The sequence below is a fragment of the Saccharopolyspora sp. NPDC045941 genome (genome assembly GCF_056431445.1).
In genome coordinates this window covers 82,958-191,045 of record NZ_JBWKKU010000012.1, presented here as the reverse complement: position 1 = coordinate 191,045, position 108,088 = coordinate 82,958, and the positions used below count along the sequence as shown (strand labels likewise).

Here is a 108,088-nt window from a genome sequence, read left to right as displayed (position 1 = left end):
GCACTCGACAGGGTGTGGGAGAGTAAGACACCGCCGACACATTATGTGAGAAGGGTCCCTTCTTTTCCGGTCCACCGGAAAAGAAGGGACCCTTTTTATTTGCATCGCTGGAGCAGTCATCGAGTGGCGGACGGCCGCGGTCGCGGCCGAACCACCACCCGTTCAAGGTTCAGGAAGCCAGCTTGCGTCGGAGGAGTTCGAAGCACAGCACCGCTGCGGCGCTGGCGACGTTGAGCGATTCCACCCCACCGGCCATCGGAATGGACAACGGCTGGGCGACTCGTGCCTGCACGTCTTCCGAAAGCCCGGCGGTTTCGCTGCCCAGCACGAACACCGCGCGCGGTCCGAAGTCGGCGTCGAAGATGCTCTCCTCCGCGGAGGCTTCGAGCGCGAACAACGGGTAGCCGGCTTCGGTCAGCAGCTCCGCGGCCTCGCCGGCGGTGCGGGTCCGCAGGACCGGGGCGTGGAACGCCACTCCGGCCGAAGCCTTGATGACCAGCGGGTCGAGGCTGGCGACGCCGCGGTGCGGCACCACGATTCCGTCGATTCCGGCTGCGGTCGCGGTGCGCAGGATCATGCCTACGTTCGCCGGCGTCGTCAGACCGTCGAGCAGCAGGATGGTTCGCGGTGCGTGCGCGGGGTCGGCGAGCGCGTCCGAGAGCGGCCGCATCTTCCGCGCCACCACGTCGGCCAGCACGCCCTGGTCGTGCCGGCCGTTCCCGGCCAGCACCTTCACCCGGTGCGCGCTCGCGCGCTGGACCCGCACCGCGCGGTCGGCGGCGGCCTCCTGGATCTCGTCGATGATCGAGCCGCGCAGCCCCTCGGCGAGGATCACCTTGTCCACGCGAAGGTCGTAGTCCGTCAACGCCTCCAGCACCGGCTTGCGGCCGTAAACGGTGACGAATCGATCTTTAGGGGAAACTTCGCTGGTCACGCTTCCAAGTGTCACATGCTCCGCCGCGCCCTCCTCGACTGGAACCCCTCGGGATCCGGCGGCTCGTGTGCCAGGATCGCGGACATGTCCGATCGTCTCTCCGCAGTCGACGCCTCGTTCCTCTACCTGGAGGACTACACGACGCCGATGCACGTCGGTGGCGTCGCGGTGTTCCGGCGCCCGCGCACCGGGTTCGACTACGACAGGGTGTTGGCGCTGATCGACCGCCGGCTGGGCTTGGTGCCGAGATACCGGCAGCGGGTGATGCAGGTTCCGGGCGGGTTGGTGCGTCCGGTGTGGGTGGACGACCAGGACTTCGACATCACCTACCACGTGCGGCGGTCGGCGCTGCCCAAGCCGGGCAACGACGATCAGCTGCACGACCTGGCCGCGCGGCTGATGTCCCGGAAGCTCGACCCCACCCGGCCGCTGTGGGAGATCTACCTGGTGGAGGGGCTGTCCAAGAACCGGGTGGCGGTGATCACCAAGACGCACCAGGCGATGGTCGACGGCATCGGCGCGATCGACATCGGCCAGGTGATCCTGGACGTTGAGCGCGACCGGCAGGTTCCGGACGCCGATGAGCTGTGGATGCCGCGCCCGGAGCCGAGCCTCGCGGAGCTGGTGGTCGAGGCGATGACCGACGCCGTGCAACGTCCCGGCGAGGTGGTGGAGAACGTTCGGGCGGCGGTCGCCGACGCCACCGCGACGGTCCAGAAGATCACGCGGGCTCTGGGCGGTGTCGCCTCGGCGCTGCGCACCGCCGTGGTCCCTGCACCGAGCGGGCCGTTGAACGCGCCGACCTCCACGCAGCGCCGGTTCGCCGTCGCGCGGGCCAAGCTCGACGACTTCCGTGCCGTCCGCCAAGCTCACGGCAGCACCGTCAACGACGTGGTGCTGGCGGTGGTGACCGGCGCGCTGCGGAACTGGTTGTTGTCCCGCGGCGAAGTGGTGTCGCCGTCGACGACGCTGCGCGCGATGGTGCCGGTGTCGGTGCGTTCCGACGATGCGGAGGCGCGCGCGACGTACCCGGAGACCGGGAGCCTGCCTGTCGGGTCGGTCGGCAGCAAGGTGTCCGCGTACCTGGTGGATCTGCCGGTGGGCGAGGGGAATCCGATCGTCCGGCTGCACCAGGTCAGCCATGCCATGCGCGCGCACGCGGAGTCCGGGCAGTCGGTGGCGGCCGGTGCGCTGGTCAAGGTGTCCGGGTTCGCGCCGCCGACCCTGCACGCGTTGGGGGCACGGGTCGCGAACCAGTTCTCGGACCGATTGTTCAACGTGCTGGTGACCAACGTTCCGGGACCGCAGGTGCCGTTGTACGCGGCGGGAGCGAGGATGATGGAGATGTTCCCGGTGGTGCCGTTGGCCAAGAACCAGTCGCTGTCGGTAGGCGTTACCTCCTACGACGGCGGCGTGTACTTCGGGTTGAACGCGGATCGGGATGCGATGCCCGATGTGGACGTGTTGGCGGCGATGATCGGAGAAGCAGTGGACGAGATGATCGGGACGGTCGACGCATGAGGGTTTACCTGCCCGCCACGGTGCCGATGTTGCGGCGACTGGTGGAGGAGAAGCAGTTGCAGCCGTTGGGTGGGACCGCGTTCGCGTTGACGCCGGCGCTGCGCGAGTCCTACGCCAGTGGCGACACGGAGGAGCTGGAGTACGCGGCGATGCGTGAGGCTGCTCGGGCGTCGCTGCGGTTGATCGGTGGTGACCTGGGCGCGGGCGAGAAGGTCGAGCTCCGCCGGGTGGTGATCTCCGCCGATGTCGACGACGTGACGCTGCGGCCCGATCTGGACCACGCCGTGGTGAAGGTGTCCGGGCCGGTGCAGTGGAAGAAGATCGCGGCCGTGCACGTGGACGCCACGGAAGCGGAGGACGCGGTGCGCGCCGCGGCGGAGGTCATCGACGCCGCCGACCTCGGCGATCCGGACGCGGACTTCACCCTGGGCGAGGCGGAGGACCACGAACTCGCCTGGTACGCCCCGCAAGAGGTGCCGTTCCTGCTGGAGCTGATGTAGCGACCGGGTGGTGCGGCCCGGGTGAGTCGCCTCGGGCCGCACCGCGGTTTCAGCGCTTTTCCTGGACCTGGTCGGCCGGCGGCACGGTGATCTGGACCGGCTTGCCCCAGTCGCTGTAGCGCACCGTCATGGTCGACTCGGGGATCTGCTGGCCGGCCACGGTGAGGGCGGGCGTGGTCGAGTCGGCCTTCAGCGGCAGGCCCTCGGCGTCCACCCACACGGTCTGCTTGACCTCGGTGACACCGGCGTCGACCAGCGCCTGGAACGCCGGCTTCTCCTCGGGCTTGGCCTCGGCGGCGGCCGCCTTGAGGTCGGTCACGATCTCGTAGCGGGTCGCCTCCTGGCCGTCGACCTGCTCCTTGGCGCTGGAGGTGATCTTGGACCCGGGCGGGAGCATGGACTCGAGGTCGTTGATCTTGCCCAGCTGGCCGAGCTGCTGCGCCATCGAGTCGTTGGCGGCCATCTTCAGCCACGGCTTGCTCGGGTCACCGGAGAGCTGGGCCAGCTCCGGGCTCTTGATGTACATCCCGTCCTTGGTGAACACCATCTCGGTCGCTCCGGTGCAGGCCATCTCGGTCTGCACGATGTCGAGCTGGCACTTCGTGGAGCCGAGGGCCTGGACGGCGCCGGTGCCCTCGAAGGACACCGTCACGGTCTTCTTCGCGTCCATGCTGGACTTCGCCGAGCTGATCAGCGACGAGACGTCCTTGAACGGCGAGCTGGAGCTCTCGGTCTGCTCCTGGCCGGCGTTGCCCGGGTCGGCTGGCGTGCCGCCCTGGCTGCAGGCGCCCAGGGTGATCGCCAACGCTGCTGCGGACAGGGCGACTGTGGTGCGGCGCACGGGATTTCCTCTCTGCATGAAGATTGCAATGCCCGAAAAGTAACAGTTCTTCATGCCTCTTCCGGGCGTTTTGCGGGAAGTGCGGTCACCGCGGCGGCTGCTGCGCCTGCGGCGGCAAGGTGTCGAAGACGCCGATCTGCCCGGCTGGCGGGACCGGGATGTCGGCGGGGGCGCCCCAGTCGCGGTAGGTCGAGGTCAGCGACACCTCGCCCGCTTGGGCGACCTCCTGGTCGGCGGCGAACCGCGCGGGCAGGCCGGAGTCGTCGAGCCACAGCTGGTAGCCGAGTTCCCGCTCGCCGGCATCGGCGGCCTGCCGGAACCGGTCGCGCTGCTGCGGATCGTCGGCCAAGTCGGCGGCCTGCGAGGTGATGATCCGCAGCTCGTAGCGGGTGGTGGGCTTGCCGTCGACGGTGTCGGGCGCGCTGGTCTGGATGCGGGTGGCGGGCTCGATGCCGGTGAAGGCGGCGCGCGGGTCGACGGCATCGTGCAGCTGGTCCAGCGCGGGGCCGAGGAGCTTGTCGCCGAAGTCGGCGCCACCGGGCGTGATCTTCAGCCAGGGCTTGTCCGGCTCGGGCCGCACCAGCGGGGTCCGCAGGTAGCCGACACCGTCCATGATGGACAGTGAGAGGCGCTGCGACGACAGGTTCCCGGGCGTTCTGGTCTGGCCTTCGAAGGCGAGATCGGCTTGCGGACCCCGGTAGCGGACGGCGCCTTCGGCGGTCAGTTCGCCCACCAGGCCGAGGCTTCCGCGCACGCTGCTGTGCACGCTTCCGCGTTCGCTGATCTTGTTGATGACCTGCGACAACATGACATCCGCTCGCGGGCGGGGGTCGGGGCGGACGGCCATCAGCGGCCCGGGCTGCGGAAGTGGTTCGGCGCCGCAGGCGCCCAGCGCGGCGATCAGGGTGAGACCGGCGGACAACACCGCGGTCCTGGTGCTGGCTCGTGGCATCGGGCGAGCTCCTCGGGCCGTGTCAGCGTGCGGTGGCCGAATCGTCCGCGCGGTCAAGGAAAAACCCGCAGCGGACGCCGAGATCCACGCTAACAACGAAGTCGTCGCACCACAGGGGACGATCGAGTCTCGTTCGGGGGATCAGACCTCGTCGAGCCCGGCCCGGGAACGCAGCAGGCGGCGCAGCGAGGCGAGCTGCTCGACGCTGCCGCCGTCGGCGGCGTAGGTGTCCAGGTGGCAGTCCGGGTCATCGGAACCACCGAGGTGCCCGCAGTTCGGCGGGCATTCCTCCGCCGCCTCGGCGAAGCCTTCGAACGCGGCGATCACGTCGTCCGGGGTGACGTGCGCCAGGCCGAACGAGCGGATGCCCGGGGTGTCCACCACCCAGCCCCGACCGGGCAGCGGCAGCGCGACCGCCGAGGTCGAGGTGTGCCGGCCCTTGCCGACGCCGCTGACCTCGCCGGTCGCCCGGTCGGCCGCCGGCACCAGCCGGTTGACCAATGTGGACTTGCCGACGCCGGAGTGGCCGACCAGCGCGGACACCCGGTCCGCGAGCAGCGCGCGGAGTTCCTCGGGTTCGCAGTCCTGGCGGGTGATCGTGATCGGCATGTCCAGGGACGAGTACGTGGCGATCCACTCGCCGGGATCGGCGAGGTCGGCCTTGGTCAGGCACAGCACCGGCGTCAGCCCGCCCGCGTAGGCGGCGACCAGGCAGCGGTCGATGAAGCCGGGCCGCGGCGGCGGATCGGCCAGCGCGGTCACGATGATCAGCTGTTCGGCGTTGGCGACCACGACCCGCTCGTACGGGTCGGTGTCGTCGGCGGTACGGCGCAACACGCTGGTGCGGTCGTCGACCCGCACGATCCGGGCCAGCGTGTCGGGCTTGCCGGAGATGTCACCGACCAGGCCGACGCGGTCGCCGACCACCACCGGCGTGCGGCCCAGCTCGCGCGCCCGCATGGCGGTGACCAGCCGGTCCGGGTTCCCGTCCAGCGCGCACGTCCACCGGCCGCGGTCGACCGCGACCACCATCGCGGCCGCCGCGTCCTCGTGCTTGGGGCGCTGCTTGCTGCGCGGACGGCTGCCCCGGCGCCCGGGGCGCACCCGCACATCGGACTCGTCCAGATCCCGCCAACCGCGCTTGCGCATCAGGCCGCCCCCGCGCTCACGCCGATTCCCCGAGCATCGCCGCCCACATCCCGGGGAAGTCGGGGATCGTCTTGGCGGTCGTCGCGATGTCCTCGACGACCACGCCGGGCACCTTCAGCCCGAGGATCGCGCCGGCCGTGGCCATCCGGTGGTCGGCGTAGGAATGCCAGTTCCCACCGGTCAGCGGCCGCGGCTCGACCAGCAGCCCGTCCTCGGTCTGCTCGACCGCGCCGCCGAGCTTGGTGAGCTCGTTCTGCAGCGCGGCGAGCCGGTCGGTCTCGTGGCCGCGCAGGTGCGCGATGCCACGTAGCCGCGAGCGACCGGTCGCGAAGGCGGCCAGCGCCGCGACGGTCGGGGTGAGCTCGCCGACGTCGTGCAGGTCGATGTCGACCGGGGTGAGCTCGGCGGGGCCGGTGACGGTCAGCCCGGCCGCGGTGCGCTCCACCCGCGCGCCCATCCGGCTCAGGATGTCGCGGATGGCGTCGCCGGCCTGCGTGGTCTGCGCCGGCCAGCCGGGCACGGTCACGGTGCCGCCGGTCACCGCCGCGGCGGCGAGGAACGGGGTGGCGTTGGACAGGTCGGGTTCGATCTCGACGTCCAGCGCGCGGATCGCGCCCGGCGCCACCCGCCAGGTGTTCGGCTCCCGGTCGTCGACGTCGACGCCGGCGGCGCGCAGCATCGCCACGGTCATCTCGATGTGCGGCAGCGACGGCACCGGCTTGCCCTCGTGCAGCACCGTGACGCCCTGTTCGAACCGCGGCGCGGAAAGCAGCAGCCCGGAGACGAACTGCGACGACGCGGACGCGTCGATGGTGACCGTGCCGCCGGTGAGCTTCCCCGTGCCGTGCACGTCGAACGGCAGCGCGTTGCCGCTGATGTCGGCGCCCAGCTCGCGCAGCGCGTCGAGGACCGTGCCCAGCGGCCGCTGGCGGGCCTGCGGGTCGCCGTCGAAGGTGACCCGGCCGTCGGCCAGGGCCGCCACCGGCGGCACGAACCGCATGACCGTGCCGGCCAGGCCGCAGTCGACCTCGGCCGGTCCCCGCAGCTCGCCCGGCGCGACCTGCCACGAGCCGTCCGGCCCGTCCTGGATCTCGACCCCGAGGGCACGCAGAGCCCCGGCCATGAGCTCGGTGTCCCGGCTGCGCAGCGGGGCGCGCAGCGTCGACGGGCCGTCGGCGAGTGCGGCGAGCACCAGCGCGCGGTTGGTGATGGACTTCGAACCGGGCACCGGGACGGTCGCGTGCACGGCGCCGCGGGCGACCGGAGCAGGCCAGAGCTGGGTCATAGGGCAATGATCCCCCACCCGGCCCCCTGATTTCAGCGGCGGGGGCAATCCGGCCATGCCGCTCGCCTGCGACGATGCGGCCTGACAGGATGAGGAGGACCGCTCGACCACGAGGCGATGGAGGTCCGACCAGGCATGTGCGGCAGGTACGCCTCCACGAAGGATCCGGGCAAGCTCGCGGCGGAGTTCGCGGCGCTGGACGCCACCGGCGGCGCTGCACCGGGAGCGGATTTCAACGTCGCGCCGACCAAGAACGTGTTCACCGTGGTGCAGCGGCATCCCCGAGACGATGCCGGTGAACGCGAGCTCGATCGAACCGAGCGCACCATCCGGGTGATGCGGTGGGGCCTGGTGCCGATGTGGGCGAAGGACAAGTCCATCGGCAGCCGGATGATCAACGCGAAGTCGGAGACGGTGACGACGAAGCCGGCCTTCCGGACGTCGATCAAGCGCTACCGGTGCCTGCTGCCCGCCGACGGCTGGTACGAGTGGAAGCGCGAAGGCGGCCGCAAGCAGCCGTTCTTCATGACCTCCCCGGACGGTGCCAGCCTGGCGATGGCCGGGATCTACGCCACCTGGCGCGATCCGCAGGCCGAGGACGCGCCGCCGCTGGTGACCTGCTCGGTGCTCACCACCAGCGCGCTCGGGCAGCTGGCCGAGGTGCACGACCGGATGCCGTTGCTGCTGCCGGCGACGGCGTGGGACGAGTGGCTCGACCCGGACCAGCCGGACGTCGCCGACCTGCTCGGCGCGCCGTCGCGGGAGCTCGTCGACGGCCTGGAGATCCGCCCGGTGTCGACCGCGGTCAACAGCGTCCGCAACAACGGCGCCGAACTCCTGGAACGCGTGTCGCTCGATGCGCAACCGCAGGCGGTAGGTTTGGATCCGGAAGCGAAATGAGCGGTTCGGGCGCGGGGTGAGCTCTGATGTGTGGTCGGTACGCCGTCCGGCACGACCCGGCGGCGCTGGCCGAGGAATTCGCGGCGACGGATCGCACGGCCGGGGCCGTCGGCGCGGACTTCAACGTGACGCCGACCAAGACGGTGCCGATCGTCGTGCAGCGCGGCGCCGAGCGCAGCGTCCGCCCGGTGCGCTGGGGCCTGGTGCCGACCTGGGCGAAGGAGATCGGCAGCGGCCCGCCCATGATCAACGCGCGTGCCGAGTCCATCACCACCAAGCCCGCCTTCGCGGACTCGGCGCGGCGCCGCCGCTGCCTGATGCCCGCCACCGGCTGGTACGAGTGGCAGCCCGGTGACCAGCGGCGACAGCCCTACCTGTGCACTCGCGGGGACGGCGAGAGCCTGGCGATGGCCGCGGTGTTCTCCGCGTGGTGGGCGCCGAACTCGACCGACCAGCCGCTGGTGACCTGCGCGGTCGTCACCACCGATGCCGTCGGCGAGCTCGCCGGCATCCACCACCGCATGCCGCTGGTGCTGCCGAGGCACCGCTGGGCGGACTGGCTCGATCCGCAGCGCACCGAGATCGCGGACCTGCTGGAACCCGAACCGGAGGTGCTCGCCGAACTGGCGATCCACCCCGTCTCCACCGAGGTGAACAGCATGCGCAACAACCATCCTGACCTGATGGAACGAGTCGAACCGGCACCCGCGCCCGCCGAACAAGCCGCGCTGTTCGAGTCATGACCAAGGTCGAGGTCGAGACGCCGCACGGCCCGGCCAGGGCCGAGCTGCACTGCGCGGAGGAGGGGCGTGCCGCGCTGCTGCTCGGGCACGGCGCGGGCGGAGGGATCGCCGCGCCCGACCTGGTTGCGGTGACGCGGGCCGCGACGGAAGCCGGCGTGCACGTGGCGCTGGTCGAGCAGCCCTACCGGGTGGCCGGCCGCCGGGCGCCCGCCCCGGCCAAGCAGCTGGACGCGGCCTGGCTCGCCGTGGTGGAGGACCTCGGCGAGCGCTGGTTCGCGGATCTCCCGCTGATCTTCGGCGGCAGGTCCTCGGGGGCGCGCGTCGCCTGCCGCACCGCGGAGGCGGGCGCCGCGTCGGCGGTGCTGTGCCTGGCGTTCCCGGTGCACCCGCCCGGCAAGCCGGAGAAGTCGCGGCTGGGCGAGCTCGACGGGGTGGAGGCCCCGGTGCTGGTGGTGCAGGGCGAGCGGGACGCGTTCGGCCAGCCGGAACCGTCGCACAACCGCGAGGTGGTGCTGGTGCCCGGCGACCACTCGCTGAAGGCCGACGTGGACGCCGTGTTCCGCGCCGCGCAGGAGTGGCTCGGCAAGATTCTCCGCCTCATGGACTAGCGCTCGAAATAGTTGTGACCGGTGGCACGATTCCGGCGGCCGATTCGTCCGCTCGAAAGCGCCGCGTTGCCGGTTCTGCCCGGATGCCGCAACATCGGTGCGGTACTGGGGGGATTTTGTTTCTCCCGATCGCCCGGAATCGCGGTCGGGGTGTGAATCGCTCTGCGAAAAGCGAATTCGGCTGCGATCTCGTCGATGCTCCCGGGCAGGAGGAATGCCCCGGCCTGTCCGGGTCCCGGTGCGGCTGTTGCGCGGCAGCCGCACCAACGCCCGGGGGAGCGGCCCGTCCGCTCCCCCGGGGCGGTCAACCGGCGATGTCGGCGACGCGGGCGTCGAGCAGCCGGACCAGGTCGTCGGCCGCCAGCTCGATCTCCAGGCCGCGTCGTCCCGCGCTGCAGTAGATCGTGTCGAACCCGGTGGCCGACGCGTCGATCACGACCGGGAGCCGTTTCTTCTGGCCGAGCGGGGAAATCCCGCCGGCGACGTATCCGGTGGCGCGTTCGGCGTCGGCGATCTCGGCCATCTTCGCCTTCTTCCCGCCGACGGCGGCGGCGAGCGCCTTGAGATCGAGCTGGCCGGTGACCGGCACCACGCCCACGGCGAGCTTGCCGTCGACCTCCGCGACCAGCGTCTTGAAGATCCGCTCCGGTGGCTGGCCGAGCGCCTCGGCGGCTTCCAGGCCGAACGACTCGGCGCGGGGATCGTGTTCGTACGCGTGAACCTGGTGCGGGATGCGCCGCTTGCTCAACAGCGCCGTAGCCGGGGTGCCCTTGCCTGCCATGAGCGTCACTTTAGAAGGCCGGAATATCTCCCGGCGCCCATTGCGTTGGACGGGGCGTGACGATGGATTCGACGAACACCTGCGTGCTGGACCGCCCCGAGCGTGCGCCGCTATCACCACCGGGAAATAGCAGGCGAGCACGGGTATCCTCGAATGCGGACCATGCGAAGGATCGCATGGGTTCGTCGCCTGCAGTCACCTCGTCCAGGCGGCGGGAAAGGAGCCCGGTGCCAAGCACCTCAGAGCACCCGGACGCAACCGGGCGGCCCGGCGACGTCGGGCGCCTCAGCACTGCCGACACCGATGCACCGGTCGACTCCGCCGTGGTCGACCGCGGTGAGGAGGCCGACGAGCAGCGCGCGGCCCGCTTCGAGCGGGACGCGATGCCGCTGCTGGACCAGCTCTACGGCGCGGCGCTGCGGATGACCCGCAACGCGCAGGACGCCGAGGACCTGGTCCAGGAGACCTACCTCAAGGCCTTCTCCGCGTTCAAGTCGTTCGCGCAGGGCACGAACCTCAAGGCCTGGCTGTACAGGATCCTCACGAACACCTACATCAACGGTTACCGCAAGCGGCAGCGGCAGCCCCAGCAGCAGCCGACCGACGAGATCGCCGACTGGCAGCTCGCGCAGGCGGAGAACCACACCTCCAGCGGCCTGCGTTCGGCCGAGGTCGAGGCGCTCGACCGGCTGCCGGACACCGATGTGAAGGCCGCTCTCCAGCAGCTGGCCGAAGAGTTCCGCATGGTCGTCTACCTCGCGGACGTGGAAGGCTTCGCCTACAAGGAGATCGCCGAGATCATGGGCACCCCGATCGGCACCGTGATGTCGAGGTTGCACCGTGGTCGCCGGCAGCTGCGTGAGATGCTCACCGACGTCGCCCGTGATCGCGGCTTCTTGCGGCAGAACCAGCGGGAGGTGAGCACCAAATGAACTGCGGTGGGCCGGACGAAGCCTCCTGCGAGGACGTGCTCGCTGAAGTGTGGCTTTTCCTGGACAACGAGTGCGACCAGCAGCGGCGCGCCGCCGTGCAGCAGCACCTCGACGGGTGCGGGAGTTGCCTCGAGCACTTCGGCATCGAGGAGCACATCAAGGCGCTGTTGCACCGCAAGTGCAGTGGTGAGCACGCGCCCGTGGAGCTGAAGGCCCGGCTGCGGGCCTCCATCCGCGAGGCCGTTCTGGAGAAGGCGGAAGTGACCGTCGAGCGCGGCCCCGAAGGCACCTCGGTGGAAGTGCGGGCGAAGCGAACTTCGGCGGAATGACCCGCAAGACGACGAATGGCCCCGGACCGAGTGGTACGGGGCCATTCGAGCTTTCGACGGCTGGTGCCGTCGCGCTCACGAGCCGTTGGGGCGCTTGCCGTGGTTGGCCTTGTTCTTGCGCCGGTCCTTCTTCTTGCGGGCACGCTTACCCATGGCAACTCCCTAAAGTTCGCTTCCGACCAGTCCGACCGTTCGCAGGTCTTCACGACCACCCGGTCTCCGCTGGGGTTTCGAGCATCCAGTTTGACATGTCCGCTACCTGCCGCCGGCGGGTGGTTCCGGTCATGGTTTCCTAATCAGGGGCCCACCGGGTCCGCGACGAGGAGGAGCGCATGGCCGAGGAGATCCGCGCCGAGATGGTCGCCAACGTGATGGCGGTGTCGGTGGCTGAGGGCGACTCGGTCAGCGACGGCGACTCGCTGGTGCTGCTGGAGTCCATGAAGATGGAGATCCCGGTGCTCAGCGAGGTGTCGGGGACGGTCAGTACGGTTGCCGTCAAGCCGGGCGACGTGGTCCAGGAAGGCGATCTCATCGCGGTCGTGGAGTGACGCGACCGCGCCGACCCAGAGAGGCGGATCTTGTCCACGCTGAGTGATCTGCTCGCCGAGCACACCGGGTTGTCCGGCACCGCCGCCGACCACCTGCAGCTCGTGGTCGCCGAGTGGCAGCTGCTGTCGGACCTGTCGTTCGCCGACTTCCTGCTCTGGGTTCCGATCGGGCCGCAGGACGCGCCGGAGAGCCGGTTCCTGTGCGTGGCGCAGGCGCGGCCGACGACGGCGCCCACGGCACACCCGGAAGACGTCGTCGGCACCGAGGTCACCCAGGACGAGCATCCGCAGCTGCGGCGCGCCGCGCTGGAGGGCCGGATCTGCCGCGAGGAGGACCCGCGCTGGCACCTGGGCGTGCCGGTGCGCCGCGAGACCATCCCGGTGAAGCTGGGCGACGAGATCGTCGCGGTGCTCAGCCGGGACACCAACCTGGCCGTGCCGCGGGTGCCGTCGCCGCTGGAGATCTCCTACCTGGGCAGCGCGGCCGACCTGTGCCAGATGGTCGCGGACGGCACCTTCCCGACGCCGGAGCCGGCGCCCGACGTGCACACCAGCCCACGGGTCGGTGATGGGCTCATCCGCCTGGACAGTTCGGGCACGGTCGTCTTCGCCAGCCCGAACGCGCTGTCGGCCTACCACCGCATGGGCCACGCGGCGGATCTGGTCGGGGCGCAGCTCGCGCAGCTGACCCGGTCGCTGCTCAACGATCCGTTCGACGCCGACGAGGTGGCGCAGCGCGTCCGCCGGGCGATGGGCGGTCAGCCCAGCATGCGCATCGAGGCCGAGGCCCGGGGCGCGACGGTGTTGTTCCGGGCGCTGCCGCTGCGGCCTCGCGGCCAGCAGGCCGGCGCGCTGGTCCTGGTGCGCGACGTGACCGAGGTCAAGCGCCGCGACCGCGCGCTGATGTCGAAGGATGCGACGATCCGCGAGATCCACCACCGCGTCAAGAACAACCTGCAGACGGTCGCCGCGCTGCTGCGGCTTCAGTCGCGCCGCACCGGGAACACCGAGGCGCGGCTCGCGCTGGACGAGTCGGTGCGGCGGGTGACGTCGATCGCCCTGGTGCACGAGACGCTGTCGATGTCGGTGGACGAGCGGGTTGATCTCGACGACGTGGTCGACCGCGTGATCCCGATGATGAGCGACGTCGCCGTGGCCGAGACCGGTGTCAAGGTGCGCCGCGAGGGACGGTTCGGGGTGGTGTCGGCCGAGCTGGCCACGCCGCTGGTGATGGTGCTGACCGAGTTGGTCCAGAACGCTTTCGAGCACGCCTTCCCGGAAGGGCAGGGCGGCGAAGTCGTTGTGCAGGCGGAGCGTTCGGCGCGTTGGCTGGACGTCGTCATCTCGGATGACGGTCGCGGCCTGCCGAAGGGTTTCTCCCTCGAACGCGCCGAACGTCTCGGCCTGCAGATCGTGCGGACCCTCGTGGAATCGGAGCTCCGAGGGTCGTTGAGCTTGCGCGGTCGCGGCCGGCAACGCGGTACCGAGGCGGTGTTGCGGGTGCCTCTCAAGTACCGGCGCTGACGTCGACCTGTTGGTCGGGCGCCGCGCTGGTGCATCGATATCCGGTGACTCGCCGGTCGGGTGGCGGGTCGTGGCCGATCTGGTCGGTTTCCCGGTGACCGTCAGCTCATCCGGTGGAGAGCTCGGTGGGGGTTTCCGGGACCGACATCGACGCGGATCGGCCGGGTCTCGTCGGGGTGTGCTTCTGTCGGGTGCGATGGCCGTTCGTTCGACCGGGGCGAAAACGTGCGGTCGGCCGCCGGGGGTGCGACCGCACCGGCACGTTTTCAGCGAGTTCGCGACTCAGGCGTTGGTGCGAGCCCGGGTGCGAGTGTTGCGACGCTTGAGCGCGCGACGCTCGTCCTCGCTCATACCGCCCCATACGCCGGCGTCCTGCCCGCTCTCCAGTGCCCAAGCCAGGCACTCGGAGGCGACCGGACAACGGCGGCAAACGGCCTTCGCCTCGGCGATCTGCAGCACAGCAGGACCGCTGTTCCCAACGGGGAAGAACAGCTCCGGGTCCTCGTCACGGCAAACCGCATCGTGGCGCCAGTCCATCGTTCCTTGCTCCTCGCTAGGCGCGCCTGATGCGCGCCGCTCGTTTTGTTCGGGGTGTTTGTGAATGCTTTCACGGAGTCCGTGTGCTTGTGAATGCTTTCACGAACTGCCGCGATGTCAAGAGTTCGATCTCGCGTGGTGAGGGAACTCACCTGAAAGATCGACAGGGCTTGACCAGGGGTTTCGGTGTGTCGTCGGTCGCAGACGGGGGTCGCGAGTCGACAACTACGTTCATCCGTTACAAGAAGGTTATACAGCGACGCGGAGAGCGTCCGGGACGGAGAAGAACTCGATCGCCGAACGCTCGCCCAGGCAATCGCCGTCGACCTGCAGGCGCAACGGCTCCGTACAGGTTACGCGGAGATACCCCGCGTCCGCACGCTGAATTGAGTTTCTCGGGTGTGGTTTCCCTCTACCGCGTAGCATCTGCGCTACATGTTGTAACACTGGGTAAGCACTCATGTTGTGCAACGCGAAAACGCCGAGGCCCGTGTCGAAGGTGGTGTCGGGGCTCATGCGCACCGGACGTGACCCGAGATACGTCCACGGATCGGTGTTCGAGACGAACACGCTGTGCAACTGATCGATCGGGTCTTCGTGACCGATTTGCAAGCTGATCTTGGGGGCCCGGCGCGCCATGCGGAAGTAGCAGCTCAACGCGGTGCGCGCGTACAGGGTGGGCGTCACGTTCTGGCCGCGGGAGCGCAACCGTTCGACCTCGGCGACGACCTCGGCGTCCCAGCCGACGCCGGCGTTGAAGGTGAACCAGCGGTCGTCGGCCTTGCCGAGCCCGACCAGCCGGCCGCTGCCCTCGGCCACCGCGCGCAGCAACCGGTGGGTGGCCTCGACCGGATCCCTGGGCAGGCCGAGCGCGCGGGCGAACACGTTCGCCGAGCCACCGGGCACCACGCCCAGCGTCGGCATCGCCCGGTCGCCGCGTTCGGCGGCCGAGAACATGCCGTTGACAACCTCGTTTACCGTGCCGTCGCCGCCTAGCGCGATCACCAGGTCGACGCCGTCCTCGACGGCCGCTCGCGCGGTGTCGGAGGCGTGGCCCCAGTACTGCGTTTCGACGACGTCCAGCTTCAGCTCGCTGGCCAGCGCGTGGGCGATCACATCCCGGCCGGCCGCAGTGGTGGACGTCGCCTGCGGGTTGACGACGAGTACGGCGCGCACAACCGCAGCCTAGGCGAGGCCGTTGTGCGCCGACGCACCCTCCGGTGTTCGGCGTCCGCCGCGCGGGTCAGCTCTCCCGGACCGCCCCCTTCCGCAGCGAGGCGTGCAGGGGTCGGCCCATGCGCCGGGCTGCGGTGGGTCCGGCGGGCTGAGACACCAGGAGCGGGTGCGCCACGCCTTCGACCGCCACCGAGTTCCCGGGGGACCCGGATGCGCAACCCCGGAGCGCATCCGATCGTCTTCCGCCGGGACCTGCCGGGCGCACGGCGGATCGTGAGGACACCCCGATATCCCCGACCGCCGCTGGAGCCATGAGTCGATCATTGCGCGTGACGGTGGTCGCAGCCATGCGGCGTTCGGGCGGTATTACCATCGTTGGTGCGTACGCAGAGTCACCGAAGTGGTTTCCGGGAAAGGCGAATCGACCGTGCCGACCGAAGTCGTCCCGCGCACCATCCGCATCGCCGGTGTCCTGACCACCCTGCAGGCGGCGGTCGGGTTGAGCTTCGTCGTGGCCCTGCTGGTCCGCAGCACCTCGTCCGACGTCGGGGGTGTGGGGCAGTTCGAGCCGGCTCAGATGCTCGGCGAGGCCGGGTACTACGCGCTGCTGTCCTCCGGCGTGCTGGCCGCGGGCATCGGCCTGTGGCGGGGCAAGCACTGGGCTCGCACGCCCGCGCTGCTGATGCAGCTGCTGCTGCTGGGCACCGCCTGGTACGCGTTCGGGCCGTCCGGGCAGCCGCTGATCGCGCTGGTGCTCGCGGTGCCGGCGATCGCAGTGCTGTGGTTCCTGTTCAACCGGGAAGGGCGGGCCTGGTCGTTCTACGCAGGCGCCGCCCCCGACGCCGATCGCGACGCGTAGGAGCTCGCGTCAGGCGCTGAACGTGCGCAGCGCGTCGCCGGTGAGCCGGTACACGGTCCACTCGTCCATCGGGATCGCCCCGGCCGCCTTGTAGAAGTTGATCGACGGCTCGTTCCAGTCCAGCACCGACCACTCCAGGCGCGCGTAGCCGCGGTCGACGCACTCCTTCGCCAGGGTCTGCAGCAGTGCCTTGCCGAGGCCGGATCCGCGCTGCTCGGGGCGGACGTAGAGGTCCTCCAGGTAGATGCCGTGCACGCCTTCCCAGGTGGAGAAGTTCAGGAACCACAACGCAAGTCCGGCGACGGCACCGTCCACTTCGGCCACGTGGCCGAACAGTGCGGGTGCCGGGCCGAACAGCGCGTCCCGCAGCTGTTGCTCGGTCAGGTGGCACAGCTCCGGTGCCTTCTCGTACAGCGCGAGTTCGTGCACCAGCCCGACCATGGCGGGCACGTCGGCTGGGGTCGCCCGGCGGATCATCGATACCTCCACGTGAGTCACTTGGCCCCAGGATATTCGGGGCCGGTGACCGCCGGTGCGGCGGAATTGCCCGGTCAGCCCTGCTGCCAGGGCGGGATGTTGGACCGCTCCACCTGCGGCACGCCCCGCTCGTGGCCCAGCACCGTGATCCCCGCCGGGTCCAACGCGAAGTGCACGCCCGACGTGGTCGGCAGCCCCAGCCAGCGGGCGATCAGGCAGCGGCTGAAGTGGCCGTGCCCCACCAGGACCACGTCGGAGCCGGTGTCGGCGATGCGGGCCAGCAGCTTGTCGGCGCGCACCGTGACGTCCGCAGCGGTCTCGCCGCCCGGGCACGGGTGCGTCCACACCGTCCACTCCGGCGCCGTCTCGCGGATCTGCGGCGTGGTCAGGCCCTCGTAGTCGCCGTAGTCCCATTCCGCGAGCAGCGGCTCGGTCACCACGTCGGCCAGGCCGGCCAGCGTCGCCGTGCGCTGGGCGCGCTGCCGCGGGCTCGCCAGCACGACGACCGGCCCGGCCGGGCGCAACGCGGAGAGCGTCTGCCCGGCCTGCCGCGCCCGCAGCTCGCCCTCGACCGTGAGCGGGATGTCGGAACGGCTGGTGTGCCGGCCGGTCCGCGACCATTCGGTCGTGCCGTGCCGGAGGACGTAAACGCGGTGCTCATCCTGTGCCACGGCGTCGAGCGTAACCGCGTTGCGCTGGGCTTACCCCTTCAGCGCCTTCAGCGCGGCGGCCAGCAGCGCCGGGCCGGCCTTCTCCGGCGAGCCGGTGTCGAACGGCGGCTGCGGGTCGTACTCCAGGAGCAGCTGGGTGATCTTCGCGGTGTCCTCGCCCCACAGTTCGGCGGCCAGCCGCAGTCCCATGTCGATGCCCGCGGAGACGCCGGCTCCGGTCACGACCTTCCCGTCGAACACGACCCGGTCGGTGACGACCTCGGCACCCAGCTCGCCCAGCACCTCGCGCACCGTCCAGTGCGTCGTCGCGCGCTTGCCGGTCAGGATCCCGGCCTTCGCCAGCAGCAGGGATCCGGTGCACACCGACGTCGTCCACGTCGTGTTCGGGTGCACCGCGGCGAGCCAGGAGACCAGCTCCTCGTCGTCCAGCGCCGTGCGCCAGGCGGAGCTGCCGGGGACGACCACGACGTCGGGCCGGTCGAGCTCGGCGAAGGTCGTCGTCGGCTGGACCGGCAGCCCGGATTCGCAGCGCACGGTGCCGCGGCCCGCCGCCACGAAGTGCGGGGTGACGGCCGGATTGCCCGCCAGGGTCTCGTAGGGCCCGACCAGGTCGAGCGCGGTGAACTTGTCGTAGAGCACGAATGCGATGTCCACGGTGGACTCCTTCAGCCTGCGGTGCGGAAGCGGTCTCGGTAGGCGCTCGGCGGCACGCCGAGCTGGCGGAGGAAGGCCCGCCGCATGGTCTCGGCGCTGCCGAAGCCGCAGCGCCGCGCGACACCGCCCCGGTCGGCCTCCAGCAGCGCGCGGGCCGCTTCGACGCGCGCCCGCTCGACGTACCGGCCGGGGCTGGTGCCGACCTCCCTGGTGAACAGGCGGGTGAAGTGGCGCGGGCTCATCGCCAGCCGCGCGGCCATCGCCGGGACGCTGTAGTCGCCGGCCGGGCACGCCGAGATGTCGCCGAGCAGCTCGCGGAGCGCGCGGTCGCCCACCGGCGGGGCCGAGTTCCACACGCTGAACTGCGACTGGCCGCCCGGCCGCTGGAGGAACACCACGAGCCACTTGGCCAGCGTGCGGGCCGGTTCGGCGCCGTGGTCGTCCTCGACCAGCGCGAGCGCGAGATCGACTCCCGCGGTCACCCCGGCCGCAGTCACCAGCGGTGCGTCGCGGACGTAGATCGAGTCCGGCTCGACCGTCACGGCCGGGTAGGACGCCGCGAGTTCGTGGCACATCGCCCAGTGCGTGGTCGCCCGGCGCCCGTCCAGCAGGCCCGCCTCGGCCAGCAGGAACGCCCCGGAGCACACCGAGGTGATGCGCTCGGCGAGCCCGGCCAGCCGGCGTATCTGGCCGATCAGCTCGGCGTCGGACATCGCCTCGCGGGTGCCCTCGCCGCCCGCGACGACGAGGGTGCCGAGCTCGGTGATCTCCTCGAGCGCGGCTTCGACGCCGAGGCGGACCCGCGACGACGTCACCACGTCCCGGCCGCCCAGCGACGCCAGGCGCACCCGGTAGCGGCCGTCGAGGAGCCGCGATGCCCCGTCGAAGACCTCCATCGGCCCGGCGGCGTCCAGCAGCTGGACCCCGTCGTAGACCGCGATGACCACTTCGTGCCTGTCCACGCCTTCGAGCCTGGCCGCTCCGGGGTATGTCCTCAAGGACTAGTACCCCACCGATCAGGACGAGTGCTGCGTTGGTGCCGGGCCCGTCGCGCGGCCCGCCGAGAACTCCGCGTCGAACACATCGGGGCTCGCCGCTTCCCTCGCCCGGCCGGTGATCCGGTCGACGTCGTGGCGCTCCGCGGGCGGCAGCGGAGCTCAGACCGACTCCCGTGCGGCCGCCGCGCGGCCGAGCAGCCGCGCTGCCGCCGCAGCTCCACCGGCCAGCGCTTCGGCACCGGCCAGTCCTTCCAGGGCCAGCGCGACCGCGCGCGGATCGCCGGTGCCGCGGGCCAGGGACAGCCCCTCGGCATGGAGGTTCCGCGCCGCTTCGGGGGCGTCGCGCAGTTCGGCGATGAAGCCGAGTTCGGACAGCGCCAGGGCGGCGCCCGGGTCGTCCGCGGCCTGGCGGCTCCACGCCAGCTGGCGCTGCCACAGGCGTTCTGCCTCGTCCAAGTGGCCTCGGCGGCGCGTGGTCAGGGCCAGGCCGAACTCGGCGTAGACCTCGCTTTGGTGTTCCCGGTGTGGTGGTTCGGCCCGCCGGCGATCCTCAAGGGCTGGATCGACCGGGCGTGGAACCACGGCTTCGCCTACGGCGCCGCCGAAGCGCGGCTGGCCGGGAAGCGGATGCTGTGGCTGGGGCTGGCCGGCGGGGCGAGCGGCGGATACGCGGAAGCCGGCCTGGCCGGGGCGATGGAGACCCAGCTCCGCGTGGGCGTCTCCAACTTCTGCGGCATCGAGGACGCGGAGCTCCGGCTCGTCCACGACACCGAGAACGCGGCGGGGGAGCAGGTGCTCGCCGAAGCGGAGACCACGGCGGCGGACTTCCTGTTCGGCGAGGCCGTCGAGGGCTGATCGAGCGGCGCCGGCCGGTCAGTGGCCGGTCGGCACCGCCAGGCCGCGGAGGATCTGCTCGGCGTGGGTCCAGAGCAGGGCGCCCCCGGCGTCCGGGACGAGGTGGTGCCGGGCGCCCGGGATGCGCCGGGCCAGCGCGGCGCCGAAGTCGGGCGAGTGGCTCGGGCTGGTGTCCAGCCGGCCGTACCAGAGGTCGACGGGGACGCGAATGTCTTCCGCCGCGAACGGCCAGCGGCTCATGGCCAGCGCGGTGTCGCGGGCGTACCCCGCCGCGCCCTGCGCGAAACCGTCGGCCATGGCACGGCGGAAAGCCCGTTCGAACCGCGGGTTCCGGTAGACGGCGAGGTCGGTTTCCGGGCTGAAGGCGACGATCAGCTTCCACAGCGCCTCCGGGCTGCCGAACTCGGCGAACGACTCCTCGGCCGCCGCCGGATCGGCGGCGACCGCGCCGACCATGTCGCGCAGGTCGCCGGGGAGCGCGTCGCCGAGCACCGCGAACTCGTCGGCCCCGGCGACGACGGCGGCCCGGCTCGCGACGCCCGCCGCCGCGCAGGCCAGGGCGAACGGTCCACCGGCCGAGTAGCCGACGACCGCGAGGTCGTCGATGCCGCGCCCGGCGGCGAACTCGGCGATGTCGTCGGCCCAGTCGCGGAGCGTGCGCCCGGGTGCGGGATCGGAGGCGCCCAGGCCGGGCCGGTCCACCGAGATGAGCCGGATTCCCAGCGCGTCGACGACATCGGCGCCGAATCCGAGCCGCCGGCTCGTCGCGGCCCCGGGGCACAGCAGGACGGCGACACCGTCCGCCGCGCCCCACTCGCCCCAGGTGAGGCGGCGCCCATCGGCGAGTTCGTGCAGCCCGAGCCGCGTCGGTTCCGAAACGTCCACGGTCGTCAATTGTGGACGCGCCCGCATGCGGGCGCATTCGAATTTCAGGTCTCCGGATCAGGCGAGGTGCTCCGCGATGGACGGCCAGCCGCCGTCGGCGGAGAACAGGGTTCCCCAGTAGAACGGGTTCAGCTCGCGCAGCGTCCGCGCCGACCAGCCCGAAGGGCTGTCCGCATCGGCCACCGCCACCTCGACGTCCGGGCCCCACAACGCGAGCCGCTCCTGGCAGACGCCGCAAGGCGCGAGCACGGGATGGCCTTCGGCACCAGGCCATTTGCTGACGCAGACAGACGCGGTGACGCGCTTGTCGAGCGTGTACGCCTGGCAGAGCGCGCCGGTCTCGGCGCACAGGGTGGCGGCGGCGTTGAGGTTGTCGAGGCTGGTGCTGGTCAGGATCTGGCCGTCGTCGAGCCGCACGGCGGCCGCCACGGCCTGCTCGGCGTGCCCCCAACGCCGTTCCAGCAGCTCCACGGCCGCGTCCACCAGTCGTTGATCGAGTCCCATCCGCCCAGTCTGCCGGGCCGGAACACGAAAGAACGCCGGTCGGTGGAAGTGCTTCCCACCGGCCGGCGTCCTCGCGGAACTACGACCTCAGCCCTGCTTGGTCTCCCAGAAGATCTTGTCGATCTCGGCGATGTAGTCCAGCAGCTGCTGACCCGACTTGGCCTCCATGGAACCCTTGGTCCCGGCCGCGCCCGCGGCCTTGGTGGCCTTGTTGATCAGCTCGTGCAGCTGCGGGTACTTCTCGAAGTGCGGCGGCTTGAAGTAGTCGGTCCACAGCACCCACAGGTGGTGCTTGACCAACTCGGAGCGCTGCTCGGCGATCAGAATCGCGCGAGTGCGGAACTCCGGGTCCTCATTGGCCTGGTACTTCTCCTGGATCGCCTTGATGGACTCAGCCTCGATCCGCGCCTGCGCCGGGTCGTACACGCCGCACGGCAGGTCGCAGTGCGCGGTTGCCTCGAGGCGGGGGCTGAGGATTCGCGACAGGAGTCGCATGATTCCTCCCTGACAAGTGAGTGCTCCGACAGGGGCGACCCTACTCTTGAAGATCCTCGAAGTCCCAGTGGAGGTGCCTGTGAAATCCCTCGGCCGGTGGCCTTGGCGGCGGTTGTTGGTGCGCGGGCCGTCCATGGTTCCCACCCTGCGGGATCGCAACGTGGTGTTGTTGCGGCTGCGGGGTTCCGCCCGGCCGGGAGACGTCGTGCTGGTGCGCTGGGCGCAGCGTCCGGGGCAGCTTTCGGTGAAGCGCGCGCTGCGGCGCGACGGCGACGGCTGGCACGTCGAGGGCGACAACGCCTTCGGTTCGACGGATTCGCGGGAGCTCGGCCCGGCCGAGGTGCTCGGCGTCATCCGCTGGCGCCTCTGGCCGAAGCCCGGCCGCGTGCGGTGACGGCTCAGCCGCGCAGGCTTTCGTAGTGGGCCAGGCAGGTTTCGTAATCCGGAAGCAGGCCTTGCTCGGCGGCCTGCGCGAGGCCCGGAGCGGCTCGGTCCTTTTCGGACAGGATCGGCTCGCCGTCGAGGTCGGACCACGGCAGCGCCAGATCCGGGTCGAGCGGGTCGATGCCGTGCTCGGCCGCCGGGTTGTACGGCGTGGAGCAGAGGTAGGTCATCACGGTGTCGTCGGTGAGCGCGGCGAAGGCGTGCCCGAGCCCCTCGGCGAGGTAGACGGCGCGGTATTCGGTGGCGTCCAGCCGGACCGCCTCCCACTGTCCGAACGTCGGGGAGCCGACGCGGATGTCGACCACCACGTCTAACAGCGCGCCGCGCGGGCAGTACACGTACTTCGCCTGGCCCGGCGGCACGTCGGCGAAGTGCAGGCCGCGGATGACGTTGCGCGCCGAGACGCTGTGGTTGGTCTGCGCGACCCGCAGCGGGTGCCCGGTGGCGTCGACGAACGCCGCTTCCTGGAACGGCGCGACGAACAGCCCGCGGTGGTCGGGGAAGGCCTTCGGGGTGAACTCGTAGGCACCCGTGATCTCAAGTCGACGTACCTGCACGTCCGAAAGCCTATGGGCCCGGTTGGAATGCGGATCGGTGGGGCGGAGTTGATATCGGCCGTGCGAGCTATTCGACCCCTTATTCAAACCGGACGTACGTACTGCGGAATGCCGGACTGAAACCGGACGAGCGTACTGCCGAAAGCGGATCCAAATAGGACGCGCGTACTGCCAGCTGGCCTTGACAAAATGTTGAACTTGCTGGTGAGGTTGTGTGATCCCGGTCGCTGACACTGATCTCGCGGCCTGGCACACTGTTCGAACCGCAGCGTCCGCCGAGAGCCGCTGTCCGACCAGGGCGGCAGGTCTCGGTTATTTCGAAACACTCGCCTGTCCGGCACGCCTGGGCAGGCGAGCGTCGCACGGGCAGCACAGTGCCGCCCGGTTCGCCCGGCCCGGAATGTGCCCGGGCCGCAGGCATGGCTACTTGGAGGGACGCCGTGACCACCGTCAACGACAGCACCGCAAGCGGAGTCGGTGCGGATTTGACCAACGAGGAGATCTTCGCGGCGCACGAGGGCGGCAAGCTCGCCGTCGGCGTGACCGCGCCGCTGGATTCCGCGCGGGATCTGTCGATCGCTTACACCCCCGGCGTGGCGCAGGTCAGCCGGGCGATCGCCAGCGACCCGGCGCTGGCCGACCGCTACACCTGGACCCAGCGGCTCGTCGCCGTGGTCAGCGACGGCACCGCGGTGCTCGGTCTGGGCGACATCGGGCCGCGGGCCTCGCTGCCGGTGATGGAAGGCAAGTCCGCGCTGTTCAAGACCTTCGCCGGGCTCGACTCGATCCCGCTGGTGCTGGACACCACCGACGTCGACGAGATCGTGGAGACCCTGGTCCGGCTGCGCCCGTCGTTCGGCGCGGTCAACCTGGAGGACATCTCCGCGCCGCGCTGCTTCGAACTGGAGAGCCGGGTTTCCGAGGCGCTGGACTGCCCGGTCATGCACGACGACCAGCACGGCACCGCCGTGGTCGTGCTCGCCGCGCTGCGCAACGCCGCCAAGGTCGTCGGCCGCGAGCTGGGATCGCTGCGAGTGGTGATCTCCGGTGCCGGCGCGGCCGGCGTGGCCTGCGCGAAGATCCTGCACACCGCCGGTGTCGGCGAGATCACCATGCTCGACTCGCGCGGCGTGATCCACTCCGGTCGGCAGGACCTGACGCCGATCAAGCAGGAGCTCGCCGGGTTCACCAACGCCAGCGGGATCACCGGCGGACCCGCCGAGGCGCTGCGCGGCGCCGACGTGGTGGTCGGCGTTTCGGTCGGGCAGCTCCCGGAGGAGCTGGTGGCGACGATGGCCGACGGCGCCATCGTGTTCGCGCTGTCCAACCCCGACCCGGAGATCCACCCGGACGTCGCCAAGCGGTACGCCGCCGTGGTCGCCACCGGGCGCAGCGACTTCCCGAACCAGATCAACAACGTGCTGGCGTTCCCGGGCATCTTCAAGGGCGCGCTGGACGTCGGGGCGAGCAAGATCACCGACGGCATGAAGGTCGCCGCGGCCGAGGCGATCGCGGCCGTCGCCGCCGACGACCTCAGCGCCGACTACATCGTGCCCAGCCCGCTGGACCCGCGGGTGGCGCCCGAGGTCAGCGCGGCCGTCGCGAAGGCGGCGCGGGCCGACGGAGTCGCGAAGGCATGAGCCGTCGAGGCTGTTGCCATCTGACCGGACGGCGGTAGGTTCGGTTGGCGTGCAGCGGGGCCGGGGGAGCCAGCAGCGGCTCCCCCGGCCCCGTCGCATCGGCGGCGGCAAACAGATTTCGATTGTCGGCGTCATCATGTCGGGCGACGGCTGTCACCACTCCAGGGAACCGGTCAGATGCCCCGGCACCATGGCGTTACCGCGGGTGCATCGACCGGTAAGGTCGGCCGCACGGATCGCTGTGCCTCACGTCACTCATCAGTGGCGGATCCGGCGTCCGGAACCGGCGGCCGCGCGGCCGCCACGCAGGAGGGGTGCAGTTGACGGAGCGGAGCGAGCGGAACCGGACGGCCTCCGGTGGTCTCGGCCTGGCCGGCGCCTGCGCCGAAACGTTCGAACTCGTCCCGCTGCCGGCCGCACCGGCCCTGCTGAGCACCGCGGACGGCATCGTGGTGCGGGCGACGGAACAGGCCGCGACGCTCGCCGGCGAGCCCGGCCCCGACGCGCTGATCGGCCGCCGCCTCGCGGACCTCGTGTCCCGCGACGGCTTGGTGTCGATGCTGCGGACGCGCACCGGCCGCATCCCGGTCCGCCCGCTGAGCTGGCCGCACGCCGACGACGAGCAGCTGCGCGTCACGGTGCTGATGGACGTCTCCGACCTCACCGAGGCGGCACCGGCGGTGGCCGACGCCGCCAACTCCAACGAGCGGCGCTGGCTGATCGAGGCGCAGCGCATCGCCAAGGTCGGCAGCTGGGTGTTCTACCCGGAAACCGGTGAGCTCTACCGCAGCCCGGTGCTCGCCGAGTTCCTCGGCGGCTCGGGCGCCGAGAACGCCACCGACGCCAGGTCGATGATCTCGGCGACCCATCCCGAGGACAAGGACCGCGCCGCCCAGTTCTACGCCGACGTGCTCTCCGCGCCCGAGGGTGAACTGCTGGAGGTCGAGCTCCGCGACCTGCCCGGCAAGCGGATCTACCTGTGCACCGGCCGCGCCGAGTACAACCGCTCCGGCCGGATCGAGCGCGTGCAGGGCACCGTCCAGGACGTCACCGAACACCGGGCGCTGGAACGCCAGCTCCGCGACGAGCGGCGCAAGCTGCAGGACGCGCAGCGGATCGCCCGGCTCGGCACCTGGGAGTGGGATCCGCGGGCCGACGCCATGCGGCTGTCGCGGATGCTGCACGAGATCATCGGCAAGCCGACCACCGCGCACCTCACCTTCGACACCTACCTGGAGCGGGTGCACCCGGACGACAAGGACTGGGTCCGGCTGGCGTGGGAACCGCTGATCGACCGGCGCGAACCGATCGAGGTCGAGCACCGCTACGTGCGGATCGACGGCACGATGCGGATCCTGCGGCTGCACGGCACCGCGATCAAGGACGCCGACGGCGAAGTCGTCATGGTCGGCACCGTGCAGGACGTCACCGAGCAGCGCGCGGTGGTGACCCGCATGGAGCGGTCCAGCCAGCGCTTCAGCGACCTGGTCAACATCACGCCGGTCGGGATCGGGCTGTTCGACCGGGCCGAGCGGCTGGTCGACGCCAACGACGCGCTGTGCGACCTCCTCGGCTACCGGCTGGAGCAGCTGCGCGGCATGTCCGTGCCGCAGATCACCCACCCCGACGAGCGGCAGACCGGCCTGCCCACGCCGAGCGAGCGGCCGGGCCTCCGGCGCCGGGTGCCGCAGCGGGTGCTGGTGCGCTCCGACGGCGAGCCGGTGTACTGCGAGCTGCACACGTCCTCGTCGGTGCAGGACGACGGCACCCAGTTCTGGCTGGTGGTCTTCCAGGACATCACCGAGCGGCGGCGCGCGGCCGAGGCCCTGCGCTACCAGGCCACCCACGACGACCTGACCGGGCTGCCGAACCGCGCGGCGGTGAAGGACCTGCTGCTCGGATTGCTCGGGCGCGCCGACTCGCACCGCGTCGCGGTGCTGTTCTGCGACATCGACAACTTCAAACGGGTAAACGATTCACTGGGTCACGACGCCGGGGACGAACTGCTGGTCGCGCTGGCCCGGCGGCTCGAAGGCGGGCTGCCGGACGGCTGCACGGCGGCCCGGTTGTCCGGCGACGAATTCGTGATCATCTGCCAGGACATCGAGGCCGTCGGCGGCGTCGACTCGCTGGCGACCCGGGTGTCCGGGCTGCTGCGCACCGCGGTGCCGGTGCACGGCCAGCTGATCCGGGTGTCGTCGTCGATCGGCGCCGCGGTGCCCAACGGATCGGGGGCCGGCGGAGAGGACCTGCTGCGGTTCGCCGACGCGGCGATGTTCGAGGCGAAGGCCCGCGGCACCGGCAAGGTCTCGCTGGCCAGCCCCGCCCTGATGGCCTCGGCGGACCGGCAGCTGCAGCTGGAGGGCCAGCTGCGGGAGGCGCTGAACAACGACGGGCTCGTCCTGCACTACCAGCCGGTCGTGAACTCCGAAGGCGTGGTCGTCACCGCCGAGGCGCTGGTGCGCTGGCCGCACCCGGATCGCGGGATGCTCGCGCCGGACGCGTTCCTGCCGGTCGCGGAGCAGGGCGACCTGCTGCGCGAGCTGGACCGCTGGGTGCTGCGGACCGCGCTCCGGGAGGCGGCGACGTGGCCGGCCCGCAACGGCCGCCCGGTCGGCGTCGCGGTGAACCTGGCGGGCCTGGTGCCGGGCGGCCCGGAGTTCGTCGACGGGGTCGCCGACATCGTCGCCGAGACCGGCATCGCCTGGAACCGGGTGATCCTGGAGCTGGTGGAGACGGCGCTGGTGGACCTGCCGTCGCGGACCCGGCACGAGATGGGCGAGCTGGTGGCGCGCGGCGTGCGGTTCGCCGTCGACGACTTCGGCACCGGCTACTCGTCGCTGGCCCGGCTGAAGGACCTGCCGGCGCAGATCATCAAGGTGGACCGCCGGTTCGTCGCCGGCGTCGGCGGCGACGCCTCGGATTTCGCGGTGGCGCGGGCGGTCGTGGACATGGCGCGCGCGATGGGCCGCCAGTGCGTCGCCGAGGGCGTGGAGACCGCGACGCAGTTCCACGTGCTCTGCGGCGTCGGCGTGGACGCCTACCAGGGCTGGCTGTTCTCGAAGGCGATCCCGGCCCGCGAGTTCCGCGACCTCCTCGAACGCGGCCCCGTGCCGATCCCGGGAGCCTGACCGCAGCGGCGTTTCGCGCGAAACCGCCAGTAGGCGTGCCGAACGCCGTTTTCGCGCGAAACGGCCGCGCAGAACGGGATCCCGAACAGTCCCGGCGACGAGGCGACGCCTGGACCTCCAGAGAGCTCGCGGTCGTTACGGTGTCGCGGCGCGGAGCAGGTCGGCGATCCGGTGGCGGGGCAGGTCGATCAGGCGCAGTTCGAGGTCGGCCGCGCTCGGGGCGAGCGCGGCGACCCGCTCCCTGGCTTCGCGCTTGGTCAGGTCCGCCTCGGAGCGCGCGATCAGCGCCTCCCGCCATACGTTGCCGACCTTGCCGTGCGCCCGGGTCAGCAGGTGGTGCGCTACCGTCGGGGTGTCGACGAGGTCCGCCACCAGGATCGCGTGCTTCGAGTCCGGGCTGCTGCGGTGGAACCGCAGCCGGTACTTCGCCTCGACCAGCTCGGAAATGGCGCGCTGGGCGCGTTCGCTGGTGATGTCCGGGTGGTTGTTCGGCACCACGAATCCGGCGCGTTCGGCGTTGCAGGCCAGCAACATCCGCAGCAGCCACGGCCCCGGGTCGGCCCGCAGGTCGAACACCGGCGCGCCCTGCTGCTGCCGGATCGGCCGGGGCCAGCCGGGGTCCCGCAGCGACGTGACCGGGCCGCCGACCCGCTCGCCGATCGCCTCCAGGAACTCTGCGGGCGCGGAGGCCTCCAGCGCCTCCACCGACTGCGGGCCGTGCGTGTAGATCCCCGGCGCCTGGCGCAGCGCCAGCTTGCGGGTGTGCGCGGTCGGCTGGCACACGTACAGGTCGCTTGCGCTGCCGATGGCCTGCGCGCCGAAGTACCGGTGGAACCGGGGCAGAATCGCCTCGAAAACCATGCCCAGTCGCAGCAGTTCCTGCTGCACCTTGTGCCCCAGCGCCGGCGTCCGCGGGCTGTAGCCGTAGGCGATCAGCAGCCTGCTGTTCGGGCAGGCGAGGCACTCGGCGGCCCGGGCGGCGAACAACCCGATGCCCTCCGGGGTGTAGGGCGGGTCGGTGAACACCAGGTCCGCGCTGCTCTCCAGCACCGGCGGCACCCCGAACCGCAGGTCGGCGTGCATCGTGCGGACGGCGAAGCCGTGCACGGCCGAGACCGAGTCGATGTGCTCCAGGATGCGCTCGTCGACGTCCACCACGGTCACCGACGCCGACGGCACGACGATGCTCAACGCCAGCGAAGTCAGGTCGTGGTCGCCCAGGCAGAGCACCTGCGCGCCGCGCAGGTCGTAGGTGTCGCGCAGCCATTCGGCGCGGCGCAGTGCCGTTTCCGGCGTAGCCGTCACGTGGTCGAGCGCCGCCGTAGGCGCCGGCCCGCTCTCGATGAACTCGCGCATCTTCGCCAGCTGCTCGGCGCCGGTGGGCGCGGCGGGGCGCAGCTCGTCCAGCGCGAAGCGCTGCCGGTAGCGGTCGCGGGCCTCCGGCGTCAGCCGGTACGTCTCACCGGAGGCTTCGACGTCGGGGCCGGCGGTGGCGATCAGGTCTTCGACCGTGCGCCGCGTGACGGCCGTCCGGCGGATCAGCTCGTCGAGCGGCAGCGCGCCTTCGGCGAGCTGGGCGAGGACTTCGCGCAGCCGTCGGGCGAGGACTCCGGCTTCGGCGAGCACCGCTTGCACGGCGTCGACGGGCTCGGGAGTTGCGGGGTGCTGAGCAGTGTTCATCGGGTTCTCAACCTTACGGCGTGCCCCGCGCGGCCGCTGCCGCGCAGGTTCCCAGAGCGTGGGAGCGCGCTGTTGAGAAGATCACGTGATGGTCTCAGCCGATCGCACGATTCGGCCGATCGAGCTAGGGTCGGCCAGGTTTGGGGGACCGCGACGATCTACGAGGGGGCTCGGTTGATCGAGTTCCAGGCCGTGCGCAAGCAGTACGACAACGGCACTGTCGCCGTCCAAGAGCTGAGCCTGTCGGTGGGGACTGGCACGATCACCGTCCTGGTGGGGCCGTCCGGGTGCGGCAAGACCACCCTGATGCGGATGGTGAACCGGATGATCGAGCCGTCGTCGGGAACGGTGCTGGTGGGCGGCGAAGACGTCCGCCGGCGCGATCCCGCGCAGCTGCGCCGCGGCATCGGCTACGTGATCCAGCAGGCCGGGCTGTTCCCGCACCGCAACGTCCTCGACAACGTGGCGACGGTGCCCGTGCTGGACGGTCGCAGCAAGCAGGAGGCGCGGCGGCGCGCGAGCGAGCTGCTGGAGCTGGTGGGACTGTCGCAGGAGCTGGGCAAGCGCTACCCGGCGCAGCTTTCCGGTGGTCAGCAGCAGCGCGTCGGGGTGGCCCGGGCGCTGGCCGCCGATCCGCCGGTGCTGCTGATGGACGAGCCGTTCAGCGCCGTGGACCCTGTCGTGCGCGAGGGCCTGCAGGACGAGCTGCTGCGGTTGCAGGACGAGCTGGACAAGACGGTCCTGTTCGTCACGCACGACATCGACGAGGCCGTGAAGCTGGGCGAGAAGGTCGCGGTGCTGCGCCAGGGCGGGCACCTCGTCCAGTACGCCGCGCCCGACGACCTGCTCGCGGAGCCGGCCGACGACTTCGTGACCTCCTTCGTCGGCAAGGACCGCGGCTACCGCCGACTGTCCTTCGTGGACTCCGACGGGCTGAGCCCGAAACCGGTGGCCACGGTCGAGGTGGGGACGCGGGTGGCGCCGGAGCAGCGCTGGCGGCTCGCGCTGGACGGCGACGGCCGGCCGCGCGGCTGGCTCCCGCCGGGCTCCACTGTGGATGGTGAGCTGGCCGAGGCGCAGCTGGTCGCCGGCGGCTCGCTGCACACCCTGCACACCCCGCTGCGCGGAGCGCTGGACGCGGCGTTGTCCACACCGTCGGGTCTCGGCGTCGTCGTCGACGGCGACGGCCGGTACGTCGGCGTGATCACCGCCGACCACGTGCTCGGCCTGATCGAGCAGCACCGCCGCGCGGACGGCGAAGGGCTGACATGATCGACTTCTTCAGCAGCCCCAGCAACCGGGAGATGGTGCTCGAACAACTCGGCCAGCACATCTACCTCTCGCTGCTGCCGCTGCTGCTCGGCGTCCTGGTGGCGCTGCCGCTGGGCCGCCTGGCGCAGCAGGTGCGCTGGCTGCGCGGCCTGTTGCAGGGCAGTGCCAACATCTTCTACACGATCCCGTCGCTGGCCCTGTTCGTGATCATCCCCGGGCTGCTGGGCACGCCGCTGCTGTCCTCGATCAACGTGATCATCGCCCTGACGCTCTACACCGCGGCGCTGCTGGTGCGGCCGGTCCGGGACGCCCTGGAATCGGTGCCCGCGCACATCGTCACCGCCGCGACCGCGATGGGCTACCGCTCCGGCCGGCGGTTCCTGGCCGTGGAGCTGCCGCTGGCGGTGCCGGTGCTGGCGGCCGCCGTCCGGGTCGCGTCGGTCAGCAACATCAGCCTGGTCAGCGTGGGCGCGCTGGTCGGCATCGGCGGCCTGGGGCGGCTGTTCACCGCCGGGTTCCAGCTGGACTACCCGGAGCAGATCATCGTGGGCATCGTGCTGACCGTGCTGCTGGCGCTGGTGGTCGACCTGCTGCTGGTGGCGTTGTGGCGGCTGCTGACGCCGTGGGCGCGGGCGGGGGTGAGCGGCGCATGATCGGCTCGCTGATCGCCTGGCTGACCGACCCGGCGCACTGGACGGGGCCGGGCGGAATCGCGGCGCAGACCCTGCTGCACCTGTACTACTGCTTGCTCTCGGTCGCCGTCGCGTCCGTGGTGGCCGTCCCGCTGGGTGTCTACATCGGACACACCGGGCGCGGCGCGGTGTTCGTGGTGGGGATCAGCAACGCGATGCGGGCGCTGCCGACGCTGGGCGTGGTGACGCTGCTGGTACTGGGATTCGGGCTCGGGGAAGGCCCGGCGCTGGCCGGGCTGGTCATCCTCGCCATCCCGGCGATCCTCTCCGGCGCCTACGCCGGGGTCCGCAACGCGCCCGCCGACGCGGTCGACGCGGCCAAGGGCATGGGCATGACGCCGATGCAACGGCTGTGGCAGGTGGAGCTGCCGACCGCGCTGCCACTGCTGCTCGGCGGGGTGCGCAGCGCGATGCTGCAGGTGGTCGCCACCGCGGCCGTCGCCGCCTACGTCGGGCTCGGCGGGCTGGGGCGGATCCTGCTGGACGGCCTGAAGATCAGCAACTACGCGCAGATGGCCTCGGCCGCGATCGTCATCGCGGTGCTCGCGGTCCTGCTCGACCTGGTGTTGGCCGGCGCGACCCGGCTGTTGGTGCCGCGCGGTCTTGTGCTGGCCGCCCGACGAGGAGGTAAGGATTGATGAAGCGGTTGCTGGTGTGCGCCGCCGCGGCGGCGCTGCTGCTGACCGGCTGCGGTTCGCAGGACCCGTTGCAGGCCAACCGGGACGCCGCCGGTGGCGCGCTGGTGGTCGGCTCGGCGGACTTCGCCGAGAGCGAGCTGCTGATGCACATCTACGCCGAGGCGCTGAAGACCACCGGAGCCGAGGTGGAGACCCGCCCGCGCATCGGCGCCCGGGAGTTCTACGTGAACGCGGTGCGCAACGGCGAGCTGGCGGTGGTTCCCGACTACACCGGCAACCTGCTGCAGTACCTGGACCCGCAGTCGCCGGCGACCGAGAGCCAGCGGGTCTACGACCAGCTGAAGAAGGCCGTGCCGGGCGAGATGGAGCTGCTGGAGCAGTCACCGGCGGAGGACTCCGACGTGCTGACCGTCACCGCGGCCACCGCGGGCACCGGGGTGCGCTCGATGGCCGACCTCGGGCCGCGCTGCGGCGAGTTCGTGCTCGGCGCGCCCGCGGAGTGGAAGTCCCGCTGGGAGACCAAGATCGCGGAGGACTACGGCTGCCGGTTCAAGGAGATCCGCCCCGTCGAGGCGGGCACCATCACGGTGAACGCGTTGACCGCCGGGCAGATCCAGGTGGCGAACCTGTTCACCACCTCGTCGCAGATCGCGGCGAACAACCTGGTGAAGCTGGACGACCCGAAGAACATGTTCCCGGCGCAGAACGTGGTTCCGCTGGTGCACAAGGGGAAGCTGACCCCGCAGCAGGCGGAGGCGCTGAACAAGGTGTCCAAGGCCCTCGACACGGACAAGCTCACGGAGCTCAACCGCAAGCTGGAGGTCGAGAAGGCCAACCCGGCGGACGTCGCCAAGGAATTCGTCGCCTCGGCCGGCCTCTGACATTTCAGGAGTTCCAGGCTCGTTTTGCGTGGCGGTGCGGGTGGCGGAACCTCAGGTGCGTTCTCGCTGTGGGATGCCCGACATCGTGAATGACCAATTCACCACGTCGGGGCTGTCCTCGCGAGAAGACACCTGAGAACCCGCGGCGGTGCGAGTTGCGGGGGTGGGCTAAGCGGCTGCGCCGCTTCAAAGGCGAAGATCAACGCTGTCTAGGCGGTGCGGCCGCTGATCCTGGTGGTCAGTTCCGTTGCCGCGTGGTGGACCTGGGCGGCCAGGTCCGGCCAGGTCTCGGCGCAGGGTTCGCCGCCCGGGGTGTCGCAGAAGTGGCGGAACGTCACGCTGATCGCCGCGATGGGGCGGGCGCCGTGGTCGAACACCGCGCACGCCACCGAGGCGAAGCCCGCCGTCACGAAGCCGTCCTCGACCGCCCAGCCGCGGCGGCGCTCCGCCGCGAGCAGCCGGCGCAGTTCGGGCAGGTTCCGCGGGCCGCGGTCGGTGCGCAGCACGAACCGTTCGCTGGACGGCAGGAGTGCGCGCACGTGCGCGGCGGGCAGGTGCGCGAGCATCGCGCGCCCGGACGCCGTCAGCTGCGCGGGCAGCCGGACGCCCACGTCGGTGACCAGCGTCTGCGGCTGCGACGGCCGCTCCTTGATCAGGTACAGCGACTCGCCGCCGTGCAGGACGCCCAGGTGCGCGGTGCGGCCGACCTGGTCCACCAGCCGCCGCAGCAGCGGCCCGGCGAGGCGTTCCAGCGGGTCGTGGCGCAGGTAGGCGGAGCCGAGCTCGAAGGCCGCCATGCCCAGCCCGTAGCGCCGCTCCTCCGGCAGGTGGGTCACGAAGCCGGCGGCGACCAGCTCGGCCAGCAGGTGGTAGGTCGTCGACCTGGGCAGGTCCAGGTCGCGGGCGATGACCCCGGCCGACACCGGCCCGGCGCGGCCCGCGAGGACCCGCAGGATGGCCAGCCCGCGCCGCAGCGCCGGCACGTCGCTGCTACCGCCCACGACCGCCTCCGTTCGGGTTCCGGTCTCGTATTCCAGACATTCTCACCCCATCCGGTCTTCTGCCGGTAGCGCCGTCGCGCTGGTATGGAGATATGCAGGACGACATGCTGAATGTTGGTCCGGAGCCGTTGCACCGCGAGCAGGTCGTGGCCGTCGCACGCGCCGCGACGCGGGTGGAACTGACCCAGCTCGCGGAACAGGGCATCGTCGCGACGCGCAAGCACATCGAGGCGCTCGCCGCCGAGAAGCGCCCCACCTACGGGGTGTCGACCGGCTTCGGGGCGCTGGCCGTGCGGCACATCCCGGCCGATCGGCGCGCGGCCCTGCAGCAGTCCTTCGTCCGGTCGCACGCGGCCGGCGCCGGTCCGGCGGTGGAGCCGGAGGTGGTGCGGGCGCAGATGCTGCTGCGGCTGCACACGATCGCCACCGGGCGCACCGGCGTCCGCCTGGAGACTGCGCACGCGCTGGCGGCGATGCTCAACGAGGGCATCGTGCCGGTGGTGCACGAGCACGGCTCCCTCGGCTGCTCCGGCGATCTCGCGCCGCTGGCGTCCGTCGCGCTCGCGCTCACCGGCGAGGGCGACGTCTTCGACGCCTCGGGGCGGCTGCGCCCGGCCGCCGAAGCGCTGGCTGACGCCGGGATCGAGCCGGTCGTGCTGGTGGAGAAGGAAGGCTTGGCGCTGACCAACGGCACCGACGGCATGCTCGGCATGCTGGTGCTCGCGCTGCACGACCTGTCCGCGCTGCTGGACGTGGCCGATGCGACCGCGGCGATGAGCGTGGAGGCGCTGCTGGGCACCGACCGGGTGTTCGCCGCCGACCTCCAGCGCCTGCGCCCGCACCCGGGGCAGGCGGTGTCCGCGGCGCGGATGTCGGCGCTGCTGGCGGACTCGCCGATCATGGCGAGCCACCGGGGCCCCGACTGCACGCGCGTGCAGGACGCGTACTCGCTGCGCTGCGCGCCGCAGGTGCACGGCGGGGCGCGGGACACCGTCGCCCACGCCGAGGCCGTGGCCGACCGGGAGCTCGCGGCCGCCATCGACAACCCGGTGGTCCTCGACGACGGCCGGGTCGAGTCCAACGGCAACTTCCACGGCGCGCCGCTGGCCTATGCGCTGGACTTCCTGGCCATCCCGCTGGCCGACGTCGCCGGCATGTCCGAGCGCCGCACCGACCGGATGCTCGACGTCGCGCGCTCGCACGGGCTGCCCGCGTTCCTCGCCGACGACCCGGGCGTGGACTCCGGGCACATGATCGCCCACTACACGCAGGCGGGCCTTGTCGCCGAGCTGAAGCGGCTCGCCGTGCCCGCGTCGGTCGACTCCATCCCGACCAGCGCGATGCAGGAGGACCACGTGTCGATGGGCTGGTCGGCGGCCCGCAAGCTCCGCCGCGCCATCGACGGCCTGACGACCGTGCTCGCCGTCGAACTGCTCACCGCCGCCCGCGCCCTCGACCTGCGCGCGCCGCTGCAGCCGGGCCCGGCCACCGGCGCCGTGCGGGACCTGCTGCGCACCCGAGTCCCGGGCCCCGGCCCCGATCGCCACACCGCGCCGGAGATCGCGGCGGCCGAAGAGCTGATCCGTTCCGGCGCGGTGCGCGACACCGCCGCCGGCTTCACGAACTCCACAGTGGACCGGAGGTTGCCATGAGCGAAGCCCGACCCGTGCGCGCCCCGCGCGGGAGCACGCTGACCGCGCGGAGCTGGAGCACCGAAGCACCCTTGCGGATGCTGCAGAACAACCTCGACCCGGAGGTCGCGGAGCGGCCCGACGACCTCGTCGTCTACGGCGGCACCGGCAAGGCGGCGCGGAACTGGGCGTCGTTCGACGCGATCGTCCGGGAACTGACGACGCTGCGCGAGGACGAGACGCTGCTCGTGCAGTCCGGCAAGCCGGTCGGCGTGCTGCAGACCCACGAGTGGGCGCCGCGGGTGCTGATCGCCAACTCCAACCTCGTCGGCGACTGGGCGAACTGGCCGGAGTTCCGGCGCCTCGACGCGCTCGGCCTGATGATGTACGGCCAGATGACCGCCGGATCGTGGATCTACATCGGCACGCAGGGCATCCTGCAGGGCACCTACGAGACGTTCGGCGCGATCGCGGCCCGCCGCTTCGGCGGCAGCCTCGCGGGCACGCTGACCATCACCGCCGGGCTCGGCGGCATGGGCGGCGCGCAGCCGCTGGCGGTGACGATGAACGAGGGCGTCGCGCTCGTCGTCGAATGCGACGCCGAACGCGCGCACCGCCGCGTCCGGCACGGCTACCTCGACGAGGTCGCCGACAGCCTCGACGACGCCATCGAGAAGGCCGTGGCGGCCAAGGAAGCGCGGCGCGCGTACTCGGTGGCGGTGATCGGCAACGCCGCCGAGCTGCTGCCCGAGATGCTGCGGCGCGGCGTGCTCGCCGACATCGTGACCGACCAGACCTCCGCGCACGACCCGCTGTCCTACCTGCCGCTGGGCGTCGACGTGGACGACTGGGCCGACTACGCGGCGAAGAAGCCCGACGAGTTCACCGAGCGGGCGCGCGACTCGATGGCCAAGCACGTGGAAGCGATGGTCGGGTTCCTCGACGGCGGCGCGGAGGTCTTCGACTACGGCAACTCGCTGCGCGGCGAGGCCCAGCTCGGCGGCTACGAGCGGGCGTTCGCCTACCCGGGTTTCGTGCCCGCCTACATCCGGCCGCTGTTCTGCGAGGGCAAGGGCCCGTTCCGGTGGGCGGCGCTGTCCGGCGACCCGGCCGACATCGCCAAGACCGACCGGGCGATCCTCGACCTCTTCGGCGAGGACGAGCACCTGGCGCGGTGGATCCGGCTGGCCGGCGAGCGGGTGTCCTTCCAGGGGCTGCCCGCGCGGATCTGCTGGCTCGGCTACGGCGAGCGCGCCGAGGCGGGCCTGCGGTTCAACGAGATGGTGGCCTCCGGCGAGCTCGCGGCGCCGGTGGTGCTCGGCCGCGACCACCTGGACTGCGGATCGGTGGCCTCGCCGTACCGGGAGACCGAGGCGATGGCCGACACCTCGGACGCGGTCGCGGACTGGCCGCTGCTGAACGCGCTGGTCAACACGGCCTCCGGGGCGACGTGGGTGTCGCTGCACCACGGCGGCGGCGTCGGCATGGGGCGGTCGCTGCACGCGGGTCAGGTGACGGTCGCCGACGGCACCGAACTCGCGGCGCAGAAGCTGGCGCGGGTGCTGACCAACGACCCGGGCATGGGCGTGATCCGGCACGTCGACGCGGGCTACGACCGGGCGGAGCAGGTCGCCGCCGAGCGCGGCGTCCGCACGCCCCTGGTCGGCTGAGCACTCGTGAGCGTTCTTCGTCGCTATAGCGACCAAAAACGCTCACGATCTCTGGAACTGACGGGTTGCTGCCCGGGACGCGGGTGTTCGGGAAGGAGCGGGTGTGGCGGGACCGAACGAGTTGATGGCGGCCATCGCCGATGTAGGCGCGGACCGGCGCCGGGGCGGGTACTCCCGGCACGTCTTCGACGACGCCGAGCGGGAGCTGCGCGAGTGGTTCGTCGAGCAGGCCGAGGCACGCGGCCTGCTCGTCACCACCGACCAGAACGCGAACATCTGGGCGTGGTGGGGCGAGCCGGGCGATGACGCGGTGGTGACCGGCAGCCACCTGGACTCGGTGCCCGGCGGCGGCGCGTTCGACGGCCCGCTCGGCGTGGTCAGCGCCTTGAGCGCGGTGGATCTGTTGCGGGCCAAGGGTTTCACGCCCCGGAAGCCGCTCGCGGTGGTCGTCTTCGCCGAGGAGGAAGGCGGCCGGTTCGGGGTGCCGTGCCTGGGCTCCAGGCTGCTGGCCGGGACCATCGACGCGGACCGGGCCCGCGCGCTCCGCGACCCCAACGGCGTGACGTTCGCCGAGGCCATGCGGTCCTTCGGCGCGGACCCGGCCAGGCTGGGGCGCGACGACGCGGCGCTGCGGAGCATCGGGCAGTTCGTCGAGCTGCACGTGGAGCAGGGCCGGGGACTGATCGACCTGGACCGCTCGGTGGCGGTCGCGTCGTCGATCCTGGCGCACGGCAGGTGGCGGTTCCGGTTCAGCGGCCAGGGGAACCACGCCGGCGCGACGCTGATCGCCGACCGCCACGACCCGATGCTGCCCGCGTCGCGGCTGGTCCTCGAAGCCCGCCGGATCGCGGCGGGCGTCGACGGCGGCCGGGCGACGGTGGGCAGGCTGGTCCCGAACCCCGGCGGCACCAACGTCATCGCGTCTACTGTGGACATCTGGTTGGACGCGCGGTCGCCGGACGACCGGTCGACGCGGTCCATGGTCGAGGACCTGTCCGGAGCGGCCGCGGAATTCGCCGCACACGAGGGCTGCCAGGTCGAGGTGACCGAGGAGTCCTACGGCGACACCGTGCACTTCGACGCCGCGTTCCGGGACCGGCTCGCGGGCCTGCTCGACGACGCCCCGGCGCTGCCGACCGGAGCCGGGCACGACGCGGGAATCCTCGCCGCCGAGGTGCCGACGGCGATGCTCTTCGTGCGCAACCCGACCGGCATCAGCCACGCCCCGGAGGAACACGCCGAGCCCGGCGACTGCGAGTCCGGCGCGCACGCGCTCGCCCAGGTCCTGGAAGACCTGGCAGGGTGAGGCGGTTGACCACCTACTGGTGCGAATGGGCCTGGCTGCCGAGCGGACCGGAGCGGGGCGTGCTCTTCGAAGTCGACGCCGGCCGCATCGCCGCCGTCGGCTCCGCGCAGAACCCGCCGGAGCACGCCGAACGGCTCCCGGGCATGACGCTGCCCGGCATCGCCAACGCGCACTCCCATGCGTTCCACCGCGCGCTCCGCGGCGGGGACGACGGCGCGCGCGGCACCTTCTGGACCTGGCGCGAACAGATGTACCGGGTGGCGGAGGTGCTGGATCCAGACAGCTACTACGGGCTCGCCCGCGGTGTCTACGCCGAGATGGCGCTGGCCGGGATCACCTGCGTCGGCGAATTCCACTACCTGCACCACGCCGCGAACGGCATCCGGTACGACGACCCGAACGCGATGAGCCAGGCCCTCGCGCACGCCGCGAAGGATGCGGGGATCCGGCTCACGCTGCTGGACACGTGCTACCTGGCAGGTGGTTTCGGGCGGCCGCTGGACGGCGTGCAGCTGCGCTTCTCGGACGATTCGGCGGCGAAGTGGACCGACCGGATCGATCGGTGCACTGTGGACGGTGACCGGGTTCGCCTTGGTGCGGCGCTGCATTCGGTTCGCGCGGTGCCCGCCGAGGAGATCCCGGAAGTGGCCGGCTGGGCGCGCGAGAACGAAGCACCGCTGCACGTGCACCTGTCCGAACAGCGCGCCGAGAACGAAGCGTGCCTGGCGGCGCACGGCTGCACCCCGACCCAGCTGCTGGCCTCGCGCGGCGCGCTGGGGCCCGGCGTGACGGCGGTGCACGCCACGCACCTGGCCGCGTCCGACGTGGCGCTCCTGGGCGGTAGCGCGACCGGGGTGTGCCTGTGCCCGACGACCGAAGCCGACCTGGCCGACGGGATCGGCCCGGCGGCGGCGCTGGCCGTCGCCGGGAGCCCGCTTTCCGTCGGCAGCGACGGGCACTCCGTGATCGACCCGTTCGCGGAGGTGCAGGCCGTCGAGTCCTACCTGCGGCTGGACACCGAGACCCGCGGGCACTTCGCGGCCGCCGAGCTGCTGGCGATGGCCGCCGAGGCCGCGCACCGGTCCCTGGGCTGGGCCGACGCGGGCCGGCTCGAAGCCGGTGCCCGCGCCGATTTCGTGGCGGTGGACCTCGGCTCGACCCGGCTGGCCGGAGTCGCGCCCGAGGCCGTCCCGGCGGTCGCGCGGGCAGACGACGTCCGGGTGGTGATCGCCGACGGGCACAAGATCGTGCAGGACGGCAAGCACGAAGCGATCGACGCGGCGGGCGAGCTCGGCGAAGCGATCGCCGCGCTGCGCGCATGAGTAATACGAACGAGGATCAGGAAGCGATGACAAGCACTGTTATTACTGGAATCGGCGAGCTGACGACGAACGACGACGAGCTCGGCACGCTCACCGATGCCGCGCTGGTCATCGACGGTGACCGGGTCGTCTGGGCCGGCCCCGTGGCCGCCGCGCCGGAAGCCGACGAGCGTTTCGACGCGGCCGGGCGAGCGGTCCTGCCCGGCTGGGTCGACAGCCACACGCACCTGGTGTTCGCCGGTGACCGCACCGCGGAGTTCGCCGCCCGGATGGCCGGGCAGTCCTACCAGGCGGGCGGGATCGCCGTCACCGTGGAGGCGACGCGGGCCGCCACCGACGAGGAGCTGGCCGCCAACCTGCGCAAGCACATCGCGGAAGCCGCCGCGCAGGGCACGACGTGCATGGAGACCAAGACCGGCTACGGGCTGACGGTCGCCGAGGAGCTGCGGGCCGCGAAGATCGCCGTCGAGGCCGACGAGGTGACGTTCCTCGGCGCGCACCTGGTGCCGCCGGGCGAGGACGCGGACACCTACGCGGACCTGGTGCGCGGGGAGATGCTCGACGCCGTGGCGCCGCACGTCGGCTGGTGCGACGTGTTCTGCGAGCAGGGCGCGTTCGACGCCGACCAGTCCAGGCGAATCCTGGTGGCGGCGAAGGAACGCGGGCTGGGGCTGCGCGTGCACGGCAACCAGCTCGGCCCCGGGCCGGGCGTTCAGCTGGCCGTCGAACTCGGCGCCGCGAGCGTGGACCACTGCACCTACCTCACGGAGTCCGATGTGGACGCGTTGGCGGGTTCGGGCACCGTGGCGACGTTGCTGCCCGCCTGCGACCTGTCCACGCGGCAGCCGCTGCCGGACGCCCGGGCGCTCATCGAGGCCGGTGCCGCGGTCGCCTTGGCGTCCAACTGCAACCCCGGCTCGTCCTACACGTCGTCGATGGCGTTCTGCGTGGCGACGGCGGTGCTGCAGATGCGGATGACCATCGAAGAGGCGGTGCGGGCGGCGACCTGGGGCGGCGCGCGGGCGCTGCGCCGGGAGACCGGCGACGGCGCGGTCGGCGTGCTCCGGCCCGGCGCGCGGGCGGACGTCCACGTCCTCGACGCCCCGAGCACGACGTGGCTCGCCTACCGGCCGGGCGTGCCCCTCACCCACGCCGTCTGGCGCAAGGGCGCGCGCGTCGGCTGACGCGAGCATGGGAACTTTCCTGTCACCGGCCCTTGCTCACACCTCCTGGAGGCGTGAGCAAGGGCACTTTCCGGTCGTCGCGCCGGCATGTTGACCTCCAGTTAAGTCGAAGTCGGAGGCTGTTGGCAGCCAACGAAGGAGGCTGAGCGATATGCGCGTGGTGCAGGTGACCGGATTCGGTGGGCCGGAAGTGCTGGCAGTGGCGGACGTCGCCGATCCCGAACCCGGCGCGGGACAGGTGCTCGTGCGAGCGTCCGCAGTGGACATCCTGTTCCTGGACACCCAGCTGCGCGAGGGGTGGGGCAAGGAGTTCTTCGGTCAGTCGCCGCCGTACGTGCCCGGTGACGGCGTGGCCGGAGACGTGGTGTCGGTCGGCGAATCCGTCGACCCGAGCTGGATCGGGCGGTCGGTGGTCGCCAGCACGAGCAACGGCGGCACCTACGCGGAGCTGGTCGTCGTCGACGAGTCCGAGCTGCTCCCGGTGCCGGATGGGCTGGGCGAGCGCGAAGCCGTCGCGCTGCTGCACGACGCGACCACGGCGTTGTTCCTCGCGGAGCACGCGCAGATCCAGCCCGGCGAACGCGTCCTGGTCAACGCCGCGGCAGGGGGAGCGGCCTCGGTGCTGGTCCAGCTGGCGCGGGCGGCCGGTGCCCACGTCATCGGCGCGGCGCGCGGCGACGCGAAGCTGAACCTGGTTCGCGAGTTGGGCGGCGAACCGGTCGACTACGCGAAACCGGACTGGGAACAGCGGGTGCGGGAGCTGACCGGTGGCGTCGACGTGGTCTTCGACGGCGTCGGCGGTGCGCTTGGGAGCGCGGCGTTCGAGACGACGAACAACGGTGCCCGGTTCTACTCGTACGGCGCGGCCAGCGGCGACTTCACCGAGATCGACCCGGCGGAAGCGCAGCGGCGCGGCGTGACCGTGGTGGGGCTGCTGGACGTCCAGCCTTCCCCGGAGCAGAAGAAGCAGGTGACCGAACGCGCGCTGGCGGAGGCCGCGGCAGGGCGGATCAAACCGACCATCGGCCAGACCTTCCCGCTGGAACATGCCGCCGAAGCACACGCGGCGATCGCAGCCCGCACCACACCAGGCCGAACCCTGCTCCTGCCGTGAAGTGTCGCGGTGACAGGAAGGTTCCCATGCTCGCGTCGCGCTTCTCGAAGGCCGCTGATCCCCAGGGCCGAGCAGCGCCGCCCGCAGCATGAGCATGGGAACTTTCCTGCCATCCCAGGCCTGATCGCAGCATGGGAACTTTCCTGTCACCCCAGGCGCAGGTGCGCGAGCATGGGAACTTTCCTGTCAATCCGCGCGACGCAGGACCGGGAAGGGTGGCCTAGCGGTCCTTGCTCGTCAGCAGCGCGTTCAGCACGACGCGGACCAGCGGATGCTCCTCCCGTCCGCACTGGACGGCGGCGAAGACCCGGCGGGTCGGCGGCTTGCCCGCGACCGGCAGCGCGACCACGTCCAGGCCGGCCGCGATGGCGGTGCGGGGCACCAGTGCGACACCGGTGCCCGCCGCGACCAGCGCCACCACCGCGTGGAAGTCGTCCGAGGTGTGCGTGATGTTCGGGACGAATCCCGCGTTCTCGCAGGACACCTGGGCCACCGCGCGGCACGGGTTGCCCGGCAGCGGCGCGATCCAGTCGTCGTCGCGCAGCGCGTCGAGCGCGATCTCCGCGGCAGAACCGAGCGGGTGGTTCGGCGGCAGCACCACGTCGAACGGCTCGGCGTACAGCGGGAACCGGCTCACCCGGCGGGCGTCCGCCTGCAGCGTCGACGTGTACTCCATCGAGATCGCGATGTCGATCTCCCCGGCCAGCAGCATCATCAGGCTGTTGTGCGCCTCGGCGTCGCGCACCAGCACCCGCACGTCCGGCGTCTGCCGCCGCAACGCGACGATCGACGGCGCCACGACCTGCGTGATCGCCGAGGCGAACGATGCCACCTCGACCGTGCCGACGGTGCCCGCCGCGCACGCCGCCAAGCTCGCCTCCGCGCGCTCCAGCTCCGCCAGCACCGCCTTGGCGTGCTCGACCAGCAGCTCACCGGCCGCGGTCAGCCGCACCCGGCGGCCCTGCCGGACCAGCAGCGGCTGCCCGACCTCGTTCTCCAGCGCGGTGAGCTGCTGCGACACCGCCGACGGCGTCAGGTAGAGCTTCTCCGCCGCCGCGCGCACGGTGCCGTGGTCGGCGAGCGCGCGGAGCACCTGGAGCCGCCGGGGGTCTATCACCGGGCGATGGTACCCATCCGATCGCGGGCCGCCACGAACGCCGACACCGCCCGCTCCACGTCCTCGGTGCTGTGCGCGGCCGACATCTGGGTGCGGATGCGGGCCTTGCCCTTGGGCACCACCGGGTAGGAGAAGCCGATGACGTAGATGCCCTCTTCCAGCAGCAGGTCCGCCATCCGCGCCGCCTCGGCCGCGTCGCCGATCATCACCGGGATGATCGGGTGCTCGCCGGGCAGCAGGTCGAAGCCCTCCTCGGCCATCCGGCGGCGGAACAGCGAGCTGTTGTCCCGCAGCCGCTCCCGCAGCTCCGGTTGCGCGGCGACCAGGTCCAGCGCGGCCAGCGAAGCGGCCACGATCGACGGCGCGAGGGAGTTCGAGAACAGGTACGGCCGGGAACGCTGCCGCAGCAGCTCGACGATCTCGGCGCGCCCGGACACGTAGCCGCCGCTGGCGCCGCCGAGCGCCTTGCCGAGCGTGCCGGTGACGATGTCGACCCGGTCGGCGACGCCGAACAGGTCCGGCGTGCCCGTCCCCTTCGGGCCCGTGAACCCGACCGCGTGCGAGTCGTCGACCATCACCATCGCCCCGTACTTCTCGGCGAGCGCGCAGATCTCGTCCAGCGGCGCCAGGTAGCCGTCCATCGAGAACACGCCATCGGTGACGACGAGCTTGCGCCGCGCGTCGGAGTTCTCCTTGAGCAGCCGCTCGAGATCGGCCATGTCGCGGTTCCGGTACCGGCCGCGGCGGGCCTTGGACAGCCGGATGCCGTCGATGATGCTCGCGTGGTTGAGCTCGTCGGAGATCACCACGTCCCGGTCATCGAGCAGGGTCTCGAAAACCCCGCCGTTGGCGTCGAAGCACGAGCTGTACAGGATCGTGTCATCGGTGCCCAGGAACTCCGAGAGCCGCCGCTCCAACTCCTTGTGCGGGGCCTGCGTGCCGCAGATGAACCGCACCGACGCCATCCCGAAACCCCACTTCGCCAGCGCCTCCTCGGCGGCGGCGAGCAGCGCGGGGTGATCGGCCAGCCCCAGGTAGTTGTTCGCGCAGAAGTTCAGCAGCTCGGCACCGCCGACACCCACCCGGGCGCTCTGCGGCGAGTCCAGCACCCGCTCGTCCTTGTACAGCCCGGCGGCGCGGATCTCGGCCAGTTCGGCGCGGACGTCGTCAGCGATCGTGTACATCAGGCGGGCCCCTTCGTCGTCCAGTCGAGGATGACCTTGCCGCAGCGGCCGCTGCGGGCCGTCTCGAAGGCCTCCTCGTGCTGCGTGTACGGGAAGCGGTGCGTGATCACCGGGCTCAGGTCCAGCCCGGACTCCAGCAGCACCGACATCGAGTACCAGGTCTCGAACATCTCGCGGCCGTAGATGCCCTTGACGGTGAGCATCTTGAACACCACCGCGCTCCAGTCGAGCGGGAAGTCCTCGGCGGGCAGGCCCAGCATCGCGATCCGGCCGCCGTGCGCCATGTTCGCCACGGCCTCCCGCAGTGCCTCGGGCTTCCCGGAGACCTCCATCGCTACGTCGAAGCCCTCGCTCATGCCCAGCTCTTGCTGCGCGTCGGCGACCCGGGTCTGCGAGACGTCCACCGCCAGATCCACCCCGACGCGGCGGGCCAGCTCCAGCCGGTGCTCGCTGACGTCGGTGATCACCACGTGCCGGGCACCGGCGTGCTTGGCCACCCCCGCGGCCATCAGCCCGATCGGCCCGGCACCGGTGATCAGCACGTCCTCGCCGACGACGGGGAAGCTGAGCGCGGTGTGCACCGCGTTGCCGAACGGGTCGAAGATCGCCGCCACGTCCGGATCGACGTCGCCGCGGTGCACCCAGACGTTCTGCTCGGGCAGCACCGCGAACTCGGCGAACGCGCCGTTGCGGTGCACCCCGAGGCCCTGCGTGTGCGCGCACAGGTGGCGGCGCCCGGCGAGGCAGTTGCGGCAGCGGCCGCACACCAGGTGTCCCTCGCCGCTGACGAAGTCGCCGACCGATGCCCGCGTGACCGCGGCGCCGATGGCCACCACCTCACCGGCGAACTCGTGGCCGACCACCAGCGGCGTCGGCACGGTGCGGGCGGCCCACTCGTCCCACGACGCGATGTGCAGGTCCGTACCGCAGATCCCGGTCCGCATCACCCGCACCACGACTTCGTCGGGGCCCGGGGTCGGGTCGGGGAGCTCGGCCAGTTCCAGGCCGGGCGCGGGTGAGGTCTTCACCAGAGCGCGCAAGGTTCCTCCGCTCTCGATGCTTGTCGCAGTGGAGTCTGGCCCGGTGCCGCGGCGCAGGTCCATCGCGACTTTCTGCACTGGCTGGTAAGCGGTGCTGCACAGCGCACGGCGCCCCACCCGCCTTCGACGAATGGGGCGCGGCGTCGGCGGCTGGTCAACCGTTCGACGACTGCTCGTGCGTGTGGGAGAAGCTCTGCTGCCCATGCGGGGAAGAGGTCTTCACGTGGTGCTGGTTCACGTGGTGGTACTTGTGCTGCTCGTTGTGGCTCACCTGGGTTTGCTGGTTCGGCCCCTGCAGGCTGCCGACGATCGCGGCGAGGAACGGGTCCGACGCCGACGGTTGGGGGCCATCGGCGGCAGCGGCCGTTCCGGCGGCGCCCAGCACGGCGAGACCAGTGAGCAGGGTGCTGGCAAGCAGACGTCGCATCGATTCCTCCGTAGTGCGGTGGCATTGCCAGCGCAGAGGCGATCACACATCGGCCCCGGGCGCCGCGCACGTCACTCCGTGGGGGATCCCCCCACATCCCCGGCCACCCGGCCAGGGGAGCCGTCCCTGTCGGCGCGGGGAACGGCTCGCGAGACCTGCGGGCCAGCCGCTCTGGGGGGCGAGGACGAGAGCAGGGGAACCTTTCTGTCATTTGCGGGGGCTATGCGGTGCCGGCCCACCGAATCGCCATGATCAAGTCAGGCACACCGGGATCGACGAGGCAGGCCACTAGTAGAGGATCGATGGCAGATAGGCCCCGGAAGGCTCGTTGTAAAGCCCGATGGTCATCAGCGTTGTCACCATGCGGATTCGAAGACCGTGGTCGAGACACCACCGCACGAGGCGGCCGTTCCGGGCAGGGAGCAGGAAGCCGGGACCGCTGAACTCGGTCGCCGCAGCGATGAGCGCCTGCAGGCCGTCGTCGGTTTCTGCGACCGAGTGCGCGAAGAAGCCCACGCCTGTCGTGTATCCGGTGATCCGCCCGTCGTGTTCCACCACCTGAGCAGCGCCTTGGACCAGTGCGTCGCTCACCTCGCCCGCACGGTCGTGGCCATGCACGTCGCAGCAAACGCGGTTGCACTCGTCAAGATCGTTGAACGTCGCCGGCCGTACGACGTAACCGGGCAACGTCCCGCCGACTGGTTCCCCTTGCATGTTCAGCACGGGTTCGCGGATCTGGAACCCGAGCTTGGCGTAGAGGCTCAGCGATCGATTGTGATAAGCCGCCTGCAGAAGCCGCACGCCGGGGAAACCCTGACGCTCCGCACGCCGCATCACGTCGATCATCAGCTGCCGGCCTATGCCGGAATCCTGCACTCCAGGGGTGACGGTGACGGGACCGATGCCCGCGATGGCAGAACGCTCGTCGAGAAAATTGCTACCGACGACCTTCCCGCCGAGTTCTGCTACGACGGAGTAGAACCCCGAGTGTGAAAGCAGGCCGCGCAGCGCGGTCACCCCTACTTCCGAGGAGGGGAAATCGGGCGGAAATCCGTGCTCGTGGGCGAGGGCGGCGAAGGCGTCGTAGCAGATCCGCCCACAGGCCTCGGCGTCCCCGGATTGCCCCATTCGCAACACGGCTTTCGTCGCGAATCCGGACGAACCGTGCGTCTGCGGCGAGAGCGTCGACATGGCTACCTCCAGACGCACGAATGGTTCGCCCCGGCACCTGTCCGTCTGCGAACGGCGCGACCCCGCAATCCCAGTGGAAGACGAAGCAGCTGATTTCGGACAGGGGCTTTCGGCGTGGAGCTCGCTGCCGCGAAGCAGCGGCAACCCGATCACACATCGGGAGATGACCGGCTGCTCATCTCCCGATGCCCAACGCGCCTCAGCGAGGAAGGGAACCTTCCTGTCGATCCACGGCGGCCAGCGGCGACGACTTGACTTCTACCTAGGTACAGGTTTGAGGATCGTGTCGAAGCCGATGATCACGAGGAGGCCCGATGACGACCGGCCACACCGAAATGCCCGACATCACCCGATCCGACGTCGGCACGATCCTGGTCAGCCCGTGGCTCGTGGGCACCCCGCAGCGGCAGCGCGACGCGGTGGACTCGACGATCGCGGAATGGCGCGTCGCACCGTGGCCGCCGGCATTCCTGTCGCTGAACTGCTTCGTGAGCGACGACGGCACCACGGTGCTGAACTACGCGCAGTGGACCGACGACGACGCCCACCGCGAATTCGTCCGGACCTACCGGCCGACGCTGGTCCGCGGCATCGACGAGGCCGTGCCGGGCATCGAACGCCCCGGGCTCGTCAGGTACCGCCTGCACAGCAGCGTCTCCGCACCAGAGCCTGGTCGCGGCAATCTAATCGCGGTTTTCACCTACGACACCGAGGACATCGAGCAGGCGCGGCAGCTGGCCGACGATGCGCGCGGCCGGATCACGCCCGAGCTGCCGCCGGGGCTCATCGCCGCGCACTTCCACATCAGCGTCGACGGCACTCGGGTGCTGATCTACGAGGAATGGGCCGATGAGGCCGCAGTCGCCAGCAGCACCCACCACCCGGAAACCGTTGCCGCCGGCGACCTCTACCGGCTGCACCGCAGCCTGACCCGCTACCGGGCCTGACGGGGGGAGCAAGGGAACCTTCCTGTCACCAACGTGCGGGACGTGCGGCGGGGTGGCAGGAAGGGAACCTTTCGATCATCCGCCGGCCCGACGGCCGTGGCAGGAAGGGAACTTTCCTGTCACCGGCAGGCCGGCGCTCGCCTCTGGAACGGCCCGGGGCGAGTGGATGGGAACCTTCCTGTCACCAACCGGTCGCCCCGGTGCTGGTCGAACCTCGGGGCTGGTTACTCGTCGTCGGCGTCGTCGCGGGCGAGGAACGTGGCGAGGCGTTCGGTGGCGTCCTCGAAGTCGGGGTTGAGGTCTACGAACGCCCGCATTCGGTCGGCGACCCAGGCCAGCGTGACCTCGTCGTCACCGCGACGATCTTCGAGTTCCTCAATGCCGCGGTCGGTGAAGTACACCGTGTCCTCCTAGTTGTTTCCGTCCGTGACCGGTGCGATCGGGGTTGGCAGAACAGCAGAGTACGAAACGCAATTCCGGCGGCGACGGGAACCGCCCCGAACGGCGGGGATGTCGTTGTGCTTGCGAAGTTCCGGGACTGAACGCCACAAGGCCGGAGCAGGACTCTAATCCGACGCGGCCAACCGCATCGAGCCGGGGCCGTGGAAGCATGGGAACCTTCCTGTCACCTTTCCACGCCGCAGTGCGGGGTCGGGCGCTCCCGGCTTCCAGGAGGGCGTCGAGCGCCAGCTGTCGGGGGAGTGGAAGGCGTGCGGGTCCTGCTGGCGCAGGCGCACGGAAAGCGCGTCGGTTTCCGCCCTGGAGTTCTCCGGCGTTTCGAAGCGGACCGCGTACCAGAAGAGGAACTCCAGGAAGTCGCGCAGCGAACCGTTCACTGGCCCCCGCCTCGCTGCCGCCGGAGGTCAGTGCCATGAGCACCACGAATCCGTCGCGCTCGTCGGAGAAGAACGGTCCTGAAGCCGTCCCCCGGCCCGCCGATGAAGATGACCCTGCTCACCGCGCCGTTCGCGGTGAACTCCTCGACGTCGAAGAGCCGGGGCCGGCCGACGACCTCGGTGGTGAACAGCTCACCGGCGGAACGCGGCAGGCCGACCCGGGTGAGGATCTGCCGGCCGGCGTCGGACGAACCGGCGGCCGCGGACACGTCCAGGCGGACGAGGTTCTCCTCCCCGAAGACCGCGGCAAGGTCCTCACGCGCGATCACCCGGCGGTCTCCCTCGAAGCAAGCTGTGCGGCAACCGGATCCGGCGGTATCCAGCGCAGCGCTTCGGGGAATCCGCTGCAGCCGCAAAAAAACGGGCCGCCGGTTCCAGGAGGGAACCGGCGGCCCGCTTCAGCCGTGATCAGGCGAAGGCGTTGCGCACGACCTCGGCCTGCTCGACCTCGTGGACCTTGGCCATACCGGTGGCCGGGGCGGCCATCGGACGGCGCGAGACCCGCTGGAGCTTGCCGACCAGCTGCGGGAACAGCTCCGGCAGGGCCAGGCCGAGGAACGGCCACGCGCCCTGGTTGGCCGGCTCCTCCTGCGTCCACCGGATCGAGGTGGCGTTCGGGTACCGCTCGAACAGCGCGCCCAGCTTGCGGTGGGGCAGCGGGTAGAGCTGCTCCAGCCGGACGATCGCGGTGTCGGTGATGCCCTCCTTGTCGCGGTGCGCGGCCAGCTCGTAGTAGAGCTTGCCGGTGCACAGCACGATGTTGCGCACGTTGGCCGGGTCCGGCTGCGCCGGGTCGTCGATCACCGAGGTGAACTTGCTGCCGTTGGTGAAGTCCTCGACCGGGCTGGTCGCGGCCTTCAACCGCAGCATCGACTTCGGCGTGAACACCACCAGCGGGCGGTGGATGTTGTCCAGCGCGTGCCGCCGCAGCAGGTGGAAGTAGTTCGCCGGCGTCGACGGCATCGCGACGGTCATCGAACCCTCGGCGCACAGCTGCAGCCACCGCTCGATGCGGGCCGAGCTGTGGTCCGGGCCCTGGCCCTCGTGGCCGTGCGGCAGCAGCATGACCACGTCGGACCGCTGGCCCCACTTGGCCTCACCGGACGAGATGAACTCGTCGATCACCGACTGGGCGCCGTTGAAGAAGTCACCGAACTGCGCTTCCCACAACACCAGCGAGTCGGGGTTGCCGACCGAGTAGCCGTACTCGAAGCCCAGGGCCGCGTACTCCGACAGCGCCGAGTCGTAGACCAGGAACTTCGCCTGGTCGTCCGACAGGTTCTGCAGCGGCGTGTGCTCGGCGTTGTCCTTGCGGTCGATGAGCACCGAGTGCCGCTGGCCGAACGTGCCGCGCCGGCTGTCCTGACCGGTCAGGCGGACCTGGCGGCCCTCCATGACCAGCGAACCGAACGCCAGCAGCTCGCCGAACGCCCAGTCGATGCCGCCCTCGCGACCCATCTTGGCGCGACGCTCCAGCACCGGCTTGACGCGCGGGTGCGGGGTGAAGCCCTCCGGCAGGTTGATCTGCGCCTCGGCGATGTGCTCCAAGGTCGCCTGCGAGATCGCGGTCGCCAGTCCGCGCGGCACCTGCTGCTCGGACTCCACCGACGGGCTCGGCGACGGCGGGTGCTTCTCCAGCTCGCGGACCTCGTTGAACACGTGCTCCAACTGGGCCGCGTAGTCCTTCAGCGCCTTCTCCGCCTCTTCGACGGTGATGTCGCCGCGGCCGATCAGGGCCTCGGTGTAGACCTTGCGGACGCTGCGCATCTTGTCGATCGCGTCGTACATCTTCGGCTGCGTCATCGACGGGTCGTCGCCCTCGTTGTGACCGCGGCGGCGGTAGCACACCATGTCGATCACGACGTCCTTGCCGAACGCCTGGCGGTACGCCACGGCCAGCTTCGCGACCCAGACGCAGGCCTCGGGGTCGTCGCCGTTGACGTGGAACACCGGGGCGCCGATCATCTTCGCCACGTCGGTGCAGTACTTGCTGGAGCGCGAGTGCTCCGGCGCGGTGGTGTAACCGACCTGGTTGTTGACGATCACGTGCACCGTGCCGCCCGTGCGGTAGCCCCGCAGCAGCGACAGGTTCAGCGTCTCGGCGACCACACCCTGACCGGCGAACGCGGCGTCGCCGTGCAGCAGCACCGGCAGAACGGTGAAGCCCTCCTGGCCCTTGTCCAGGATGTCCTGCTTGGCGCGGACGATGCCCTCGAGCACCGGGTCGACGGCTTCCAGGTGCGACGGGTTCGACGTCAGCGACACCTTGGTCTCGCCGTCACCGAACATCCGGAAGTACTTGCCCTCGGCGCCGAGGTGGTACTTGACGTCGCCGGAACCGTGCGCCTGGCCCGGGTCCAGGTTGCCCTCGAACTCCCGGAAGATCTGCGAGATCGGCTTGCCGACGATGTTGGCCAGCACGTTGAGGCGGCCGCGGTGCGGCATGCCGATGACGACCTCGTCGAGCTCGTGCGCCGCCGAGGTGTCCAGCACCGCGTCCAGCAGCGGCACCACGGTCTCGGCGCCCTCCAGCGAGAAGCGCTTCTGCCCGACGTACTTGGTCTGCAGGAACGTCTCGAACGCCTCGGCCGCGTTGAGCTTCGACAGGATGTACTTCTGCTCCGAAGGCTCCGGCTTGGTGTGTGGCTTCTCGACCCGCTGCTGCAGCCACTCGCGCTCGTCGGGCTCGAGGATGTGCATGTACTCGACGCCGACGGTCCGGCAGTACGAGTCGCGCAGCACGCCCAGCACGTCGCGGAGCTTCATGTGCTCCTTGCCGGCGAACCCGCCGACCGCGAACTCCCGGTCCAGGTCCCAGAGGGTGAGGCTGTGCGACAGGACGTCGAGGTCCTCGTGCCGCCGCTGCCGGTAGTTCAGCGGGTCGATGTCGGCCATCAGGTGGCCGCGGGTGCGGTAGGCGTCGATCAGCTCGAGCACGCGGGCGGTCTTGTCCACCGCGCCCTCGGGGATGTCCTGCGTCCAGCGCACCGGCTCGTACGGGATGCGCAGCGACGCGAAGATGTCGTCGAAGAACCCGTCCTCGCCCAGCAGCAGCTGGTGCATCTTGCGCAGGAAGTCACCGGACTCGGCGCCCTGGATGACCCGGTGGTCGTAGGTGGACGTCAGCGTCACGATCTTGCTGATGCCCATGTCGACCCGCGCCTTTTCGCTGGCGCCCTGGAACTCCGCCGGGTAGTCCATCGCCCCGACGCCGATGATCGCGCTCTGGCCCTTGGTCAGCCGCGGCACCGAGTGGTTGGTGCCGGACGGGCCGGGGTTGGTCAGCGAGATCGTGGTGCCGGCGAAGTCGTCGGCGGTCAGCGCGTTGTTGCGGGCCTTGCGGATGATGTCCTCGTAGGCCTGCCAGAACTGCTGGAACGTCATGTCCTCGCAGCCCTTGATGGAGGCGACCACGAGGTTGCGCGACCCGTCCTTGCCCGGCAGGTCGATGGCCAGGCCCAGGTTGATGTGCTCCGGCGTGACGGCCGCGGGCTTGCCCTTGGCGTCCTCGCCGTAGTGGCGGTTCATGTTCGGGTAGTCCCGGACCGCCCGGACCAGCGCGTAGCCGATCAGGTGCGTGAAGGAGACCTTCCCGCCCTTGTTCCGCTTGAGGTGGTTGTTGATGACGATGCGGTTGTCGAACAGCAGCTTGGCCGGCACCGCGCGCACGCTCGTCGCGGTCGGCACGGTCAGCGACTGATCCATGTTCTTGGCGATCGCAGCCGCGGCCCCGCGGAGCGTCTTCACATCACCACCGGCCTGGGGCTCCTTCACCGGAGCGGCCTTGGCGGCCTGCTGCGGGGACGGCTTCGGCGCGGCGGCGGGCTTGCTCGCCGGGGGCGCGGTCGCAGCGGCGGCCGGCGGGACCTGACCATTGGTCTCACTCGGGCGCGTCGCGGTGGCCGTGGTCGTCGGGGCCGCTGCAGCGGCGGCAGCAGCGGTGTTCTCGGTGGCTGCCTGGCCCGGCTTGTAGTCGGCGAAGAATTCGTGCCACGCCGAGTCTACGGAAGTGGGATCGTTGAGGAACTGCTCGTACATCTCCTCGATCAACCACTCGTTGGGGCCGAACTGTGACGCAGGGCTGCTGGACACGGCTGGCGTTCGCCTCGATCCATATGCTCGTGATTTACAGACACACTCAGGTACCAGGCTAGCGGTCCGATTCGCGCGGTTGACACACAGGACGGCCGTTCGGCCGACGAGGTCGGTCACAAAATCGATCAGGAAAGCCCAGCTCGCGGGGAACGGGCCCCGTCCGGCTCGGACGAACGATCATCGACCGCACTTCGGCATGCACCACTCAAGATCGGCGTTGCTCGGTACTACTCCATCCGGGTTGTCGTCCGACACCAGTATGACGTTTCACCGACACGCTGTGTTCCCTCTCCGTTAATCGACATCCGCGGAGTTCGGGCCTCGGTGACACTCCGGCCCCATTCGTCCCGCGCAGGTGTGACGACAGGGGGCCGCGGTTGCGGAGCGTGTCCGAAATGTTCCTTTCGGTGTACCCCGGTGGGGCGTCGTGCGGTTCGGTGGCAGAAAGGTTCCCTTGCTCACACCGCAGGGCCCGGCGATGACAGGAAAGTTCCCTTCCTCTCAATCCGCAGCGGCACGGCAGGCCGGTGGATGGCAGAAAGGTTCCCTTCCTCACGTCACAGGGCCCGGTGGTGACAGGAAGGTTCCCTTGCTCACATCGGTCAAGCGATGTTGGTCGCGTCGATGTCCCGCTCCCGCTCGCCCGGCGCGCCGTCCGCTGCCCGCCACAGGCGTGCGTAGTGGCCGTCGTCCGCGAGCAGTCCGGCGTGGCTGCCCTGCTCGACGATCCGGCCCCCGTCGATGACCACGATGCGATCGGCGCGCGCCGCCGTCGCCAGCCGGTGCGCGACGACGAACGTCGTGCGCTGCGCAGCCACCCGGTCGCTGGCCGCGACCACCATCGACTCCGTAGCCGGGTCGAGCGCGGCGGTCGCCTCGTCGAGCAGCAGCACGTCGGGGTCCACCAGCTCGGCGCGCGCCAGCGCGACCAGCTGCCGCTGACCCGCCGAGAGGCCCCGCCCGCGCTCTCCCACCTGCTGCCGGAACCCGCGCGGCAGCATGGCGATCCCCGGCAGCGCCCCGACCGCCCGGGCCGCGGCCTCGACCTCCGCCGGATCGGCGTCCGGCTGCGCGTAGGCGACGTTGCTGGCGATGTCCCCGGTGAACAGGTGGCCTTCCTGCGGGACGACGGCGAGCCGCTGGTGGAACGCCGCGAGGTCGTAGCGGCGGATGTCCTGCCCGTCGACGAGCACGGCGCCGTCGGTGGCGTCGTAGAACCGCGCGATCAACTTGATCAGCGTCGACTTCCCGGCACCGGTCGCCCCGACCAGAGCCACGGTCTCGCCGGGCCGCACCCGCAACGCGATGTCGCGCAGCGCGAACTGCTCCGTGCCCGGGTAGCGGAACGACACCGACCGGAGCTCGACGCCCCCCTCGAACCGCTCCGGCACGGGAGCGGGATCGGCTGCGGCGGGCACCGAGGTGGGCGTCCGCAGCAGGTCCCCGATCCGCTGCAGCCCCACCCTCGCCTGCTGGTAGCCGTCGAACACGCCGGACAGCTGCTGCACGGGCGAGAAGAACAGGCCGAGGTAGAGCAGGAACGCGACCAGCACGCCGGCGGTCAGATCGCCCGACGCGACTCGCGCCGCGCCGACGCCCAGCACCGCCGCCTGCGCGATCTCCGACAGCAGCGCGACGAACGGGAAGTAGGTGGCGATGTAGCGCTGGGCGCGCAGCCTGGACCGCCGGTAGGCGTCGCTGCGCTGCGCGAACACCTTCGCGGCGTGCCCCTCGCGGCGGTGCGCCTGAGCCACCCGCATCCCGGAGACGTTCTCCTGCAGGTCGGCGTTGACCGTGCTCACCCGCTCGCGCGCTTCGGCGTAAGCGGTCGACGAGACCTTGCGGAAGATCACGGTGGCCACCAGCAGGAACGGCAGCACCGCCATCGCCACGAGCGCCAGCGAAACGTCCGTGACCAGCAGCGCGCCCGCGATGCCGAACAGCGTCAGAACGCTGACCACGAACGTCGCCAGCCCGGTCTGCAGGAACGTCGACAGCGCGTCGACGTCCGTGGTCATCCGGGTCATGATCCGGCCGGCGAGCTCCCGCTCGTAGTAGTCCAGCCCGAGCCGCTGCAGGTGCGCGAAGCTGCGCAAGCGCAGCAGGTAGAGCAGCGTCTCGCCGGTGCGCGCGGTGATGACGGTCTGCAACCTGACGACCAGCCAGCCCGCCACGACGACCACGGCGCCCAGGCCGGTGGCGATCCACAGCGCGTCGGTGTGGCCTGAGCCCACCCCGCCGTCTATGCCGTAGCGCACCAGCGACGGCAACGAGATCGACGTCAGCGCGTCCCCGGCCACCAGCAGCACGGTCAGCAGCAGGCCCCAGCGGATCGGCCGCAGCAGCCGGGACAGCTTGAAGTCGGGGTCGGGCGCCGTGGCGTCTTCGCCGCGCAGATCGGGCTGATCGGTCGCGGGCGGGAGCTTCCGGATGCCTTCGGCCAACTCGGGTGTCGGCGGCATCGTCATGCCGCCCGACCCGGGCATCGTCGCAGCGTCGGCGGCGGCCGATTCGGCGTCGTCCACCGCCGGCCAGAGCTCCGGGGTGATGCTGTCCAGGTCGGCCACTACGTGGCCGTCGCTGCGCCTGTCGATCGACTCCCCAGGGCCGGCCAGCAGCGACCGGAACAGCTCGCACCGCTGGTTCAGCTCCGCCTCGGTGCCGACGTCGACGACGCGCCCCTCGTCGAGCACCGCGATCCGGTCGGCCAGCGCCAGCGTCGACCGGCGGTGCGCGATCAGCAGGGTGGTGCGCTGCGCGGTCACCGACCGGAGGGTGTCGTGGATGGCCGCTTCGGTCGCCGGGTCCACCGCCGACGTAGCGTCGTCGAGCACCAGGATCCGCGGGTTCGAGAGCAGCGCCCGCGCGAGCGCCACGCGCTGGCGCTGCCCGCCCGACAGCGTCAGGCCGCGCTCACCGACCGTCGTGTCGTAGCCGTCGGGGAGGCTGGTGATGAACTCGTGCGCTTCCGCGGCTTTCGCCGCGGCGATCACATCGGCCTCCGAAGCGTCGGGGCGGCCGTACGCGATGTTGCCGCGAATGGTGTCGGAGAACAGGAACGCCTCCTCGAACACCACCCCGACCGCTGCGCGCAGCGAATCCAGCCGCAGGTCGCGGATGTCGTGGCTCGCGTCGCCGTCCTCAGCGGGCCCGATCCGGATGCTCCCCGCGTGCACGTCGTAGAAGCGCGGCAGGAGCAGCGAAACCGTCGATTTGCCCGAACCCGCCGGGCCCACCAGCGCCACGGTCTCGCCGGGGCTGACGCGCAGCGACGCGTCTCGGAGCACCGGCTGATCGCGGGTGTAGCCGAAGCTCGCGTCGTCGAGCCGGACCTCCAGCGGCCCGTCGGGCAGGGTCGCCGCGCCGGGTTTCTCCTGCACCTCGGGCTGGGAATCGATCAGCTCGTGGATGCGCTCGACACCGGCGCGGGCGAGCTGCGCCTGGATCATCACGCTCGACAACATCCGGGCCGGACCGGCCAGCATCGCCACGTACCCGGCGAAGGCGACGAACGTCCCGAGGCTCACCTGGTCCTGCAGCACCATCCAGCCGCCGAGGCCGAGCACCCCGACCTGCCCGGCGGAGGGCAGCGCGGCCAGGCTCGCCGCCGGTTTCGACGTCATCCTGGCGGCGCGCAGCCGCTCGGCGAACAGCCGCCGCGCGCGGCCCGCCAGCCGCCCGACCTCGCGGTCCTCCTGGCCGAAGCCCTTCACGACCCGGACACCGGTGACCGTTTCCTCGACGTGCTGCGCGATGTCCGCAGCGCGTTGCTGCGCCGACCACGTCGCGGGGAACAAGCTTTTCTTGCTGCGCGCCGAAATCACCGCGATCAGCGGCGCGACGATCAGTGAAACCACCGTGAGCAGCGGCGACAGCCACAACATCGCCACGATCGCGAACAGCGCGAGCACCGCAGTACCGGCCGCCAGCGGCAGCATCGACAGCAGCGAGTTCACCATCTGCAGATCGCTGATGGAGCGGGACACGACCTGGCCGGTGCGCAGCGCGTCCTGCTTCCCGCCGTCCAGCCGCTGCATCGCGGCGAACACCGCCCGGCGCAGGTCGTGCTGCACGTCGAGGGCCAGCCGCCCGGCGCTGTAGCGGCGGACGAACGCCGACGCGAACCGGAACACGCCGAGCCCGAGCAGCGCGATCACGATCCACCACAGGCGGTCGGTGCTGCGCGCGACGGCGTCGTCCACCGCCAGCTTGGTCAGCAGCGGAACCAGCGCCTCCAACCCGACTGCCGTGACGGACGCACCCATCGCCAACGTCAGGGCCACGGGGTGCCGGCGACAGGCGGCGAAGAGGCGACGGATCCAACCGCCGGAAGTCGGGCGGGGATTACCGGAGTCGCTCACCTCGCCAGGTTATGCCGCCCCACCGACGACGCAGCCCGGCCGGACGGTCGCTGTGACCCCGCCAACCCGAGGAGGCGGTGCGAGCATGGGAACTTTCCTGTCACCACGACGGCCCAGACCGAGGCCGGAGTGACAGGAAGGTTCCCATGCGCCACCCACCGGTTCCGGGTTCGGGCGGCGGGCCTGCCTGGCGGCGGCCGACGGCCGATGGCAGGAAGGGAACCTTTCTGCCACCGGCGCCGCAGTGACAGGAAGGTTCCCTTCCACAGGTGGTGCGCGTCAGGCGATGTCGCGCCGGCGGCCGGCCAGCCAGCCGCCGGCGATGAACACGGCGGCGTACCCGACGAAGGTGAGCAGGCTCGCCCACCACGGATGGCCGTAGCTGCCGCCGAAGAAGAAGTGCAGGATCTCGAAGATCGCCCGCGGTGTGTCCGGCTCGTCGGGCCCGGCGACCGCGGAGACGAACAGCGGCACCGCCATGTTCGCCACGATGCCGTTGCCGGCCGTCCCGGGCAGGTACGGGCTGACGCCGGAGATCGGCGATCCGATCAGGACCAGCGACAGGATGAACTCGACCATGAACTTGTAGATCAGCGGCAGGATGATCGCGAGCACGGCGTTCGCGACCAGCGCGCCGAACCCGACGCCCAGCACCGTCCACAGCACCATCGTCAGCACACCGGCCGCCCCGACGCTGAGCCAGTCGGCCAGGCTGCCGAAGGTGCCGAAGTCCATGCCCGCGCCCACCAGGCTGCCGAGGCTCGCGGACAGCACGTTCGTCACGCCGTAGATCAGGCCGATGCCCGAGTAGGCGAGCAGCTTCGCCGCCAGCACCGCGCCGCGCGGGTTGCCGGTGAGGTACGTAGTCGAGATTGTCCTGTTCCGGTGCTCGCCGGCGAACGCCATGGCCCCGAACAGCCCCGCGAAGATGGTGCTGAAGTTCGTCGACATCGAAAGCGACAGCAGGCCCAGCGGGACCGGCCGGTCGAGCTCCTTCACCGAGTCGATGAGGGCCGCCATGGGGCCGCCCAGCGAGCCCGCGCCGAAGCCGAGCAGCACCACCGGCGCGAGCATCCCCCACCACAGGCTCGTGGTGAAGATCTTGCGGAATTCCGCCTTGACGAGCGCGACCATCATGCGGTCCCCCCGAATCCGCGGGCGTCCGGCGCTGCCTGCGCGCCGTGCTGCTGGACGCCGGTGTACTGGCCGTGGGTGAGCTGGAAGAACAGCTGTTCCAGGCCGATCCGCTCGTCCTGCATCGCGTACAGCGCGATCCCGGCTTCCAGCGCCAGGTCCGCGACCGTGCGGGAGTCGGCGCCGGTCACCGCGAGCCGGCCGTCCGGGACGTAGTCGACGCTCAATCCGGCTGCGTGCAGCTTCTCGATCAGCTTGCGGGGGTCGGCGGCCTGCACGAGCGTCCGCGATCGCTGCGCGGCGCGCAGCTCGTCGAGGTGGCCGTCGAAGACGCAGCGCCCGCGGCTGATGATCACCAGCTGGTCGACGGTGTGCTCGATCTCCCGGAGGAAGTGGCTGGACATCAGGACCGTCCGGCCGCTCGCGGCGAAGGCCTTCAGGAAGTTCCGCAGCCAGGCGATGCCCTCCGGGTCCAGCCCGTTGGCCGGCTCGTCCAGCACCAGCACCTGCGGGTCGCCGAGCAGCGCGGTGGCCAGCGCCAGGCGCTGCCGCATGCCCAGCGAGAACGTGCCCGCTTTGCGCTTCCCCGCGGAGCCCAGCCCGACGAGTTCGAGGGCCCGGTCGACCTGCGTGTCCGGCACGTTCATCGCGGCGGCGTAGCACCGCAGGTGATGACGGGCGGTGCGGCCGGGGTGGAAGCTCTGCGCGTCGAGCACGGCGCCGACCACGCTCGCCGGGTTCGGCAGCTGGTGGAACGGCAGGCCGTTGATGGTGGCGGTGCCCGAGGTGGGCATGACCAGGCCGAGGAGCATCCGCAGCGTCGTCGTCTTGCCGGACCCGTTCGGACCGAGGAACCCGGTCACCGCCCCGGGGCGGACCGTGAAGCTCAGGTCCTGCACCGCGCTGACCGGGCCGAAGCTCTTGCTGAGACCCTCAACGACGAGCCGGCCACTGCCGTCGTGCACACGCCCTCCATCATCACCCGTTCAACCGACAGGGCCCATCCTGCCGGACAGGCCCGGGTGGTCAGGTGCGAAGGAGCGTTTTCCCAGCTTGTTCTCAGCGCCGGGCGTGGTCGCGGCCCTGCGGTGTGACGGGTATCGCCACGTGCGGGCGCCTACGGCCAGCGGATGGACCGGTCGATCACGGCGGCCCGGTAGATCGTGCCGCGAGCCGCATCGAGGTGACCGGTGACCAGCGGCGGGGTCGGGTCCGTGGTCAGGTCGGGGCGGAGGAATTCGTTGGTGTCCCAGTCGCTGGGCCCGGGGCCGGTCGAGGAGATGATCGGCTCGGGGATGACCGCGATGTCCCTCGCCTCGTCGTCCCACCTGCGCCGCAACCTCCGGCGCAGCGCGTCCAGCCCGCTGCCGCGGGCGTGCGCGGGCTCGCCGGTGTGGTCCCCGATCAGCAGCCGGTGCGCGGTTACCCAGATCGTGCAAGGCCACGGTCGGCTGCGCAGCGTGCCCTGGCAGGACCGGCACCTGCCGTCCTCAGCCGGTTCGTGTTCGTCGAGCAGGGCGCGAAGGCCCTCGGTGAGCCGGTAGAGCTCGGAGCGGGCGAGCGGCAACAGCACCTCGGGTGCGTTGTCTTCGGATGCCAGATCCACCCTGTCGAGTCGGTCGAGGACAGCTTTCCGCAGCGCCGTGTCCGTCACTTCGTCTCCCACCGTCGAACGTTGCGAGTGCGTCGGTGTTGCCGGTGGAGATCGCGGAGCGGAGCACCCCGACGACCCCCATCGGGTGACATCGGCAGTCGAGTCGCACGCCTGCACACTCACCACTCGAGGCTCACTCCATCGAGTGGTTATCGATTCGGTCCGAAATTGGCGGCTGAGCGGGGGCTCGCTGCTTCGGCAAATGGGCGATCGTGGCCTACACTGAAAGTGGCGGCCTGCTCCCGGTGACCCCCAGGCTGGTTGAGCGGGCCGCCCCGTTCGGCTGTGTGAGCCCATCACCTGTTCGGTGCATTCGCGGCGACGATCCGAGAACACGTCCCAGACGGGCTCCCGCATGCGAAAACGCCGCGAGCGGGGGAACCGCCCTGCCGCGCGGTGACAGGAAGGTTCCCCCGCTCGCAGGCGAGATCAGGCGAGCACGCTGCTGATCGGGGTGCTGGTCAGCCCGTGCGCCTCGGCGACCGGCTCGTTGACCAGCTTGCCGTCGTGGGTGTTGAGGCCACCGGCGAGCGCGTCGTCCGCGCGGCAGGCCTGCTGCCAGCCCTGGTCGGCGATGCGCAGCACGTACGGCAACGTGACGTTGGTGAGCGCGTGCGTCGAGGTGTTCGGGACCGCGCCCGGCATGTTCGCCACGCAGTAGAACACCGAGTTGTGCACCCGGTACGTCGGGTCGTCGTGCGTGGTCGGGCGGGAGTCGGCGAAGCAACCGCCCTGGTCGATGGCGATGTCGACCAGCACGCTGCCCGGCTTCATCTCGGAGACCAGGTGGTTCGAGACCAGCTTCGGCGCCTTCGCGCCCGGGATCAGCACGGCGCCGATGACCAGGTCGGCGGCCCGCACCGCCTGCTCGACCGAGTAGCGGTTGGACGTCACGGTGCGGATCTGGCCGTGGAAGTCGCGGTCGATCTCGCGGAGCTTGTCGACGTTGGTGTCGAGCAGCTCGACGTTGGCACCCATGCCCAGCGCGACGCGCGCGGCGTTGAGGCCCGCGACGCCACCGCCGATCACCACGACCCGCGCCGGGTGCACGCCGGGAACACCGCCCGGCAGCACGCCGCGGCCGCCGCTGGGACGCATCAGCGAGTAGGCGCCCACCTGCGGGGCGAGGCGCCCGGCGACCTCGCTCATCGGCGCGAGCAGCGGCAGCGCGCCGTTGGCCGTCTGCACCGTCTCGTAGGCGATGCCGGTGACCCCGGACTTCAGCATCGCGTCGGTCAGCTCGGCGGAGGCCGCCAGGTGCAGGTAGGTGAACAGCACCTGGTTCCGGCGCAACCGCGGGTACTCCTCGGCGATCGGCTCCTTGACCTTGAGGACCAGCTGGCCCTCGCCCCACACCTCCTCGGCGGTGGGCAGCACCTTCGCCCCGGCTGCGAGGAAGTCCTCGTCGGGGATGGAGGAACCGGCGCCGGCGTTCGTCTCGACGAAGACGTCGTGACCGCGGGTGGTCAGCTCGTGCACGCCCGCAGGTGTGATCGCGACCCGGTACTCGTTGTTCTTGATCTCGCGTGGCACTGCGATCTTCACGGCGGAATCCTTTCGTCTCCTGTTGCGCACCACGATCCGCTGCAGCCGAAAGGGGCGCATCATTCCCGCAGGATGAGATTGCCCCGCGCGCTTTGTGCCCGCAGCACAAAGCCTGCTGCGACGGCGCCAACGCGTCGAGAGGGGCGGAAACGGCCCGGCGAGGACGGCCCGGGTGACAGGAAGGTTCCCTTGCTCGCAGCCACCCGGGCGGCCAGTGAAAGCAAGGGAACTTTCCTGTCATGCGGTGGCAGGAAGGTTCCCTTTCACACGTCAGCGCACGTGCGTCACGGGTGTGGTGATGACAGGAAGGTGCCCTCTCTCGCAGCCGCCGGGGGCGCGGCTCGGCGAGGGCGGGGTGACAGGAAAGTTCCCTTGCTGTCAGCCGTGCTGGGCCCAGCGGTCGGCGAGCAGTTGCACGAACAGCGCTGCGCGGACGTTGGGGTTCTCCAGGTCGATGTCCACGAGTTGGGTGAGCCGCTTCATCCGGTAGCGGAAGGTGTTCGGGTGCACGCGCAGCTCCCGGCTCGCCTGCCGCGGGTCGCCCGGGTGGCGCAGCCACGCGTGGAGGGTTGCCAGGTATTCGGTGCCCTGCGTCCGGTCGTGCTCGCGCAGCACCGGCAGCGGGCCCAGGGAGCCGACGCCCGCGTCGGTCGACGCACCGGCCATCCGGCTGAGCACCACCAGGTGCCAGTTGTCCTCGTACACCGCCACCCGGTCGCGCAGCTGGCCGGTGCGCAGCAGGCCGACCAGCTCCTCGGCCTGCGCGCGCGACTGGGGGAGGTCGGCGACCGCCACCGCATTGCCCACCGCGATCAGCGGGCGCGGCGAAGCGTCGTGGGACACGAGCGCTTCCCGCAGGTCCGGCCAGCCGCCCGCGCCCGCCCGGTCCGGCACCAGGGCGTAGAGCATGGTGCCGATCTCGGTGACCAGCGGGCGCCGCCCGATCCCGCGCGTGATCCACTCCCACATCGCCAGCCGGTGCCCCTCCGCTGGCCCGGCGGACGATGGCATTTCGATCGCGACGACCCGATGCGCCTCGTTGGGCACCGCCAGCTCGTTCACGGCCACCCGCCAGCCCTCGCCCCCTTCCAGCAGCAGCCGCACCTGCTCGGCGGACCGGCGGCGCTCCGCGTCCGCCACTGCCCGCCACCGCAGCAGTTGCAGCGCGACCAGTGGGGCGGTGTCGGCGAACGCGGTGGACCGCTCCTCGGAGACCTCCCCGGGCACCACGGCCCACATCGAGCCGAGCAGCTCGCCGCCCATCCGGATCGGCACCACCAGGCGGGGCAGGGTGCCGTCCTGCTGGGCGGGCACGAAGATCGCCGAACTGCCCTTGCTGAGCTGGCGGAACGTGCCGCGGGCCCGGAACTTGGCGAGCACCTCGTCGGGCTGCTTCCGGCCCATGATGGTCGACACCCGCGCCGGGTCGGTCAGGTCCTGCCGGGCGGAGTAGGCCAGGACCTGGGAGTGCGCGTCCTCGATCGTGACCGGCGCGTCCACCACGTCGGCGACCGCGTCGGCGAGGCGGAACAGGTCGCCGACCCCGGTGCCGCGCGCGTCGGCCTCCTCGATGCCGGTCCCGCCCAGCGCCGCCCGGATCAGCCACACCAACTGCGCCCAGCCGGTACCCGGCCGGACCTCCACCAGGGCCACCCCGGCTTCCTCGGCCGCCGCGGCCACCGCGTCGTCCGCCGAGATCGGCGGCTTGAGCAGCACTGCTGCCGCGCCCTGCGCGCCGCAGGCCCTCGCCAGCCGCTTCGCCTGCTCGCGATCCGCGACTGCCACGCCCAGCACGAGGTCGCCGCCCGCCGCGGTCGGCGGCTCATCGGGTTCGGCGATGACGACGTCGCCCACGCAGACCGTCGGCTCCGGGCTGACCACTGTGCGCAGCAGCGTGGGGCCGACCCGTTCGACCAGCGCCCGGATGTCCAGCATCACCGGCCTCCTGAGTGCTTCGGGCCGCCGCCAGTCAGGTGGGGGAGGGCATTGACACCAGGGCTGGCCCGTTTATCGTTGCTGAGCACATCGACAATTGCATACCGGCCGTCGACCCCGTGCGGGAGAGACCTTGAGGGCTCATACCGAGCCGTCAGGGCGCCGAAGGAGCAAGACTCCCCACAAACTCTCAGGCACCCATGACCGTTCGGGCGAGGCAACTCTGGAAAGCGCGCGTCATCCCTGACGCTCCACCCACGGTGCAAGCCGCGAGAAACCGCGGCGAAGCTCTCAGGTTCCGAAACAGAGGGGGAGGCCCAGCCCCGGGCATCTCTGCCCCCGAAAGCCTTGGAGCCTCCCGACATGTCCCTGCCTGCGAACCTGCGCTACACCGAAGAGCACGAGTGGATCGAGGACCGCGACGAGCTGGTCCGGATCGGCATCACCCAGCACGCCGCGGACGCGCTCGGCGACATCGTCTTCGTGCAGCTGCCCGAGGTGGGGGAGCAGATCGAGGCGGGCCAGGCCTGCGGCGAGCTGGAGTCCACGAAGTCCGTCAGCGACCTGTTCGCGCCGGTCACCGGCGAGGTCGTGGCGATCAACGAGTCCGTCGTGGACGATCCGGCGTTGGTCAACTCCGAGCCCTACGGCGAGGGCTGGCTGCTGGAGGTGCGCACCTCCGACACCGGTGCCCTGCTCACCGCCGAGCAGTACGCCGCGGTGATCGCGGAGTAGCGGGGAATAGGCGAGGGAGGAGACGGTCAATGGCGATCAGCGTCTTCGACCTGTTCTCGGTCGGTATCGGGCCGTCCAGTTCGCACACGGTGGGTCCGATGCGCGCGGCCCGCCTTTTCGTGCAGCGGTTGCACGGCGAGGGCCGGTTGCCGCAGGTCAAGCGGATCAAGGCGGAACTGTTCGGGTCGCTCGGCGCGACAGGGCACGGGCACGGCAGCCCGAAGGCGGTGCTGCTCGGTCTCGAGGGGCACAGCCCGGAGACCGTCGACCCGGCGGCGGTGGAGGGCCGGGTCGCCGAGATCCGGGAGACCGGGCGGCTGCGGCTCGACGGCGTGCAGGAGATCCGGTTCACCGTGGACCGCGACCTGGTGATGCACCGGCGCAAGTCGCTGCCGCTGCACCCCAACGGCATGCGGTTCACCGCGACCGGCACCGACGGGGTCGAGCTGGAGAGCGCGGTCTACTACTCGGTCGGCGGCGGTTTCGTCGTCGACGAGGACGCCACCGGCACCGATCGGATCAAGCCCGACGCGACCCCGGTGCGGTACCCGTTCCGGACCGGCGCGGAACTGCTCGCCCGCACCGAGGAGTCCGGGCTGCCGATCAGCGGCGTCATGCTGGCCAACGAGCTGTCCTGGCGCGGCGAGGACGCCGTGCACAAGGAGCTGCTGGGTATCTGGCAGGTCATGCGCGAATGCGTGGACAACGGATGCCGGAACTCCGGCGAACTGCCCGGCGGGCTCAAGGTCCGGCGACGGGCGGCGGAGCTGGCCGCTTCGCTGACCGAGCACGACGATGCGCTGGAGTGGGTGACGCTCTTCGCGCTCGCGGTGAACGAGGAGAACGCGGCCGGCGGGCGCGTGGTGACCGCGCCGACCAACGGCGCGGCCGGGATCGTCCCCGCGGTGCTGCACTACTACATGCGGTTCGTGCCGGGCGCCGACGACGCCGGCGTGGTGCGCTTCCTGCTCGCGGCCGGTGCGGTCGGCGTGCTGTTCAAGGAGAACGCGTCGATCTCCGGTGCCGAGGTCGGCTGCCAGGGCGAGGTCGGGTCCGCGTGCTCGATGGCGGCCGCCGGGCTCGCCGAGGTGCTCGGCGGGACCCCGAGCCAGGTGGAGAACGCCGCGGAGATCGCGATGGAGCACAACCTCGGGCTCACCTGCGACCCGATCGGCGGTCTCGTGCAGATCCCGTGCATCGAGCGCAACGCGGTCGCGTCGGTGAAGGCGATCACGGCGGCGCGGATGGCGCTGCGCGGCGACGGCACCCATTTCGTCTCGCTGGACAAGGTCATCAAGACCATGCGCGAGACCGGCCGGGACATGAAGGTCAAGTACAAGGAGACGGCTCGCGGCGGCCTCGCCGTCAACGTCATCGAGTGCTGACCCGCCGCACGCCCGGTGAGTGCATGGGAACTTTCCTGTCACCACCGGGCTGTGCGGTGAGCGCTGGGGAACCTTCCTGTCACCGCCCGCACCGGGGCCTGGTGGCATGCGGATGGGAACTTCTCTGCCACCGGGTCCGTAGCGCGAGCATGGGAACTTTCCTGTCAGCGCCGCTCAGCACCGCGGTGAGTGCATGGGAACTTTCCTGTCACCGCCAGGCCGTGTGGTGACTGCATGGGAACCTTCCTGTCACCACTGAGCCGTGCGGTGCGAGCTCGGGAACCTTCCTGTCACCAGGCCGGTTCCTGCGGTGACTGCATGGGAACTTTCCTGTCACCGAGGAGCCACCGGGCTCCTGTGGTGGAGCCTTCCCGCCGTCGGCTCCGGTGCGAGGATGGGAACTTTCCTGTCACCGCTCCCCGCCGCGCACCGGCCAGATGCCGTGCGCCGGGGACCAGTCGAGGAGGCGTCGCGCCGCTTCGCTGCTGACGCGGTGCGACGGCTCGGCCGCTTCGTCCGGCGCCTGCCCGGGGGCCGGGCTGCCGTCCGTGCGGGCCAGCTCGCGGTAGTAGTCCGCGACCCGGACGGGCTCGTCGGCGATGTTCAGCGTCTCGCCCGCGCAGCCGCGCTCCAGCGCGCCGACCACCGCCTCCGCGTAGTCCCGCGCGTGCACCATCGCCGCCCACGACCGCCCGTCGCCCGGGATGGGCAGCCGCCCGGCGCGCAGCCGGGCCCGCTGCTGGTCCTGCACCGTCGCGGGGCCCACGAAGCGTCCGCCGCGCAGGATGCTCCACGCGATCTCGTCGGCGGGCAGTTCGCGGACCGCGGCTTCCATCGCCTGGACCGGGGCGACGATGGTCGTCCGTTCCGGCCGGTGATCGAACGGCGCCGTCTCGGTCAGCGGGGTGTCGCCGCCGTCCGCGTAGGCCATCGTGATGCTCATCTGGACGAAGCGCCCCACCCCGGCTTCCTGCAGCGCGTCGGTCACCACCGCGGTTCCGGTGCTGCGCAGCGCCGTGTTCAGCGCCCAGCTGCCCGCGGTCGGCGGGACCGCGGTGGCCGCGTTGACCACCGCGTCGACGTCCTTGAACTCCGTCGCCAGCAGTCGCCCGGCGACCGGGTCGAGCAGCGACGCCCGGATCCGGCGGGCTTCTTCCGGCAGACGGTCGAGGCGGTCGCCGGGCGCCATGGCGGTCACGTCGTGTCCGCGGCGCAGCAGCATCGGGACGAGGTGGTGGCCCAGGACCCCGCTGGCCCCGATGGCGAATACGTGCATCGGTTCCCCTTCAGTTCCGCAGTTGCTCGGCGAGTCCGGCGGCGAACGACCGGTAGTCGCGCGGCGGCCGGCCGGTGATGTCGGCGACCGCCGTCGTCACCACCTCCGCCTCGCCGGCCCGGTAGGTGGCGTAGAGCTGGAGGCGCGCCGCCACCGCCCAGTCCGGCACTCCCGCCGATCGCATGGCCGCCGCGACCTCGGCGGGCGCGGCGTCCACGTGCCGGATCGGGCGTCCGGCCACTTCGGACAGGATCTCGGCCACCTCCCGGTAGCCGAGGGCTTCCGGCCCGGTGAGGTCGTAGTCCCCGGCCGCGACGTCCGCGGTCAGCAGGCTCACCGCCGCGAGGGCGATGTCCTCGACGTCGATCATGCTGACCCGCGCCGCCCCGACCGGCAGCACGATCGCGTCGCGCGCCCGGATCGTCGGCAGCCACTGCAGCGCGTTCTGCATGAAAGCGTTGGGGCGCAGCACCGCGTGCGGAATGCCCGCGGCGCGCAGCTCGTCGTCGCCGACGCCGTGCTGGTGGTGGATGCTCGACTCGGCCCCCGCCAGCGCTCCGAGCGCGGACAGCTTCACCACCCGGCTCACCCCTGCCTCGCCGCTGGCCGCGATGAGATTCCGTTGCAGCACAAGCTGTTCCGGGTGGAACGGGGTGAGCATGAACAACCGGTCCACGCCGCGCAGCGCGCTCAGCGTCGAGGCGCGGTCGGCGAGGTCGCACTCGATGACCGCCGCGTCGGGCGCGCGGTTCGGCGAGCCGGGGCGCACCAGCGTGCGCGGGCGGTGGCCGAGCCGCACGAGTTCCCGCGTCACCGCGCGCCCGACGGCACCCGATGCGCCCGCGACGGCGATGACCGGCCCGCTCACGCCGCCCCCAGCGCGCGTGCCCCGGCGAGCTCCAGGTCCGCCGGGAGCCGGTCGTGCACCGCCGAGTCCGCGAGCAGTTCGCCCAGTTCCGGGGCGAACTTGAACAGGTTGTGCCCGGCGATCGCGGTGACCCCGGGGGCGTGCCAGGCGCGGAGCGCGTCGCTGCCCGCGGGCAGCTTGCTCATGATGCACACCCGCACCCCGATCGGCTCCGGGATCAGCCCCGGCAGGGCGCGCTCGACGTAGCCGGTGACCCGGCGGACGTGGTCCTCCATGCCTTCCTCGCCGGTCAGCGCGCCGCGGGCGTCGAACGGCACGTCGACGCCGTCGCCGATGAGGCCCAGCACGTACTGGTCGGTGTAGGGGATCACCGAGCCGTACACCATCTCGCCGAACTGGCCGGACTTGTCCACCCAGCACGGCGTCGGCGCGCCGCGCAGCTCCTCGCGGATCCGGTAGTGCGGGCGGGCGTGCAGCGCGCAGTCCAGCGGGATGTCCCAGCCGAGGCGGGCCGCCAGGCGCGGCGTGTCGACGCCGGCGCAGAGCACGACGTGCCGCGCGTGGTAGATCGCGTCGGCGGTCTGGAACTCGACCTTCCCGTTGTCGAGCACCAGGAGGCTGTGGATGTCGTTGGCGATGATGTGGTCGCCGACCCAGCCGGTCAGCGTCTCGATCACGTGGTTGACGCGCAGCGCCCCGGCGGTCGGGTCGACCAGCAGCGGGCCGTCGATGGGCCCGAGCGCGCCGAACACCTCCGCGCGGCCGGCCGCCGGCGCGTAGTGATGCGGCACCTGGTGGATCTTCAGGCCGGTGGTGTCGGAGGGGGTGGTGCCCAGGTACGCGCAGCCCTCGGTGCCCACCATCTCGACGCCGGAGCGGCGCTCCCACTCGCGGTAGCCGGCCAGGCCGCGCGCGGCCAGGTCGACGATGTGCGGATCGTCGTGCCGGTGCCGGAAGGTGCGGGACAGCCCGCCCGACTGGCCCGACCCGGGCCGGCGGCCGTCGAAGCACTTCACGTTCGCGCCGCGCCGCAGCAGGGCCTCCGTGGTGGACAACCCGAGTACCCCGGCGCCGATCACCGCGATGTCCAGTTCCCTCTTGTGCTCAGCCATCTTTCCGCTCCTCCAGCCGTTTGCCGGCGTCTGGTTCTCCTTGCGGCAGCCGGAACCCAGCATGCTTCGCCCGGCCCGGCCGCGACATCACGTGTTCTCGGGAGCCGGTCGCGAAGCGAAGATGCCGCCTCGCTCGGGCGAGGCGGCATCTTCCGGGGAAGGAAAGGAAATCGGATCGTCTACAGTGGCCATTCTCGATCTGGTGCGGTAGGGATGGTTTTGTTCTTCGAAGCGGTGCAGCCGCTTAGCTCACCCTCGCAACTCGCACCGCCGCGGGTTCTCAGACGTCGTCTGGCGAGGACGCGGAGTCCAGGCGGTGGCCGTAACTCCCGCAGGGGGCCGCTACCCGCACCGCTACGCAAAAGGCGTTTGGAACGAAGAAGTTGGTCAGCCCTCCACGAATTTCAGGCCGGCGATGCCGACCAAGATCAATGCCAAGAACGCCAGTCTCGAGAAGGTCACCGGCTCGCTCAGGAAGATCATCCCCACCGCAGCGACTCCGACGGTGCCGATGCCGACCCAGATCGCGTAGGCGCTGCCCACGGGAAGGTCCTTCAGCGCTACCGAAAGCATGCCGAGGCTGATCATGGCGACGCCGATGCCCAGCACCGCCGGCCACAGCCGCGTCATGCCCTCGGCGTGCTTCAGCGCCAGCGACCAGACGATCTCGAGCAGGCCCGCTGCGACGAGGATGACCCAAGCCATTGCTGTTTCCCTTGTTCCAGGAGGTCGGAGCAACGCCGTCAGGCGTTGGCGCCGCCGTCGACGAGGATGCCGGTGCCGGTGATGTTGCGGCCGCCCTCGCCGGCCAGGAACGCGACCGCGGCCGCGATGTCCGCCGGGTCGTTGTAGCGGCCCAGGGCGGTCAGGGCGCGCTCGCCGTCGGCCTCTTCGCCGTCGGCCGGGTTCATCTCGGTGTCGGTGGAGCCCGGGTTCACCAGGTTGACCGTGATGCCGCGCGGACCGAGGTCGCGGGCGAGGCCCCGCGTGAAGCCGGTCAGCGCCGACTTGCTCAGCGAGTACAGGCTCAGGCCGGGACCGGGGGTCCGGTCGGCGAGGTTGCTGCCGACGCTGATGATCCGGCCGCCCTCGGGCAGGTGCTTGACCGCGGCCTGCACGGCGACGAACACCGCGCGCACGTGGATGCCGACGGTCTCGTCGAACTGCTCCAGGGTCAGCTCGTCGATGGGGGCCCACGGGAAGATCCCGGCGTTGTTGACCAGGATGTCCAGCCGGCCGAACTCGGCGACCGTCTGCTCGACAGCGCTGGTCACCGCCGCGGCGTCGGTGGCGGGGGCCGCGAACGCGGCACCGCGCCGGCCTGCTTCCTTGATCTTGTCGACCACGCCGTTGGCACGGTCGGCCGAGGTGTTGTACGTGATCGCGACGTCGGCGCCGTCCGCGGCCAGTCGCTCGGCGACCGCCGCACCGATGCCGCGTCCGCCACCGGTGACCAGCGCGACCTTGCCGTCCAGACCTGTCATGAGCCCCTCGCTTTTCTGTGTCGAACGATATATAAATGGCTATCATCGCTACTCTCGGGTGTCAACAGGGGAAGGCCCGGTGCGAACCGGCGCCATCCGGGGAGGAGGGAAGCCGATGTCGCCACGCGGACGTCCGCGCAGCTTCGACCGGGAAGCCGCCCTGCGGATCGCCATGGAGCTGTTCTGGGAACGCGGCTACGAGGCCACGTCGCTGAGCGACCTCACCGGCGCGATGGGCATCAGCTCGCCGAGCCTTTACGCCGCGTTCGGGTCCAAAGAGGACCTGTTCCGGGAGGCCGTCGCGCTCTACAACAGCGCCGACGAGGCGGTCGGCGACCGGTCGCTGCAGAGCCAGCCGACGGCGCGGCGCGCGATCGAGGCGATGCTGCGCGACAACGCCGACGCCTACGTGGATCCGGACACGCCGCGCGGCTGCATGGTGGTGCTCGCGGCCACCAACTGCACGCCGGAGAACGAGCGGATCTGGGATTTCCTCGCGGAGTGCCGGAAGGACGACTTCCGCGCGGTGCTCGCGCGACTGGAGTGCGGCGTCGCCGACGGCGACGTGCCTGCCGGCGCGGACCTGGAGAAGATCGCCTCGTTCTGCCTGACCGTCCTGCAAGGACTGTCCATCCAGGCCAGAGATGGGAGCTCCCGCGAGGCCGTGCACGCGGTCATCGACTGCGCGATGCTGGCCTGGGACGGGATGATGGCCGCGCCGGAGGTGCGTCGCGATGACGCCGTGCCCGCCTGATCCGAGCGCGTCGACCGGGCACCGGCGCAGGCCGGTGCCCGGGGTGCGCGCCCGCTGCGGTGGGCCGGCCGGACTATTCGATGCCGTACTTCTCCGACGCGATCCGCATGGACCGTTCCACATCGGCCTCGAATTGGCTCGGCGGCGGCGCCGGCTGACCGGGCACCGCCTCCACGCCGACCTCCAGGAAGAATTTTTCGAACCCGCTCGGAACGAAAAGCATGAGCATTCTCGCGGGCGTATCGGAAATATTCTTGAACCGGTGCGCCGAACCGCGCGGAAGATAAATGAAAGAACCCGGTTCGGCGGTGAATTCACGGTCCCCGTCGAACACCTGGAGGCTTCCTTCGACGAGGTAGAAAGCCTCGTCCTCGTACTGGTGGACGTGCAGCGGCGGGCCACTGCCCGGCGGGATCTCGCCCTCCATGACCCCGATCATTCCGTCCGTGTCCTCGGCTCCGACCTTCAGCGTGTAGCGGTCGCCGCTGAAGGCCCAGACGCTTTGGCCCGCGCCGGGCGGGACGTGGATCACCCGGCGGGTGACCTCCGGTGCGCTCATGTTCAGACTCCTCTCGACCAGCGGGTGCGCGCTGTCGAGCCTCTGCGATCGGGCCGGGTGCGGGCATCACGTCATCGCGGGATTCCCCTTGACCGGCCGTTCCCAGTCGACCGCCCCGTGCGATGTGTCCAATATCACCCGTTTTCGGGGTGCTCGCGCCGCGCTGGGCCGAACGGTGGCACACGATTCCGCCGACGGGAATTCACCGGATGCGTCGCGGCGGATATGCCGTGAAAAGGAAATGGACGGAGGGTTACGGACTTTGATACCAAAAAAGCCCCGCGCGGTAAAGATCTACCGGCGGCATCCTCCTGCGACACTCGGGTGAATGCCTTCCCTTTGGCGCTTTTGGAACAACCCGCCTGCTGCTGATTGTTCGGGTACTGTCGCGTCAGCTATCTGCGTTCGTCTGATGCTGCTCACCGAGGGGAACACACGATGGACACTGATGCGTTACCGCTGATCGGCCGGGAACGTGTCTTAGGTGAATCGCGCGAGTTATTGCTGCAGGTCGCCGAGGGAGCCGGGAACTGCGTCGTCGTGGAGGGGTCGGCCGGCATCGGCAAGAGCCGACTGCTGCAGGAAGTGGAGGCCGAAAGCCACGCACTGGGTCTCGGAGTCATCTCTTCGCAGGCCGTGAAGCTGGACAAGAACACGCCGTTGATCACATTGCGTTCGCTGTTCCGATCGTGCCATCTGCTCGGACCGCAGATCCCGGCAGGGCCCGAGCTGAACACCTCCACCCTGTGGGCCGTGGACCAGGTGGGCGAGATGATCGCGCAACAGGCCCGGAAGCAGCCGATGCTGATCGCCCTCGACGACGCGCACTGGGCCGACGAAGCGACCGCGCTGGCGCTGCGCGTGCTCGTGCCCGCCCTCCGCTCGGAACCCGTGCTCTGGTACTTCACCCGCCGCCCCTACCCGATCCGCAGCTGCGCGCAGGAAGCGCTGGACTGGCTGATCGGCGACGGGGCCCAGAAGCGGCAGCTCGAACCGCTTTCCGACGGCGCGGTCGCGCAGCTGTGCGCCGAGGTACTCGGCTTCGAACCGGACGAGGTGACCCTGGCCTACGCGGCGCGCAGCGGCGGAAATCCCTTCCTGCTGCGGGAGATGCTGCGCGGGCTGCAGGGGGACGGTCCGCAGGAGCCGCCCGCGGCGATGACGCCGACGTTCTTCGACGCCGTCGGCGAACGGATGCAGGACCTGCCGGAGGACACCCGCCGCGCGCTGGACGCGATGACGGTGTTCGGCCGGCCCTTCGGGGTGCACGAGGTCGCCGCGCTGCTCGGGCGTCCGGCGGTGGACCTGCTGGGCACCGTCGCGATGCTCGTCGACGCCGAGGTGCTGGTCGAGCAGGGCGCGAAGCTGAGCTTCCGGCACGAGCTGATCCGCGAGGCGCTCTACCACCGGATGCCGGAGCCGACCCGGGCGACGCTGCACCAGGAGGCCGCGTCGGTGCTCGCCCAGCACGGCCGGTCGGCCACCGAGCAGGTCAAGCACCTGCTGCTCAGCGGCGGCGGCTGGGTGGACGTGGCGACCGTGGTGAAGCGCGCGGTGCAGGAGATCGCCCCGGCGGCACCGAACACCGGCGCCGACCTGATCCTCCGCAGCCTGCCGCTGATCGACGAGCGCAGCCCGATCCGCGCGGAACTGGCCGCCGAGGCGGTGCGGCTGCTGGTGCTGGCGGGTCGCCCGGCCGAGGCGATCGAGCTCGGCCAGCGCTTCCGCGGCAGCGGGCTGCCACCGAACACCGAGGCGATGTTGTTGCTCGGGCTGACCGAAGCGCTGCACACCGTCGGCGAGCACGCCGCGGTCATCGAGCACACGGTGCTCGCCCTGCCCCGCGCCAAATCGGATTCGATGGTGCGCGCCGAGCTGCTGGCGATGCACGCGCACGGGCTGGTCGCGGTCGGCGACATCGAACCGGCGGCGGCCGCGGCGACCAACACCGTGCACGTCGCCAACCGGGCCCGCACGCTCGGCGCGCTGGTGTGCGGAACCGGCGCGCGGAGCCGGGTTTCCCTCGCGCAGGGCGATATCGCGTCGGCCATCCGGTACGCGGCCGAAGCGGTGCGGCTCGGCGACCGCGCCGGTGACATCGGGCGCACCCGGCATCCCCGGCTGCACCTGGCCGCCGCGCTGACGGCCGCCGACCGCCTCGGCGAGGCGGAGGAAGAGCTGGGCCGGGACGAGCAGGACGTCGCCGAGCTGGAGACGGTGTGGTCGCAGCCGCCGCGCTACCTGTGCCGGGCCGAGCTGCTGTTCGCCACCGGCCGGCTCAACGACGCCGCGGCCGAAGCGGAAGCCGGAATCCTGCTCACCGAACAGCTTTCCGCGGAAGCGCTGGCCGTTCCGCTGCTCGCGCTGCGGGCCGTGGTGGCGCTGCGGGCCGATGGCGTGTCGGCCGCGTGGCAGCATCTCAACCGCGCCCAGGAGATCGTGGAGACCGGGCGGCGGAGGATGCCGGACCTGCTGGTCTGGGCGCGGCTGCTCGCCGAAGGGGTGGAAGGCGATCCGGACCGGATCCGGCTGGAGCTGGTGGAAGTCCTCGACCGGCTCAAGCGCAGCAGGTCGCTGCTGGTCGGTTCGCCCGAACGAGTCCCGGTGCTGGTGCGGCTGGCCATGCGGGTCGGCGCCGACGACGCGGCCGCCCAGGTGATCGCCGCCGCGGTCGAGCTGGGCCGCCGCAACCCCGACGTGCACGTGTTCCTCGGCGCCGCGGCGCACGGAGCCGGCCTGCACCGCCGGGACGTGCGGTCGCTGCGCACCGCCGTCGAGCACTACCGGGCGGGCTCGCAGCCGGTGCTGCTGGCGCACGGGCTGGAAGACCTGGCGGCCGCCGAGGCTGATCTCGGCAACCGCGACCAGGCCACCGAGCTGCTCATCGAGGCCGAATCCGGGTACGCGCGGTGCGACGCGCTGCTGGACGCCGCCCGGATGCGCGGGCTGCTGGCCCGGACCCCGAACCTCCCGGAGCCGCGGCGGCAGGGCACCCGCAAGACGGGCTGGGGCAGCCTGACCCGCGCGGAGCTGCGCGTGGTGCGGCTGGTCGCCGAGGGGCTCACCAACCGGGAAGTCGCGAACCGGCTGTACCTGTCACCGCACACTGTGGACAGCCACCTCCGGCACAGCTTCGCGAAACTGGGCATCACCAGCCGCGTCGAGCTGGCGCGACGCGTGATGACGCACGACCAGCCGGCAACTCACGCGAACACGTGATGACCGTCGGCGGCCCGGGCGGGGATGCTGGTTGCGAGCCGGTCGGAGACCCGCCGAAGAAGGCGGAAGTCCTTTCCACCGGCCCCGATCACCCGATTCCCGTTAGGAGCTGTGGTGTCCACAAACGTAGTCGGACCGGACTTCCTGACCCTGCAGGTGCGCGACCTGGAGCGGGCGCGGCGGTTCTACACCGAGGTCGTCGGATTCTCCACTGTGGAATCCAAGGTGCCCAAAGCGGCGGTGCTGGCCGCCGCGCCCATCCGCATCGCGCTGCGCCAGGCCACCATCGACCTCGACGAGGTCGCCAAGGTCGGGCACGGCGTCGTCGTCTGGATCAAGGCGGAGAACCCCGACAAGCTGCACGAGCAGCTCACCGCCGCCGGCGTGCCGATCAGCAAGCCGATCTGCGACGGTTCCTGCGGCCGTGAGTTCATCTTCGAGGACCCCGACGGCTACCTGATCACCGTCTACGAAGGTCAGCCCGTCTAGCAGGCCCGTCCTGCGCGGCGGCGCGGGCGGCGGAACCTCGGAGGCCTTCTCGCCGCGTCTTCGCGAGAAGCCCTCCGAGGGACTGCTTCCGGACTGGTTCTGCTTGGCGGTGCGGGTGGCGGCCTCCTGCGGGAATTGCGGCCGCCGCCTGGCCGGTCCATACGAGGCGTCGGGGCTGTCCTCGCCAGACGACGTCTGAGAACCCGAGGCGGTGCAGGTCTGGTCCCGCGCCGCTCAAGAAACAGGGATTTGTCCCCTGTGGACGATTGTGTTCGTCGGCGCGGCCCCGTTCGCGGTGCGCCGTGCCGTTTCCTCCTGCCGTCCGCCCGGGCCGGTTCGCGCCCCGGGCGGTCCCCGAAGGAGCACCAGCATGATCGCACTCGAGAACATCCGTCCCGACGCGCGCCTTCCGTTGCCCGCGCGGCTGAAGTTGCTGCTGGACCGGGAACTGGGGATGGGCAACTTCCTGGACCGCGCGGCGGCGCACAACCCCGCCCCGGACCGGGCGTTCCTGTTCGCCCAGCGGCCGGAAGGCGAGATCGAGGCCTACAGCCTCGCCCGGCTGGTGGAGGTGCGCAACGCCTACGCGGCCTGGTACCACGCGCACGGCGTCGGCAAGGGCGACGTGGTCGGCGTGCACGTCCCGGAAGGCGTCGACTCGTTCCTGCACTTCCTGGCGTTGACCTCGCTCGGCGCGATCGCCGCGCTGGTCAACGGCCGGATGAAGCCGGAGGTCGCGGCCGAGTACCTCGGCCGCATCGGCGCGCTCGGCGTCGTGGCCGACGGGCCCCGACTCGAACGGCTGCGCGACGCCGGCCTGGACACCGGGCGGCTCGCGTTCCACACCGAGCCGACCGCGCTGCCCACCACGCCCGCCGCCGACGCCACCCATCCCGGCGTCTTCCCGTACGTCCACGCCGACGACGACCTGGTGATGGTCTGCCACACCTCCGGCACCACCGGCCCGCCGAAGGCCGCCAGCTTCGGCCACCGCCAGTTCTTCCTCGGCAAGCGCGGGCGGCTGTGGAACTTCCCGCCGGCGGCCCGCAACCGGCTGCTCACCGCGCTGCCGCAGTCGCACTCGGCGGGCATCAGCTACCTGATGACCGCGACCCTGCTCGGCCTGCCGACGCTGGTGATGGCCGACACCGGGGGCCCGGCGGTGCGGGCGGCGATGCGCCGGTTCCGGCCGACCATCGTCGCCGCGTTCCCGCAAACCTGGGCCGACCTCGCCGAAACCGGCCTGGACGCGGCCGACGCCCGGCACGTGCACACGTGGATCAACACCGGCGACGCCGCGCACGAGGCGCACATCAAGGCGCTCATCCGGCACGGCCGCCGCCCCGGCCTGCTCCGGTCCCGGCCGGGCAGCCGGTTCATCGACGGGCTCGGCTCGTCGGAGATGGGCATGGCGCTGTTCCGCAAGGTCAGCGAGCTCGGCAGCACCGACTACGGCCGCTGCGTGGGCACGCCGATCAAGGTGGTGCGCCGCGCCGTGGTCCTGGACGACGACGGCCGCGAGCTCGGGCCGGGCCGCGCCGGGCGGCTGGGCGTGCTGACCCCGACCCGGACCCCCGGCTACTGGAACAACACCGAGCAGACGGTGAAGTCGTCGTTCGCCGGCTACTGGCTGACCGGCGACGTCGTCTACCGCGACGAACGCGGCCGGTTCATCCACCTCGACCGGGTGCCCGACGTGATCCGCACCTCCGACGGCCCGGTCTACAGCCTGCCGCTGGAGGAGGCGATCCTCATCGGCTGCCGGTTCGCGGCGGACTGCTCGGTGATCGGGGTCAGCGATCCCCGCTCGCCCGGCGCGCAGGTGCCGCTGGCCGTGGTGCGCCTGCACCCCGACGCCGAGCCGGTGGCGGACCTGACCGCGTCGATCAACGCGGCGCTCACCGCCGCCGGACTGTCCGAAGTAGACGGATCGGTGGTCGCCCGCGGCGACGCGGACTTCCCGACCGGCGCCACCGGCAAGGTCCTCAAGCGGCAACTCCGCGAACGCTTCGCCGACCACCTGATCACCACCAACGTCTGACGCCCGTTCTACGAGCGGCGCAAACCGTTTCTCGATCACTGCGCCCGGGCGTGCCTGCGCCCGGATGGGGAAGGGGAGTCATGAACGAACCCGGCTCGGCGACGCCCTACGGCGTGCTCTCGGAAGGAACGCAGGCGCCGCCCGCGGTCCGCATGTACGAAATGCTCTACAGCTCGCTGGTCAGCCAGCTGCTGATCGCCGTGGCCGAGCTCGGCGTCGCGGACGCGATCCACGGCGAGCCGACGCACGTCGACGACATCGCCGCGCGCGTCGAGGCGGACGCCGACAGCCTCTACCGGGGCCTGCGGGCGCTGGCCAGCGTCGGGGTGTTCACCGAGGTCGAGCACCGGGTGTTCGACCTGACGCCGCTCGCGGCCACGCTGCGCAGCGACGGCGAAGGCTCCATGCGCGCCCTGGCCCGCTACGTCGGGCTGCCGGAGCGGCAGCGCTCCTTCGGCGCGCTCGCCTACAGCCTGCGCAGCGGCCGCCCGGCCTTCGAGCACGTGCACGGCCGCGGGTGGTGGGCGCACTTCGCCGACCACCCCGAGCTGGCGAAGCTGTTCAACGACGCGATGGGCAGCATGGCCCGGATGGTGAACTCGGCGATGCTGGAGGCCTACGACCTGACGGGCGTGCGGCACCTCGTCGACGTCGCGGGCGGGCAGGGACACCTGGTGGCCACCATCCTGGCGCGCTACCCGGAGATGACGGCGGAGGTCTTCGACCTGCCGCGGGTGGTGCCGGAGGCCGAAGAGGTGCTGCGGGCGGCGGGCCTGTCCGATCGCGCGACGTGCGCCGGCGGCGACTTCTTCGACTCGGTGCCGACCGGCGGCGACGTGTACGTGCTGTCCTGGACCATCCACGACTGGAAGGACGAGGACGCGATCAGCATCCTGCGCAACATCCGGGCGGCGATGTCGCCGGAGAGCAAGCTGCTGGTGATCGACGAGGTGCTGCCGCCGGGCGACACCCCGCACTTCGGCAAGTTCGAGGACATCGTGATGCTGAGCCTGCTGTCGGGCCACGTCCGGACGGAGCCGGAGCTGACGGCGCTGTTCGAGAAGGCGGGCCTGCGCCACGAGGAGACGCGGGCGACGAGCTCCCCGACCAGCGTGCTGGTGGCCTCCCCCGCCTGACCGTTCGCGAGGACCGTGCCCGGCCGATTCCCGGCCGGGCACGGTCCTCGTTCGGAAATGTGTCCTATGTGTATCGTCCACACTGGATCGCTGATTCGTCGTCCTGGCGGTACTTGCTGGGGCTGACGCCGTGGAACCGCTTGAAAGCCGCGCTGAAGCCGAAGGCGTCCGCGTATCCGACCCGATGCGCGATCGCGGCGACCGGGTCGGTGGATTCGGCCAGCAGGTCGGCGGCCAAGGTCATCCGCCAGTCGACGCACCAGGATCGAATCCGCTTGTGTCGTCGTGGGAAGCAGTCAACCGGCGGCGGCGCGGGGCGGCCATGGCTTCGCGTACGCGGAACATGTCCGATCGTCCACCCGAACAACTTCAACCAGAACTTCGACGAGGGCCTGTGGCGCGCACCGGTCGACTTCGGCGACTACGTAGCCCGGGCCGCCGCGGCGGGCGCGTGGTCGTAGTCGCGTGGCCGGGTCCCGTCATCCGGGTAGGCCGAACGGGGCAGCCACCGAGAGTGAGTCAATCACGTGATCACGTGATGTCCTTTGGCGCAGGGATCTACACGATTGGGTGTAGCCGCCCGTGATCGACGCTGCGGCCGCGACTCTGCGTCATCCGCCCTTTGCTCCATGAGGTCGATGCCGGTCCGGCCTGTCCGCGGATCGCGACGGCGCAGGGGACCAAGTCACTCTCGGAGGAGTTCGCATGAGCGCGTTATCGCGCCGCAACCTGCTCACCTGGACTGCGGCGCTCGGCGGCTCGGCCGCCGTCCTCTCCACCACCGAAGCACTCGCGGCACCAACCGTTCCGCAGCAGGTGGGACCGGCCGCCAACCCGGCCATCACCGTCGGCCCCGCGGACGTCCGCTTCGCCGGCCTGACCCGGGGCCAGAACCAGCGATTCGTGAGCAACCCCGAAAGCGTGTGCCTGCCGTCCACGACGGAGCAGGTGGTCGCGGCCGTCGGCGACGCGGCGCGGCGCGGCAAGCGCATCGGCGTGCGCAGCGGCGGGCACTGCTACGAGAACTTCGTCGACAACCCCGACGTGCGGGTCCTCATCGACATGACGCAGATGAACGCGATCGCCCACGACACCAGGATGAACGCGATCATGGTCGAGGCGGGCGCGGAGCTGGGCGACGTCTACGACACGCTCTACAAGCGGTGGGGCGTCTGCCTGCCCGGCGGCTCCTGCTACACCGTCGGCGTCGGCGGGCACGTCACCGGCAGCGGCTACGGGCCGCTGAGCCGCCGGCACGGCTACATCAGCGACCACGTGTACGCGGTGGAGGTCGTGGTGGTCGACGCCGGCGGGAACGCGCGGGCGATCGTCGCGACCCGGGAGGCCAACGACCCCAACCGCGAGCTGTGGTGGGCGCACACCGGCGGCGGCGGTGGTGCTTTCGGCGTCGTCACGCGGTTCTGGTTCCGCGCCCCGAACGCCACCGGCACCGACCCGGCGAAGCTGCTGCCGGTCCCGCCGCGGGAGGCGTGGATCCACCGCCGCGAGTGGGCCTGGGACCAGATGACGCCCGAGCGGTTCGCCCGGCTGCTGCGCAACTACGGCACCTGGATGGAGCGCAACAGCGGCCCGGACAGCCCCTACACCGGGCTGTTCTCCCGGCTGGAGCTGACGACCCGCGCGTACGGCCCGTTCCACCTGGTCGTGCAGATCGACGCGGGCCTGCCCAACGCGGCGCGGCTGCTCAACGACTTCCTCAACGCGGTCGGCGAAGGCGTCGGCGTGACGCCCACCGTCACCGACCACCGGAAGCTGCCGTGGCTGCACGCGACCGGCTGGCCCGGGATGTGGATGAGCAACCCGACCGACCGCTACAAGTACAAGTCCAGCTACCACCGCAAGGGCTTCACCGACGCGCAGATCGCCGCGCTGTACGAGCAGCTGACCAACACCGACTACGCGCAGCTGCCGTTCGTGGTGTCGATCGCGTCCTTCGGCGGCAAGGTCAACACCGTCGCGCCCGACGCGACCGCCAACCCGCACCGCGACTCGGTGATGAAGCTGCTGTGGGGCACCGCCTGGCAGGGCCCCGCGGACGACGACCGCCACGTGGGCTGGCACCAGCGGTTCTACCAGGCCGTCTACCGGGACACCGGCGGCGTGCCGGTGCCCAACGACGTCACCGACGGCTGCTTCATCAACTACTGCGACATCGACATCAGCGACCCGGCGTGGAACGCCTCGGGCGTCCCGTGGCACGACCTGTACTTCAAGGGGAACTACCGGCGCCTGCAGCAGGCGAAGAAGGCCTACGACCCGAGGGACGTGTTCAAGCACGCCCAGTCGATCAGGCTGCCCTGACCGGACGCGCAGCGGCCGCGGGAGGCAACGCCACCCGCGGCCGACTCGCGTCAGGACCGGGCTGTGCCGGGCGGCGATTTCGCGGCGAATCACCACGGCACGCGCGGGGTGCGGTGATTTCGCGGAATCACCGCACCCCACGCACGGCAAACGCCGATTTCGCGCGAAAAGGCGTCGGCCCCTACGAACAGGCCGGTTTCGCGCGAAAGCGCCGCAACTCGTGATCAGGTGCCGTACTCGTCGAGGGCGCGCGTCACGAACCAGGACGCCGCGCCGAGGTAGTTCTGCGGGGCGAGCAGCTCCCGCACCGCCTCCGCGTCCACATCGGACTCCCGGAGCTCGGGTGCGGCCGCGAGCAGCTGGTCGAACGTGCCGCGCCCGGCGGCGGCCTCGGCCGAGATGCGGGCCAGCACCTGCTTCGCGCGGACCTTGCCGAGCACCGGGGCCAGCGCGACGTTGACCCGCTCGGCGACGATCGCGCCACCGGTCTGGTGCAGGTTCTCCAGCATCCTGGCGGGGAACACCGCGAGGCCCTCGGCCAGTTCGGCGGACGTGTGCGCCGCGCCGCCCGCCGCGCGCAGGCAATCCCGCATCGGCTGCCACTCGGCGTGCCAGGCCCCCGCCGGACGTTCGTCCTCGGCGAGCATGCACTGGGCCAGCACCCCCGCCGCCGGGGCGACCTGCCGCGCGGCGGCCACGACCAGCGTCGACAGCACGGGATTGCGCTTCTGCGGCATCGCCGACGAGGCCCCGCGCCCGGCCGGGCCAGGCTCGACGGCCTCGCCGACCTCGGTGCGGCACAGCACCTGCACGTCCGCGCCGAACTTGCCCAGCACCCCGGCGACGACGCTGAGCGCCCAGCCGAGATCCGCCAGCGGCACCCGCTGCGTGTGCCACGGCACGGCCTGCACCGCGAGCCCGAGCTCGCCCGCCATGCCCTCGACGAGCTCGCCCACGAGATCGGCGCCGGTGGCCGCCTGCGCATATGCCGCGTAGGCGGCGGCGGTGCCGCCCGCGCCGCCGACCGACACCGGCAGCCCCTCGGTGCGCAGCCGGTGCACCCGGCGGCGCGCCTCGCCGGCCCCGGCCAGCCAGCCGGCCGCCTTGAGCCCGAACGTCGTCGGCACCGCGTGCTGCGTCAGCGTCCGGCCCGCCATCGGCGTGTCCCGATGCCGCTCCGCCAGCGCCGCGAAGGCGGCCGCGCAACGGTCCAAACAGGACTCGATCTCGGCGAGCGCCCGCCTGGTGACCAGCATGGACGCGGTGTCCAGCACATCCTGACTGGTGCAGCCGCGGTGCACGTGGTCGGCGGCCGCCGGGCTTTCCGCGGCCACCAGCGAGGTCAGCGTCGACACGAGCGGCACCACCGGGTTGGCGGCCTCGCGCGCCCGCACCGCCAGCTCGCCGAGGTCGAACCGCTCCGGCCGCGCCACCGACTCGATCACCGCGACCGCGGATCCCGGGATCACCCCGAGCCGCGCCTGCACCCGCGCCAGTGCCACCTCCACCCGCAGCATCGCCGCCAGCCACGCGCCGTCGGAGGTCGCGGCGTGCACGGGAGTGCCCGCCCACACCGGGGAAAGCAGGCCCGCATCCAACCCGGGGCTCATCGGGCCGCCCCCTCACGCGCTCGCCGCGGCGCGCTGGTCGGCAACCAGGCGAGCGGATTGTGGTAGTCGGCGTACAACGCGGCCCGCCGCGGGCCGGGCTCGCTGCGCGGCACCGACAGGCACGCCCGCGCGACGCTGTCCGCGTCGGCCAGGCTCACGGAGTTCACGCCGGGCCGCGCCCCGGCCGCGGTCACCCAGTGCACGGCCTCGGTCGGCACCCCGAACGCGAAGCGCCGCGGATGCGGGCGGCCGGCGGCGTCGATCAGGTGGTACGGGCGGCGCGTCACCGCCAGCCCACCGGTCCGGAAAGCGCCGTCCGGATCGGCGATCCGGTACGCCACGCACTGCCCCGTCCGGCGCAGCCAGCTCAGCAGCGGATCGGCAGAACGCTGCAGGTCCGGCTCCGGCAACCGGGCCTCGATCAGCGTCGTCACCGGCACCGGCGGCGCCGCCACGCCACGCGCGGAGACCACGAACGACGCATCCACGGCCGACACCCGCATGCCGGGGCCGAGCACGTGCACCACACCCGCCTCGACCAGCGCGATCAGCTCGGCGATCCGCCGCGCCGGCGGACCGATCGACAGGAACGCGTTCTCCCCGGTGTACCAGCGCTGCACCTCGTCCCGATAGGAGCCGCCTGCGATCCCGCCGTGGTCGATGACCAGCCGGATCTCGTTGCGCAGATCCCGCAGCACGTCCAGCGCCGCCTTCAGCGGCCCGGCGACGTTGCCCACCTCGGCCTCGACGAGATCGCGTTCCAGGTGCTCCAGCAGCCAGCCGTGGAACTCGTCGCGGCCGGCGAAGACCCGCCCGGCGCAGGGACGCGTCACCCGGTCCCAGTCCCACCACTCGCCCGGCGGCACGCCGTAGCGGCGCAGCACCCAGCGCTCGGCGATCTCGTCGTCGATCGCGCGCAGGTAGTCCCGGCGGAAGACCCGGGCGGTGCTCGCGCTGCGGTGCTGCCCGATCCAGGTCATGTAGTACACCGCTCGGACCTCTTTGGACACCAGCGGCCACACGTCGTCCAGGAAACCCGGCGCGGCGCCCTCGGCGGCCCGCTGCTGAAGCCCGGCGATCACCTCCGGCGTCAGGAACAGCGGTTCATGCCGCCCCGACACGCCTTTCTGGTTCCGCCCGCGCGCGTGGTACGGCACGCCCCGGCGCGAACCGGCGTACAACACCGGCTCGCGACCGGAAGGGATGTAGCGCAGCTTCCCGCCGGCCGGCACGAACCGGCCGCCGCGCCCGGCGGTCAGCAACGCCAGGTAGTCGAAGAAGTTCAAGCCCAGACCGCGAAGCCCGACCGGTTCGCCAGGGACGATCGACGAAAGGTCCACTTCGGACGGATTGCTCGGCGGCACGTAGCGCAACCGGTACCGCCGCGCGAACTCCGCGAGATCGCGCGGCGCACCGGCGGACTCGGCGTCGACGTGCCCCTGCGCGAGCACCACGGCATCCGCCGTCAGCACGCTGCCGTCGGCGAGCCGGACCCGCTGGTGCTGCGCGTCGTCCTGCAGCGCGACGGCGGTCTCGGCGTGCAGCCGGACGGTCACGTTGGGCGGCGCGGTCGCGATCACGTGGTCCAGGAACCACGCCAGGTAGCGGCCGAACGAGGCGCGCGTCGGGTAGTCGTCCGGCCCGAGCGGAACCTCGTCCGGATCGGCGCGCGCCCACTCGTGCAGGCTCGGCCCGGGCCGGAGCGGTCCCTCGCACTCCACGCTGTCGTCGGTGAACACGGTGACCTGCGAGGCGACCGTGTTCATCAGCAGCAGCGAGCTCTGCCCGGTCCACCACACCCGGCCACCCGCACCCACGTGCGGATCCACCAGGTGGACCTCGACCGGCTCCGCCGGGCCGACGAGTTCGCGGCTGTTGGCACAGATCCGCTCCAGCACCATCAGGCCCCGCGGGCCCGCACCGATCACGCAGATCCGCATCGGAGTTCCCCTCGATCGCACGGCATCCTCGAATCTCCCGGCCGACATCGCACCGCCCGATTCAACGCGCGCGAGCACGCGCCGCGCAGCACGTCTTTCCGTGATATCGCGCGGCAAATCAGCCCGCCACCACGACAATCACGTGTTCCCGCGATGCCCCTCGACGAAGCGGTCGATTAGAAAGATGTTGCACGACAGAACGTTTCGTCCCGGCGTCGGCTGCGGCGCGCCCCTCGCGATGAGGTGTCGATGAAACCATTGGTGCAGAAGTACGGCGGCACCTCGCTGAGCACCGCCGAACACGTTCGCCGGGTGGCCGAGCGCATCGACGCCGCCCGGCAGACCGGTCGCCCGACGGTCGCGGTCGTCTCGGCCCGCGGCGACACCACCGACCGCCTGCTGGCCGACGCCAAGCAGCTACACCCGCACCCCGCGCCGCGGGAAACCGATCAACTGCTGGCCACCGGCGAGGTGGCCTCGGCCGCCCTGGTGGCCACCGCCCTGCACCGCCGGGGCACCCGAGCCGTCTCGCTCACCGGCGCGCAGGCGGGCATCCGGACCACCGGGCCGCACGGCGCCGCCCTGATCGACACCATCGACACCCGGGCGGTGCGCGCCCACCTCGAACGCGGCTCCGTCGTGGTCGTCGCCGGCTTCCAGGGCATCGACCCGGCGGGAGAGCTGTTCACGCTGGGCCGCGGCGGCTCCGACACGACCGCGGTGGCGCTCGCCGCTGCGCTCGACGCCCGGTGCGAGATCTACACGGACGTCGACGCCGTCTACACCGCCGACCCCAGGCTGGTTCCGCAGGCACGTCCGCTGCCGGAGATCGCGGCGCCGCTGATGGCCGAGATGGCCTTCGCCGGGGCGCGGGTGCTGCACGCGCGAGCCGTGGAACTCGCCGCGGTCCGCAACGTGCCGCTGCTCGTGGCGAGCGCCATGCACGACCGCCCCGGCACCACGATCACCGGAGGGAGCCCCATCGGCATGCTGGAGAAGGAAGGCTTCGTCGCCGCGATCACCCACGACGCGGACATCGCCCGGTTCACCATCCGGCTCGACCCCGACGACCCGGAACGACCGCACCGAGCACTGCGCGCCATCGCCGACCAGGTCATCCCGGTCGACCTGGTGACCTGGGCGGACGACCGGCCGGCGCTGAGCTTCACGGTCGCCGGCGCCGCCGTACACCAGGCGCGGCGGCAGGTGGAACTGGCCGTGCCGGACGCCGGCCGCGACGTGGCGGTGCAGCGCGAACTCGGCAAGATCTCCTTGCTGGGCACCGGAATGCTCACCCGGCCGGAATACGCCGTGCGGGTGCTGCGCACCCTCGAAGACCTGGGTGTGACCGCGAACTCCTTGCACACCAACCAGTTGCGCGTCTCGGTGCTGGTACCGGCCGAGCACACCGCGGCGGCGGTGGCCGCGCTGCACGACGAATTCGAACTGGACCGACCCCGCCCCGATCCCGTCCCCACCTCGTGAACAGGAGGACCCGGTGTCCACCACCCGATCGTTCGGCGCGCAGCTGAGGCTCCGGCGGATGTCGCGAAACGGCGACGACCGCCTGCTCCTGGTGCCGATGGACCACTCCGTCACCGACGGACCGTTACCGACGCCCGGCGGCCCGGCGACCCTCACGCCGCAGCTGGCCGCCAACGGCGTCGACGCGATCGTGCTGCACAAGGGCGCGCTGCGCTACATCGACCCGGCGGCGTTCGTGAACATGTCGCTGATCGTGCACCTCAGCGCCAGCACGGCGCACGCGCCGGACCCCGACGCCAAGTACCTCGTCGCCAGCGTGGAAACCGCGCTGCGGCTGGGCGCCGACGCGGTGAGCGTGCACGTCAACCTGGGCTCGACGGAGGAACGCCGCCAGGTCGCCGACCTCGCCGCCGTCGCGGAGGCGTGCGACGCCTGGAACCTGCCGCTGATGGCGATGATCTACCCGCGCGGCCCGCAGATCACCGACCCGCGCGACGTGCGGCTCGTCGCGCACGCCGCCACCCTCGCGGCCGACCTGGGCGCGGACCTGGTCAAGACCGTCTACCCGGGCACGGTCGAGGCCATGGCCGAAGTGGTGGACTCCTGCCCCGCGCCGATCGTCGCGGCGGGCGGCCCGCGCGTCGACGACGAAGCGAAAGTCCTCGCCCATGTCGAGGGAGTACTGCGCGCAGGCGCGGCAGGCGTGGCGATGGGGCGCAACATCTTCGAGGCCCCGGATCCCGGGGAGCGGGCCCGCCGGGTGGCGGCGCTGATCCACCCCGCCCGCGAGTTCGCCGACGACCTGGTGCCGGAACTGGCCTCCTGACCAGCCCGGCCCCACCCAGCGCGGGGGACCGCCTGCGCGAACCGAGTTCCGCCAACAGTCACCGAGACCTGACCGAGGAGCGCGTGATGAGACTGACGTGGTTGGACATCCGAGGTGTCGACGCCGAGATCAAGACCGCCATCGTCGAGGAGGCGGTGCACCAGCGGGTGAGCGCCATCGTGGCCGACGAGCCCGGCGAGCTGGTCGACCTGCCGCCGACGGTGCGCAAGGTGCTGCTGCCGCGCGGCCCGCTGCCCGACGACCTGGGGCCGGCGGACGTGGTGATCGTCGACCCGGAGCGCCACGGCGACCCGGCGGTGCTTGCGGCCCGCCACCCGGGCGTCGAGTTCGGGCCGTTCGTGGAGATCGTCGACGCGCCGACGCTGGAGGTCGCCTGCGAGGCGGCGCGCACCCAGCGGTGGAGCGTGCTGTGGTTCCGCGACCCGACGAAGATCCCGCTGGAGATCGTGCTCGCCGCCGCGGCCGGCGCCTCCGGCAGCATCGTCACGGTCGTCGAAGACGTGGAGGAGGCCGAGATCGTCTTCGGTGTTCTGGAGCACGGCTCGGACGGCGTGCTGCTCAAGCCGCAGCGCGTCGGCGACGCTACCGACCTGGTCGCGGCGTCAGCGGGCGGCTCGGCCGACCTGGAGCTGACCGAACTTGAGGTAGTGCGCACCGAGCACGTCGGCATGGGCGAGCGGGCGTGCGTGGACACCTGCACCTACTTCCGCGAGGACGAGGGCATCCTCGTCGGCTCCCACTCCAAGGGCATGATCCTCTGCGTCAGCGAAACGCACCCGCTGCCGTACATGCCGACCCGCCCGTTCCGCGTCAACGCCGGGGCCATCCACTCCTACACCGTGTCCCACCAGGGCCGCACCAACTACCTGAGCGAGCTGAAGTCGGGCAGCAAGGTGCTCGCGGTGGACACCAAGGGCCGCACCCGGGTGGTCACGGTCGGCCGCGTCAAGATCGAGAGCCGGCCGCTGATCTCGATCGAGGCGGTCAGCACCACGGGCCAGCAGGTGAACCTGATCCTGCAGGACGACTGGCACGTCCGGGTGCTGGGCCCGGGCGGAGTGGTCCTCAACAGCACGGAGCTCAAGCCGGGCGACCGGCTGCTCGGCTACCTGCCGGCGGAGGACCGCCACGTCGGCTACCCGATCAAGGAGTTCTGCCTGGAGAAGTGACCCGACGCAGGTGAAGGGCCCTCGCCACCGGCTCCCGGCGGCGAGGGCCCTTCGCTGCGCGGGGGTGGGGTGACAGGAAAGTTCCCATGCTGTCAGCCGGGCCGCGGGTGGGTGGGGTGACAGGAAAGTTCCCATGCTCACAATCGGCGGCACACAACTGAGTTGTGCACAACTGAATTTCGAGCTACCTTGTCCCTGTGGATGAGTCGAGGTTGGCGTTGGACCGGCAGGTCTGCTTCGCGCTGTACAGCGCTTCGCGGGCGTTCACCGGCCTGTACCGGCCGGTCCTGGAAGAGCTCGGGCTCACCTACCCGCAGTACCTCGTGATGCTGGTGCTGTGGGAGCACGAGTCGGTGACGGTCAAGGAGCTCGGCGCCGCTCTGCGGCTCGACTCCGGCACCTTGTCGCCGCTGCTGAAGCGGCTGGAGGCGCGCGGCCTGATCACGCGTCAACGCAGCTTCGCGGACGAGCGGTCCGTGGCGGTCGCGCTGACGGCGGACGGTGCGGAAATGCGGGCGCAGGCCCGATGCATCCCGGACCGGATGGTGGACGCGACCGGACTGCGGGTCGACGAGCTCGAACAACTGAAGTCCACATTGGAACGCCTGACGGCCGCCCTGGATTCGGCGGCGCGACAACAGGCGGAAGACAAGCGGGAGGGTCAGCGATGACAGTGCTCTACACGGCCGAAGCGACGGCGACCGGCGCGGGCCGGGACGGCCGGACCCGGTCCTCGGACGGCGTCCTGGACCTCGACCTCGCGGTGCCGAAGGAGATGGGCGGCCCGGGCGGTGCGGCGACCAACCCCGAACAGCTCTTCGCCGCTGGGTACGCGGCGTGCTTCCACGGCGCGCTCCAGGTGGTGGCGCGCCGCGCCAAGGCCGACATCGCCGATTCGTCGGTCACCGCCCAGGTCGGCATCGGCCGCAACGACGCCGGCGGATTCGGCCTCAGCGTCGGCCTGGTCGTCGACCTGGCGGGCGTGCCGCGCGAGCAGGCGCAAGAGCTCGTCGCCGCGGCGGACCAAGTCTGCCCGTACTCGAACGCGATCCGCGGCAACGTCGAGATCGAACTGCGGGTCGCCTGACTCAGGAGAACAGCACGTAGATCAGGCCGGAGCTGCCGGCGAGCACCGCCAAGACGGCGACCGCCGCCGGCAGCGCCCCGCCGGGCAGCGGGGTCTCGGCGTGCAGCCTGCGTTCGCCCCGGAGGTGCCGGTGCCAGACGAGCCAGCTGATGGCAAGCCCGAGCGGCAGGGTGAGCGCGGCGCAAACCGCCGCCGCGATGACGCTCTCGTGCGCGAGGAGCCGCAGCAGCACCAGCATTCCGACGACGAACGCGAGCGCGGTGCGAAGCCACGCGAGGGTGGTCCGCTCGACCTGCAGCCCCGGATCCCAGGGCCCGTCGGGGCGCGCCACGTCAGAACCCGGTCACGAACAAGAGCACGCAGGCGGCCACGCCGATCGCGCCGAGCCCGTAGCCGAGGACCGGCGCCAGCCGCGGCGCAGGCAGCGGTCGGCCGCGCCGCAGCGCCCGCTCGGTGGTCCACCAGCGCGTGAAAGCCGTTGCACTGCAAAGCACCCCGGCGAGCAGCAGCAGGACCGCCAACGCGGTCCGCAGTGGACTCGGCTGACCGGTGGCCGCGCTCAGCGCCTCGACGCCGACGCCGCCGGCCATCAGCGCCAGCGCGGTGCGGATCCACGCCAGGAAGGTGCGCTCGTTGGCCAGGGTGAACCTCGGGTCGGGATCGGAGCCGTCCCGGTACAGCCGTCGCGGCCAGCGGGAATCGCAGTCTTCTCGATCGGTCGCCATGGGGTCACGGTAACCCGAACGGCGGTACGGCGAGAGGGCGTGTTCCACAGGTCACGGCACGCGTCGGGCCCCGCACGCGGCGGGGCCCGACAGCAGCCTCAGAACGAGAACACCTTGCCGGTCGCGGCTCCGGCGACGCATTCGTTCGAGTAGGTCTTCTCGAAGGTGACCGGCTTGCCCTGCCACCTGCCCTGCGCGATGAGCGTCACCGGTCGGTACACCAGCGGACACGTGGAGTTACCGGTGCTGAGCAGGTTGAAGTCGCCGTTGACGTCTCTGAGCGCCGAACACGCGTCTTGCGCGTGCGGATGCGAGCCGCCGGCGGGCTCGCACATCAGGAACGCGCTCCGGAGGTCGTCGCGGCCTTCGCCGCGGACCGAGAGGTTCATCATGCTGCCGTGCGCGGCCGACGCGGGTTCTGCGTGGGCGAGCGCCGGGGCCAGCGCGGTGCCGGCCAGCGTGGCGGCGGCGAGCAAGGTTCGGCCGATGAGCCGTTTTGCAGCCATTTCGTCAATCCTCCTGGGTTGGTGAAGCAGACGATTCGCTTCTCTTTATCGCCGAGGTCGAGCGAAATGCGGCAGATGCGACGGCGGATCACTGAAACGTGGTTCGCCCGAACCGGTTTCCATCACGACCCGTCACGAAAAGGCGTTGCCCCACAGGGCGGGAAGTCGCCCACAAGCGGTGCGCTGCTCAATAAGGTGGTGGACCTTTTGTCGATCACTGGTCATTGTGGTGCGGAACCACGTGACGCCGGGCGGCTCTCCGGTGTCCGCAACAGACGGGAGGCCTGATGGCGACGGTACCTGCGGGGCCGGACACCGCCACGGTGCGCAAGGCGGCGTTCGCCAGCGCGGTGGGCAACACCATCGAGCTCTACGACTTTCTGATCTACGGCACCGCCGCGGCCGTGGTGTTCAACAAGCTGTTCTTCCCGGCGGGAGACCCCTGGGTGGGGGCGTTGCTCGCGTTCGCCACCTTCGGCGCGGGCTTCCTCGCGCGGCCCCTCGGCGCGGCGGTCATCGGGCACTTCGGCGACGTGGTGGGCCGCAAGCTGATGCTGGTCATCACGCTGAGCGTGACAGGCGTGTGCACGGCGGCGATCGGGTTGCTCCCGACCTACCAGCAGGTCGGGGTCTGGGCGCCGGTGATGCTCGTGGTGCTGCGGCTAGTGCAGGGCTTCTTCCTCGGCGGCGAGCAGGGCGGCGCGGTGCTGATGGCCGTCGAGCACGCGCCGCCGCACCGCCACGGCTGGTACGGCGGGTGGACCTTCCTGGGCTCCCCGAGCGGCATGTTCCTGGCGACCGGGGCATTCGCCGGCGCGACCGCGATCTCCGGCGACGCGTTCCTGACCTGGGGCTGGCGGATCCCGTTCCTGGTGAGCCTGGTGCTCGTGGGCGTCGGCCTGTACGTGCGGCTGCGGCTGGCCGAAAGCCCGGAATTCGCGAAGATCCGGGAACGCGGACAGCGAGCCCGCCTGCCGGTAGCCGAGGCGTTCTCCAGTTCCTGGCGGCAGATCCTGCTGTCGGCGGGTGTCAACCTCGGCTTCAACACGTTCATCTTCATCCTGACGACGTTCCTGCTGACCTACGGAACGGAGAAGCTCGGCGTCAGCCGCGACGTGATGCTGCTCGGCAGCCTGTGCGGATCGGCGGCGCAGATCGCCGGAATCCTGCTGTTCTCGCACCTGTCCGACCGCCTCGGCCGCACCAAGGTGATGCTCGGCGGCGGCATTTTCCTGGCGCTGTACGCGTTCCCGATGTTCTGGCTGCTGGACACCGCGACCCCGGCGCTGATCGTGCTGGCGATGACGCTGGGATACGCGGGCTCGGCGGCGGTCTTCGGCCCGATGGCGGCGTTCTGCGCGGAACTGTTCGCCACGAAGGTCCGCTACACCGGCGTGTCCCTGGGCTACCAGAGCGGCTCGGTGCTGGGCGGCGGGCTGTCGCCGGTGGTGGCGACGGCACTGCTGACCGCCTCCGGCGGAGCGTCCTGGCCGATCGCGGTCTACCTGGTGATCGGCGCGCTGATCACGGTGACATGCCTGGTCATCACGGGCGAACCGACCCGCTGGGCCCGCGAAGCGGAACCCGCGACGATCTGACCGGCCGCCGACGGGACGGCTGGTGCCACCGGAACCAGTCGCCCGGCGGCGTCAAGACAGGCGCCGGATGTGCCTGAACCCGAGCTTGTCGTCACGGTGACGGAACCTCCCGTCCCAGATCGCCACGGGCCTCGGTGACAGGAAGGTTCCCATGCTGCCAAGCAGCAGGGCCGGGTGACAGGAAGGTTCCCATCCTCACGTCGTCGGGTCCCTGAAATGACAGGAAGGTTCCCATCCTCGCGGCCGTCATGAACCGTGGTGACAGAAAGGTTCCCTTGCTGTCGGGCGACAGGATGGGAACCTTTCTGCCAAGTGGCCAGGCTGGAAGTGGCAGGAAGGTTCCCGTGCTCGCACCGCCGGGACCGCGGTGACAGGAAAGTTCCCATGCTTGCGCTGTCGGGTCAGTCGCCGTAGAGCTGGTCGATGATGTCGGCGTACTTGTCGTGGATCACCCGGCGCTTGAGCTTCAGCGTCGGCGTCAGCTCGCCGCCTTCGACGCCCCACTGCTGGCCGAGGATCCGGTAGCGCTTGATCTGTTCGGGCCGGTTCAGCCGTTCGTTCGCGGCCCGCACCGCGGCCTCCACTTCGGACCGGACCGCGGGATGCGCGGCGAGGTCGGCGCGGTCCCGGAAGGCGATGCCGCGCTCGCGCGCCCACTTCGGCGCGGTGTCCTCGTCGAGCACCAGGAGCGCGACGAGGTACGGGCGGCCATCCCCGAACGCCAGCGCGTGCCCGATCAGCGGATGCGCCGTGAGCGCGTTCTCCACCGCCGTGGGCGCGATGTTCTTGCCGCCTGCCGAGATGATCAGCTCTTTCTTCCGGCCGGTGATCGTGAGGAAACCATCGGCGTCCAACACGCCGACGTCGCCGGTGCGCAGCCAGCCGTCGGCGTCGGCGGCCGGCCGGATCACTCCGTCGGGCTGCAGATATCCCGCGCACACCAACGGGCCGCGCACCAGCACCTCGCCGTCGGGCGCGGTGCGGATCTCCACGCCGGGCACGGCGCGGCCCACGGTGCCGGGGCGGCGCGCACCGGCGGAGTTGGTGGTGACGCAGCCGGTGGTTTCGGTCATGCCCCAGAGCTCGAAGATGTCCAAGCCGATCGTGCTGAAGAACTCCAGCAGGCCGGTGTCGATCGGGGCAGCGCCGCTGGACGGCCACAGGGCGCGGTCCAACCCGATGCGGGCGCGCAGCGCCTGCTGGTTGGCGTGCTGTTCGGCCGGGATCTTCTGAATCGCTGCGGCGAGCTTCTCCCAAATCCGGGGAACGCCGAAGAAGAGCGCAGGTCGTGCGTGGGTCAGCGCAGCCAGGATCCGGCCTTGATCGGCGCAGAAGTGCACGTGCGCGGCGTCGTGGATCGCGGCGTAGAGCCCGACCATCCGCTCCGCGATGTGCGCCAGCGGCAGGTAGCACAGACGCGGCGCGTGCTGCTCGGGCCGCGTGATCTGGTGCAGCGCTGCGGCCGCGAAGCAGATGTTCCGGTGCGTGAGCACCACGCCCTTCTGCTCGCCGGTGGTACCGGAGGTGTAGAGGATCGCGGCCGGGTGGTTCGGCGCGATCGCCGCCGCCGTCCGCTGCACCAGGTCCGGATCGTCGCGCAAGCGCTGTTTGCCGAGCACCCGCAAGCGCTCCCAGGTGCGGAACCGGTGATCCGCGGACACCATCGCCGCCTCGTCCAGCACCACGACGTGCTCGATGGTGGACACGTTGCGCAGCACTTTGGACCAGCGTCGCAACTGGTCGGCGCCGTCGAGCACGACGACCCGGGCCCTGCTGTGCTGGGCGATGTAATGCACCTGGTCCTGGCTGAGCGTGGGGTAGAGGGTGCTCGGCACCGCGCCGATGTGCGTCGCCGCGACATCGATCAGCCAGTGCTCGGGGCGGTTCGCCATCATGATCAGCATCGTTTGGCCTGATTGCAAGCCCAATGCCGTAAGCCCGGCGGCCAGCTCGTGGACCTCGTGGCGCGCTTCGGCCCAGGTCCAGGCGCGCGGCTCGCGCCCGTTGTCGGTGAGCGCAGGGTGCTGCGGGAACTCCGCGGCGTTGCGCGAGAACAGCTGCGGGATGGTCGTCTCCGACGCGGCCGTGGCCCAGGCTTCCGAAGCGCTCATCGCATCCGGTCTCCCCTCCGCGCATGCTCGGGTGTGGCACGCGTCACGACGAGATGAAACCTCATGGGAGGTGTTGTTGGCCAGCGCCGAAAGCCGGAATCGGCCGCCCGATCCGGTCAATTCAGACGTGGTCGCGGATCACGTCGTTGACGGCGCGCTGGAACCCGTTGACCAGGACCTGGATGGTCAGCGGCCGCAACTGGTCGGTCGCCGCGCGGACCCGCTCGCGCTCATCTTCCGGTCGGCCGCGCTCGACGTAGGGGCGGAGCACGTTCGCGGCGAACAGTTCGCGCAGCTCGGTCGCGATCTGCGCGGTGTGCTGCTCCACGATTCCCTTGGCCTGCAACAGCATTTCCAGCGGCAGGTCGAGGTCCAGGATCTGCAGGCCGACGCCCAGCATCGCCGAGCTGGGCAGCCGGAGCCGCGTCGAATCCGGAATCCGCTGCAGCATTCCGAGTTCGATGAGCTGCTCGACCAGCCGGTCGTCGAGATGCCGGCCGGCGCGGCGATCGAGCTCGTGGCGCTCCAGGTCCTCGGCGTGATCGTCCGTCCACGGCGCGATCAGCGCGCGCTGCAGCGCGAGCTCGTCCGGCGAGGCATCGGCCGGGATGCGCTCCAGATGGCGCTCGATCGCCGATAGCGTGAAGCCGAGTGCCTGCAGTTCGCGGATCAGGTCGAGTCGGGCCAGGTGGTCGCCGCCGTAGAGGCCGAGCCGGCCGCGCAGTCGCGGCGGCGGCAGCAGGCCGCGAGAGGAGTAGAACCGGACGGTGCGCACGGTGACTCCGGCGCGGGCGGCCAGTTCGTCGATGGTGAGCTCTTCGTCCGCAGTTCGGAGCATGGCCGCAACGTTACTCCTTGACCGCTGTAACACCAACGGTGTCTCATCGGCACTGTGATCCCGGCTGTCCGGGTTCAAGCAGGTCGGACTACTGCTGTCCGCTCCAGCGGCTTGGTCGATCGTCATGCGGATGGCCTGTTCTCGCAGGCGCGAGAACAGGCCATCCGCATGCACGGGCCGCCAGCGGTCCGAGCCGGGGCGCTCGGGGCCTAGCCGACCCGCAGCGTCGGGGCCTCTCGTCCTCGTTCGATGTCCGGGCCGCGGTAGAACCCTTCCTGGATCTGCGCGAGCCTGGACGGGTGCACCTGCGGTCCGAGCCCGTAGAACTTCTGGAAGCTCATGATCAGCGGTCGCCACGCGTCCGGGTCGATGCGGTCGCTGGTGCCCTCCATGCGGATCTGCTCGTGCACGTGCACGCGCTGGATGCGCACCTCGAGGACCATGATCCCGCCGCGCTGCGCCTCGTCGTCCTCGGCCACCGGGTGCTCTGCCTCGACGACGGCTTCCATCGCCACCGGGCACTCGGCGGCGCGTGGCGGCGACACCGTTTCGGAGGCGACCGGCGTGAGTTCCGCGCGGCCGAACTTGTCGGACTCGAACCGGTAGCCCGCCTCGTGCTTGTAGGGCGGAACCGGATTCGAACCCGTGGTCATCGCCAGCCGATCGACGACGTGCGCGAGCGAATCGGACGGCAGGTTCAGGACGCATTCGCCGGTCCGCCGCATGTTCTGCATGGTCTTCGAGTGGGCGCTCATCCCGAGCATGCCTCGCCAGCCGAGCCAGAAGGCCGATGACATCGGGGCGAGGTTGGCGGAGCCGTCTTCGTTCAGCGTGGAGATCAGCACTACCGGTGTCCCGAAGTAGAGGATGCCGGGTTCGATCCGGGTATGCGTCGAGGTTGTTGCCGTCATGCGATCCATCCTTGCGGCGGGAGGTGCACCGGGCTGGCGGCAAACGGACGTCTCGTTCCGAGCGCCGACGGCACCACTGCGAGCGCTGCGTGGGAGCCGAGTGCATGTTCCGTGTGCTGTGATGCACGTCTGCCGGACCTGCCCCGAACGCAGGGCTTTCGGGGCAGGTCAAGGCCTTGACCGCTGTAACACCAACGGTGTAACACTAATTGCGTCGCGATACTTGTGGTGCGTGACACAGGCTGCGGAGAGGTGTGGCGTGACGGGAACAGGCGGGCCGCTGGCAGGGATCAAAGTCGTCGAACTCGCCGGTATCGGGCCGGCCCCGTTCTGCGCGATGCTGCTGGCCGATCTCGGTGCCGACGTGGTGAGAGTGGACCGGCCCACTGCCGCCGGAGGCAAGACCGACCTGCTCAACCGCGGCAAGCGATCGGTGCAGGTGGACCTCAAGCACGAACGCGGCGCGGAGGCGGTGCTGGCGCTGGCCGAGCGGGCGGACGTGCTGCTGGAAGGACTGCGCCCCGGGGTCACCGAACGCCTGGGTGTGGGGCCGGAGCAGTGCTGGGCGGTCAACCCGAAGCTGGTCTACGGGCGGATGACCGGCTGGGGCCAGCACGGGCCGCTGGCGTCGACCGCAGGGCACGACATCGACTACATCTCCCTCGGCGGCATGCTGCACGCCATCGGCCGCGAAGGCGGGCCGCCGCAGGTTCCCGCGAACCTGCTCGGCGACTTCGGCGGCGGCGCGATGTACCTGGCGGTCGGTGTGCTGGCGGCGCTGCTCGAAGCGCGCACCAGCGGCCGCGGACAGGTCGTCGACGCGGCCATTGTGGACGGTGCCGCGCACCTGGGCACCATGCTGTTCAGCTTCCTGTCGACCGGCGGCTGGAAGACCGACCGCGGCACCAACCTGCTGGACACCGGTGCGCCCTACTACGACGTCTACGAAACCTCCGACGGCGAATACGTCTCGGTCGGCGCGCTGGAGCCGCAGTTCTACGCCGAACTGCTGGACCGGCTGGGGCTGGCGGGCGAGGTGCCCGACCGCGACGACCCCGCGAACTGGCCGGCGCTGCGCGAACGGCTCGCCGCAACCTTCCGGCAGCGCACCAGGCAGGAGTGGGCCGAACTGTTCGCCGGCTCCGACGCGTGCGTCGCGCCGGTGCTGTCCATGGCAGAAGCCGAAACCCACCCCCACGTCGCGGCCCGGGAAACCCTGGTGCGACGCGACGGTGTCTTGCAGCCGGCACCGGCACCGCGCTTCAGCCGAACCCCGAACCCGCCGCCCGGACCGGTCGCCGAGGCGGGCGCGAACACGGAGGAGGTGCTGCGGGACTGGAAGGTCCCGCCGGAACTGCTCGAATCCGGTGCGTTCGGTTCGAGGGACCGATGAGCGGCGCCGCCGCGACCGGTCGCCGCGTGGGCGGGGGATGGCAGAAAGGTTCCCATCCTCGCACCCGCCGGCAACCGGCGCCCGGGCCCGAAACCGCGACCCGCCCCCGCCGGTCGGTGACAGGAAGGTTCCCATCCTCCCGTCCGGCTGGGGCTGTGGTGACAGGAAAGTTCCCATGCTGTCGTCCCGCCAGGGTCGTGGTGACAGGAAAGTTCCCTTCCACACACGCCCGGCGTGAACATCGAAAGGAGGCGTGGCCGATGCGCAGGGAGTTGTTCGAGCCCGAACACGAGGCGTTCCGCGAGACGGTGCGCACCTTCGTCAACAAGGAGCTCGTGCCGCACGTCGAGGAGTGGGAGGCCGCCGGGGTCGTCAGCCGCGAGTCGTGGTTGGCCGCCGGAGCGCAGGGGCTGCTCGGCTTCGCCGTCGACGAGCAGTACGGCGGCGGTGGCGTCGACGACTTCCGGTTCAACGTGGTGTTCGACGAGGAACTCGTCGGCGCGGGCATCTCCGGCTTCGGCTCGCCGCTGCACAACGACATCATCGCGCCGTACCTGATCAGGCTGGCCACCGACGAGCAGAAGCAGCGCTGGCTGCCCGGGTTCTGCAGCGGCGAGCTCATCACCGCCATCGCCATGACGGAGCCGGGTGCGGGCAGCGACCTGCAGGGCATCCGCACCACCGCGGTGCGCGACGGCGATAACTTCGTCCTCAACGGGCAGAAGACGTTCATCAGCAACGGCATCCTCGCCGACCTGGTGATTGTGGTGGCCCGCACCGACCCGGACGCCGGGTACGAGGGCATCAGCCTGCTGGTCGTGGAGCGCGGCATGCCCGGCTTCGAACGCGGCCGCAACCTCGACAAGATCGGCCAGAAGTCGCAGGACACCGCGGAGCTGTTCTTCAACGACGTGCGGGTACCGGCGCGCAACCTGCTCGGCGAGGAAGGGCAGGGCTTCATCTACCTGATGCAGAACCTGCCGCAGGAGCGGCTGTCGATCGCGGTCGCTTCGGCCGCCACCGCCGAGAAGGTCCTGGCCATCACCAAGGACTACTGCCGCGACCGCACGGCGTTCGGCCGTCCGATCGGCAAGTTCCAGCACATCCGGTTCGAGCTGGCGGAGATGGCCACCGAGGTCGAGATCGGCCGGGTGTTCACGGATCGTTGCGTCATGGACCACGTTCGCGGTGAACTGGACAACGAGCACGCCTCGATGGCCAAGTGGTGGCTCAGCGAGCTGAACAAGCGGGTCGTGGACCGCTGCCTGCAACTGCACGGCGGCTACGGGTACATGACGGAATACCCGATCGCCAAGGCGTACCTGGATTCCCGGATCCAGACGATCTACGGCGGCACCACCGAGATCATGAAGGAAGTCATCGGGCGGTCGATGGGATTCTGACGGTCGTGGGCGCACGCGCCCACGAGAGAGGCAGGGCGCCATGGACTGGATCGTCGCTCCCGACGACGACGGGCGAGCACTGCCCGACGTCCTCCCATCGCTGCTCGGTGCGATGGACGTGGCCGGGTTCTCCGACACCATCGGGTTCCCGGCCTGCCGCACCGCGGGCGTGTTGCTGATCGACGGGCTCGGCCGGGACCTGCTGCGCGAGCACGCGGAAGACGCGCCGTTCATGGCCGGCCTGCTGACGTCGCCGCCGCTGAAGGCCGGTTTCCCGACGACGACGGTCACCAGCATCACCTCGCTGGGCACCGGCCGGTGCGCGGGCGAGCATGGCCTCGTCGGCTACAGCTTCGCCGAGCCCTCGGGCGGCCTGCTGCACCCGCTGAGCTGGGGGACCCACGGCACGACGGGCGATTCCGCCGGAGGCCGTCGGAGCCTGCTCGACCAGTGGCCGCCGGAACAGGCCCAACCGACGCCGACGGTGCTGGAACGGGCGGCCGCAGCTGGCGTCGACGTCCGGACCGTCGTGCCCGCGGAGTTCGCGAACACCGGGCTGACCAGGGCCGCGTTTCGCGGCGCGGATTTCCGGGGCCTGCACGCCCTGGGCGATCTCGCCGCCGAACTGCTCGCCGCGCTGGGAGCCGACGGCCCGGCGCTGTGCTACGGCTACCACGGTCACCTCGACTTCCTCGGGCACGTCCACGGCCCCGGCTCGTTGCCGTGGCGCCTGCAGCTGACGGTCATCGATCGCCTGGTGGCGATGCTGGCCGAACGCCTCCCGCGCGACGCGGTGCTGACCGTGATCGCCGATCACGGCATGGTCGAGATCGACCCCGGCGAGGCGGTCGACGCCGATACCGACCCGGCATTGCGAGCCGGTGTCCGCCTCCTCGGCGGCGAGGTCCGCGCCCGCCACATCTACGTCGAACCCGGTGCGCTGGCCGATGTGCACGCCGCCTGGCGGGAGACGATCGGCGATCGCGGCATGGTGCTCACCGGCGAGCAGGCGATCGCCGAGGGCTGGTTCGGCCCGGTGGTCGCCGATTCGGTGCGACCGCGCATCGGCGACGTGCTGGCGATCATGCGTGATTCCGGGGTGATCCGGTCGGTGGTCGAGCCGGGGGAGTCCGCGCTGCGAGGTCACCACGGCTCGCTCACCTCGGCCGAACAACTGGTTCCGGTGCTGATGTTGGGCGGGTGACGGACGGATGCGCGACGAGGGGTTGTTCGGGCCGCAGACCGTGACCTGGCAGCTGCACGCCGACCCGGCGATGTGGATAGCCGGGATCTGCAGCCTCTACCTGCAGGCGTTGCACCCGCGTGCGGTGGCGGCCGTCGTGCAGAACTCCCGATTCCGGGAAGACCCGCTGGGACGCCTGATGCGCACCGGGAACTTCGTCGCCACGACGACCTACGGCACGACGGCCGAAGCCGAATCCGCGGGCGAACGGGTCCGCCGGGTGCACCGCATGCTCAGCGCGACCGATCGGAGAACCGGCGCCGAGATCCGCTTGGACGACCCGGACCTGCTGCGCTGGGTGCATTGCGCCGAGGTGGCATCGTTCGCCGGTGTCGTGCGGCGCGCCGGATTCCCGCTCACCGAGGCGCAACTCGACCGGTACTTCGATGAACAGCGCCGGGCGGCCGCCCTCGTCGGGCTCGACCCGGCGGAGGTGCCCGGCTCGACCCGCGCGATGGCGGAGTACTTCGAGCAGATCCGGCCCGAACTGCAGCGGACGGCCGACTCCGACCTGGTCTACGACTTCCTGCACCGGCCGTTCGCGCCGTGGTGGCTGCTGCCGGTGAACCTCGGCTACCTACCCCTCGGACACCTCGCGTACTCGGTGCTGCCGGGGTGGGCGAGGAAGCTGCACGGCCGCCCGGCGTACCCGGCGCCGGTGGTCGCGGCCGGACTGTGCGGGTTCAGGACGACCGGCCTGGCGGTGCCGGACCAACTGCGCTTCCGCTACCCGGGCGATCACGTCCAACGCGCGGTGGACCGCCTGGGCAAGACGGCCATGCCGTCGATCAAAACCCTCGCCCAGCTGTGACCCGGCGAAAGCATGGGAACTTTCCTATCACCACGGCCCGAGTGGGGCCGCAGCACGGGAACCTTCCTGTCACTCCGCCCGCATAGCGGCGCAGCATGGGAACCTTCCTGCCATTGCCGACGGTGTGAAGCACGGGAACCTTCCTGTCACCACGGCCCGAGTGGGGCCGCAGCACGGGAACCTTCCTGTCATTCGCGACGCCTGCGGCGAGGGGTCACTGCCGGAGCAGGAGGTTGGAGCCGTCGGCGAAGTCGATGGAGGCGAACGGCGCTCCGACGAACGTCCGCCCCAGCAGCACGTCGCGGATACCGCGCACTGCGTTCGGCGGCTGTTCCCACCACGTGATCAAAGACGTTTCCAGCCCCGGCAGCGGCGCGGGGGGCGGGGTTCGGGAGGCGGGCAGGTCGACGAACCGGGCCGGGATGACCACGGCCATGCGCTGGTTGGTGGCGACCAACCAGGCGTACCCGTTGCCCGCGGTCAGCACGTCGGCGCTCTGGATCGCGAGTTGGCCGCTGTCGGACGCGGTGGCCCAGCCGCGGATTCCCGCGTCGTGCACCCACTCGTCGCCGAGGTAGTCCCCGCGCACGGTGAGGTCGGCCGGCTTCAGGTACGTCTCCGACACTTCCTGCTTGCACTTCGGCACGGGGTTGGCCGGTGCGTGCGGCACGGCGTTTCGACCGGCCACCGTGGACGCCAGGAACCCGGGGGCGCGGTGGAAGATGCGGTGGAACGCCTCGCCCTGCCGGAGCCAGCCGTGTTCGGCGACCTTCGCGACGTCTTTCGGGGTGGCTACCAACTGCCGCTCCTGGTGTTGACCAGACCGAGCACCCGGTCCGGTTGGGCTTTCGCGGGCACCTGGAGATCGAGCCGCGAGCCGTCGGCGAACGTGATCCGCAGGTACGCCGCCGCCCTGTCTTCCCGTTCGCGCCCGAGACCGCCGAATCGGCGTTGCACGATCTCGTAGCCGCTGATCTGGTCGGTGCCGACGCTCGCGCGCTCGATCACCTGCGGCACCTGGGTCTGCCCGCCATGGTCGAAGTACCGGCCCTTGTTGTTGACCGTGCTGCCCATGGTGCCCGCGAAGTCGTCGGCGAGCCGGTAGACGGGGCCGGTGGCCTTCTTGATCGTCTCCATGCCCTTGTCGAACCAGTCCTGCGAGCCTTCCGGGAATTCTGGCAGCTCCAGCAGCGCCAACCGGTCAGGGGTGGCCACGAGGATCCCGGGGAGTTCTCCCGGGGCGGCCTCGCCTTGCGCACCGGTCATCCGCACGGCGGTCTCCGACACGCTCCGGGCCGAAACCACCGCTGTCGGTAGGTTGCGTTCGTCGGACGGCTCGTCGCCGCCGGTGAACAGCGAGTTGACGCGGAACGGCACTGCGCCCACCTGGAACGCGGCGCGGGTGAGGATGCCGCGCCGCTTCTTGCCGTGCTCGTCGAGCCCGCCCACTTCGAACAGCGGGACGTGGTACGGGTCGGGGAAGGCCCATGAAATCGGCTCCCCCGGCCGGCACCACGACGAGCGTGCGCTCAGGATCAGGTGTTCCAGGGTCATTCAGCTCGCCGCTCCCACGGGGTCACGAGAATCCCTTCTCCTGCGCGGCCTTGCTCTCCTCCGGGGAGAGCTGTCCGCTGATCCGCTGGTTGGCCTCGTCGTACATGGCCTTGGGGATCTCCTTGACGGCCTGTCCTTCGAGGGTCTCCGTCACACCACTAATACCAGCGCCGACCAGCGACGTCTCGCCGCCGAGCGCACCGCCGATGACCTTGCCCGCGAGGTTCGCGGCCAGCGCTTCCTCTCCGGTCTTGTGCAGGCCCTGGCCCTTCATGAAGACGTTGCTGGTCTTCGACGTGGCGAACTCGCGCAGCACCTCGCCGGTGTTGGGGTCCTTCACCTGCTCGATCTTGCCCTTGGAGATTCCCCGGGTGAGCAGCCTGCCGAGCTTGCCGGATTCGCGGATCTTGTTGAGCAGCTCTTCCAGCCTCTTCAGCCACTTGTAGAGCTGGGCCTGGATCTTGGCGACCTGCGTGGCGATCCGGCCACCGGTGATGCCGACCGACGCGGTGGTGGTCGCGCCGGCCGCGCCCACCGACGCGCCTGCGGTGATCCACGACGCGGCGAGCGCGGCGAGCCACTGGACGATCAGGCTGATGATCAGCTCGGTGAGGATGTTGATGACCATCTCGACGAACATGTCGAACATGTCCGCGATGCCGTCCAGGGTTTCCTTCAGCCCGCGGACGTCCTGCGCCAGGGCCTTGGTCCCGTCGCCGAACTCGGTCATCTGCTTGCGGAAGGCGTCGCCGTCCTGGCCGACCCACGTCCCGGCGGTCGCCTCAGCGCGCTGGGGCTCCTGCTCGGCGACCGAGTCGAGCCACTTCGCGACCTCGTCCCAGCCCTTGCCAGTGGCACGCATCTGCTCGGGGTCGCCGATGGCCTGCTCGGCGATCTCGATCAGCGGCGTCATCACGATCGACACCAGGAACCCAAGGCCGTTGTCCAGCAGCGCCGCGCCGGGATTGGACAGCAGGTCCATCTGCTCCTGGCGCGCCGAGATGACCGCGGAGGTCCATTCGGGCGCGGCGGAGCCGTCGGCGAGGCTGCCGCCGTTGGTGTTGGCCGCCGCGTCCTTCAGGTCGGAGGTGGCGCCGGCGATGGAGGAGCCGCGGGTCAGGGTCTGCTCGGCCCAGTTCTTGCGGGTGGAGTCGCCCTGGTTGAGCTCGGTGAAAGTTCCCGGGCCGGTCATCCTGCGAGCCCCTCTCCGGCCTTGTTCAGCATCTCGATGATCTGCTGCTCGGTCTCGTCGTAGTCCTTGATGGTGTCTTCGAGGGCCTGCTTGGTCTCGGTGAGGAACTGCTGGGCCTTCTGCGCCATCTCCTGGCAGCCCTGCAGGGTTTCGAAGTACTTGTCGCTGATGCCGACGGCGTTGCCGATCGGGCCGAAGCACTGGTCGTCGGTGCGCGCCTGCTCCAGAAGCTGGGAGAGCTGCCCGAACTTGTCGGCGAGGCTCTCGCAGCCGGAGCCGTGCTCGGTCAGCGTCCCGGGCGTCATCTGCAGATTGCCACCCACTGCGGCACTTCCCCTCAGCGTGATTTGACTGGTTGTCGACCCTACGTCGCGTTTGACGTTGATGAGAAGTATTCGGTTCCGCTCGTTTTGAGACGTCTTCCGCTTTCGTCCCGTTGACCGCGGTGCTCGCCTCCGGACCACGGCAATCGCGGCGGTGCGAGCATGGGAACTTTCCTGTCACCCGGCGGCCCGAAGGGCGTGAGGATGGGAACCTTCCTGTCATTTCCCGCCCGGCGGCGGCTCGGTTTGCGGTGGAAGTGACAGGAAGGTTCCCTTGCTCTGGTCACGGCGGGAGCCGAGCGCGATCCTGATGCTGTGCGCGGCGGCGGAACATCTTGTCCACCTCTTGTATCTATGTTGTACAACTAGAGTTCCCGATGACCGGAAGGGTCATTCCGTAAAACGGAAGTAACCGGGAGGCTGAGCATGCAGTCGACCAGCACCGCGATCGAGCCGGCGCTCGACCAGGTCGTGCAGCGGTTCCACGCGGCACTGCCGCCCAACGCGGTGATCACCGACCCGCAGCGGCTGCGCACCTACGAATGCGACGGGCTGGCGAGCTACCGGGTCGTGCCGGCCGTGGTGGTGCTGCCGGAAACCGCCGAGCAGGTCCAGGAGATCGTCCGGATCTGCGCCGAGCACCAGGTCCCGTTCGTCGCCCGAGGTTCCGGCACCGGACTGTCGGGCGGGGCGCTCCCGCACGCTTCCGGCGTGCTCGTGGTGACCTCGAAGATGCGGCGGATCCTGGAGATCGACCTGGCCAACGAGCGGGCCGTCGTCGAACCGGGCGTGATCAACCTCGATGTCACCAAGGCCGTCGCCGCGCAGGGCTACTACTTCGCGCCGGACCCGTCCAGCCAGCAGGTCTGCTCGGTGGGCGGCAACGTCGCGGAGAACTCCGGCGGCGCGCACTGCCTGAAGTACGGCTTCACCACCAACCACATCCTCGCCCTCGAGGTCGTCACCCCGGACGGCGACATCGTCGAACTCGGCGGCAACGCGCGGGAAACCCCGGGCTACGACCTGCTGGGCGCCTTCATCGGCAGCGAAGGCACGCTCGGCGTGGTCACCAAGATCACCGTGCGGCTGCTGCGCAAACCCGAGGCGGTGCAGACCCTGCTGGCAGGGTTCCCGTCCACCGACGAGGCGGGCGCGGCGGTGTCGGCGATCATCGCCGACGGCGTCACCCCGGCGGCGATCGAGATGATGGACGCGCTGGCCATCGAAGCCGCCGAACAGGCCGTGCAGTGCGGCTACCCGGAAGGCGCCGGTGCGGTGCTGGTCGTCGAACTCGACGGCCCCGCGGCCGAGGTCGAGCACACCTTCACCGAGGTGAAGCGGCACTGCGAGGCGCACGGCGCGTTCGAAATCCGGGTCGCCGCCGACGACCACGAACGCGCGATGATCTGGAAGGGCCGCAAGTCCGCGTTCGCCGCGGTGGGCCGCATCAGCCCCGACTACATCGTGCAGGACGGGGTCATCCCGCGGACCGCGCTGCCCGAGGTGCTCGGCCGGATCGCCAGGCTGTCCGCCGAATCGGGCGTGCGGGTCGCCAACGTCTTCCACGCCGGAGACGGGAACCTGCACCCGCTGGTGCTCTTCGACGATGCCGAGCCAGGCGCGAACGAGCGCGCCGAAGCGGTCTCCGGCGCGATCCTCGACCTGTGCATCGAGCACGGCGGCTCCATCACCGGCGAGCACGGGGTCGGCGCGGACAAGGTCAAGTACATGGGCCGGATGTTCACCGCCGACGACCTGGACACCATGCAACGTGTGCGCTGCGCCTTCGACCCGGTCGGAATCTGCAACCCGGGCAAGGTCTTCCCGACGCCGAGGCTCTGCGGCGAAGTGCCAGGGCCCCGGCGCGGCGTGCACCCACTGACCGAAGCGGGATTGGCGGACCAGTTCTGATGCCCACTGCGACCAAGGACGCCGCGCACGGAGCACTGGTGGCCGCGCTGGGCGCCGAATGCGTGCGGGAAGCGACGGAGGCGGACGCCGTGTCCGGCGTCCGCCCGCACTGGGTGGCCACTGTGGACGGAACGGAGCGGGCGTCGGTGGCGATGAAGATCGCCGCCGAGCACGGCCTGCGGGTGGTGCCCAGGGGATCGGGCAGCAAGCTCGCCTGGGGCTGCGCGCCGGATGCCGTGGACCTGCTGCTCGACGTGTCGGCCGCGAGCGGCATCGTCGATCACGCCGCGGGCGACCTCGTGGTGCACGCCCTGGCCGGAACGCCGATCGCCGAGGTCAACAGCGCAGCCCGCGCCGCCGGGCAGCAGTTGGCGATCGACCAGCCGCTGCCGACGGCGACGCTGGGCGGCATCATCGCGACCGGAACCGCAGGGCCGTCCCGGCACCTCTTCGGCGGGGTGCGCGACCTGCTGATCGGCATCACGGTCGTGCGGGCCGACGGCACGGTGACCACGGCGGGCGGCAAGGTCGTGAAGAACGTCGCGGGCTACGACCTCGGCAAGCTCTACACCGGCTCCTTCGGCACGCTCGGGGTGATCACCGAAGCCGTGTTCCGGCTGCACCCGGTCGCCGCCGAGCACCGCTGGATCACGGCCACCGTCGACGACCCGGAAAGCGCCGCGGCCGCCGCCGACATCGTCCGGCACTCCCAGGCGATGCCCACCGCGATCGAACTCGACCGGGCCGAACCCGGCGGGCCGATCACGGTCTGCGCGCAGCTCGAAGGCAGGCCCACCGCCACGCACGACCGCGCGGTCGAGCTGGCCGCCGCCATCGGGCACGGCGCGGAAGTGCTGGCGCAGGCCCCTTCGTGGTGGGGGCATTACCGGTTCGACCCGGACGACGGGATCGGCCTGCGCTTCGGCGCGGAGCCGACCGCGCTGCCCCGACTGCTCAACACCGCGCAAGACGCCGCCGCGGCGAACGGCCTGCCGCTGGCGATCCGCGGCGCCGCCGGACTCGGGGTGCTGAACGCCGGGCTGCCCGGCGACGCGGACGCCGCCGCCGTCGCCGAGCTCGTCAAAGCGCTGCGCGCCAGCTGCGACTACGCGGTACTGCTCCGCGCGCCGCAGGACGCCGCGATCGACCCGTGGGGGCCGATCCCGCCCGGGCTGCTGGCGCTGATGCGTCGCACCAAGGACCAGTTCGATCCGGAACACCGGCTCGCCCCCGGCCGGTTCGTGGGAGGAATCTGATGACCGAGACCCCGGCCCGCCCGGGCGCCTTCGACGCGCTGCACCCGCCGCAGCGCGAGCTCGTCGACGACTGCGTCCACTGCGGATTCTGCCTGCCCACCTGCCCCACCTACGACCTGTGGGGCGAGGAGATGGACTCGCCGCGCGGGCGCATCTACCTGATGAAGGAAGGGCTCGAAGGCGAGCCCATGACCGACACGATGGCCGGTCACTTCGACGCATGCCTCGGCTGCATGGCCTGCGTGACCGCCTGCCCGTCCGGGGTGCAGTACGGCACGCTCATCACCGAGACGCGGGCCCAGGTCGAACGAAACCACCAGCGCGGACGCTGGGAGCGGCTCCTGCGCACGGCGATCTTCACGCTGTTCCCGTACCCGCGCCGCCTCAAGGCGATGCGCGGACCGCTCGCGCTGTACCAGCGGCTCGGCATCGGCAACCTGCTCAAGCGGTCCGGGCTGCTGGCGAAGCTGCCGGACGGGCTGCAGGTGATGGAGTCCCTGGCGCCGCCGATCAGTCGCGCGCCGAAGCTGGGAAACCGGATCCCGGCGCGCGGCAAGCGACGCGCGACCGTCGGCATGATCACCGGCTGCGTGCAGAGCGCGTTCTTCCCCGACGTCAACGCGGCAACGGCGCGCATCCTCTCCGCAGAAGGCTGCGATGTCGTCATCCCGCCGGCGCAGGGCTGCTGCGGGGCGCTCAGCGAGCACTCCGGGCGCGAACCCGAAGCGGTGAAGTTCGCCCGCCAACTGCTGGACACCTTCGAAGAATCCGGCGTGGACTACGTCGTCATCAACTCGGCCGGCTGCGGCTCCACGCTGAAGGAATACCCGCGACTGCTGCAGGACGACCCGGAATACGCCGAGCGCGCGGAACGCTTCTCCGCGCGGGTGCGCGACATCTCCGAACTGCTCGCCGAGCTGGGCCCGGTCGCCGAGCGCCACCCGCTGCCGGTGCAGATCGCCTACCACGATGCCTGCCACCTGGCGCACGGCCAGGGCATCCGGTCGCAGCCTCGTGAACTCCTGCGCGCGATTCCCGGGCTGGAGCTCAAGGAGATCAACCGGGGCGAACTGTGCTGCGGTTCCGCAGGCGTCTACAACCTGCTCCAGCCGGAGGCTGCGCGCGAACTGGGTGACCGCAAGGCCGAGAACGTCCTCGCCACCGGCGCGAAGCTGCTGGTGACGGCGAACCCGGGGTGCTCGATGCAGATCCGCACGGCGCTCGAGCGTCGCGGTGAGCGCCTGGCGATGGCGCACACCGTGCAGGTGCTCGACGCATCCATCCGCGGCCAGGGCGTCGAAACGCTGCTGCGCGGCTGAAACGGCACTACCGGGGGGGGGGGGGGGCGGGGGGGGGGACCCCTAGAAACTTCTTCCCCACAAAAAGGGGAAGAAAACAAGCACATCCGGTGTGGGAGAGGGAAAACCCCCTTTCTTTTCTGTGTGAGG

At 70.9% G+C, this 108,088-nt stretch carries 99 protein-coding genes, 1 pseudogene and 2 riboswitches; of the genes and pseudogenes, 46 read left to right on the top strand and 54 right to left on the bottom strand.

Features of this window, described 5'->3' with window-relative positions:
- Positions 1-169: 169 nt before the first annotated feature.
- Positions 170-934, bottom strand: coding sequence for a TrmH family RNA methyltransferase (locus AC07FN_RS12560; protein WP_452616723.1), 765 nt, complete (start codon positions 932-934; stop codon positions 170-172).
- 84 nt (positions 935-1,018) lie between these two features.
- On the opposite strand from AC07FN_RS12560, the gene AC07FN_RS12555 reads away from it, so the two are divergent.
- Together AC07FN_RS12555 and AC07FN_RS12550 are read left to right on the top strand one after the other, a co-directional pair.
- Entirely contained in the window at positions 1,019-2,455 is a 1,437-nt protein-coding gene (locus AC07FN_RS12555; RefSeq protein ID WP_478395710.1) for a WS/DGAT/MGAT family O-acyltransferase, read from the top strand.
- A complete protein-coding gene (locus AC07FN_RS12550) occupies positions 2,452-2,955 on the top strand; it encodes a DUF6912 family protein (protein ID WP_452616721.1) in 504 nt (167 codons plus the stop codon). The genes AC07FN_RS12555 and AC07FN_RS12550 overlap by 4 nt, the downstream gene beginning before the upstream one ends.
- Positions 2,956-3,004: 49 nt before the next feature.
- Here AC07FN_RS12550 and AC07FN_RS12545 read toward each other — a convergent pair whose 3' ends face one another.
- From AC07FN_RS12545 to aroA, 4 genes are all read right to left on the bottom strand, one after another.
- Complete coding sequence (locus tag AC07FN_RS12545) at positions 3,005-3,796, bottom strand: SCO4651 family lipoprotein (protein WP_478395709.1); 792 nt, start codon at positions 3,794-3,796, stop codon at positions 3,005-3,007.
- 85 nt (positions 3,797-3,881) lie between these two features.
- Complete coding sequence (locus AC07FN_RS12540) at positions 3,882-4,748, bottom strand: SCO4651 family lipoprotein (RefSeq protein ID WP_478395708.1); 867 nt, start codon at positions 4,746-4,748, stop codon at positions 3,882-3,884.
- 141 nt (positions 4,749-4,889) lie between these two features.
- Positions 4,890-5,897 carry a ribosome small subunit-dependent GTPase A gene (rsgA, locus tag AC07FN_RS12535; RefSeq protein WP_452616718.1) on the bottom strand — a complete coding sequence of 336 codons (1,008 nt, stop codon included), beginning with the start codon at positions 5,895-5,897 and terminating at the stop codon, positions 4,890-4,892.
- Positions 5,898-5,913: 16 nt separating this feature from the next.
- Positions 5,914-7,182 (bottom strand): 3-phosphoshikimate 1-carboxyvinyltransferase, encoded by a 1,269-nt coding sequence (gene aroA, locus AC07FN_RS12530; protein ID WP_478395707.1) that lies wholly within the window; start codon positions 7,180-7,182, stop codon positions 5,914-5,916.
- A gap of 135 nt (positions 7,183-7,317) precedes the next feature.
- Between aroA and AC07FN_RS12525 the strand changes: the two genes are divergently transcribed.
- Genes AC07FN_RS12525 through AC07FN_RS12515 form a run of 3 tightly spaced genes read left to right on the top strand, consistent with a single transcriptional unit; the run spans position 7,318 to position 9,433 of the window.
- Positions 7,318-8,082: an SOS response-associated peptidase gene (locus AC07FN_RS12525; protein ID WP_478395717.1), complete on the top strand. Its 765-nt coding sequence runs from the start codon at positions 7,318-7,320 to the stop codon at positions 8,080-8,082.
- Between the two features lie 26 nt (positions 8,083-8,108).
- On the top strand, positions 8,109-8,825 hold the full coding sequence (locus AC07FN_RS12520; RefSeq protein ID WP_478395706.1) for an SOS response-associated peptidase: 717 nt from the start codon (positions 8,109-8,111) through the stop codon (positions 8,823-8,825).
- On the top strand, positions 8,822-9,433 hold the full coding sequence (locus tag AC07FN_RS12515; RefSeq protein WP_478395705.1) for an alpha/beta hydrolase family protein: 612 nt from the start codon (positions 8,822-8,824) through the stop codon (positions 9,431-9,433). The genes AC07FN_RS12520 and AC07FN_RS12515 overlap by 4 nt, the downstream gene beginning before the upstream one ends.
- A gap of 304 nt (positions 9,434-9,737) precedes the next feature.
- On the opposite strand, the gene ybaK is transcribed toward AC07FN_RS12515, so the two are convergent.
- A complete protein-coding gene (gene ybaK / locus AC07FN_RS12510) occupies positions 9,738-10,214 on the bottom strand; it encodes a Cys-tRNA(Pro) deacylase (protein ID WP_478395704.1) in 477 nt (158 codons plus the stop codon).
- A 227-nt stretch (positions 10,215-10,441) separates the two neighbouring features.
- On the opposite strand from ybaK, the gene AC07FN_RS12505 reads away from it, so the two are divergent.
- Positions 10,442-11,146 (top strand): sigma-70 family RNA polymerase sigma factor, encoded by a 705-nt coding sequence (locus AC07FN_RS12505; protein ID WP_478395703.1) that lies wholly within the window; start codon positions 10,442-10,444, stop codon positions 11,144-11,146.
- The gene (gene rsrA, locus AC07FN_RS12500) at positions 11,143-11,475 is read left to right on the top strand and encodes a mycothiol system anti-sigma-R factor (RefSeq protein ID WP_132489802.1); all 333 of its coding nucleotides are present in this window, start codon (positions 11,143-11,145) and stop codon (positions 11,473-11,475) included. Before AC07FN_RS12505 ends, rsrA begins: the two co-directional genes overlap by 4 nt.
- A gap of 75 nt (positions 11,476-11,550) precedes the next feature.
- On the opposite strand, the gene AC07FN_RS12495 is transcribed toward rsrA, so the two are convergent.
- The gene (locus AC07FN_RS12495) at positions 11,551-11,628 is read right to left on the bottom strand and encodes a 50S ribosomal protein bL37 (protein WP_371812874.1); all 78 of its coding nucleotides are present in this window, start codon (positions 11,626-11,628) and stop codon (positions 11,551-11,553) included.
- A gap of 179 nt (positions 11,629-11,807) precedes the next feature.
- Here AC07FN_RS12495 and AC07FN_RS12490 point away from each other — a divergent pair, with 179 nt between their 5' ends.
- Together AC07FN_RS12490 and AC07FN_RS12485 are read left to right on the top strand one after the other, a co-directional pair.
- Positions 11,808-12,023 (top strand): biotin/lipoyl-binding carrier protein, encoded by a 216-nt coding sequence (locus tag AC07FN_RS12490; protein ID WP_478395702.1) that lies wholly within the window; start codon positions 11,808-11,810, stop codon positions 12,021-12,023.
- Positions 12,024-12,053: 30 nt separating this feature from the next.
- Positions 12,054-13,547 (top strand): histidine kinase N-terminal domain-containing protein, encoded by a 1,494-nt coding sequence (locus AC07FN_RS12485; protein WP_478389970.1) that lies wholly within the window; start codon positions 12,054-12,056, stop codon positions 13,545-13,547.
- Positions 13,548-13,829: 282 nt separating this feature from the next.
- Here the strand turns inward: AC07FN_RS12485 and AC07FN_RS12480 are convergent, their stop codons facing one another.
- Together AC07FN_RS12480 and AC07FN_RS12475 are read right to left on the bottom strand one after the other, a co-directional pair.
- The gene (locus AC07FN_RS12480; RefSeq protein ID WP_093277399.1) at positions 13,830-14,084 is read right to left on the bottom strand and encodes a WhiB family transcriptional regulator; all 255 of its coding nucleotides are present in this window, start codon (positions 14,082-14,084) and stop codon (positions 13,830-13,832) included.
- 249 nt (positions 14,085-14,333) lie between these two features.
- Positions 14,334-15,260, bottom strand: coding sequence for a diacylglycerol/lipid kinase family protein (locus AC07FN_RS12475; protein WP_358582360.1), 927 nt, complete (start codon positions 15,258-15,260; stop codon positions 14,334-14,336).
- 427 nt (positions 15,261-15,687) lie between these two features.
- Here AC07FN_RS12475 and AC07FN_RS12470 point away from each other — a divergent pair, with 427 nt between their 5' ends.
- A complete protein-coding gene (locus AC07FN_RS12470; protein ID WP_452616709.1) occupies positions 15,688-16,119 on the top strand; it encodes a hypothetical protein in 432 nt (143 codons plus the stop codon).
- 9 nt (positions 16,120-16,128) lie between these two features.
- Here the strand turns inward: AC07FN_RS12470 and AC07FN_RS12465 are convergent, their stop codons facing one another.
- From AC07FN_RS12465 to AC07FN_RS12445, 5 genes are all read right to left on the bottom strand, one after another.
- Positions 16,129-16,596, bottom strand: coding sequence for an N-acetyltransferase family protein (locus AC07FN_RS12465; RefSeq protein WP_478395716.1), 468 nt, complete (start codon positions 16,594-16,596; stop codon positions 16,129-16,131).
- A 74-nt stretch (positions 16,597-16,670) separates the two neighbouring features.
- On the bottom strand, positions 16,671-17,267 hold the full coding sequence (locus AC07FN_RS12460; protein ID WP_478389967.1) for an acid phosphatase: 597 nt from the start codon (positions 17,265-17,267) through the stop codon (positions 16,671-16,673).
- 30 nt (positions 17,268-17,297) lie between these two features.
- On the bottom strand, positions 17,298-17,921 hold the full coding sequence (locus AC07FN_RS12455; RefSeq protein ID WP_358503561.1) for a DJ-1/PfpI family protein: 624 nt from the start codon (positions 17,919-17,921) through the stop codon (positions 17,298-17,300).
- An 11-nt stretch (positions 17,922-17,932) separates the two neighbouring features.
- Positions 17,933-18,883 (bottom strand): GlxA family transcriptional regulator, encoded by a 951-nt coding sequence (locus AC07FN_RS12450; protein WP_478395701.1) that lies wholly within the window; start codon positions 18,881-18,883, stop codon positions 17,933-17,935.
- A 195-nt stretch (positions 18,884-19,078) separates the two neighbouring features.
- On the bottom strand, positions 19,079-19,375 hold the full coding sequence (locus AC07FN_RS12445) for a hypothetical protein (protein ID WP_478395700.1): 297 nt from the start codon (positions 19,373-19,375) through the stop codon (positions 19,079-19,081).
- Between AC07FN_RS12445 and AC07FN_RS12440 the strand changes: the two genes are divergently transcribed.
- The gene (locus tag AC07FN_RS12440) at positions 19,376-19,774 is read left to right on the top strand and encodes an NAD(P)H-dependent oxidoreductase (protein WP_478395699.1); all 399 of its coding nucleotides are present in this window, start codon (positions 19,376-19,378) and stop codon (positions 19,772-19,774) included. It abuts the gene before it with no gap.
- Between the two features lie 18 nt (positions 19,775-19,792).
- Here AC07FN_RS12440 and AC07FN_RS12435 read toward each other — a convergent pair whose 3' ends face one another.
- The 3 genes from AC07FN_RS12435 to sodN form a co-directional block, all read right to left on the bottom strand.
- Entirely contained in the window at positions 19,793-20,659 is an 867-nt protein-coding gene (locus AC07FN_RS12435; protein WP_478395698.1) for an alpha/beta fold hydrolase, read from the bottom strand.
- A gap of 57 nt (positions 20,660-20,716) precedes the next feature.
- Positions 20,717-21,163: a cytidine deaminase gene (locus tag AC07FN_RS12430; protein ID WP_478395697.1), complete on the bottom strand. Its 447-nt coding sequence runs from the start codon at positions 21,161-21,163 to the stop codon at positions 20,717-20,719.
- An 87-nt stretch (positions 21,164-21,250) separates the two neighbouring features.
- Positions 21,251-21,658, bottom strand: coding sequence for a superoxide dismutase, Ni (gene sodN / locus AC07FN_RS12425; protein ID WP_093277413.1), 408 nt, complete (start codon positions 21,656-21,658; stop codon positions 21,251-21,253).
- A 79-nt stretch (positions 21,659-21,737) separates the two neighbouring features.
- On the opposite strand from sodN, the gene AC07FN_RS12420 reads away from it, so the two are divergent.
- Positions 21,738-22,052, top strand: coding sequence for a S24/S26 family peptidase (locus tag AC07FN_RS12420; protein WP_132489776.1), 315 nt, complete (start codon positions 21,738-21,740; stop codon positions 22,050-22,052).
- A gap of 4 nt (positions 22,053-22,056) precedes the next feature.
- Here the strand turns inward: AC07FN_RS12420 and AC07FN_RS12415 are convergent, their stop codons facing one another.
- Positions 22,057-22,659 (bottom strand): dTDP-4-dehydrorhamnose 3,5-epimerase family protein, encoded by a 603-nt coding sequence (locus AC07FN_RS12415; RefSeq protein ID WP_478389958.1) that lies wholly within the window; start codon positions 22,657-22,659, stop codon positions 22,057-22,059.
- A gap of 440 nt (positions 22,660-23,099) precedes the next feature.
- Here AC07FN_RS12415 and AC07FN_RS12410 point away from each other — a divergent pair, with 440 nt between their 5' ends.
- On the top strand, positions 23,100-24,299 hold the full coding sequence (locus AC07FN_RS12410) for an NAD(P)-dependent malic enzyme (RefSeq protein WP_478395696.1): 1,200 nt from the start codon (positions 23,100-23,102) through the stop codon (positions 24,297-24,299).
- 314 nt (positions 24,300-24,613) lie between these two features.
- Complete coding sequence (locus tag AC07FN_RS12405; protein WP_478395695.1) at positions 24,614-27,430, top strand: sensor domain-containing protein; 2,817 nt, start codon at positions 24,614-24,616, stop codon at positions 27,428-27,430.
- 135 nt (positions 27,431-27,565) lie between these two features.
- Here the strand turns inward: AC07FN_RS12405 and AC07FN_RS12400 are convergent, their stop codons facing one another.
- The gene (locus AC07FN_RS12400) at positions 27,566-29,110 is read right to left on the bottom strand and encodes a bis-aminopropyl spermidine synthase family protein (RefSeq protein ID WP_478395694.1); all 1,545 of its coding nucleotides are present in this window, start codon (positions 29,108-29,110) and stop codon (positions 27,566-27,568) included.
- A 174-nt stretch (positions 29,111-29,284) separates the two neighbouring features.
- Here AC07FN_RS12400 and AC07FN_RS12395 point away from each other — a divergent pair, with 174 nt between their 5' ends.
- The 4 genes from AC07FN_RS12395 to AC07FN_RS12380 are packed head-to-tail and all read left to right on the top strand — an operon-like array spanning position 29,285 to position 32,593.
- A complete protein-coding gene (locus tag AC07FN_RS12395) occupies positions 29,285-30,382 on the top strand; it encodes an ABC transporter ATP-binding protein (protein WP_452616699.1) in 1,098 nt (365 codons plus the stop codon).
- Positions 30,379-31,035, top strand: a complete 657-nt coding sequence (locus AC07FN_RS12390; RefSeq protein WP_452616698.1) for an ABC transporter permease — start codon at positions 30,379-30,381, stop codon at positions 31,033-31,035. Before AC07FN_RS12395 ends, AC07FN_RS12390 begins: the two co-directional genes overlap by 4 nt.
- On the top strand, positions 31,032-31,712 hold the full coding sequence (locus AC07FN_RS12385) for an ABC transporter permease (protein WP_478395693.1): 681 nt from the start codon (positions 31,032-31,034) through the stop codon (positions 31,710-31,712). Before AC07FN_RS12390 ends, AC07FN_RS12385 begins: the two co-directional genes overlap by 4 nt.
- Positions 31,712-32,593, top strand: a complete 882-nt coding sequence (locus AC07FN_RS12380) for an ABC transporter substrate-binding protein (RefSeq protein ID WP_478395692.1) — start codon at positions 31,712-31,714, stop codon at positions 32,591-32,593. Before AC07FN_RS12385 ends, AC07FN_RS12380 begins: the two co-directional genes overlap by 1 nt.
- Before the next feature lie 209 nt (positions 32,594-32,802).
- On the opposite strand, the gene AC07FN_RS12375 is transcribed toward AC07FN_RS12380, so the two are convergent.
- Positions 32,803-33,594, bottom strand: coding sequence for an IclR family transcriptional regulator (locus AC07FN_RS12375; RefSeq protein ID WP_478395691.1), 792 nt, complete (start codon positions 33,592-33,594; stop codon positions 32,803-32,805).
- Positions 33,595-33,698: 104 nt separating this feature from the next.
- Between AC07FN_RS12375 and hutH the strand changes: the two genes are divergently transcribed.
- From hutH to AC07FN_RS12345, 6 genes are all read left to right on the top strand, one after another.
- Positions 33,699-35,246 (top strand): histidine ammonia-lyase, encoded by a 1,548-nt coding sequence (gene hutH / locus AC07FN_RS12370; RefSeq protein WP_478395690.1) that lies wholly within the window; start codon positions 33,699-33,701, stop codon positions 35,244-35,246.
- Positions 35,243-36,895 (top strand): urocanate hydratase, encoded by a 1,653-nt coding sequence (hutU, locus tag AC07FN_RS12365; protein WP_478395689.1) that lies wholly within the window; start codon positions 35,243-35,245, stop codon positions 36,893-36,895. The genes hutH and hutU overlap by 4 nt, the downstream gene beginning before the upstream one ends.
- 124 nt (positions 36,896-37,019) lie before the next feature.
- Positions 37,020-38,201: an allantoate amidohydrolase gene (locus AC07FN_RS12360; protein ID WP_478395715.1), complete on the top strand. Its 1,182-nt coding sequence runs from the start codon at positions 37,020-37,022 to the stop codon at positions 38,199-38,201.
- 5 nt (positions 38,202-38,206) lie between these two features.
- Positions 38,207-39,523 carry a formimidoylglutamate deiminase gene (locus AC07FN_RS12355; protein ID WP_478395688.1) on the top strand — a complete coding sequence of 439 codons (1,317 nt, stop codon included), beginning with the start codon at positions 38,207-38,209 and terminating at the stop codon, positions 39,521-39,523.
- A gap of 26 nt (positions 39,524-39,549) precedes the next feature.
- Positions 39,550-40,707: an imidazolonepropionase gene (hutI, locus tag AC07FN_RS12350; protein ID WP_478395687.1), complete on the top strand. Its 1,158-nt coding sequence runs from the start codon at positions 39,550-39,552 to the stop codon at positions 40,705-40,707.
- A 151-nt stretch (positions 40,708-40,858) separates the two neighbouring features.
- Positions 40,859-41,821 (top strand): zinc-binding dehydrogenase, encoded by a 963-nt coding sequence (locus AC07FN_RS12345; protein ID WP_478395686.1) that lies wholly within the window; start codon positions 40,859-40,861, stop codon positions 41,819-41,821.
- 220 nt (positions 41,822-42,041) lie between these two features.
- Here AC07FN_RS12345 and AC07FN_RS12340 read toward each other — a convergent pair whose 3' ends face one another.
- The 5 genes from AC07FN_RS12340 to AC07FN_RS12320 all read right to left on the bottom strand — a co-directional run bounded on the left by AC07FN_RS12340 (position 42,042) and on the right by AC07FN_RS12320 (position 46,780).
- Positions 42,042-42,938 carry a LysR family transcriptional regulator gene (locus tag AC07FN_RS12340; RefSeq protein WP_478395685.1) on the bottom strand — a complete coding sequence of 299 codons (897 nt, stop codon included), beginning with the start codon at positions 42,936-42,938 and terminating at the stop codon, positions 42,042-42,044.
- Positions 42,935-44,122, bottom strand: a complete 1,188-nt coding sequence (locus AC07FN_RS12335) for a glycine C-acetyltransferase (RefSeq protein ID WP_478395684.1) — start codon at positions 44,120-44,122, stop codon at positions 42,935-42,937. The genes AC07FN_RS12340 and AC07FN_RS12335 overlap by 4 nt, the downstream gene beginning before the upstream one ends.
- Positions 44,122-45,162: an L-threonine 3-dehydrogenase gene (tdh, locus tag AC07FN_RS12330; protein WP_478395683.1), complete on the bottom strand. Its 1,041-nt coding sequence runs from the start codon at positions 45,160-45,162 to the stop codon at positions 44,122-44,124. Before tdh ends, AC07FN_RS12335 begins: the two co-directional genes overlap by 1 nt.
- A gap of 154 nt (positions 45,163-45,316) precedes the next feature.
- Entirely contained in the window at positions 45,317-45,589 is a 273-nt protein-coding gene (locus tag AC07FN_RS12325; protein ID WP_478395682.1) for a hypothetical protein, read from the bottom strand.
- Positions 45,590-45,877: 288 nt separating this feature from the next.
- Positions 45,878-46,780: a GNAT family N-acetyltransferase gene (locus AC07FN_RS12320; protein WP_478395681.1), complete on the bottom strand. Its 903-nt coding sequence runs from the start codon at positions 46,778-46,780 to the stop codon at positions 45,878-45,880.
- A gap of 314 nt (positions 46,781-47,094) precedes the next feature.
- On the opposite strand from AC07FN_RS12320, the gene AC07FN_RS12315 reads away from it, so the two are divergent.
- A complete protein-coding gene (locus AC07FN_RS12315; RefSeq protein ID WP_478395680.1) occupies positions 47,095-47,727 on the top strand; it encodes an antibiotic biosynthesis monooxygenase in 633 nt (210 codons plus the stop codon).
- Positions 47,728-47,951: 224 nt separating this feature from the next.
- Here AC07FN_RS12315 and AC07FN_RS12310 read toward each other — a convergent pair whose 3' ends face one another.
- The 10 genes from AC07FN_RS12310 to AC07FN_RS12265 all read right to left on the bottom strand — a co-directional run bounded on the left by AC07FN_RS12310 (position 47,952) and on the right by AC07FN_RS12265 (position 63,347).
- Positions 47,952-48,128: a DUF6104 family protein gene (locus tag AC07FN_RS12310; protein WP_010304877.1), complete on the bottom strand. Its 177-nt coding sequence runs from the start codon at positions 48,126-48,128 to the stop codon at positions 47,952-47,954.
- A 165-nt stretch (positions 48,129-48,293) separates the two neighbouring features.
- Entirely contained in the window at positions 48,294-48,563 is a 270-nt protein-coding gene (locus AC07FN_RS12305; RefSeq protein ID WP_478395679.1) for a hypothetical protein, read from the bottom strand.
- The gene (locus AC07FN_RS12300) at positions 48,560-48,892 is read right to left on the bottom strand and encodes an SUKH-4 family immunity protein (protein WP_478395678.1); all 333 of its coding nucleotides are present in this window, start codon (positions 48,890-48,892) and stop codon (positions 48,560-48,562) included. Before AC07FN_RS12300 ends, AC07FN_RS12305 begins: the two co-directional genes overlap by 4 nt.
- 139 nt (positions 48,893-49,031) lie before the next feature.
- Positions 49,032-52,661, bottom strand: coding sequence for a multifunctional oxoglutarate decarboxylase/oxoglutarate dehydrogenase thiamine pyrophosphate-binding subunit/dihydrolipoyllysine-residue succinyltransferase subunit (locus AC07FN_RS12295; RefSeq protein WP_478395714.1), 3,630 nt, complete (start codon positions 52,659-52,661; stop codon positions 49,032-49,034).
- 659 nt (positions 52,662-53,320) lie between these two features.
- The gene (locus AC07FN_RS12290) at positions 53,321-56,983 is read right to left on the bottom strand and encodes an ABC transporter ATP-binding protein (RefSeq protein WP_478395677.1); all 3,663 of its coding nucleotides are present in this window, start codon (positions 56,981-56,983) and stop codon (positions 53,321-53,323) included.
- Between the two features lie 375 nt (positions 56,984-57,358).
- Positions 57,359-58,216, bottom strand: a complete 858-nt coding sequence (locus AC07FN_RS12285; RefSeq protein WP_358574386.1) for an ABC transporter permease — start codon at positions 58,214-58,216, stop codon at positions 57,359-57,361.
- The gene (locus AC07FN_RS12280) at positions 58,213-59,178 is read right to left on the bottom strand and encodes an ABC transporter ATP-binding protein (protein ID WP_452616684.1); all 966 of its coding nucleotides are present in this window, start codon (positions 59,176-59,178) and stop codon (positions 58,213-58,215) included. Before AC07FN_RS12280 ends, AC07FN_RS12285 begins: the two co-directional genes overlap by 4 nt.
- A gap of 152 nt (positions 59,179-59,330) precedes the next feature.
- Complete coding sequence (locus AC07FN_RS12275) at positions 59,331-59,879, bottom strand: hypothetical protein (protein WP_478395676.1); 549 nt, start codon at positions 59,877-59,879, stop codon at positions 59,331-59,333.
- Between the two features lie 417 nt (positions 59,880-60,296).
- Positions 60,297-61,412, bottom strand: a complete 1,116-nt coding sequence (gene ald, locus AC07FN_RS12270; protein WP_452616682.1) for an alanine dehydrogenase — start codon at positions 61,410-61,412, stop codon at positions 60,297-60,299.
- A 378-nt stretch (positions 61,413-61,790) separates the two neighbouring features.
- On the bottom strand, positions 61,791-63,347 hold the full coding sequence (locus AC07FN_RS12265) for a PucR family transcriptional regulator (RefSeq protein WP_478395675.1): 1,557 nt from the start codon (positions 63,345-63,347) through the stop codon (positions 61,791-61,793).
- A 112-nt stretch (positions 63,348-63,459) separates the two neighbouring features.
- Positions 63,460-63,564, top strand: a riboswitch (glycine riboswitch).
- A riboswitch (glycine riboswitch) is annotated at positions 63,565-63,664 on the top strand. It abuts the riboswitch before it with no gap.
- A gap of 46 nt (positions 63,665-63,710) precedes the next feature.
- Between AC07FN_RS12265 and gcvH the strand changes: the two genes are divergently transcribed.
- Positions 63,711-64,082, top strand: coding sequence for a glycine cleavage system protein GcvH (gene gcvH, locus AC07FN_RS12260; RefSeq protein ID WP_132489726.1), 372 nt, complete (start codon positions 63,711-63,713; stop codon positions 64,080-64,082).
- Between the two features lie 29 nt (positions 64,083-64,111).
- A complete protein-coding gene (locus tag AC07FN_RS12255; RefSeq protein WP_452616680.1) occupies positions 64,112-65,467 on the top strand; it encodes an L-serine ammonia-lyase in 1,356 nt (451 codons plus the stop codon).
- Between the two features lie 409 nt (positions 65,468-65,876).
- On the opposite strand, the gene AC07FN_RS12250 is transcribed toward AC07FN_RS12255, so the two are convergent.
- The 5 genes from AC07FN_RS12250 to AC07FN_RS12230 form a co-directional block, all read right to left on the bottom strand.
- A complete protein-coding gene (locus AC07FN_RS12250; RefSeq protein WP_478395674.1) occupies positions 65,877-66,743 on the bottom strand; it encodes an NAD-dependent epimerase/dehydratase family protein in 867 nt (288 codons plus the stop codon).
- Between the two features lie 10 nt (positions 66,744-66,753).
- Complete coding sequence (locus AC07FN_RS12245; RefSeq protein ID WP_478395673.1) at positions 66,754-67,611, bottom strand: NmrA family NAD(P)-binding protein; 858 nt, start codon at positions 67,609-67,611, stop codon at positions 66,754-66,756.
- Complete coding sequence (locus AC07FN_RS12240) at positions 67,608-68,723, bottom strand: NAD(P)/FAD-dependent oxidoreductase (RefSeq protein ID WP_478395672.1); 1,116 nt, start codon at positions 68,721-68,723, stop codon at positions 67,608-67,610. Before AC07FN_RS12240 ends, AC07FN_RS12245 begins: the two co-directional genes overlap by 4 nt.
- A gap of 387 nt (positions 68,724-69,110) precedes the next feature.
- Entirely contained in the window at positions 69,111-69,428 is a 318-nt protein-coding gene (locus AC07FN_RS12235; RefSeq protein WP_478395671.1) for a DMT family transporter, read from the bottom strand.
- A 38-nt stretch (positions 69,429-69,466) separates the two neighbouring features.
- Complete coding sequence (locus tag AC07FN_RS12230; RefSeq protein WP_132489714.1) at positions 69,467-70,207, bottom strand: SDR family NAD(P)-dependent oxidoreductase; 741 nt, start codon at positions 70,205-70,207, stop codon at positions 69,467-69,469.
- A gap of 115 nt (positions 70,208-70,322) precedes the next feature.
- Between AC07FN_RS12230 and AC07FN_RS12225 the strand changes: the two genes are divergently transcribed.
- Entirely contained in the window at positions 70,323-70,961 is a 639-nt protein-coding gene (locus AC07FN_RS12225; protein ID WP_478395670.1) for a TetR/AcrR family transcriptional regulator, read from the top strand.
- A gap of 73 nt (positions 70,962-71,034) precedes the next feature.
- Here AC07FN_RS12225 and AC07FN_RS12220 read toward each other — a convergent pair whose 3' ends face one another.
- Positions 71,035-71,520 carry a cupin domain-containing protein gene (locus tag AC07FN_RS12220; protein ID WP_358574397.1) on the bottom strand — a complete coding sequence of 162 codons (486 nt, stop codon included), beginning with the start codon at positions 71,518-71,520 and terminating at the stop codon, positions 71,035-71,037.
- Between the two features lie 438 nt (positions 71,521-71,958).
- On the opposite strand from AC07FN_RS12220, the gene AC07FN_RS12215 reads away from it, so the two are divergent.
- The 4 genes from AC07FN_RS12215 to AC07FN_RS12200 all read left to right on the top strand — a co-directional run bounded on the left by AC07FN_RS12215 (position 71,959) and on the right by AC07FN_RS12200 (position 78,405).
- Positions 71,959-74,739, top strand: coding sequence for a helix-turn-helix transcriptional regulator (locus tag AC07FN_RS12215; RefSeq protein ID WP_478395669.1), 2,781 nt, complete (start codon positions 71,959-71,961; stop codon positions 74,737-74,739).
- A gap of 114 nt (positions 74,740-74,853) precedes the next feature.
- Complete coding sequence (locus AC07FN_RS12210; RefSeq protein WP_478395668.1) at positions 74,854-75,228, top strand: VOC family protein; 375 nt, start codon at positions 74,854-74,856, stop codon at positions 75,226-75,228.
- A gap of 370 nt (positions 75,229-75,598) precedes the next feature.
- On the top strand, positions 75,599-77,269 hold the full coding sequence (locus tag AC07FN_RS12205; protein ID WP_478395667.1) for a class I adenylate-forming enzyme family protein: 1,671 nt from the start codon (positions 75,599-75,601) through the stop codon (positions 77,267-77,269).
- Positions 77,270-77,349: 80 nt separating this feature from the next.
- Positions 77,350-78,405 (top strand): methyltransferase, encoded by a 1,056-nt coding sequence (locus tag AC07FN_RS12200; RefSeq protein ID WP_478395666.1) that lies wholly within the window; start codon positions 77,350-77,352, stop codon positions 78,403-78,405.
- A gap of 64 nt (positions 78,406-78,469) precedes the next feature.
- Here AC07FN_RS12200 and AC07FN_RS12195 read toward each other — a convergent pair.
- Positions 78,470-78,670: pseudogene (locus tag AC07FN_RS12195) on the bottom strand (helix-turn-helix transcriptional regulator); the annotation flags it as partial.
- 440 nt (positions 78,671-79,110) lie between these two features.
- On the opposite strand from AC07FN_RS12195, the gene AC07FN_RS12190 reads away from it, so the two are divergent.
- Positions 79,111-80,727 (top strand): FAD-binding oxidoreductase, encoded by a 1,617-nt coding sequence (locus AC07FN_RS12190; protein ID WP_478395665.1) that lies wholly within the window; start codon positions 79,111-79,113, stop codon positions 80,725-80,727.
- Between the two features lie 224 nt (positions 80,728-80,951).
- On the opposite strand, the gene AC07FN_RS12185 is transcribed toward AC07FN_RS12190, so the two are convergent.
- A complete protein-coding gene (locus AC07FN_RS12185) occupies positions 80,952-82,337 on the bottom strand; it encodes a lyase family protein (protein WP_478395664.1) in 1,386 nt (461 codons plus the stop codon).
- Positions 82,334-84,277 (bottom strand): FAD/NAD(P)-binding protein, encoded by a 1,944-nt coding sequence (locus AC07FN_RS12180; protein WP_478395663.1) that lies wholly within the window; start codon positions 84,275-84,277, stop codon positions 82,334-82,336. The genes AC07FN_RS12185 and AC07FN_RS12180 overlap by 4 nt, the downstream gene beginning before the upstream one ends.
- Positions 84,278-84,526: 249 nt before the next feature.
- Here AC07FN_RS12180 and AC07FN_RS12175 point away from each other — a divergent pair, with 249 nt between their 5' ends.
- The 5 genes from AC07FN_RS12175 (at position 84,527) to AC07FN_RS12155 (ending at position 88,865) form a co-directional block, all read left to right on the top strand.
- Positions 84,527-85,762, top strand: coding sequence for an aspartate kinase (locus AC07FN_RS12175; RefSeq protein ID WP_478395662.1), 1,236 nt, complete (start codon positions 84,527-84,529; stop codon positions 85,760-85,762).
- A 13-nt stretch (positions 85,763-85,775) separates the two neighbouring features.
- The gene (locus AC07FN_RS12170; RefSeq protein WP_478395661.1) at positions 85,776-86,588 is read left to right on the top strand and encodes a 2-amino-3,7-dideoxy-D-threo-hept-6-ulosonate synthase; all 813 of its coding nucleotides are present in this window, start codon (positions 85,776-85,778) and stop codon (positions 86,586-86,588) included.
- A gap of 86 nt (positions 86,589-86,674) precedes the next feature.
- Positions 86,675-87,778 carry a 3-dehydroquinate synthase II gene (locus tag AC07FN_RS12165; RefSeq protein WP_132491154.1) on the top strand — a complete coding sequence of 368 codons (1,104 nt, stop codon included), beginning with the start codon at positions 86,675-86,677 and terminating at the stop codon, positions 87,776-87,778.
- A gap of 197 nt (positions 87,779-87,975) precedes the next feature.
- Positions 87,976-88,449: a MarR family winged helix-turn-helix transcriptional regulator gene (locus tag AC07FN_RS12160; protein WP_478395660.1), complete on the top strand. Its 474-nt coding sequence runs from the start codon at positions 87,976-87,978 to the stop codon at positions 88,447-88,449.
- Entirely contained in the window at positions 88,446-88,865 is a 420-nt protein-coding gene (locus tag AC07FN_RS12155) for an organic hydroperoxide resistance protein (protein ID WP_478395659.1), read from the top strand. Before AC07FN_RS12160 ends, AC07FN_RS12155 begins: the two co-directional genes overlap by 4 nt.
- Before the next feature lies 1 nt (position 88,866).
- Here the strand turns inward: AC07FN_RS12155 and AC07FN_RS12150 are convergent, their stop codons facing one another.
- The 3 genes from AC07FN_RS12150 to AC07FN_RS12140 all read right to left on the bottom strand — a co-directional run bounded on the left by AC07FN_RS12150 (position 88,867) and on the right by AC07FN_RS12140 (position 90,096).
- Positions 88,867-89,196, bottom strand: a complete 330-nt coding sequence (locus tag AC07FN_RS12150; RefSeq protein ID WP_358574416.1) for a DUF202 domain-containing protein — start codon at positions 89,194-89,196, stop codon at positions 88,867-88,869.
- Position 89,197: 1 nt separating this feature from the next.
- Entirely contained in the window at positions 89,198-89,590 is a 393-nt protein-coding gene (locus AC07FN_RS12145; RefSeq protein ID WP_132491162.1) for a YidH family protein, read from the bottom strand.
- A gap of 98 nt (positions 89,591-89,688) precedes the next feature.
- Entirely contained in the window at positions 89,689-90,096 is a 408-nt protein-coding gene (locus tag AC07FN_RS12140; RefSeq protein WP_478395658.1) for an SSI family serine proteinase inhibitor, read from the bottom strand.
- Positions 90,097-90,383: 287 nt separating this feature from the next.
- On the opposite strand from AC07FN_RS12140, the gene AC07FN_RS12135 reads away from it, so the two are divergent.
- Entirely contained in the window at positions 90,384-91,694 is a 1,311-nt protein-coding gene (locus tag AC07FN_RS12135) for an MFS transporter (RefSeq protein ID WP_478395657.1), read from the top strand.
- Between the two features lie 401 nt (positions 91,695-92,095).
- Here the strand turns inward: AC07FN_RS12135 and AC07FN_RS12130 are convergent, their stop codons facing one another.
- From AC07FN_RS12130 to AC07FN_RS12120, 3 genes are all read right to left on the bottom strand, one after another.
- Positions 92,096-93,805 (bottom strand): AMP-dependent synthetase/ligase, encoded by a 1,710-nt coding sequence (locus AC07FN_RS12130; protein WP_478395656.1) that lies wholly within the window; start codon positions 93,803-93,805, stop codon positions 92,096-92,098.
- Positions 93,806-93,926: 121 nt separating this feature from the next.
- Positions 93,927-94,643 (bottom strand): MerR family transcriptional regulator, encoded by a 717-nt coding sequence (locus tag AC07FN_RS12125; RefSeq protein WP_452616658.1) that lies wholly within the window; start codon positions 94,641-94,643, stop codon positions 93,927-93,929.
- Between the two features lie 209 nt (positions 94,644-94,852).
- Positions 94,853-95,554 carry a flavin reductase family protein gene (locus tag AC07FN_RS12120; protein ID WP_478395655.1) on the bottom strand — a complete coding sequence of 234 codons (702 nt, stop codon included), beginning with the start codon at positions 95,552-95,554 and terminating at the stop codon, positions 94,853-94,855.
- Between the two features lie 259 nt (positions 95,555-95,813).
- Here AC07FN_RS12120 and AC07FN_RS12115 point away from each other — a divergent pair, with 259 nt between their 5' ends.
- From AC07FN_RS12115 to AC07FN_RS12100, 4 genes are all read left to right on the top strand, one after another.
- A complete protein-coding gene (locus AC07FN_RS12115; protein ID WP_478395654.1) occupies positions 95,814-96,947 on the top strand; it encodes a CaiB/BaiF CoA transferase family protein in 1,134 nt (377 codons plus the stop codon).
- Positions 96,948-97,207: 260 nt separating this feature from the next.
- Entirely contained in the window at positions 97,208-98,350 is a 1,143-nt protein-coding gene (locus AC07FN_RS12110; protein WP_478395653.1) for an acyl-CoA dehydrogenase family protein, read from the top strand.
- Positions 98,351-98,390: 40 nt separating this feature from the next.
- On the top strand, positions 98,391-99,554 hold the full coding sequence (locus tag AC07FN_RS12105; RefSeq protein WP_478395652.1) for an alkaline phosphatase family protein: 1,164 nt from the start codon (positions 98,391-98,393) through the stop codon (positions 99,552-99,554).
- Between the two features lie 7 nt (positions 99,555-99,561).
- Entirely contained in the window at positions 99,562-100,404 is an 843-nt protein-coding gene (locus tag AC07FN_RS12100; protein WP_478395651.1) for an oxygenase MpaB family protein, read from the top strand.
- 214 nt (positions 100,405-100,618) lie between these two features.
- On the opposite strand, the gene AC07FN_RS12095 is transcribed toward AC07FN_RS12100, so the two are convergent.
- From AC07FN_RS12095 to AC07FN_RS12080, 4 genes are read right to left on the bottom strand one after another with little or no spacing between them, the layout of a single operon-like run.
- Positions 100,619-101,203: a hypothetical protein gene (locus tag AC07FN_RS12095; protein ID WP_478395650.1), complete on the bottom strand. Its 585-nt coding sequence runs from the start codon at positions 101,201-101,203 to the stop codon at positions 100,619-100,621.
- Positions 101,197-101,958, bottom strand: a complete 762-nt coding sequence (locus tag AC07FN_RS12090; protein WP_478395649.1) for a hypothetical protein — start codon at positions 101,956-101,958, stop codon at positions 101,197-101,199. The genes AC07FN_RS12095 and AC07FN_RS12090 overlap by 7 nt, the downstream gene beginning before the upstream one ends.
- Before the next feature lie 22 nt (positions 101,959-101,980).
- Positions 101,981-103,150, bottom strand: coding sequence for a WXG100 family type VII secretion target (locus AC07FN_RS12085; RefSeq protein ID WP_478395648.1), 1,170 nt, complete (start codon positions 103,148-103,150; stop codon positions 101,981-101,983).
- A complete protein-coding gene (locus tag AC07FN_RS12080) occupies positions 103,147-103,473 on the bottom strand; it encodes a hypothetical protein (protein WP_452616649.1) in 327 nt (108 codons plus the stop codon). Before AC07FN_RS12080 ends, AC07FN_RS12085 begins: the two co-directional genes overlap by 4 nt.
- A 426-nt stretch (positions 103,474-103,899) precedes the next feature.
- On the opposite strand from AC07FN_RS12080, the gene AC07FN_RS12075 reads away from it, so the two are divergent.
- From AC07FN_RS12075 to glcF, 3 genes are read left to right on the top strand one after another with little or no spacing between them, the layout of a single operon-like run.
- On the top strand, positions 103,900-105,384 hold the full coding sequence (locus AC07FN_RS12075) for an FAD-linked oxidase C-terminal domain-containing protein (RefSeq protein WP_478395647.1): 1,485 nt from the start codon (positions 103,900-103,902) through the stop codon (positions 105,382-105,384).
- Positions 105,384-106,640: an FAD-binding oxidoreductase gene (locus AC07FN_RS12070; protein WP_478395646.1), complete on the top strand. Its 1,257-nt coding sequence runs from the start codon at positions 105,384-105,386 to the stop codon at positions 106,638-106,640. The genes AC07FN_RS12075 and AC07FN_RS12070 overlap by 1 nt, the downstream gene beginning before the upstream one ends.
- On the top strand, positions 106,640-107,959 hold the full coding sequence (glcF, locus tag AC07FN_RS12065; protein ID WP_478395645.1) for a glycolate oxidase subunit GlcF: 1,320 nt from the start codon (positions 106,640-106,642) through the stop codon (positions 107,957-107,959). The genes AC07FN_RS12070 and glcF overlap by 1 nt, the downstream gene beginning before the upstream one ends.
- Positions 107,960-108,088: the final 129 nt, after the last annotated feature.

Bases quoted from the DNA above. Each gene is read 5' to 3' on its own strand.
- AC07FN_RS12555 (WP_478395710.1), top strand. From the start codon at position 1,019: ATGTCCGATCGTCTCTCCGCAGTCGACGCCTCGTTCCTCTACCTGGAG.
- AC07FN_RS12550 (WP_452616721.1), top strand. From the start codon at position 2,452: ATGAGGGTTTACCTGCCCGCCACGGTGCCGATGTTGCGGCGACTGGTG.
- AC07FN_RS12540 (WP_478395708.1), bottom strand. From the start codon at position 4,748: ATGCCACGAGCCAGCACCAGGACCGCGGTGTTGTCCGCCGGTCTCACC.
- rsgA (WP_452616718.1), bottom strand. From the start codon at position 5,897: ATGCGCAAGCGCGGTTGGCGGGATCTGGACGAGTCCGATGTGCGGGTG.
- aroA (WP_478395707.1), bottom strand. From the start codon at position 7,182: ATGACCCAGCTCTGGCCTGCTCCGGTCGCCCGCGGCGCCGTGCACGCG.
- AC07FN_RS12525 (WP_478395717.1), top strand. From the start codon at position 7,318: ATGTGCGGCAGGTACGCCTCCACGAAGGATCCGGGCAAGCTCGCGGCG.
- AC07FN_RS12520 (WP_478395706.1), top strand. From the start codon at position 8,109: ATGTGTGGTCGGTACGCCGTCCGGCACGACCCGGCGGCGCTGGCCGAG.
- AC07FN_RS12515 (WP_478395705.1), top strand. From the start codon at position 8,822: ATGACCAAGGTCGAGGTCGAGACGCCGCACGGCCCGGCCAGGGCCGAG.
- ybaK (WP_478395704.1), bottom strand. From the start codon at position 10,214: ATGGCAGGCAAGGGCACCCCGGCTACGGCGCTGTTGAGCAAGCGGCGC.
- rsrA (WP_132489802.1), top strand. From the start codon at position 11,143: ATGAACTGCGGTGGGCCGGACGAAGCCTCCTGCGAGGACGTGCTCGCT.
- AC07FN_RS12495 (WP_371812874.1), bottom strand. From the start codon at position 11,628: ATGGGTAAGCGTGCCCGCAAGAAGAAGGACCGGCGCAAGAACAAGGCC.
- AC07FN_RS12490 (WP_478395702.1), top strand. From the start codon at position 11,808: ATGGCCGAGGAGATCCGCGCCGAGATGGTCGCCAACGTGATGGCGGTG.
- AC07FN_RS12480 (WP_093277399.1), bottom strand. From the start codon at position 14,084: ATGGACTGGCGCCACGATGCGGTTTGCCGTGACGAGGACCCGGAGCTG.
- AC07FN_RS12465 (WP_478395716.1), bottom strand. From the start codon at position 16,596: ATGATCCGCCGGGCGACCCCAGCCGACGTGCCCGCCATGGTCGGGCTG.
- AC07FN_RS12430 (WP_478395697.1), bottom strand. From the start codon at position 21,163: ATGGGACTCGATCAACGACTGGTGGACGCGGCCGTGGAGCTGCTGGAA.
- sodN (WP_093277413.1), bottom strand. From the start codon at position 21,658: ATGCGACTCCTGTCGCGAATCCTCAGCCCCCGCCTCGAGGCAACCGCG.
- AC07FN_RS12400 (WP_478395694.1), bottom strand. From the start codon at position 29,110: ATGAACACTGCTCAGCACCCCGCAACTCCCGAGCCCGTCGACGCCGTG.
- AC07FN_RS12390 (WP_452616698.1), top strand. From the start codon at position 30,379: ATGATCGACTTCTTCAGCAGCCCCAGCAACCGGGAGATGGTGCTCGAA.
- AC07FN_RS12385 (WP_478395693.1), top strand. From the start codon at position 31,032: ATGATCGGCTCGCTGATCGCCTGGCTGACCGACCCGGCGCACTGGACG.
- AC07FN_RS12380 (WP_478395692.1), top strand. From the start codon at position 31,712: ATGAAGCGGTTGCTGGTGTGCGCCGCCGCGGCGGCGCTGCTGCTGACC.
- hutH (WP_478395690.1), top strand. From the start codon at position 33,699: ATGCTGAATGTTGGTCCGGAGCCGTTGCACCGCGAGCAGGTCGTGGCC.
- hutU (WP_478395689.1), top strand. From the start codon at position 35,243: ATGAGCGAAGCCCGACCCGTGCGCGCCCCGCGCGGGAGCACGCTGACC.
- AC07FN_RS12360 (WP_478395715.1), top strand. From the start codon at position 37,020: ATGGCGGCCATCGCCGATGTAGGCGCGGACCGGCGCCGGGGCGGGTAC.
- hutI (WP_478395687.1), top strand. From the start codon at position 39,550: ATGACAAGCACTGTTATTACTGGAATCGGCGAGCTGACGACGAACGAC.
- AC07FN_RS12345 (WP_478395686.1), top strand. From the start codon at position 40,859: ATGCGCGTGGTGCAGGTGACCGGATTCGGTGGGCCGGAAGTGCTGGCA.
- AC07FN_RS12335 (WP_478395684.1), bottom strand. From the start codon at position 44,122: ATGTACACGATCGCTGACGACGTCCGCGCCGAACTGGCCGAGATCCGC.
- AC07FN_RS12325 (WP_478395682.1), bottom strand. From the start codon at position 45,589: ATGCGACGTCTGCTTGCCAGCACCCTGCTCACTGGTCTCGCCGTGCTG.
- AC07FN_RS12320 (WP_478395681.1), bottom strand. From the start codon at position 46,780: ATGTCGACGCTCTCGCCGCAGACGCACGGTTCGTCCGGATTCGCGACG.
- AC07FN_RS12315 (WP_478395680.1), top strand. From the start codon at position 47,095: ATGACGACCGGCCACACCGAAATGCCCGACATCACCCGATCCGACGTC.
- AC07FN_RS12295 (WP_478395714.1), bottom strand. From the start codon at position 52,661: ATGTACGAGCAGTTCCTCAACGATCCCACTTCCGTAGACTCGGCGTGG.
- AC07FN_RS12290 (WP_478395677.1), bottom strand. From the start codon at position 56,983: ATGGGTGCGTCCGTCACGGCAGTCGGGTTGGAGGCGCTGGTTCCGCTG.
- AC07FN_RS12285 (WP_358574386.1), bottom strand. From the start codon at position 58,216: ATGATGGTCGCGCTCGTCAAGGCGGAATTCCGCAAGATCTTCACCACG.
- AC07FN_RS12265 (WP_478395675.1), bottom strand. From the start codon at position 63,347: ATGCTGGACATCCGGGCGCTGGTCGAACGGGTCGGCCCCACGCTGCTG.
- gcvH (WP_132489726.1), top strand. From the start codon at position 63,711: ATGTCCCTGCCTGCGAACCTGCGCTACACCGAAGAGCACGAGTGGATC.
- AC07FN_RS12255 (WP_452616680.1), top strand. From the start codon at position 64,112: ATGGCGATCAGCGTCTTCGACCTGTTCTCGGTCGGTATCGGGCCGTCC.
- AC07FN_RS12250 (WP_478395674.1), bottom strand. From the start codon at position 66,743: ATGCACGTATTCGCCATCGGGGCCAGCGGGGTCCTGGGCCACCACCTC.
- AC07FN_RS12240 (WP_478395672.1), bottom strand. From the start codon at position 68,723: ATGGCTGAGCACAAGAGGGAACTGGACATCGCGGTGATCGGCGCCGGG.
- AC07FN_RS12235 (WP_478395671.1), bottom strand. From the start codon at position 69,428: ATGGCTTGGGTCATCCTCGTCGCAGCGGGCCTGCTCGAGATCGTCTGG.
- AC07FN_RS12230 (WP_132489714.1), bottom strand. From the start codon at position 70,207: ATGACAGGTCTGGACGGCAAGGTCGCGCTGGTCACCGGTGGCGGACGC.
- AC07FN_RS12225 (WP_478395670.1), top strand. From the start codon at position 70,323: ATGTCGCCACGCGGACGTCCGCGCAGCTTCGACCGGGAAGCCGCCCTG.
- AC07FN_RS12220 (WP_358574397.1), bottom strand. From the start codon at position 71,520: ATGAGCGCACCGGAGGTCACCCGCCGGGTGATCCACGTCCCGCCCGGC.
- AC07FN_RS12215 (WP_478395669.1), top strand. From the start codon at position 71,959: ATGGACACTGATGCGTTACCGCTGATCGGCCGGGAACGTGTCTTAGGT.
- AC07FN_RS12205 (WP_478395667.1), top strand. From the start codon at position 75,599: ATGATCGCACTCGAGAACATCCGTCCCGACGCGCGCCTTCCGTTGCCC.
- AC07FN_RS12200 (WP_478395666.1), top strand. From the start codon at position 77,350: ATGAACGAACCCGGCTCGGCGACGCCCTACGGCGTGCTCTCGGAAGGA.
- AC07FN_RS12190 (WP_478395665.1), top strand. From the start codon at position 79,111: ATGAGCGCGTTATCGCGCCGCAACCTGCTCACCTGGACTGCGGCGCTC.
- AC07FN_RS12185 (WP_478395664.1), bottom strand. From the start codon at position 82,337: ATGAGCCCCGGGTTGGATGCGGGCCTGCTTTCCCCGGTGTGGGCGGGC.
- AC07FN_RS12180 (WP_478395663.1), bottom strand. From the start codon at position 84,277: ATGCGGATCTGCGTGATCGGTGCGGGCCCGCGGGGCCTGATGGTGCTG.
- AC07FN_RS12175 (WP_478395662.1), top strand. From the start codon at position 84,527: ATGAAACCATTGGTGCAGAAGTACGGCGGCACCTCGCTGAGCACCGCC.
- AC07FN_RS12165 (WP_132491154.1), top strand. From the start codon at position 86,675: ATGAGACTGACGTGGTTGGACATCCGAGGTGTCGACGCCGAGATCAAG.
- AC07FN_RS12155 (WP_478395659.1), top strand. From the start codon at position 88,446: ATGACAGTGCTCTACACGGCCGAAGCGACGGCGACCGGCGCGGGCCGG.
- AC07FN_RS12145 (WP_132491162.1), bottom strand. From the start codon at position 89,590: ATGGCGACCGATCGAGAAGACTGCGATTCCCGCTGGCCGCGACGGCTG.
- AC07FN_RS12140 (WP_478395658.1), bottom strand. From the start codon at position 90,096: ATGGCTGCAAAACGGCTCATCGGCCGAACCTTGCTCGCCGCCGCCACG.
- AC07FN_RS12135 (WP_478395657.1), top strand. From the start codon at position 90,384: ATGGCGACGGTACCTGCGGGGCCGGACACCGCCACGGTGCGCAAGGCG.
- AC07FN_RS12130 (WP_478395656.1), bottom strand. From the start codon at position 93,805: ATGAGCGCTTCGGAAGCCTGGGCCACGGCCGCGTCGGAGACGACCATC.
- AC07FN_RS12125 (WP_452616658.1), bottom strand. From the start codon at position 94,643: ATGCTCCGAACTGCGGACGAAGAGCTCACCATCGACGAACTGGCCGCC.
- AC07FN_RS12120 (WP_478395655.1), bottom strand. From the start codon at position 95,554: ATGACGGCAACAACCTCGACGCATACCCGGATCGAACCCGGCATCCTC.
- AC07FN_RS12110 (WP_478395653.1), top strand. From the start codon at position 97,208: ATGCGCAGGGAGTTGTTCGAGCCCGAACACGAGGCGTTCCGCGAGACG.
- AC07FN_RS12105 (WP_478395652.1), top strand. From the start codon at position 98,391: ATGGACTGGATCGTCGCTCCCGACGACGACGGGCGAGCACTGCCCGAC.
- AC07FN_RS12100 (WP_478395651.1), top strand. From the start codon at position 99,562: ATGCGCGACGAGGGGTTGTTCGGGCCGCAGACCGTGACCTGGCAGCTG.
- AC07FN_RS12090 (WP_478395649.1), bottom strand. From the start codon at position 101,958: ATGACCCTGGAACACCTGATCCTGAGCGCACGCTCGTCGTGGTGCCGG.
- AC07FN_RS12085 (WP_478395648.1), bottom strand. From the start codon at position 103,150: ATGACCGGCCCGGGAACTTTCACCGAGCTCAACCAGGGCGACTCCACC.
- AC07FN_RS12075 (WP_478395647.1), top strand. From the start codon at position 103,900: ATGCAGTCGACCAGCACCGCGATCGAGCCGGCGCTCGACCAGGTCGTG.
- AC07FN_RS12070 (WP_478395646.1), top strand. From the start codon at position 105,384: ATGCCCACTGCGACCAAGGACGCCGCGCACGGAGCACTGGTGGCCGCG.
- glcF (WP_478395645.1), top strand. From the start codon at position 106,640: ATGACCGAGACCCCGGCCCGCCCGGGCGCCTTCGACGCGCTGCACCCG.